Source organism: Cytobacillus sp. FSL W8-0315, from assembly GCF_038002905.1.
Lineage (GTDB): Bacteria > Bacillota > Bacilli > Bacillales > Cytobacillaceae > Cytobacillus > Cytobacillus pseudoceanisediminis.
Map to the genome: position 1 here is coordinate 57,672 of NZ_JBBOOC010000002.1, position 115,343 is coordinate 173,014.

Annotated in this window: 109 protein-coding genes and 2 pseudogenes (2 of these 111 cut by a window edge); 27 read left to right on the forward strand and 84 right to left on the reverse strand. The window is 34.9% G+C overall.

Annotated features, from left to right (window positions below; all coding sequences use genetic code 11):
* The 9 genes from MKY20_RS24130 to MKY20_RS24170 all read right to left on the reverse strand — a co-directional run.
* Positions 1 to 417, reverse strand: the 5' portion of a protein-coding gene (locus tag MKY20_RS24130) for a class I SAM-dependent methyltransferase (RefSeq protein ID WP_009336011.1). Its footprint begins 210 nt before the window's first position; the window shows 417 of its 627 coding nt (coding positions 1–417); the start codon lies at positions 415 to 417; the stop codon falls past the left edge of the window.
* 405 nt (positions 418 to 822) lie between these two features.
* Positions 823 to 1,302, reverse strand: coding sequence for a YdhK family protein (locus MKY20_RS24135; protein ID WP_232292558.1), 480 nt, complete (start codon positions 1,300 to 1,302; stop codon positions 823 to 825).
* 669 nt (positions 1,303 to 1,971) lie between these two features.
* Positions 1,972 to 2,928: a metal ABC transporter substrate-binding protein gene (locus MKY20_RS24140; protein WP_009336009.1), complete on the reverse strand. Its 957-nt coding sequence runs from the start codon at positions 2,926 to 2,928 to the stop codon at positions 1,972 to 1,974.
* Positions 2,929 to 3,074: 146 nt separating this feature from the next.
* Positions 3,075 to 5,030, reverse strand: coding sequence for an LTA synthase family protein (locus MKY20_RS24145; RefSeq protein WP_009336008.1), 1,956 nt, complete (start codon positions 5,028 to 5,030; stop codon positions 3,075 to 3,077).
* A gap of 59 nt (positions 5,031 to 5,089) precedes the next feature.
* Positions 5,090 to 5,872, reverse strand: coding sequence for a C39 family peptidase (locus tag MKY20_RS24150; protein ID WP_009336007.1), 783 nt, complete (start codon positions 5,870 to 5,872; stop codon positions 5,090 to 5,092).
* 52 nt (positions 5,873 to 5,924) lie between these two features.
* Positions 5,925 to 6,569, reverse strand: coding sequence for a ferric reductase-like transmembrane domain-containing protein (locus tag MKY20_RS24155; RefSeq protein ID WP_009336006.1), 645 nt, complete (start codon positions 6,567 to 6,569; stop codon positions 5,925 to 5,927).
* 220 nt (positions 6,570 to 6,789) lie between these two features.
* Positions 6,790 to 8,247 (reverse strand): UDP-N-acetylmuramoyl-L-alanyl-D-glutamate--2,6-diaminopimelate ligase, encoded by a 1,458-nt coding sequence (locus MKY20_RS24160; protein WP_009336005.1) that lies wholly within the window; start codon positions 8,245 to 8,247, stop codon positions 6,790 to 6,792.
* 329 nt (positions 8,248 to 8,576) lie between these two features.
* Complete coding sequence (gene lgt, locus MKY20_RS24165) at positions 8,577 to 9,392, reverse strand: prolipoprotein diacylglyceryl transferase (protein WP_009336004.1); 816 nt, start codon at positions 9,390 to 9,392, stop codon at positions 8,577 to 8,579.
* Positions 9,393 to 9,597: 205 nt separating this feature from the next.
* On the reverse strand, positions 9,598 to 10,713 hold the full coding sequence (locus MKY20_RS24170) for a YncE family protein (protein ID WP_341003457.1): 1,116 nt from the start codon (positions 10,711 to 10,713) through the stop codon (positions 9,598 to 9,600).
* Positions 10,714 to 11,338: 625 nt separating this feature from the next.
* Here MKY20_RS24170 and MKY20_RS24175 point away from each other — a divergent pair.
* Together MKY20_RS24175 and MKY20_RS24180 are read left to right on the forward strand one after the other, a co-directional pair.
* A complete protein-coding gene (locus tag MKY20_RS24175; protein ID WP_009336001.1) occupies positions 11,339 to 12,976 on the forward strand; it encodes a multicopper oxidase family protein in 1,638 nt (545 codons plus the stop codon).
* A gap of 98 nt (positions 12,977 to 13,074) precedes the next feature.
* The gene (locus tag MKY20_RS24180) at positions 13,075 to 13,245 is read left to right on the forward strand and encodes a DUF2759 domain-containing protein (protein ID WP_009336000.1); all 171 of its coding nucleotides are present in this window, start codon (positions 13,075 to 13,077) and stop codon (positions 13,243 to 13,245) included.
* A gap of 89 nt (positions 13,246 to 13,334) precedes the next feature.
* Here MKY20_RS24180 and MKY20_RS24185 read toward each other — a convergent pair whose 3' ends face one another.
* From MKY20_RS24185 to MKY20_RS24195, 3 genes are all read right to left on the reverse strand, one after another.
* Entirely contained in the window at positions 13,335 to 14,774 is a 1,440-nt protein-coding gene (locus MKY20_RS24185; RefSeq protein WP_009335999.1) for an MATE family efflux transporter, read from the reverse strand.
* Between the two features lie 108 nt (positions 14,775 to 14,882).
* Positions 14,883 to 15,638: a hypothetical protein gene (locus tag MKY20_RS24190; RefSeq protein WP_009335998.1), complete on the reverse strand. Its 756-nt coding sequence runs from the start codon at positions 15,636 to 15,638 to the stop codon at positions 14,883 to 14,885.
* A gap of 18 nt (positions 15,639 to 15,656) precedes the next feature.
* A complete protein-coding gene (locus tag MKY20_RS24195) occupies positions 15,657 to 16,181 on the reverse strand; it encodes a hypothetical protein (protein WP_009335997.1) in 525 nt (174 codons plus the stop codon).
* A 230-nt stretch (positions 16,182 to 16,411) separates the two neighbouring features.
* On the opposite strand from MKY20_RS24195, the gene MKY20_RS24200 reads away from it, so the two are divergent.
* Positions 16,412 to 17,908: a multicopper oxidase family protein gene (locus MKY20_RS24200; RefSeq protein WP_232292552.1), complete on the forward strand. Its 1,497-nt coding sequence runs from the start codon at positions 16,412 to 16,414 to the stop codon at positions 17,906 to 17,908.
* Positions 17,909 to 17,959: 51 nt separating this feature from the next.
* Here the strand turns inward: MKY20_RS24200 and MKY20_RS24205 are convergent, their stop codons facing one another.
* Positions 17,960 to 18,946, reverse strand: a complete 987-nt coding sequence (locus tag MKY20_RS24205) for a F510_1955 family glycosylhydrolase (RefSeq protein WP_034297799.1) — start codon at positions 18,944 to 18,946, stop codon at positions 17,960 to 17,962.
* 288 nt (positions 18,947 to 19,234) lie between these two features.
* On the opposite strand from MKY20_RS24205, the gene MKY20_RS24210 reads away from it, so the two are divergent.
* A complete protein-coding gene (locus MKY20_RS24210) occupies positions 19,235 to 19,921 on the forward strand; it encodes a response regulator transcription factor (RefSeq protein WP_009335994.1) in 687 nt (228 codons plus the stop codon).
* A 19-nt stretch (positions 19,922 to 19,940) separates the two neighbouring features.
* Complete coding sequence (locus tag MKY20_RS24215) at positions 19,941 to 20,264, forward strand: hypothetical protein (RefSeq protein WP_009335993.1); 324 nt, start codon at positions 19,941 to 19,943, stop codon at positions 20,262 to 20,264.
* A gap of 50 nt (positions 20,265 to 20,314) precedes the next feature.
* Here MKY20_RS24215 and MKY20_RS24220 read toward each other — a convergent pair whose 3' ends face one another.
* The 6 genes and pseudogenes from MKY20_RS24220 to MKY20_RS24245 form a co-directional block, all read right to left on the reverse strand.
* Entirely contained in the window at positions 20,315 to 20,893 is a 579-nt protein-coding gene (locus MKY20_RS24220; RefSeq protein WP_009335992.1) for a DUF1405 domain-containing protein, read from the reverse strand.
* Positions 20,894 to 21,051: 158 nt separating this feature from the next.
* Positions 21,052 to 22,221: a D-alanyl-D-alanine carboxypeptidase family protein gene (locus MKY20_RS24225; RefSeq protein WP_009335991.1), complete on the reverse strand. Its 1,170-nt coding sequence runs from the start codon at positions 22,219 to 22,221 to the stop codon at positions 21,052 to 21,054.
* A 455-nt stretch (positions 22,222 to 22,676) separates the two neighbouring features.
* A complete protein-coding gene (locus MKY20_RS24230) occupies positions 22,677 to 23,384 on the reverse strand; it encodes a YwmB family TATA-box binding protein (protein ID WP_341003468.1) in 708 nt (235 codons plus the stop codon).
* 424 nt (positions 23,385 to 23,808) lie between these two features.
* Complete coding sequence (locus tag MKY20_RS24235) at positions 23,809 to 25,089, reverse strand: hypothetical protein (RefSeq protein ID WP_009335989.1); 1,281 nt, start codon at positions 25,087 to 25,089, stop codon at positions 23,809 to 23,811.
* A gap of 63 nt (positions 25,090 to 25,152) precedes the next feature.
* Positions 25,153 to 25,596: a hypothetical protein gene (locus MKY20_RS24240; protein ID WP_034297798.1), complete on the reverse strand. Its 444-nt coding sequence runs from the start codon at positions 25,594 to 25,596 to the stop codon at positions 25,153 to 25,155.
* 156 nt (positions 25,597 to 25,752) lie between these two features.
* Positions 25,753 to 26,445: pseudogene (locus MKY20_RS24245) on the reverse strand (Tn3 family transposase); the annotation flags it as partial.
* 151 nt (positions 26,446 to 26,596) lie between these two features.
* Here MKY20_RS24245 and MKY20_RS24250 point away from each other — a divergent pair.
* From MKY20_RS24250 to MKY20_RS24275, 6 genes are all read left to right on the forward strand, one after another.
* Positions 26,597 to 27,685, forward strand: coding sequence for a tyrosine-type recombinase/integrase (locus MKY20_RS24250; RefSeq protein ID WP_019379926.1), 1,089 nt, complete (start codon positions 26,597 to 26,599; stop codon positions 27,683 to 27,685).
* Complete coding sequence (locus tag MKY20_RS24255) at positions 27,685 to 29,721, forward strand: tyrosine-type recombinase/integrase (protein WP_019379927.1); 2,037 nt, start codon at positions 27,685 to 27,687, stop codon at positions 29,719 to 29,721. The genes MKY20_RS24250 and MKY20_RS24255 overlap by 1 nt, the downstream gene beginning before the upstream one ends.
* Entirely contained in the window at positions 29,714 to 30,097 is a 384-nt protein-coding gene (locus MKY20_RS24260; RefSeq protein WP_019379928.1) for a DUF6262 family protein, read from the forward strand. Before MKY20_RS24255 ends, MKY20_RS24260 begins: the two co-directional genes overlap by 8 nt.
* A 207-nt stretch (positions 30,098 to 30,304) precedes the next feature.
* Positions 30,305 to 30,700 carry a mercury resistance transcriptional regulator MerR1 gene (gene merR1 / locus MKY20_RS24265; RefSeq protein ID WP_019379929.1) on the forward strand — a complete coding sequence of 132 codons (396 nt, stop codon included), beginning with the start codon at positions 30,305 to 30,307 and terminating at the stop codon, positions 30,698 to 30,700.
* Between the two features lie 56 nt (positions 30,701 to 30,756).
* Complete coding sequence (locus tag MKY20_RS24270; protein WP_019379930.1) at positions 30,757 to 31,215, forward strand: putative iron-sulfur cluster-binding metallochaperone; 459 nt, start codon at positions 30,757 to 30,759, stop codon at positions 31,213 to 31,215.
* Positions 31,216 to 31,224: 9 nt separating this feature from the next.
* Complete coding sequence (locus MKY20_RS24275; RefSeq protein WP_019379931.1) at positions 31,225 to 31,683, forward strand: NUDIX domain-containing protein; 459 nt, start codon at positions 31,225 to 31,227, stop codon at positions 31,681 to 31,683.
* A 275-nt stretch (positions 31,684 to 31,958) separates the two neighbouring features.
* Here MKY20_RS24275 and MKY20_RS24280 read toward each other — a convergent pair.
* A pseudogene (locus MKY20_RS24280) lies at positions 31,959 to 34,241 on the reverse strand (Tn3 family transposase); the annotation flags it as partial.
* A 148-nt stretch (positions 34,242 to 34,389) separates the two neighbouring features.
* Here MKY20_RS24280 and MKY20_RS24285 point away from each other — a divergent pair.
* Complete coding sequence (locus tag MKY20_RS24285; RefSeq protein ID WP_009335987.1) at positions 34,390 to 34,965, forward strand: recombinase family protein; 576 nt, start codon at positions 34,390 to 34,392, stop codon at positions 34,963 to 34,965.
* 142 nt (positions 34,966 to 35,107) lie between these two features.
* Here MKY20_RS24285 and MKY20_RS24290 read toward each other — a convergent pair whose 3' ends face one another.
* From MKY20_RS24290 to MKY20_RS24305, 4 genes are all read right to left on the reverse strand, one after another.
* A complete protein-coding gene (locus tag MKY20_RS24290; RefSeq protein ID WP_009335986.1) occupies positions 35,108 to 36,355 on the reverse strand; it encodes an MFS transporter in 1,248 nt (415 codons plus the stop codon).
* 112 nt (positions 36,356 to 36,467) lie between these two features.
* Positions 36,468 to 37,469 carry an LLM class flavin-dependent oxidoreductase gene (locus MKY20_RS24295; protein WP_009335985.1) on the reverse strand — a complete coding sequence of 334 codons (1,002 nt, stop codon included), beginning with the start codon at positions 37,467 to 37,469 and terminating at the stop codon, positions 36,468 to 36,470.
* Between the two features lie 114 nt (positions 37,470 to 37,583).
* The gene (locus MKY20_RS24300; protein WP_252244936.1) at positions 37,584 to 38,462 is read right to left on the reverse strand and encodes an aKG-HExxH-type peptide beta-hydroxylase; all 879 of its coding nucleotides are present in this window, start codon (positions 38,460 to 38,462) and stop codon (positions 37,584 to 37,586) included.
* Between the two features lie 86 nt (positions 38,463 to 38,548).
* On the reverse strand, positions 38,549 to 38,674 hold the full coding sequence (locus tag MKY20_RS24305; protein WP_256815743.1) for a hypothetical protein: 126 nt from the start codon (positions 38,672 to 38,674) through the stop codon (positions 38,549 to 38,551).
* A gap of 130 nt (positions 38,675 to 38,804) precedes the next feature.
* Between MKY20_RS24305 and MKY20_RS24310 the strand changes: the two genes are divergently transcribed.
* The gene (locus MKY20_RS24310) at positions 38,805 to 39,716 is read left to right on the forward strand and encodes a hypothetical protein (protein WP_009335983.1); all 912 of its coding nucleotides are present in this window, start codon (positions 38,805 to 38,807) and stop codon (positions 39,714 to 39,716) included.
* A 484-nt stretch (positions 39,717 to 40,200) separates the two neighbouring features.
* On the opposite strand, the gene MKY20_RS24315 is transcribed toward MKY20_RS24310, so the two are convergent.
* Together MKY20_RS24315 and MKY20_RS24320 are read right to left on the reverse strand one after the other, a co-directional pair.
* Positions 40,201 to 41,064, reverse strand: coding sequence for a S1 family peptidase (locus tag MKY20_RS24315; protein WP_009335982.1), 864 nt, complete (start codon positions 41,062 to 41,064; stop codon positions 40,201 to 40,203).
* A gap of 1,540 nt (positions 41,065 to 42,604) precedes the next feature.
* Entirely contained in the window at positions 42,605 to 44,257 is a 1,653-nt protein-coding gene (locus tag MKY20_RS24320) for a bifunctional lytic transglycosylase/C40 family peptidase (RefSeq protein WP_009335981.1), read from the reverse strand.
* Positions 44,258 to 45,320: 1,063 nt separating this feature from the next.
* Here MKY20_RS24320 and MKY20_RS24325 point away from each other — a divergent pair.
* Positions 45,321 to 45,854, forward strand: a complete 534-nt coding sequence (locus MKY20_RS24325; protein WP_341004125.1) for an SAR2788 family putative toxin — start codon at positions 45,321 to 45,323, stop codon at positions 45,852 to 45,854.
* Positions 45,855 to 45,858: 4 nt separating this feature from the next.
* Positions 45,859 to 46,374: a hypothetical protein gene (locus tag MKY20_RS24330; protein ID WP_009335979.1), complete on the forward strand. Its 516-nt coding sequence runs from the start codon at positions 45,859 to 45,861 to the stop codon at positions 46,372 to 46,374.
* Between the two features lie 78 nt (positions 46,375 to 46,452).
* Here MKY20_RS24330 and MKY20_RS24335 read toward each other — a convergent pair whose 3' ends face one another.
* The 8 genes from MKY20_RS24335 to MKY20_RS24370 all read right to left on the reverse strand — a co-directional run bounded on the left by MKY20_RS24335 (position 46,453) and on the right by MKY20_RS24370 (position 52,833).
* On the reverse strand, positions 46,453 to 46,707 hold the full coding sequence (locus MKY20_RS24335; protein ID WP_009335978.1) for a hypothetical protein: 255 nt from the start codon (positions 46,705 to 46,707) through the stop codon (positions 46,453 to 46,455).
* Positions 46,708 to 47,317: 610 nt separating this feature from the next.
* A complete protein-coding gene (locus MKY20_RS24340; protein ID WP_034297789.1) occupies positions 47,318 to 47,860 on the reverse strand; it encodes a thermonuclease family protein in 543 nt (180 codons plus the stop codon).
* Positions 47,854 to 48,288, reverse strand: a complete 435-nt coding sequence (locus tag MKY20_RS24345; RefSeq protein WP_009335976.1) for a thermonuclease family protein — start codon at positions 48,286 to 48,288, stop codon at positions 47,854 to 47,856. Before MKY20_RS24345 ends, MKY20_RS24340 begins: the two co-directional genes overlap by 7 nt.
* Positions 48,289 to 48,806: 518 nt before the next feature.
* Positions 48,807 to 49,022 carry a hypothetical protein gene (locus tag MKY20_RS24350; protein WP_034297786.1) on the reverse strand — a complete coding sequence of 72 codons (216 nt, stop codon included), beginning with the start codon at positions 49,020 to 49,022 and terminating at the stop codon, positions 48,807 to 48,809.
* Between the two features lie 193 nt (positions 49,023 to 49,215).
* Complete coding sequence (locus MKY20_RS24355; protein WP_009335975.1) at positions 49,216 to 50,181, reverse strand: helix-turn-helix domain-containing protein; 966 nt, start codon at positions 50,179 to 50,181, stop codon at positions 49,216 to 49,218.
* Positions 50,182 to 50,834: 653 nt separating this feature from the next.
* Positions 50,835 to 50,987 (reverse strand): hypothetical protein, encoded by a 153-nt coding sequence (locus MKY20_RS24360; RefSeq protein ID WP_157380277.1) that lies wholly within the window; start codon positions 50,985 to 50,987, stop codon positions 50,835 to 50,837.
* Between the two features lie 942 nt (positions 50,988 to 51,929).
* Positions 51,930 to 52,622, reverse strand: a complete 693-nt coding sequence (locus MKY20_RS24365; RefSeq protein WP_009335974.1) for a hypothetical protein — start codon at positions 52,620 to 52,622, stop codon at positions 51,930 to 51,932.
* 31 nt (positions 52,623 to 52,653) lie between these two features.
* Complete coding sequence (locus tag MKY20_RS24370; protein ID WP_034297785.1) at positions 52,654 to 52,833, reverse strand: hypothetical protein; 180 nt, start codon at positions 52,831 to 52,833, stop codon at positions 52,654 to 52,656.
* Between the two features lie 408 nt (positions 52,834 to 53,241).
* Here MKY20_RS24370 and MKY20_RS24375 point away from each other — a divergent pair, with 408 nt between their 5' ends.
* Entirely contained in the window at positions 53,242 to 53,463 is a 222-nt protein-coding gene (locus MKY20_RS24375) for a hypothetical protein (RefSeq protein WP_009335973.1), read from the forward strand.
* A gap of 90 nt (positions 53,464 to 53,553) precedes the next feature.
* Complete coding sequence (locus tag MKY20_RS24380) at positions 53,554 to 54,171, forward strand: hypothetical protein (protein ID WP_009335972.1); 618 nt, start codon at positions 53,554 to 53,556, stop codon at positions 54,169 to 54,171.
* A gap of 297 nt (positions 54,172 to 54,468) precedes the next feature.
* Here MKY20_RS24380 and MKY20_RS24385 read toward each other — a convergent pair whose 3' ends face one another.
* Together MKY20_RS24385 and MKY20_RS24390 are read right to left on the reverse strand one after the other, a co-directional pair.
* Complete coding sequence (locus tag MKY20_RS24385; protein ID WP_034297782.1) at positions 54,469 to 54,798, reverse strand: hypothetical protein; 330 nt, start codon at positions 54,796 to 54,798, stop codon at positions 54,469 to 54,471.
* A 373-nt stretch (positions 54,799 to 55,171) separates the two neighbouring features.
* Positions 55,172 to 55,525: a hypothetical protein gene (locus MKY20_RS24390; RefSeq protein WP_009335971.1), complete on the reverse strand. Its 354-nt coding sequence runs from the start codon at positions 55,523 to 55,525 to the stop codon at positions 55,172 to 55,174.
* Between the two features lie 353 nt (positions 55,526 to 55,878).
* Here MKY20_RS24390 and MKY20_RS24395 point away from each other — a divergent pair, with 353 nt between their 5' ends.
* Both MKY20_RS24395 and MKY20_RS24400 read left to right on the forward strand, forming a co-directional pair.
* Positions 55,879 to 57,045: a tyrosine-type recombinase/integrase gene (locus tag MKY20_RS24395; RefSeq protein ID WP_009335970.1), complete on the forward strand. Its 1,167-nt coding sequence runs from the start codon at positions 55,879 to 55,881 to the stop codon at positions 57,043 to 57,045.
* A 318-nt stretch (positions 57,046 to 57,363) separates the two neighbouring features.
* Positions 57,364 to 58,602 carry an IS110 family transposase gene (locus MKY20_RS24400; protein WP_034297819.1) on the forward strand — a complete coding sequence of 413 codons (1,239 nt, stop codon included), beginning with the start codon at positions 57,364 to 57,366 and terminating at the stop codon, positions 58,600 to 58,602.
* A gap of 624 nt (positions 58,603 to 59,226) precedes the next feature.
* Here the strand turns inward: MKY20_RS24400 and MKY20_RS24405 are convergent.
* From MKY20_RS24405 to MKY20_RS24425, 6 genes are all read right to left on the reverse strand, one after another.
* The gene (locus MKY20_RS24405; RefSeq protein ID WP_009336792.1) at positions 59,227 to 60,075 is read right to left on the reverse strand and encodes a cytochrome c biogenesis CcdA family protein; all 849 of its coding nucleotides are present in this window, start codon (positions 60,073 to 60,075) and stop codon (positions 59,227 to 59,229) included.
* 195 nt (positions 60,076 to 60,270) lie between these two features.
* On the reverse strand, positions 60,271 to 60,546 hold the full coding sequence (locus tag MKY20_RS24410) for a hypothetical protein (protein WP_009336791.1): 276 nt from the start codon (positions 60,544 to 60,546) through the stop codon (positions 60,271 to 60,273).
* Positions 60,547 to 60,657: 111 nt separating this feature from the next.
* Complete coding sequence (locus MKY20_RS28750; protein WP_083390590.1) at positions 60,658 to 60,840, reverse strand: DUF4878 domain-containing protein; 183 nt, start codon at positions 60,838 to 60,840, stop codon at positions 60,658 to 60,660.
* Entirely contained in the window at positions 60,810 to 61,076 is a 267-nt protein-coding gene (locus tag MKY20_RS24415; protein ID WP_034298204.1) for a hypothetical protein, read from the reverse strand. Before MKY20_RS24415 ends, MKY20_RS28750 begins: the two co-directional genes overlap by 31 nt.
* A gap of 779 nt (positions 61,077 to 61,855) precedes the next feature.
* A complete protein-coding gene (locus tag MKY20_RS24420) occupies positions 61,856 to 62,413 on the reverse strand; it encodes a hypothetical protein (protein ID WP_157380315.1) in 558 nt (185 codons plus the stop codon).
* 539 nt (positions 62,414 to 62,952) lie between these two features.
* Positions 62,953 to 64,248, reverse strand: coding sequence for an IS110 family transposase (locus tag MKY20_RS24425; protein ID WP_009336790.1), 1,296 nt, complete (start codon positions 64,246 to 64,248; stop codon positions 62,953 to 62,955).
* Between the two features lie 490 nt (positions 64,249 to 64,738).
* On the opposite strand from MKY20_RS24425, the gene MKY20_RS24430 reads away from it, so the two are divergent.
* On the forward strand, positions 64,739 to 65,968 hold the full coding sequence (locus tag MKY20_RS24430; protein WP_009333976.1) for an IS110 family transposase: 1,230 nt from the start codon (positions 64,739 to 64,741) through the stop codon (positions 65,966 to 65,968).
* A 182-nt stretch (positions 65,969 to 66,150) separates the two neighbouring features.
* Here the strand turns inward: MKY20_RS24430 and MKY20_RS24435 are convergent, their stop codons facing one another.
* The gene (locus tag MKY20_RS24435; RefSeq protein ID WP_009336788.1) at positions 66,151 to 66,990 is read right to left on the reverse strand and encodes a tyrosine-type recombinase/integrase; all 840 of its coding nucleotides are present in this window, start codon (positions 66,988 to 66,990) and stop codon (positions 66,151 to 66,153) included.
* A gap of 347 nt (positions 66,991 to 67,337) precedes the next feature.
* On the opposite strand from MKY20_RS24435, the gene MKY20_RS24440 reads away from it, so the two are divergent.
* Complete coding sequence (locus tag MKY20_RS24440) at positions 67,338 to 68,576, forward strand: IS110 family transposase (protein WP_034297819.1); 1,239 nt, start codon at positions 67,338 to 67,340, stop codon at positions 68,574 to 68,576.
* A 226-nt stretch (positions 68,577 to 68,802) separates the two neighbouring features.
* Here the strand turns inward: MKY20_RS24440 and MKY20_RS24445 are convergent, their stop codons facing one another.
* Entirely contained in the window at positions 68,803 to 70,149 is a 1,347-nt protein-coding gene (locus MKY20_RS24445; protein ID WP_009336687.1) for an MATE family efflux transporter, read from the reverse strand.
* A gap of 15 nt (positions 70,150 to 70,164) precedes the next feature.
* Positions 70,165 to 70,455, reverse strand: coding sequence for a metal-sensing transcriptional repressor (locus MKY20_RS24450; RefSeq protein WP_009336688.1), 291 nt, complete (start codon positions 70,453 to 70,455; stop codon positions 70,165 to 70,167).
* Between the two features lie 230 nt (positions 70,456 to 70,685).
* Between MKY20_RS24450 and MKY20_RS24455 the strand changes: the two genes are divergently transcribed.
* Positions 70,686 to 71,672 (forward strand): metal ABC transporter solute-binding protein, Zn/Mn family, encoded by a 987-nt coding sequence (locus MKY20_RS24455; protein ID WP_009336689.1) that lies wholly within the window; start codon positions 70,686 to 70,688, stop codon positions 71,670 to 71,672.
* Positions 71,673 to 72,231: 559 nt separating this feature from the next.
* On the opposite strand, the gene MKY20_RS24460 is transcribed toward MKY20_RS24455, so the two are convergent.
* The 20 genes from MKY20_RS24460 to MKY20_RS24555 all read right to left on the reverse strand — a co-directional run bounded on the left by MKY20_RS24460 (position 72,232) and on the right by MKY20_RS24555 (position 87,985).
* On the reverse strand, positions 72,232 to 73,527 hold the full coding sequence (locus MKY20_RS24460) for an IS110 family transposase (protein ID WP_009336790.1): 1,296 nt from the start codon (positions 73,525 to 73,527) through the stop codon (positions 72,232 to 72,234).
* A 225-nt stretch (positions 73,528 to 73,752) separates the two neighbouring features.
* Complete coding sequence (locus tag MKY20_RS24465; protein ID WP_034298148.1) at positions 73,753 to 74,091, reverse strand: hypothetical protein; 339 nt, start codon at positions 74,089 to 74,091, stop codon at positions 73,753 to 73,755.
* Between the two features lie 248 nt (positions 74,092 to 74,339).
* Entirely contained in the window at positions 74,340 to 74,618 is a 279-nt protein-coding gene (locus tag MKY20_RS24470; protein WP_009336691.1) for a hypothetical protein, read from the reverse strand.
* 188 nt (positions 74,619 to 74,806) lie between these two features.
* A complete protein-coding gene (locus MKY20_RS24475; RefSeq protein WP_009336692.1) occupies positions 74,807 to 75,583 on the reverse strand; it encodes a tyrosine-type recombinase/integrase in 777 nt (258 codons plus the stop codon).
* A gap of 31 nt (positions 75,584 to 75,614) precedes the next feature.
* Positions 75,615 to 76,379, reverse strand: a complete 765-nt coding sequence (locus MKY20_RS24480; RefSeq protein ID WP_009336693.1) for a helix-turn-helix domain-containing protein — start codon at positions 76,377 to 76,379, stop codon at positions 75,615 to 75,617.
* A gap of 23 nt (positions 76,380 to 76,402) precedes the next feature.
* The gene (locus tag MKY20_RS24485) at positions 76,403 to 77,230 is read right to left on the reverse strand and encodes a VOC family protein (protein WP_009336694.1); all 828 of its coding nucleotides are present in this window, start codon (positions 77,228 to 77,230) and stop codon (positions 76,403 to 76,405) included.
* A gap of 213 nt (positions 77,231 to 77,443) precedes the next feature.
* Positions 77,444 to 77,863 (reverse strand): VOC family protein, encoded by a 420-nt coding sequence (locus MKY20_RS24490; protein ID WP_009336695.1) that lies wholly within the window; start codon positions 77,861 to 77,863, stop codon positions 77,444 to 77,446.
* A gap of 191 nt (positions 77,864 to 78,054) precedes the next feature.
* Entirely contained in the window at positions 78,055 to 78,540 is a 486-nt protein-coding gene (locus MKY20_RS24495) for a DUF4306 domain-containing protein (RefSeq protein ID WP_034298150.1), read from the reverse strand.
* 261 nt (positions 78,541 to 78,801) lie between these two features.
* On the reverse strand, positions 78,802 to 80,202 hold the full coding sequence (locus MKY20_RS24500) for a DUF4179 domain-containing protein (RefSeq protein ID WP_252245026.1): 1,401 nt from the start codon (positions 80,200 to 80,202) through the stop codon (positions 78,802 to 78,804).
* Positions 80,187 to 80,753: a sigma-70 family RNA polymerase sigma factor gene (locus MKY20_RS24505; protein WP_009336702.1), complete on the reverse strand. Its 567-nt coding sequence runs from the start codon at positions 80,751 to 80,753 to the stop codon at positions 80,187 to 80,189. The genes MKY20_RS24500 and MKY20_RS24505 overlap by 16 nt, the downstream gene beginning before the upstream one ends.
* A 311-nt stretch (positions 80,754 to 81,064) precedes the next feature.
* Entirely contained in the window at positions 81,065 to 81,574 is a 510-nt protein-coding gene (locus MKY20_RS24510; protein WP_341003514.1) for a GNAT family N-acetyltransferase, read from the reverse strand.
* A 223-nt stretch (positions 81,575 to 81,797) separates the two neighbouring features.
* A complete protein-coding gene (locus tag MKY20_RS24515) occupies positions 81,798 to 82,838 on the reverse strand; it encodes a hypothetical protein (protein ID WP_341003516.1) in 1,041 nt (346 codons plus the stop codon).
* Positions 82,828 to 83,385: a sigma-70 family RNA polymerase sigma factor gene (locus tag MKY20_RS24520; protein WP_009336708.1), complete on the reverse strand. Its 558-nt coding sequence runs from the start codon at positions 83,383 to 83,385 to the stop codon at positions 82,828 to 82,830. The genes MKY20_RS24515 and MKY20_RS24520 overlap by 11 nt, the downstream gene beginning before the upstream one ends.
* A gap of 360 nt (positions 83,386 to 83,745) precedes the next feature.
* On the reverse strand, positions 83,746 to 84,348 hold the full coding sequence (locus MKY20_RS24525) for a histidine phosphatase family protein (protein WP_034298169.1): 603 nt from the start codon (positions 84,346 to 84,348) through the stop codon (positions 83,746 to 83,748).
* Positions 84,349 to 84,389: 41 nt separating this feature from the next.
* Entirely contained in the window at positions 84,390 to 84,740 is a 351-nt protein-coding gene (locus MKY20_RS24530; protein ID WP_034298165.1) for a hypothetical protein, read from the reverse strand.
* A gap of 130 nt (positions 84,741 to 84,870) precedes the next feature.
* The gene (locus tag MKY20_RS24535) at positions 84,871 to 85,050 is read right to left on the reverse strand and encodes a hypothetical protein (protein ID WP_009336711.1); all 180 of its coding nucleotides are present in this window, start codon (positions 85,048 to 85,050) and stop codon (positions 84,871 to 84,873) included.
* 81 nt (positions 85,051 to 85,131) lie between these two features.
* A complete protein-coding gene (locus MKY20_RS24540; RefSeq protein WP_157380308.1) occupies positions 85,132 to 85,272 on the reverse strand; it encodes a hypothetical protein in 141 nt (46 codons plus the stop codon).
* A 254-nt stretch (positions 85,273 to 85,526) separates the two neighbouring features.
* Complete coding sequence (locus tag MKY20_RS24545) at positions 85,527 to 86,516, reverse strand: CBASS cGAMP-activated phospholipase (RefSeq protein ID WP_009336715.1); 990 nt, start codon at positions 86,514 to 86,516, stop codon at positions 85,527 to 85,529.
* Between the two features lie 12 nt (positions 86,517 to 86,528).
* Complete coding sequence (locus tag MKY20_RS24550) at positions 86,529 to 86,960, reverse strand: hypothetical protein (RefSeq protein WP_009336717.1); 432 nt, start codon at positions 86,958 to 86,960, stop codon at positions 86,529 to 86,531.
* A complete protein-coding gene (locus MKY20_RS24555; protein ID WP_198286758.1) occupies positions 86,957 to 87,985 on the reverse strand; it encodes an SMODS domain-containing nucleotidyltransferase in 1,029 nt (342 codons plus the stop codon). The genes MKY20_RS24550 and MKY20_RS24555 overlap by 4 nt, the downstream gene beginning before the upstream one ends.
* A 519-nt stretch (positions 87,986 to 88,504) precedes the next feature.
* On the opposite strand from MKY20_RS24555, the gene xerS reads away from it, so the two are divergent.
* Complete coding sequence (gene xerS / locus MKY20_RS24560; protein ID WP_445293110.1) at positions 88,505 to 89,626, forward strand: tyrosine recombinase XerS; 1,122 nt, start codon at positions 88,505 to 88,507, stop codon at positions 89,624 to 89,626.
* Positions 89,627 to 89,747: 121 nt separating this feature from the next.
* On the opposite strand, the gene MKY20_RS24565 is transcribed toward xerS, so the two are convergent.
* The 11 genes from MKY20_RS24565 to MKY20_RS28755 all read right to left on the reverse strand — a co-directional run bounded on the left by MKY20_RS24565 (position 89,748) and on the right by MKY20_RS28755 (position 103,112).
* Positions 89,748 to 90,236 carry an SRPBCC family protein gene (locus MKY20_RS24565; RefSeq protein ID WP_009336721.1) on the reverse strand — a complete coding sequence of 163 codons (489 nt, stop codon included), beginning with the start codon at positions 90,234 to 90,236 and terminating at the stop codon, positions 89,748 to 89,750.
* Between the two features lie 111 nt (positions 90,237 to 90,347).
* The gene (locus MKY20_RS24570; RefSeq protein WP_034298167.1) at positions 90,348 to 91,301 is read right to left on the reverse strand and encodes a DUF6073 family protein; all 954 of its coding nucleotides are present in this window, start codon (positions 91,299 to 91,301) and stop codon (positions 90,348 to 90,350) included.
* A gap of 58 nt (positions 91,302 to 91,359) precedes the next feature.
* Positions 91,360 to 92,178: a helix-turn-helix domain-containing protein gene (locus tag MKY20_RS24575; RefSeq protein WP_050807857.1), complete on the reverse strand. Its 819-nt coding sequence runs from the start codon at positions 92,176 to 92,178 to the stop codon at positions 91,360 to 91,362.
* 19 nt (positions 92,179 to 92,197) lie between these two features.
* Positions 92,198 to 92,728, reverse strand: coding sequence for a hypothetical protein (locus MKY20_RS24580; RefSeq protein ID WP_009336724.1), 531 nt, complete (start codon positions 92,726 to 92,728; stop codon positions 92,198 to 92,200).
* Positions 92,728 to 93,165, reverse strand: a complete 438-nt coding sequence (locus MKY20_RS24585) for an acyl-CoA thioesterase (RefSeq protein WP_009336725.1) — start codon at positions 93,163 to 93,165, stop codon at positions 92,728 to 92,730. Before MKY20_RS24585 ends, MKY20_RS24580 begins: the two co-directional genes overlap by 1 nt.
* Positions 93,166 to 93,167: 2 nt before the next feature.
* Complete coding sequence (locus tag MKY20_RS24590) at positions 93,168 to 98,870, reverse strand: type I polyketide synthase (RefSeq protein ID WP_009336726.1); 5,703 nt, start codon at positions 98,868 to 98,870, stop codon at positions 93,168 to 93,170.
* The gene (locus tag MKY20_RS24595; RefSeq protein ID WP_009336727.1) at positions 98,846 to 99,748 is read right to left on the reverse strand and encodes an RnfABCDGE type electron transport complex subunit D; all 903 of its coding nucleotides are present in this window, start codon (positions 99,746 to 99,748) and stop codon (positions 98,846 to 98,848) included. Before MKY20_RS24595 ends, MKY20_RS24590 begins: the two co-directional genes overlap by 25 nt.
* Positions 99,749 to 101,641: a CRTAC1 family protein gene (locus MKY20_RS24600; protein WP_009336728.1), complete on the reverse strand. Its 1,893-nt coding sequence runs from the start codon at positions 101,639 to 101,641 to the stop codon at positions 99,749 to 99,751.
* A complete protein-coding gene (locus tag MKY20_RS24605; RefSeq protein WP_009336729.1) occupies positions 101,629 to 102,573 on the reverse strand; it encodes a DUF1702 family protein in 945 nt (314 codons plus the stop codon). The genes MKY20_RS24600 and MKY20_RS24605 overlap by 13 nt, the downstream gene beginning before the upstream one ends.
* A gap of 18 nt (positions 102,574 to 102,591) precedes the next feature.
* The gene (locus MKY20_RS24610; protein ID WP_009336730.1) at positions 102,592 to 102,807 is read right to left on the reverse strand and encodes a helix-turn-helix domain-containing protein; all 216 of its coding nucleotides are present in this window, start codon (positions 102,805 to 102,807) and stop codon (positions 102,592 to 102,594) included.
* Positions 102,747 to 103,112 carry an RNA polymerase sigma factor gene (locus tag MKY20_RS28755; RefSeq protein ID WP_009336731.1) on the reverse strand — a complete coding sequence of 122 codons (366 nt, stop codon included), beginning with the start codon at positions 103,110 to 103,112 and terminating at the stop codon, positions 102,747 to 102,749. The genes MKY20_RS24610 and MKY20_RS28755 overlap by 61 nt, the downstream gene beginning before the upstream one ends.
* A 136-nt stretch (positions 103,113 to 103,248) precedes the next feature.
* On the opposite strand from MKY20_RS28755, the gene MKY20_RS24615 reads away from it, so the two are divergent.
* Both MKY20_RS24615 and MKY20_RS24620 read left to right on the forward strand, forming a co-directional pair.
* Positions 103,249 to 103,404 (forward strand): YvrJ family protein, encoded by a 156-nt coding sequence (locus tag MKY20_RS24615; protein ID WP_083390537.1) that lies wholly within the window; start codon positions 103,249 to 103,251, stop codon positions 103,402 to 103,404.
* A 567-nt stretch (positions 103,405 to 103,971) separates the two neighbouring features.
* Positions 103,972 to 105,684, forward strand: coding sequence for a S8 family serine peptidase (locus MKY20_RS24620; RefSeq protein WP_009336732.1), 1,713 nt, complete (start codon positions 103,972 to 103,974; stop codon positions 105,682 to 105,684).
* A gap of 432 nt (positions 105,685 to 106,116) precedes the next feature.
* On the opposite strand, the gene MKY20_RS24625 is transcribed toward MKY20_RS24620, so the two are convergent.
* The 7 genes from MKY20_RS24625 to MKY20_RS24655 all read right to left on the reverse strand — a co-directional run bounded on the left by MKY20_RS24625 (position 106,117) and on the right by MKY20_RS24655 (position 113,508).
* Positions 106,117 to 107,475 (reverse strand): IS1182 family transposase, encoded by a 1,359-nt coding sequence (locus tag MKY20_RS24625; protein ID WP_252246341.1) that lies wholly within the window; start codon positions 107,473 to 107,475, stop codon positions 106,117 to 106,119.
* Between the two features lie 173 nt (positions 107,476 to 107,648).
* Positions 107,649 to 107,846, reverse strand: coding sequence for a helix-turn-helix domain-containing protein (locus MKY20_RS24630; RefSeq protein ID WP_009336799.1), 198 nt, complete (start codon positions 107,844 to 107,846; stop codon positions 107,649 to 107,651).
* Positions 107,847 to 108,070: 224 nt separating this feature from the next.
* The gene (locus MKY20_RS24635) at positions 108,071 to 108,880 is read right to left on the reverse strand and encodes a creatininase family protein (protein ID WP_009336798.1); all 810 of its coding nucleotides are present in this window, start codon (positions 108,878 to 108,880) and stop codon (positions 108,071 to 108,073) included.
* Between the two features lie 21 nt (positions 108,881 to 108,901).
* Positions 108,902 to 110,311: an amino acid permease gene (locus MKY20_RS24640; protein WP_034298220.1), complete on the reverse strand. Its 1,410-nt coding sequence runs from the start codon at positions 110,309 to 110,311 to the stop codon at positions 108,902 to 108,904.
* Between the two features lie 125 nt (positions 110,312 to 110,436).
* The gene (locus MKY20_RS24645) at positions 110,437 to 111,204 is read right to left on the reverse strand and encodes an IclR family transcriptional regulator (RefSeq protein ID WP_009336796.1); all 768 of its coding nucleotides are present in this window, start codon (positions 111,202 to 111,204) and stop codon (positions 110,437 to 110,439) included.
* Positions 111,205 to 111,625: 421 nt separating this feature from the next.
* Positions 111,626 to 112,828: an IS110 family transposase gene (locus tag MKY20_RS24650; protein ID WP_009336795.1), complete on the reverse strand. Its 1,203-nt coding sequence runs from the start codon at positions 112,826 to 112,828 to the stop codon at positions 111,626 to 111,628.
* A 314-nt stretch (positions 112,829 to 113,142) separates the two neighbouring features.
* A complete protein-coding gene (locus tag MKY20_RS24655) occupies positions 113,143 to 113,508 on the reverse strand; it encodes a glyoxalase superfamily protein (RefSeq protein WP_286147952.1) in 366 nt (121 codons plus the stop codon).
* A gap of 520 nt (positions 113,509 to 114,028) precedes the next feature.
* On the opposite strand from MKY20_RS24655, the gene MKY20_RS24660 reads away from it, so the two are divergent.
* Together MKY20_RS24660 and MKY20_RS24665 are read left to right on the forward strand one after the other, a co-directional pair.
* The gene (locus tag MKY20_RS24660; protein ID WP_009330603.1) at positions 114,029 to 114,325 is read left to right on the forward strand and encodes a helix-turn-helix domain-containing protein; all 297 of its coding nucleotides are present in this window, start codon (positions 114,029 to 114,031) and stop codon (positions 114,323 to 114,325) included.
* 8 nt (positions 114,326 to 114,333) lie between these two features.
* Positions 114,334 to 115,215 (forward strand): IS3 family transposase, encoded by an 882-nt coding sequence (locus MKY20_RS24665; RefSeq protein ID WP_009336806.1) that lies wholly within the window; start codon positions 114,334 to 114,336, stop codon positions 115,213 to 115,215.
* Positions 115,216 to 115,275: 60 nt separating this feature from the next.
* Here MKY20_RS24665 and MKY20_RS24670 read toward each other — a convergent pair whose 3' ends face one another.
* Positions 115,276 to 115,343 carry the final stretch of a restriction endonuclease gene (locus MKY20_RS24670; RefSeq protein ID WP_009336800.1) on the reverse strand. The gene runs 538 nt beyond the window's last position, so 68 of the gene's 606 nt are visible here — the last part of the coding sequence; its start codon lies beyond the right edge, outside the window; the stop codon is at positions 115,276 to 115,278.

Consider the following 115,343-nt stretch of genomic DNA (forward strand, 5'->3'; position numbering starts at 1 on the left):
AATTTTCCCACCTGGCTTACATACTCTATTCAATTCCTTCAATCCCTTGACTGGATCAGGAACTGAGCAAAACACACATGTTGAGACTATTGCATCAAATGTATTATCAGGGAATGGAAGAGCTTGAACATCAGCATTTATCAGATTTACCTTGTAGTCCACATTTAATTTTTCCTTCTTTTTTCTTGCATAATTGAGCATTCCTTCACTAAAATCCACTCCAGTTAAGGAAGTAATATCTTTAGAATAATATTTAAGATTTATTCCTGTCCCGATTCCTGCTTCCAGTACATCTCCACTTACATCGGCCAAAAGGCTCCTTCTCCATTCATCCTTAATCATCTTATCCATCCAGTCATAAAAAAGAGAAATTCTGTTATACCTTTGTATGACTACTTCACTTTTTGAAATATCCACTTCTTTCCCACCAATCGTTTTTGAGAATAGTTTCTCAGACAAATATGAATTTTTTATGGATATGAAGGTCCTTTTGTAGCAGAAAATTGTATAGGGGTATCTGAGTTAGTAAAATAAAGCCATATAACAATGGTGTAAAGGTAGAGGATATTGCTTTAAATTCAACAAAATTGAAAGTTCCATTTCTTCGCAGAAAACAAAGGAAGATATTTTCTTTGATTACTAAAAACATTTAAAAGTAAATCTGTTTGGTTCTCTTTTGCAAAATTACAGCACACATCCTGTAGTTAATGGTTTTTAAGAACTCTATTACTGCTTCTGCACTACTAACTATAATAAAAGCCGAATATATACAAGATAAATAGGCTTGTATATATTCGGCTTTCTAAGGTTTTTAATATTTAGTTAATATTCAGGGGTAAGTTCTTCTTCAATGATCCATTTGTGATTATCTACTTTTTCCCCGGTAGTAGTAGTGAAGTCAAGCATATAGACTGTAGTTTCTACCGATGATTCGATGACCGCGGTTGCTCCGTCCATACCTTTCATATGATCCGCGTTAAGAGTAACTTCCGTACCAGGTTTAAAAGGTTGTTCCCCGGCGTTTTCTATTTCTTCATGGATGACCCATTTATGATCTTTTACTGGGTCTCCTCCTGTTGTAGGATAGTACGTAACAGAGTAAGCAGTTGTTTTATATGCTCCTGCAATGGTTGCTAAAGCACCTTTCATACCGGGCATATGATCTGCTTGAATTATAGCCTGACTTCCGATTTCAAAAAAAGGATTCTCAGCTTCTTGCAGTCCATTTGGGACTTCACCTAAACTTGACATAGTCTCAGCAAAATGAGCTTCTATTGTTTCATTGACCTCTAAAGCATTAATTCGTACCTCATTAATAAGTACTTTTATCTCTTCTGTGGATGCTCTTTGTTTGTATGGATTGTGAGTTAAGGCCTCTAAATGGTTTTCCGCAGCGTTTAAACGATTAAGGAAATCGCTTATTTTTTCTTTATATTCCTTGTATCTTTCTACCTCTTCAGCAGTTAAGGGGGGTTCAGCAAGGGATTCTTCTATTCCCCCTATTTTAAGGTTAAGCTCATTCACTTTTCCTTCCAACTTTTCTAAATGTTTCTCAACTTTCGATTCCTCTTTAACTTGAGCACTGGTTTGTAATTTGGCTCCCGCATTGTGGGCATCTGCAGAGATTTCCCCAGTTAAAAAAACGAGTCCGAGCGATGCCAAACCTAACCCTGAAATTTTTAAAATTTTGTTGGTCATTTTCTTCCTCCTTTAAAATATTTCACATGAGTATATACCTCCAAAAGGGTTATTAAAACATCAAAATTTTCAAAGCCGAAATTATAAAAAATAAGCCGCAATGTTAATATTTATTTACTCAGTGTTTTTATATTCTAATACCCAAAACTATTAATAAAGAATGAAAAAGCCTAAATCTTTATCGGATTTAGGCTTTTAATTGATTATATTTTATGTTTTATGATACGAATGGAACTAAATAGGGAACCCTTTTTCAAACGGGTTTGTTTTACTTCATGTATTATTCAGTGCTTGTTTTAAGGTTTCTATATTTTTATTCATTAAGCTTATATAGTCTTCATTGTTTTGAATATCTTCCTCAGTTAATGATTCTAAATTGTGAAGAGTCAGAGTTTCTGCTCCGAGTTCTCTTTTTATGACCTCAGCAACCCGATTTTCGACATTTTGCTCGAAAAGGATATAATCTAATTCTGCATTTTCAGCTGTTTTAATGATTTCTTCAAGCTGTTTTTGAGATGGTTCAGCACTAGGAGAAAGGCCGCTAATTCCAATTTGCTTTAAACCATAGGCATCTTCCCAATATCCATAGGCAGAGTGGGCAACGATGAAGGTTTTATTTTTTGACTCGTTGACCATGCTTTCAAAGTTAGAGTCTACAGTTTCTAAATCAGCTTTGAGAGCCTGAAAATTCTTTTCAAAATAATCTTGCTGGCTAGGATCAATTTTAATTAATGCATTCTTTATATTTTCAGCAAGCTGTACCGATCTGCCTGGATCAAGCCAAACATGAGGATCAACCTCTCCCTCTTCACCAGCATGAGCCTCATCATTTTCTACTTCATGTTCATCTTCGGGAGATTTCTGAGCTCCAATTAGAGGAGTTCCTTCGGATGCTTTTACAATGGCAGTATCTTCATTTTTAACGGCACTAATGACTGCATCGGCAAACCCTTCGATTCCTGTTCCTAAATAGATAAAAGCATCCCCCTCAGCGATTTTGATCATAGTTTTAGTTGTAGGTTCAAAGGAATGAGCATCAGATCCTGTTGGAACGATATTTTCTACTTCTACAAATTCCCCTCCAATTTTTTCTGAAAAATTCTGAAGCGGAAAGATTGTCGTGTAAATTTTTAATTTCTCATCATCAGCTTGAGTGTTCTTTTCCTCTTGAGTTGCTTGACTGCATCCCCCAAGGACCAAAATGCCAATAGCAAACAGTATTGGCCACATTAATTTATACAAAGTGTTACCTCCTCTAGAATTAAACAGTAACCATTACGATTTATATATTATAAAAATTTTATTAATTAGGCAATATAACTTCTAAAATATGCAGAAAGTATGAAAATTAAAAGGGGGGCAATCCCCCCATAAACCTATTTCTGCTGCTCAACCCAGTCTTCATTGAAATGCTCAGCTTTTGAATAGTCCAATTTTGATTTATCCGTTGTCTGAATTCCGCTAAGTTTGTGGAAACGCAGCAAGTCCCCATATACCACCTTATCGGATAACTCAAGTTCATTTTTAACAATTTCTGAGTATTTTTGATATGGTGTAATGTTCTCAACAATTTGTCCTGTTTCGTTATCATAGATTTTACCTTTTACTGAAGTTACCTTATCGGTAATATAGTCGCCATTTCTAAACGCGACAATCTGATCTCTTTCTTTTGATAACAAGTCTGTTCCAAAGGCTACCTGATGTGAAGTGTCAATACCAAGAAGGTTTAAGACTGTTGGGCGCACATCAACTTCACCACTATAAGTTTCATTAACAAATCCCTTCAGGCTTGGTGCGTATATGAAAAGCGGCACTCTCTGCAATTGAGCTTGCTCAAAATCATTTATCTCTCTGTTCATAACTTTTGACATTGGCTTTTTGCGGTTTTCAGAAATTCCATAATGATCTCCGTACATCACTACCATGGTATTTTTATCAAGACCAGTAAGCTTTAAATCTTCAAAAAACTGCTTTAGAGCTTCATCTAAATATCGTGCAGTCTGGAAATAGCCATCAACTGTCTCGTCTCCTGTTTCTGCAGGCTCAATCGACTGATCTTCTTCGTCAATCGGATAGGGAAAATGATTAGACAGCGTAATTAACTTGGCATAAAATGGCTGAGGAATCGATTGTAAATAAGGGATAGTCTCTTTAAAAAATGGCTTGTCTTCCAGCCCATAGTTTATAACATTTTCTTCTTTCATATTATAATAAGTTGAGTCATAAAACATATCGTATCCCAATGACTTATACATTTCTTCCCTATTCCAAAATGATTTGTTATTCCCATGAAAAACGGCAGAATAATAGCCTTTATCTTTTAAGATAGCGGGTAATCCCTGGTACGTATTTTGTGCTTTAGTCGTAAAGACAGATCCTTGAGGAAGGGGATATAATGAATTTTCCATTAGGAATTCGGCATCAGACGTTTTGCCCTGTGCTGTCTGGTGAAAAAAATTCGGAAAATAGATTGCGTTCGGATCTTTTGCTAATGAGTTTAAGAAAGGAGTGACCTCTTCTCCATGTAGTTTATATCCGATAAGAAAATTCTGAAACGATTCCAACGAAATGTAAATGACATTCATTCCTTTGGCTGTACCAAAATAATCGGGATTAGGCTTTGCATGTTTGGATGATGTGTAATTTTCAACTGTTGTAATATCACTGCTGTCAGCCATAACTCTTTGGGCTGAAGACCTTGTGTTTTGGATAATATCATATATAGCAAAATTATATGCACCAAGATACTTTACAAGATAATTTCTATCAAAGCTTCTAGTTAACAATTGAGGCCTATCAGCTTCAGCAAGCCCAACATTTACTCCAAGTAGCAATAATCCCGATAAAAATACCTTACTTAAAGTTCTTCTCGGTAATCGACCCGGCATTTTCAGTCTCTTTGAAAGAATTAAAGCAAGTAACAATAAAGTATCAAAGAAATACAGGATGTCAGTTGGCTCTAGAAGCGCTGCGGCACTCCCTCCAACTTTCCCAAAATTCTGTGTCTGGAAAAGAACTGGAACAGTAATAAAATCGTTAAAGAAGCGATAATAAGCAACATTAGCATATAAGAAGAATGTTAAAATAAAATTCATGGCCAGCAGCACCCAATGCTGTTTTCTCCCTATAAAGAATAAGGCAATTCCTAAAAATAAAAGGGCAGAACTTATTGGGTTGAGCAATAATAAAAACTGCTGCATAGCATTGCTGACCCCTAAATTAAATTCGGTTTTGTAAATTAAATAAGTTTTTATCCAAAAGAATATTACTACAATATAAAAAAGGCCAAGTTTTTTGTTTAAAAGTGATTTAAAAAGATTAATACCAAGCATGTTAACACCCCAATCATATATTTTCACATTTGATTAGATTAATTAAATTATCTTTAACATCATTCTGGCAGGTAGGTTACTGCTTGACTCCCCATTTGCCTCCAGGCTTTAAGAAAATCTTCCTTATTCATAGACTTATTTTTCATCCCGGTTATAGGGTCATTAAAATAAATATTTTTATCATCATATCCAGTAATAAGGACCGAATGTTCTTTATAGGTTATATCGATTTCTCCTGCAGGGGTATTCCATTTTTCAAAAGCTGATTTTGGCAATTCCCTATAAGTCGTATTCGTAATAATCCAGACTGGAATGTCCAATGAAAGAAAAATCATAAGCTCGGAAAACTCTTTCCCTGTTAAATCTAGTATTTCTCCAGGTAAATATTTTTCAGCGAGTTCCTTAATAGGTTTATGATAAACTCCTAATCCAGGATTATCATATGAATACATATCCCCAATAAACCCATCATTTGGATGCCCCCAATAAATATTCCCTCCTTCTCTTTTCAAAGGAACAGAATTCTTTTTAATTTCACCGGCAAGTGTCATTTTATCAGTATCAATTCCTTTATATTGGAGCAGCATTGCAAGGCTAGTCACCTCACATCCTCTCGGCAGCTCGGGGAATTGCTTAATTACAGGAGCATCAATAAGAACTTTGTCCTTAATCTTTACAATTGTATTTTTATATTCTTGCTCCTCTAAAAGGTCTTGTGTGGTTTCTTTAGGTGATTCTGAAACTATTAAACTTCGTAGTTTTGAAAAATCTTCTTTTCCAGATAAAAGGATTAGTATTAAAACTGCGGCAGCAAAGCTATTCAATATTAAAAACAATTTCATTTTTTATTTCCTCGGCTTTTTTCTCTCAGTATCCTCGTTTTATATCCCTTGGCTACTGTTTCCTTATTTTACTTTTTAGGACAGTTTGTAAAAAAACAATCCAATGGAGCACCAAGACAACAGTCACCGTCACTAGAAAAGGCTTTTGTACCGGGTTATAACTCCCTAGTCTAAAAAAGAAGAGAAAGAACGCCGTGTGCAATATGATCAAAATGTATAGAGTTCCACTTTTTTTCTGGAGGTAGTTCCAACTCTTTTTTCCCAGTACTTCTATTGCTTTATTATTAGATATCAAAGCAAGTAAAAGTAAATAGGCAAGTCCCACTGTACCTAGAATATTTGCAAGGGTGAAACCAGGATCAAAAGAAAGCTGGCCCGTTTCTTGAATAACGCCAATAATTAATCTGATGGGTTCCCAGTAAAACCATCCCTCGAAAAGTATATAGACATGCAGGACTGCCATAATAAAGCACCAAATCCCCAACTCCCTTCTCCAGGATAAAAAGCGGACAAATAGGTTTGTTACTCGGCTTAATGGACCAATAATAATGGTTAAAATAAGAAAAACAAGAGCTACATCAGCATAAGCCCTGTTCCAGGCATGCATTGGACTCCATTCTGAACGGCTAACTAAGAATAAATAGACTAGAATTATGCTTGTCAATCCAATAACCAAGTGCCTTGTTAATATGCCCATGGTAAACAATACCCCTTTTCTTTTTTCCCGGAGTTTCATTAAGATCAGTTTTAATATGTCAAATTATTGGGTTTAAAATAGCACATTGGGTTAAAAGGCTAGAAAGTATTATCGCATATCTTTATCAAGAAAATATGCAGTTTTAACAAAAATACGAAAGCCGTTTGTATGAAGTGAGGCTTCCGTACTTTCAAGATTATATTCCTTACCTTAAAAATTCCTATACATTAGATGCTTTGTAGCTTTTCGAAAACAAATATTTGATTGTTTCTGCATCGCTGTCAGCTGGTAATTCAAACTCCCGTTCATAAAGTTCGGGTCCTTTACCGGTTATTACAATCCGATCTCCCTTTATTGAGTTTTTCCATGCATACTCAATAGCCCTTGTCCGATCTATTATCAGATGGATATTATTTGTTCCAATGTAATTAACTGACTTTTTTAAATCTAATATCATTTTTTCTAGTGCAACACCATTTAAGTCATCAAGTGTTAATATTATTTTGTCACAATATTTTGCGGAAATATCAAGCATTGCTAGCCTCTTGGTCATATCTTTGTTACCTCTAAAGCCAAATACATGCACAATTCTATTCCCATTTAATTTTTTTACTGTTTCCAAAAGGTTTTCTAGACCATCTGGAGTATGTGCGTAATCTAAGATAAAGTTGACACTTTGGCTATAATATTCTTCAAATCTCCCAGGAACTCCAGGGAAACTTTCTACTGCTCTTTTAATATCATTGACATTTACCCCAGCCCTATAAGCGCATAATATTGCCGCAAGTGCATTTTGCAGGTTGTGATTTCCGGGCATGGGCATTTTGATCTCTAACTTTACATTAGAACCCTGTATTCTTATTTTTGAAACTCCATCTTTAGTGCTTAATAACTGAAGATCATCATTCTCAGAAGTTCCGAATGATAAGACAGACTGACGCTTGTTCTTTAATTGGTTTATTAACTTCCTTCCCCAGGGACAGCCTGAGTTAATGATGGCCTCACCATTTTTTTTAAGAAGCTTAAATAATCCGGCCTTTGTATTGAAATACTCTTCCATATTTTGATGATAATCTAAATGATCATGAGTAAGGTTAGTGAAAATTCCATAATTGAATTCTATTCCCTCTACTCTTTTCTGATGCAGCCCATGTGAGGAAACTTCCATTACAACATTCTTGTCCATACTCATCCGAAGCATTTTATTTAATTCAAGTATGTCAGGTGTAGTTGCAGTAGACATGAGTTCAGTCCCATTCACAAAGTTTGAAACCGTGCTGAAGAGTGAGCAGGATTCGCTAGCAGTTTGAAAAATATGTTTTACCATATAAGCAGTTGTGGTCTTTCCATTTGTTCCAGTGATCCCAATCATGTTATGCATCTTAGATGGATCACAGTATAAAGTTTTAGCCAGATTCCCCAGGGCTTGCCTAGCATCTTGGACCTTAATGTATGGAACAGGAAGACAATCATATTCTGCTTCACCTACAACAGCAACGGCTCCATTAGAAATAGCTTCATTGATGAAGTTGTGGCCATCATGTTTTAATCCCTTTATAGCAACAAATATGTCTCCTTTTTTTACATTTCTTGACTTGAACTGAATTCGGTTTACTTCAATGTCAGATGCGTACTCCAATGAATTAGTGATGTCTGAAATAAGAGTTTTAAGCTTCATTTAATGCCTCCGTATATTAAAATAAAGAAGCTGTCTGAATACAGACAGCACAGTAAACTGACCTTTCAGTTAATAGACAAACTATCTATATCAATTTTATTTTTCCATTTCAACTTTCCCTGGAGCTGACATACGACAAGGCTAGTAATAAGGAGGTATAAAATGGAGGTATTTCTCATTTTTTAAATAAGTTTATCTTATTTTCTTATCCTCAATTCTACCCAGCCTTCATCATCATAAACTCCACAAAAAATGCATTTTTTCAACAGTTTTTTTAACATAATGAGCCTAAATTAAAGCAAAGATAGGCCACTTCATTGGTTTGATGTTTAATTAATCTCTTCAGCATATCCATGGCTAGCTTTCCCTGACCTTCTTCTTAAGTAGATTAAGACTGCAGCACCTATAATCAAGCTTAAGGACATGAGTTGAGCAATTCTTATTGATTCTGTAAGCATCAGACTATCCGTTCTTAGTCCTTCTACAAAAAATCTGCCCACAGAATACCAGATTATATATGAAAGAAAAACCTCTCCACGCTTTATAGGGAATTTCCTGATTAGAATTAAAATGAAAAAGCCTGCTATATTCCATAGTGACTCATATAAAAAGGTAGGATTATAATAGGCTCCTTCGATATACATTTGATTAATGATAAAGTCTGGTAAGTAAAGTCCTTCGAGGAAAGAACGGGTAACTTCTCCTCCATGCGCTTCCTGGTTCATAAAATTACCCCATCTTCCAATTGCCTGGCCTAGAAGAAGACTCGGTGCCGCAATATCAGCAAGTTTCCAAAATGAGAGGCCCTTTTTTCTTGCAAAAATAATCGCAGTCACTACTGCACCAATTAGTGCTCCATGAATAGCTATGCCACCTTCCCAAATCGCTATCATTTTGCCAGGGTTTTGAATATAATAATCCCATTTAAAAATCACATAATAGAGTCTTGCACTCAAAATTGATATAGGAATCGCCCACAATAACAGATCAGCAAATATATCTTTATCTAGTCCAAGTTTTTTTGATTCTCTTGTCGCAAGAAGCCAACCTAAAAACAGCCCTGTTCCAATAATCAATCCATACCAATAGACTGTGAATGGCCCTAATTCAAAGGCTATACGGTCAATTGCCTCAATACTTTCCATTGGGTTCTCACCTCTTTTTACTATTTGTAATTAGCAGTGTAACTGGATAATATCGAGAAAATGTGCAAGAATGATTAATTTTTCAAGAAAAAACTGTGACAAGCAAAAAATACAGTTCAGCTTACTAACAAACTCATGATAACGAAAGAAAAAGCCGCCTAATTACTATTAGGCGGCTTTTGGGATTTTATTAATCTATATTTACTTAATCTGTAATGGTTATTCCATTCGGCACACCTTTTACTTCAATTGTTTCAATTACCTCATTCTTTTCTTTATCAATGATGCTCACCGTATCTTCAAACATATTTGTAACATAAACCTTCTTATTATCTGGACTTGTTACAACTCCATGTGATCCTTTTCCAGTTATAATTTCAGACGTTGCTTTTTTTGCAGCAAGATCTATGACTGTCACACTGTTTGAAGGATTTTCTTCTGTTCCTTGGTTTGCAACGTAGGCAAACTGATCTTTCTCATCAATATATACTTGTGCGGGGCCAGTCCCAACAGGAATTTTAGCAACCTTCTCAGTAGCCAAATCCACTACTGCGAGAGCATTTTCTCCATTTAATGTAGCCACAAGCGTTTTTCCATCTGAAGTGACACCTGTAGTAACAGGAGCTGCTCCTACTTTAATTCGTTTTTCCTCATTCATCGTATCAAGATTAACAACACTGACTGTATCTTCACCCATGTTTGCAATATAAGCGCTCTTACTGTCTGCTGAAATTCTGAAACCATGTGGCCCTTTTCCTGTATCTACTGTTCTAACCACATTAAAACTTGCCATATCAATGACAGTAACATTGTTGTCTTCATTGTTAGTTACGATCGCATGCTTCCCATCCTCTGTAAAAACAATGTGAGCAGGATGATTTCCAACTTCGACCTCCTTCAACAGTTCATCACTCTCAATGCTGAAAAAAAGCGCTTTTGCACTCATTTCCATTTCCTCTCCATGGCCATTATCATCACCGCCATGCCCCGCCATCTTTGGTACAACCGTTGCCCCAATCATTTTTCCGTCTGGTGCTACCTGAACATTATGAACAGAACCATCTACTTCTATTGTCGATACGATTGAATTGGTTGCTGCATCAATTTTTGAGATGCTGCCTCCTTCGTTAGCTGTGTAATAATATTGGACTGTTTTCGTCCCGTCAGCATGTTCATCATTGTTTTCTGTTTGTTGTTCTTTGTCTTCAACTTTGTTTGCAGCTACATTGTCCCCAGTTTTACTTGCTGAACTGCATCCAACCAATATCAACGCTCCTAATATCAAAGTAGCAATGAATATACTCATTTTTAACTTAGTCATGAAAATGACCTCCTTTGCGAATTTAACGTAATCTTATTAAGCAAAGAAGAATTGAAAAGTGATTTATTTCACTTATACAAGTAAATATTCAAAAAGTCTAACAATCTTTTGAAATCCATCAAATCTTCATATTTGGGGTGTAGGATAATAGTTTTCTCGCAAAAAAATAAACAGGAAAAACTGCATTCCCTGTTCAGTAAGAAATCTTCAGTTTTATCTAAATACAATACTTAAAATACCTATTACTACCAAAATCATAGACCAGATAATAAAAAATAACCCTGAGGATATTCTCTTTTTACCATTTTTTTCTTTCCTATTGGTACAACATGCCATACGACATCACTTCCCATCTTTTCGGTTTTCTCCGCTTGATTGGGCTAAGTAAAGCTTGAAAAAAATATTCATCTGGTAATTAATTAATATTCGCCACCTCATCTATACATTATTTAGGTTAACATCATTTTTCGCAGAATATAATCCCCTACAAATATGAATGGTGTAATAAATCTAAATTAGATGACCAATGTATTACATAAAAAATTTCGTTATAAATTTTATTATCCATAATTTCTGCATTTATTTTTATTATGATTTGTTTAAATAATTACAGGAGGTTATCGATATGAAGATTAAACTGCTTGCTATATTCATTTTTTCAATTCTTTTTCTCGCTGCCTGTTCTAATAGTGGTATGAGTGGAATGGACCACGAAAACATGGACATGGAAGAGGATAATAGTTCTGAAGAAAAAGAGGAAGTCGAGGTATTGAAGACTACTAGCACTACTGAAACACTTACAGGCAATGAAATTAACATTGTTGCTCAAGAAGGCAAACATCAGCTGAATGAGAATGTTAGCGTTAATGCCCTAACATTCAATGGTTCAGTCCCTGGTTCCCAAATACGGGTAAAGCAAGGGGAAAAGGTAAAAATCAACCTAAAAAATGAACTTAATGAACCAGTTTCCATTCACTGGCATGGAATTAGAGTTCCCAATGATATGGATGGTATACCAGGTGTGACACAAAACGCAGTCCAGCCAGGTAAATCTTTCACATATGAATTTACCCCAGAGGATCCTGGAACATACATGTACCATACCCATCAAAATGCTGTTGAGCAGATGGATAAAGGGCTATACGGTTCATTTATCGTAGAACCAAACGAAAAAACTTATGACCGTGATTATACCCTCATGCTTGATGAGTGGATGAGCAAGCCTGAAGAAGGTGAATCCAGCATGGAAGGTATGGATCATAGCAACATGGGTTCAGAAGAAGATAAAGATAAAGAGACTGATTCTGAAGAATCAAGTATGAGCGGCATGGATCACGGCAGCATGGAGTCAGAAGATAATGAAAGCATGAATGGAATGGGAGAAATGGGTCATGACATGAGTGCTTACGATATCTTTTCGATAAATGGCAAAAGCGGCGACAGCATTGAGCCCTTAAAGGTAAAAGAAGGAGAAAAAGTTAGAATTCGTCTTGTCAATGTTGGGTACATGTCTCATAAGATCCATCTGCATGGTCATGATTTTAAAGTAGCGGCCATTGATGGGCAAGAACTAAATGAACCAAAAGAAATTAAAGATCAGGTGATCACAATAGCCCCTGGTGAGCGATATGACATAGAGTTTATAGCAGACAACCCTGGTGAATGGTTTATAGAGTGCCACGGAGACATGGAAGGCACAAGTGGTATGAAGACAATGATACAATATGAAAACTCTCCTGGCTCTACTGATAAATCCAACCAATCCGAAGAGCTTCCAGAATTCACATTTATGAATTATGGCGGTTCTGACAAAGGTGAATTTTCGCTTGATCAGGAATATGATGTTGAATATAAAATGGATTTAAACACAGCGATGGATGGCAGCGAAATGGCTTATACGATTAACGGAAATACATTCCCAGATACTGATAACATAAATGTCAAGGAAGGCGACCTCGTTAAGGTAACATTGACTAATAATTCTCAAATGGATGACCATCCTATGCACTTGCATGGTCACTTCTTCCAAGTCCTTAGCAAGAATGGGAAACCTGTAGAAGGTTCTCCGATTATGAAAGATACGATTAACCTAAAGCCTGGTGATGAATATGTTGTTGCGTTTAAAGCTGATAATCCTGGCAATTGGCTATTCCATTGTCATGATCTTCACCATGCGACAGCAGGAATGGTGAATATGGTTAAATACAATGACTTTAAACCAAGCTTCACACCTGATCCTAAGGCAAATAATAAACCAGAGTAATTATCAATCCGCTAAGCAATCAAAGAAGCGGCCTGGCAAATAGGTCGCTTCTTTGGAAAGTTCGAATCTCGTTATGTTAATAAAAAGGAGTGGTTTTAATGGGTATAGTCATTATATTTGGGCTAGTCGCTTTATTTGCCGGGTTTGGCACTTTTACTGCACTAAAAAATAAAAATATCCTAGGCGTCCTGTTTGGATTAGGAAGCTTTCTTGTTTTTGGCTGGTTCTCCTTAATGACTTTTATAAATTCAGGGTACCCTGCTATGTGAAAAAATCAATTTGAATATAAGATGAAAGGACCCCTCCTGGGTCCTTTCATCTTATAGATTAGTAATTACTACTTACAGCATAATTCTTTTTAATAATTATTTACACAAGCCGACATTGTTTCTTTTGTTGTCTGCGGATGACACTCAGATTCTGCCTCTGGTGCTTTTTTAAGTGCCATCCATTTTCCTCTTTTGAACTGGATAACTAAAACAATAGCCCTGAATGCAATGTCTACGCCAATCGCAATCCAAACGCCGGCCAATCCCCAGCCCAGCACAATACCTAAAACGTACACAAGAACTGTTCTTATTGCCCACATCCCAAAAGCTGTCAGGTACATTGGGAATTTTGTATTGTTTGCACCTTGGAAAGCTCCTGTTAGTACCATAAGGACAGCTAAAAATGGTTGGAAAACTCCTGATATCTTTAGAGCTGTTCCAATATTTTCGATTACTTCTTGATCCTCTGTAAAGAAACTTCCTGCCCATTCACCGAGAAAGAACAATATAGCCCCCAGAGCAGTCATTGATGCTAAAGTTACGACGGTTGTGAGTTTTGCATATCTTCTCGCTTCATCAAGGTTTCCTGCACCGATTTGTTGCCCAACGAGTATTGTAGCTGCAGTTGCGAATCCATACCCAATCATATAAGAAAACACTTCAATATTCCCTGCAATTTGGTGGGCAGCAAATGCATTTGTTCCCAACGCCACAACAAAACCAAAATAGACGATTTGCCCTGCTCTCATCAAAAGGCGTTCACCTGCTGCTGGTGCTCCAAGTGTTGTGAGCTCCATTAAATGTACTTTGTCAGGTTTCCAGTAATCCCGTCGGAAAGCAAGAACTTTTGAGCGTTTTAGATAGTATATAAGCGCAGCACTGCCAACAAGACGTGCAAAAACAGTTGCTAGAGCAGCACCTACAATTCCCATTGCAGGAATAAATAAAAACCCAAATATTAGAATGTAATCTAATACTGCATTAACAATATTAATAATGATACTTACCTTCATAGGTGTTTTTGTATCTCCAGCCCCTCTTAATATGGCACTCAATACAAACATTAAAGACATGAAGATCGAGGGAATGCCTACTATGCGAAAATAAAGAGAACCAGCTTCTAACACATCAGCCTCTATTCCCATAAGTTTTAGCAAAGGCTCTGCAAAAAATAGGGTTCCTAGACCTGTTAGCAAACCAAAAAGAATAGCAAGAACTATAGATTGCTGGGAAATATGTCTTCCCTTTTCAGGTTGATTCGCCCCCAGAAAGTTGGCAATTCTTACGTTTGCAGCCACTCCAATTGCCATGAATAACGCAAAATAAATTGCAAGAACTGCATTAGTAACTCCAACAGCGGATACTTCTGCCAACCCTAGCTTGGAGACAAAATAGGTGTCTACAAAACCAAGGATGGTTTGGAAAAAATTTTCGATTACTGCAGGAATGGCAAGGACTATTATGATTTTTAGCCTATCTTTATTAGATTGAATATTTTTCAGTTTTGTTTCTACTACATCTTCTTTCAACTATTTCTCCCCCATTTCTGAGAAGACTGTAAACAATAATAGGATGCTTATAAAATGGGGCACACCTCATATGTGTGCCCCATTTTATAATTAGACTATCAACATTATTTACTTATCCGGAATATTTATAACGAATGGAACTGTATAGAGTTTTCCAAGGTATTTGAATTGTCCCCAAATTTTATATACGCCTGAAATAGGGAAGGTAGTCATATATTCAACATCCGGTCCTTTGGCAGACTCATCTTTAGGATGGACATGGAGAAACTCTTCCATTTTTTCACTTACAATTACGACATGTCCGGCTGATCCAAGATAAGGTTCCAAATCCTTGATTTTATTTCCTTTGTTATCAGTGACTGTAAATGTCATTAGAATATGCTTTTTTAAAGCCAAGTCATCGAATTTTAACTCAAATACCAAGTCTTCTACAGTTTTGATTAACTCCTTATCCGGATAAATTCCTTCATTTTGTTCTTTGCCCTCAACTATTAAATCAAACTTGGAAAGCTGCTGCGCTGAACCTTCTGGGAGGAAATCAGCAAATATTTTGTACTTTCCCGCTTTTGGTAAAATAGCCTTTACACTAAACCTGCCTTCACCATCATAATTGGGATGCAAATGCTGAAAAGTACTTAGATCGTTACTGATAACAAGCAAGTGCATCTGTTTTTCATGTACCATGGAAAAACAAGTAATATTCTTTCCTTCATTTTTGACTATTAAAGTAACTTCAACTTCCTGATTAGGTTTAACAGCAGTTGGACTGATAAACCATTCAGTTTGTATGTCCTTTAAACGAGCTGCTTCTATATGGTTATGGGATTCATGCTCATGAATATTATGGCTGGATTGCTGATTCATTATTTCACCTCAACAAATTTATTCTTTTATTATATGCTGAAAATATTTGATAACTTTATTTTGTTCTACCGCTGTACCCAACGGCACTATTTCTGCGTTTTGTCCTTTTAAAAATTCGGTTATTTCTTCTATTATCTTCACTTGTTGGAGAGCCATCTCAATATGAATTTGTTTCACTTTAGGGTCTTTCATTTTTAGTGCAGAAACAAAATTATTTTGAGCCATCGACTCGGCAGAAGCCTTTCCTTCCAATGCAATATGTTTTTCTGCATTTGGATTGCTTTCATTTTCTATTTCCTGAATGGTTTCTACTTTAGGTAAATGATCTAATTTTGGAAGTTCTGGGAATTCACTTTTATCAGGATCCATTATTTCAAGCATTATTCTGGTGTGGCTCCGCAAAATACCCAACTGTTTTATAAGTATTTTTCGCAATTCCCCATTTTTTTCTTGCTTTAAGTATGTTTTAAATTTAAAAATCATTCCATCATGTGATGATAAATGAGAAGTTATAATCCCCATATCCGAAGCTGGTAGTAACATATTTTCTATTCCTCCTAATGTTTTTTCATCCTTTAATTTTTACCACTGCAATTTGCCTATAAACTACACAAAAAATGCATATTTACCTAAAGAAGTGCTTTTCGGTTGCTATTAAAAATATAAGCAGGATATCATTTATTAATACATAGGTAGGTATAAGAGTTTTTTGACTGTTTACTCTATACAGTCTTTTAAAAGACTAAGAAAAAATATGAAAGAGGTAGAAGAATTTGAAAAAGGGTATTATGGTTGTTCTCAGCATTTTTGTTTTATCTTTTGGAGCCCTGTTTCTATTCATGAGATTTTCAGGCATGGGCGGCAATACTCCCAATGGTGCCATGGGCGGTATAGGAAATGGACCAGAAAACATGGAAAATGAGGAATCCTTATTTAATACCCCTTTACCAATCCCTCCTTTGTTAGAGGATACAAACCCAGATCCTAAAAAGGCAGAATTTTATTTGACTGCACAGGAATCAGAAAAAGAATTTATTAAAGACAAGAAGACAAAAACATTAGGCTATAACGGTGATTACCTCGGACCAGTCATTAGAGTAAAAAATGGTGAAGAAGTTTCCGTAAAAGTAGAAAACGATATGAGTGTCGGAACTACTGTCCACTGGCATGGGCTTGAAGTAGATGGTGACCAGGATGGCGGGCCTCATTCGGGAATCCTGCCGGGTGAAACCTGGAATCCGAATTTTACTATAAGTCAGCCTGCTGCGACATTATGGTATCACCCTCACCTTTTGCACACAACAGGAGAACAGGTATATATGGGACTTGCGGGATTGTTTTATATAGATGATGAAGTCTCGGAAAATCTCAATATCCCCAAAGAATATGGTGTGGATGATATACCGCTGGTAATCCAAGATAAGCAATTTAATTCAGGTGGAAAATATGAATATAATCTGGGGATGCACGATGTGATGATGGGACTTCAGGGTGAGAGGATACTTGTGAATGGTGCTATCAACCCTTACTTGGAAGTGCCTAGAGGAAAGGTACGTCTTCGCCTGTTAAACGGCTCAAATGCAAGAATTTACGAATTTAAGTTTAGCAGTGCCCAATCATTCCAACAGATTGCAAGTGATGGCGGGTTTTTAGAACAGCCTGCTGAAATGAATAGCTTAATTTTGAGCTCCGCTGAAAGGGCTGAGATTATTGTTGATTTTTCCAATTATAATGAAGGGGATGTCGTCCATTTAACTGACCAAGGAAGCGAGTTTATGAAGTTCGTTGTTAATGCAAACGAAGGAAAAGGTTATGCTGTTCCTGATCAAATAACAGATATCCCTGAGATTAATCCGGGAAATGCCATTCGCACTAGAGAATTTGTCATGCAGGGAATGGGTAGAAATGTAAACATTAATGGCAAACAAATGGATATGAATCAAATTGATGAAGAAGTGAACCTTGGAGACACTGAAATATGGGAGATTTCTAATGATGGTTCCAGTATGGGTGGAATGATGGGAGGCAATGGGGGTATTGCCCATCCTTTCCATGCTCATGGTGTGCAATTCCAAATCATTGACAGAGACGGAAACCCGCCTCCACCAAATGAGAGAGGGTGGAAGGATACCATACTCGTCTACCCAGGAGAAAAAGTTAGAGCAATTGCAACCTTTGATCATGAGGGGATTTTTATGTATCATTGCCATATTTTAGAGCATGAAGATGCGGGGATGATGGGACAGTTTGAGGTTAAAGATAGATTGTAAGTAAAGAACAAACTAAAAGGATCGAAGCAAGCCTTCGATCCTTTTTCTTAATTATTTAATACTTCCAGCTTCAACAATAGGATCCCAGTTATTCCCACCATCGGCAGTATGATATATGTCCCCATTAAAAGTAACAAACGTCAGTTCCTGTTCATTTTTTGGGTTTTGAGCAAAATACATTACTGCATCATCTTTCATTTTAGGCAAAGCTATCTCTTTTTCTGTTTCATCAGAAAGAGATAGTTTTGTCAATTTAGCTGTACCATCGTATGTGCCATATATTAAATCCTCGTTTGTAAAAAAGACAGATGTGCCCTGTCCGCTTTTCGAGATAAGTTCAAAGTTTTCCCCTTTGTCCTTTGACAGGTAAATTCCTTGCTGTCCAGATGCTGCTAAATAATCTGCATTATTAGGATGAACAGATAAACTTAGCAATGTATCGTCCAGACCATTTGCAGCAACTTCCTTCCATGTCTTTGCCTTATCTTCGCTGAGATAAAACCTTCCAGTATCCATAATAGAATTTTCCTGCGGGTTCATAAGGAAAATGACCGAATTTTCATATCCTACTCCCATCAAATGGAAATCCGTTTCCCCTTCAAGGGCTTTCTTTTCCAGCGTTTGTCCATTATCCGAACTATACTGTATTCCTAGAGGGTTGGGAAGTGATGAATCATTTCCGGGATGTCCACTGGAATAAAACCCGTCTTTTGTTGCGTTGAAGCCCATATAATCATTATTTTCTTCCTTAGTTTTAAACCATTTTCCGTTATCATAAACTTTTAGCCCGTCATGAGCTGCAAAATAGATCTTACCTTGATTTCCAGGATAACCCGCTCCGTGAATATGGTCTATTTTCCCATCGAAGCTTTCAAAAAAGCTATTTGAAGAAATAGAGGTTTCTCCTCCCCCATTTTCCTGTTCACCAGTTTGGACTTCTGATTGTCCTGTATCCTTTGTATCTTTTTCTTCAGCCTGTCCGCAGGCTGCAAGACTAAACGTTAATCCAATTACAGCAAATAAACTTAACTTTTTCATATATACCACTCCTGCTACCAATTATAGGATCCTTTTAGAAGAATACAACCTAAAATGCAAAAAGTAAAAAGTTGTTCATCTCTCTCCTTCAAGGTTACATAAAGACTATAACAAAAATATGCATATATTGTGCAGAAAAAACAGGCAGAAAGAAATTCATATTAAATAGGTTATTCTTCCTTAAAAATACAACTAAGTTTTTGTTGGTAGTTATTAATAATGCAAAATTTCTTCATATTTTTTATGTAAAGTAAGTTTAAGGATATTACCAGATGAGGAGCAACTGCAATGAAAAAGATCATGATTATAGATGAAGATCAAGGATTGGTTAACTCTTTAAAGAACCTATTTTTGCCGTACTATCAATGTGTGAATCCTCAATCTTTCAAGGCGGCATTAACTTTTCTAAATTCGGAAGATATATCGCTCGTAATTCTGGAGCCTACATCATTATCTGAAAAGGAAGGTTGGACTGCATGTAGAGAACTAAGGAACACCTCTAACATCCCAATCTTGATTTTAAGTTCAAAAAAAGAAAGAAAAGATATACTAAATGGATTTAAGCATGGAGCAGATGATTATATAACCAAACCATTTAATGATGGGGAGCTTTTGGCAAGAGTAGAGGCTCTGTTAAGAAGAACTTCGGCTCATAAACAGATCGGGCTTTCTATTCAGGGATTAATATGGGATGAAAGAGGGTTTGATCTCACTTATAATGAGAAGTCAATTCCCTTAACACCGAAGGAATTTGCCCTTTTAGGAACATTGATAAAAAATCCTAACCATGTGTTTTCCCGTGAAGTGCTGCTGAAAATCATCTGGGAAAACAATGGCCAGACAGAAAACAGGACGATCGATTCACATATCAGAAATATTCGAGAAAAGTTAAGACAGTCAGGTTATCCCGTAGATCTATATTTAAATACAGTTTGGGGAACAGGATATCAATGGAACTCAAACGGAAAATCCTAAGTTTTAAGGGGGAAATTCCTTGTATATTAAAAAATTATCTAAAAATGGCCAAATCTTATTACCTGCAGCCCTTAAGAAAAATTTGGGTGTAATGGATGGGGAATTTATATATATATATCAGGAAGCTCGCAAGCTTGTGATAAGCAGGCACCATGAAGATGATCATTTAAATAAAGTGATTTTTAGAAATGGGAGGTTTTCTATCCCTATGGAACTAAGAAAAATGTTAAAGATCTGCACAAGCTCTATATTAAGGTTAGAAGCTCTTTCAGAAAAGGGTTCTATCTCAATTACAAATTTAGATAATACTGAAGATCAAAACCAATTTAGGATTTATCCGTAAACACTATTAAACTTTCTATGCAGTTTGATAAACTGCATCAAGGGAGCCACTCAGCTCCCTTTTCTTTTTATGGCAATAAAATATACTATAAATAATGAAGTGATGCTTAACCAAAAAGAAAAATATCCTATTTGTGGAATGTACTTACTTAATGGACCATACCAAGGCATCATGAAAAACACATAATCGATAACATCGTTGTGTAAAATCCAGACGGCAGCAACCGCCAAATGCCATATTCTTATACGATAATATGGAGCATACAGCAACCCTTGAATCGCCATAGCAGCATGAGACGCAATTAGCATGTAACCTGTCCAATGAAGGAACCCAGTAGCATAGTATGTAAAAATATTCATGAACACAGCCCAAACCCCGTATTTAAACAAGGTTACCGCAGCTAAAGCCTCAATTAGTGGAATATTCTTCCCAAAGAGAAAAGCCCCTAGAACTAAAACAAAAAATAAACTTGCTGTTGGGCTATCAGGTACGAATATTAGAAATTCAGGAGGAGTATTCTCCAGTTGATCCCCATACCAGATGTAGCCATAGATCGTCCCTATGAAATTTGATATAAGTAAAATCCATAAAACCCACCTCTTTTCCAGCAGGTTATAAAATCTCATCATTAATATTTCCCCCTATCTTGGATTCTCTATTGAGTTTTCAAATTATCACTTGGGGCTAGAAGCCTGGCTGTATCGTTTAAACCTTGTATCCTCCATGATTTTAGCCGGGAGATAACCCACCAGTACGAGTACATCAAAGTACAAAATTAGCTATTCATTCAATGAAATCTTTTTTGTAAGTGTTTTTTATTAATCCTGATTTTTACTACTATAAAAAATGCGATTGCTAAAATAAGACCGAGTCCAAAATAAAGTCCAATGTATTGTTCTTTTGATTCATTTTTTGTCTCCTTATTTTTCTCTTTTTCCTTTTCTTCCTTAGTTTTTTCAGTAATAGTTCCATTTTGCACAGCCGAAAGGAATTTTTCACTTGGATTCAAAACTGCCATTCTTTCCCCAACTATTATTGAATTATTCATATTTTCTTTGGTATTTTGAGTAAAATAAATCACCTTTTTGGCTGTATATGAACCATCATTTACTTTAAAAGAGGTTCCTTTAGCTATACTTGATGTCTTATAATGATTAAATCCATAATCTAGTAATTTCTTAGTGTCATCATACGCAAGCTCTTGAGATGATGCATTGAGCGTAACCACAATCAAGCTAAGCTCTTTTCTTTTAGCAGCTGTCACCAATGTGTGGCCAGACTGATCTACATATCCAGTTTTCCCACCTATGACCCCTTCATATGGTAACTCCCTCATAAGCTTATGATGAGTATATAGTGTCGTTTTCCATGTTGCCCCTTTCCACTCAAGCTCTTTGGTTCCGAAAATTTCACTGAATTCCTGGTTCTCCATTGCATATTGAGTTAACGTAGCTAAATCTTCAGCAGTAGTTACGTGTTCAGGGTTAAATAAGCCATGTGGGTTCATAAAGACTGTATTCTTTAAACCTAATCCAGCTAAATAGCTATTTAAGTTTTTTGAAAATGTCTCTATAGATCCATCCATATGCTCAGCTATAGCAACGCCAGCGTCATTGCCGGAATTAATAAGCAAACCTTGGATCAGCTTTCTAAGGGAGACTCTTTCCCCTTCTTCTAAATAAACCCTTGTACCTTCTATTTTCCTTGGGTTACTACCTATGGATACAATATCATTTAGATTTCCTTTTTCAATAGCATAAATGGCTGTAGCTATTTTTGTCAGGCTTGCTGGATACATCTCCTCAGTAGCTTTCTTTTCAAATAATATTTCTCCTGTATTTGCGTCTATCAAAATAGCAGATCCGCTTGACACCACCGGGGAGTCAGAAGCATGAATTGTCTTTTGAAACCCACTAAATAGCGATGCAATAAAAATAAGTACTATCACTTGTTTCATTTTTTCCTCCTCCAATACATGAAGCAATGAATTAAACATTAAGTGGTATATTCTCAAGAAATAATTTCTCAATATTTATATTTTTAAGTAACTACCATTTACGAAAAGCAGTTTTCTTTCATTGCGTTCAATATTTTTTATTATCAAAAATGTATTATAGAAAATAACTTTGAAGAAAATATGGAGGAGGAATAACTAAATTAATTACCATGCAAAAAAAACCTCTATTCAGATAAATAGAAGGCTACGATATTCTAAGTTTTAAACTCTAAATTTTTAAAAACACTTTATGTTTTTAAGAACGGGAAAGATAAAATTTTCAGTAGTTAACTAGAGATATATGAAAAGTTTAAATCAACCAAGTTATTCTTTACACACAGATGACATTTCTTATTACCAAACAGCAACTAGGATATGAAATAAACTTAAAACTCTCTATTTTTAATATCTTTTTTCTAATATTCAACTGTGATAATAGGATTTCCTATTGTAAGACTTATCAATTTTTCGTCTGTTTTTTTTCTCAAACCTACTTGTAAATTCATTTTTTCGTTATTTTTTGTTTGTAAAGAGTTTTCCCATGAATTTTTATAAGCTGAAACAGCAACAAAATCTTCCTCTGTAAGTTGTTCAACTGGTTTAGCTAATAGTTTATCCAAAAGAATATTAGCCGTTTTACCTAAGTTCTGATGCTCAGAAGGTAGCATTTTAGACTTTACTGTAAAATAAAGATTATTTCTGTTATCCAGAGTTTTAGTTAGTTTTAAGTACTTATCTTTTGACCAATTCTCTCCGGTATAACTATATGTATGTAAAACTTTATACCTGTTTCCTTCTTTCAATGCTGTCAGTAAGATTTGCTCGCTAAATTTATTTCCAGTGGCATTTCCGGTTATTAAGATATGATGATCTTTAACTTTTTCTTCCTCCCATTTAAAGTTGGGATATTTATTTTTCAATTTTGCTTCTTGTTTTCTAAAAGTACCTAATGAATCTACATACCTATCGTCATACTTATAATAGATAGACCATTCATTAATGTCTGCGTTCAATTTTTCTAAACTATTTACTATATATATAAGGTTATCCTCTTTACCTTTTCCAATTTGAACATATGAAAAAATTAATACTATTACTGATAAACTTAATAGTGCTTGCTTCATGTCCATCCCTCCCTATCAGATAGTATGGTACAAGTTTTCTGATTTTATTCTTAATAATTTTGTAGCAGGTTAAATTGAAGAAGGAAGCACCCATTAAGAGTGCTTCCTTCTTCAATTCAGGGGGTGAAACTTTGTCCTAGAACTATATAATAAACGAATTATATGCAGAAATTATGAAAGTGATTTTAATTTTAGGTTTCTGTTTTACTAATTTGCAATATGAAGGTAAAAAAGTAGTTAGTAGTAAAATTATAAGGTTCATTAGGGTTAGGTGATCCTTTCCCTCAAACATCCATTCTTGCTTACTGATTAAAATTCTTACAAGGAATTTAATAATTGTCTTCTATATAAGAATTAATTACTGTAATCTTTTCTTCGTTACTATCATCTATCCCCTACCAGAGTTTTCTTTACAGTGAATGCTTTACTTTTCTTCAAATCCTAAAGATTCAGGTAAACTTATGTAATTTTCATCAGCAATTTTTATAAACAAATCATTAATTTCTGGGTTTTCCCTGAAAAAATTCCTTAATGCATCACGGGCTTTAAAAGGATAAGGGAAAGCATTAAAGGTATTAGCAACGTTTTTAACAATGTCTCTATCTAATTCAAATTTTTTTAGATAGTATAAAGCAATTCTTACATTCTTATTAGCCCATTCAAAATCATTAAGAAGCATTCCCATTTCATGATGTTCAAAAAATAGCGATTGTCTAAGTTGCTGCATAAAACCCTTCTCAAGTAGAACTTCAAAATCACTTTCTCTTATATTTATATCAAACCCTTTGGTGATGATTTTCAAATATAATCTAATCCGACTATCAGCTGGTATTACGTTAAAACGAAGTAAAGATGCAAGTAATGGAAGGGACACCTTGGAACCTTTAAATAAATGAACTCTCCATGTTTTTCGTATTATTTCTTCATATTGGAGAAAATGTTGAAGCCTACTCGGACGGCCTTCAATAAAAGCTAAGTAGATCACTTCACTTTGGGTAATCTTTTCCGTTAATTCCCTAGAGATAGTTTGATCTGCAAGTATAAGTGATTCGATGAATTCCAGTTCCCTTTCATTTGTAAATAGACCAATAGGCCTTTCTTCTTCGAACATTTCAAATAACCTACTTACGAAACTAACCACATTTGATTGGTCTATAATTAATATAGCTTCACTTATTAAATTATTAAAAGGTTTATCTTCAGCAGTATAGTTTGTGTCAAAGTGATTCTTAATTTCATTTATTAATGAGCTTTGACTACCAGGCAATACAAATTGATTTAAATTGGCCTTAAGGAAGTACCAGAATGATTCTACATGGACGTCTGTAATAATATTTCGTTTTGAATGTGCACAATCATTCCTTCTGTTTTTCCAGTAAATTGCCTGTTGACGCAAATCTTCACTAATGTTAAAAAGTTTTTTCCCCGGATCACTTCTCTTAATGCAGTCTATTACTTCAGAATCCCAATTATCATCATCTCTTAGTCTAGTATGGATACTAAGCCAATAATGTTCATTTATATGTTCTGGTTTTGTAGCTTTTAATATTCTTTCTTTGATGATTGTTTGAAAAGCAAGGAATGAAAAAAGAAGGGCAGCTCTATATGCAGCTGCTTTGTAGCATTTTGCAGATTCCTCAAATAGATTATTAACTTCGATTGAGAATTGTCTTTCCTCAACCCAGGATTCAATATGTAAACGCATAATAACCTCCTAATTACAGATAGATTTAACCATCACTTTTCGTAAGGCGTACCTGTAGAATAATTATTTACTTCTATCTTCTAGAATTACTAATATACCTAGGAGTGTTGATACATTGACCATAACAGTAAAAATGTCTCCAATATTAAAATCATCTGTAAATAAAACGGCATAAATAATATAAGATACAGTAAGCCCAACCATCAAATAGTAGGTAAACCTACTTATCGATTTTTTATCTTTCTTATCTATAATCTGACTAATAATAGAATTTGGATCCTCACCATGTTTATTCTTTAAATGGTTACGTAATATTGCGTTTTCACGATGATACGTATTCACTATAAAAAGAGCAATTATATTTACTATAAGGGCCACTAATATAATAAAACTCATTACTTTGAAAATAACTGATATATTGTTCCGGGTCAGAAATAATATCATAATAAATAGTGAAACAGAAAATAGGATATAATATTTTATTTCTTTACTAACATTTGTATTCATGCAACCCACATATTGTTTTAAAATCTTTTAAATTTGTTTATTCTTCTTTATATCATTTGATCGGTTGGATATATGTCTATTTGGGGTACCGTCAGGAAAATGCGGATTTACAACGCTAAGCACATTTTCGAGGCGTTTCCCCCATTTTTAACAACGTTAAGAAAATTTCAGTGGTCTTAAAGAATCTAATGAGACCATTTTCTCCGAATTAAAATGGTATTCTCCCAATAAATTTATATGTTCCCAGCCTAAAGGTGACATATGGTGCAATAAATCTTCATTAAAACTACCTGTCCGTTTTTGGTATTCAACTGCTTTTGTTAGATGTAAAGTATTCCAGATACTGATGGCATTGATAATGATGTTTAAGGCACTGGCCCTTTGTAGTTGATGCTGTATCGTCCGTTCCCGCAGTTCCCCTTGTTTTCCAAAGAAAATAGCCCTTGCCAGACCATTCATAGCTTCTCCTTTATTCAATCCTCTTTGTATTTTTCTTCTTAAAGATTCATCCGAAATATAATTAAGAATAAAGATCGTTTTTTCTATTCGGCCCATCTCACGTAAAGCTGTAGCTAGGCTGTTTTGTCTTGAATAAGACCCTAATTTCCCCATAATAAGGGATGCTGAAACTGTTCCTTCCCTTATAGAATGGGCTAATCGCAAAACATCCTCATAATTTTCTTTAATGATTTTTGTATTTATTTGTCCACGTAAAATGGCTTCTAACTTTGGATATTCACTTGCTTTATCTATTGTAAATAATTTCGAGTCTGATAAATCTCTTATTCTTGGAGCAAATTTAAATCCTAATAAATGGGTCAGTCCGAATATTTGGTCCGTGTAGCCGGCTTTAATTGAACTAGTATTAGAAGTAGTTATTAACGTATCTTATGTTATCAACTACTTCTTTTTCATTTCTTTATAGATTCATTATGTATACTATGAATTTTATGGATACATAGTATCTAACGAAATGATTTTAGACCATGGGGGGATAATTTTGAAAGTACAAGAAGTTCTCATTCATGAGAAGAAAAGATTTCTGTTAATTGACAATGGGGGGTATCCAGTTACTTCAGTTGCAAAGTATATAAAGTATTTAGATAACATTGGAAAAGCTGAAAGCACACTAAAGTCATACTGTTATCATCTAAAGCTTTACTTTCAATTCCTAGAGGAGTGTGGATTAGAATATCAAGAAGTAAACCTTGATATTTTGGCTCAATTCATCGGTTGGCTGAGAATTCCTGATCAATCAACAAAAGTCACTTATTTTGAAGAAACCTTGGCGAAACGATCAGAAAAAACGGTTAATACCATCATAACGTGTGTAATAGGGTTCTATGACTATTTGTCTCGTAGCGAGGATTATGGGGGAAATGTAAATGATCAATTAAAAAAGCAAGTCCCCGGTCGTTTTAAGCCTTTTAAACCTTTCCTTCATCACATTACAAAAGGGAATTCTTATGATAAAAACATTTTAAAGATTAAGGAACCAAAGCGTTTAATCAAAACATTGAGTAAAAATCAAATCCAAGTGATCCATGATGCGTGCAGTAATATACGAGATGAATTATTATTCCGTATTTTATATGAAGGGGGATTACGGATTGGAGAGGCCCTTTCTCTGTGGGTAGAGGATTTTGATATAGGTAAAAATGCTATTACGGTTAGGAAATCCAAAACATCCGATGGAGAAAAACGAAAAGTTTATGTATCTATTGAGACTATGAATCTCTTTCAAGATTATCTAATAGACTTTCATTCTTACGAAATTGATAGCAATTATGTTTTTATCTCCTTAACTGGACCTAATCGTGGTAAACCAATGACTGATGGTTCTGTTCGTTCCTTAATTAAAAGGATGAAGAAAAAAACAGAAATAGATTTTACCCCTCATATGCTCCGGCATACATATGCCACAGAGTTACATGCAGCAGGAGTAGATATTGCCATCATACAGAGGTTATTAGGGCATGCACACGTTCAAACAACCATACAGACTTATATCCATTCATCCGATGAAACCATACGTGAAAGCTGGAAACAAGCTCAATCAAATAAAAAAATGGGAAGAAGAGATAAATAATGATACATGGCACATTCAAAGTAAAACCCCTTCCCCACCATCTGGAACAGATAAATGAACCATTACTTGGATATTGGGCAAATGATGTGTGGAATGTACAAGAATGCCCCTTCTTGGATAAACATTATGATTGGAATAGAAAATTGATTTTTGATAAGGTACACAATCTTAGATTAAAAAATGAACTAAAATATTATTTTTATAAGGGGTTACAGGAGACAAGGATTTCGATTATCTATGCTTTTATGCATTATTCTCCATGTCTTAAAGTTTTTACAGAATTCATCTCTCGATATTATGCTAATTTAGATTCTATTATTGATATTCCGAAAGAAAAGTTTCTAATAGAATATCGAACATTTCTTGTAGAGAAAGGAAAATCAGTTGAGATTGTACACCGGAAAAAGTCATCACCATGGATGTCACCAACAGTTCAACCATCATTGTATATTAGACTATTTCTTCAAGTTTATGATTTTTATTATCACTTTTATGATGAACGAGAAGAAACAGATAAAGATTGTTGGGATGTACGAAAATTGAAGATTAATTATAACAATACAATCAGTAGGTATTCAATAGACTTTTCGAAGGTTCCGCAACCTTATAGACAATTATTTAAAAAATATATAAAGACTCGCCTAGTTGTGCAGCAATCCATCAGCTTTTCTACAGCAATATGTTATTTAAATAGACTTTCGTTTTTCTTCACCTTTTTGAAGGATAAACATCCTGAATGGAAAGAATTAAACGACCTATCTAGAATGGATATTGAAGAGTATATTGAATACTTACGACATTCCACTATTAAAAAGGGAAAATATTTAATTAATCCAGATCACAATTATGTAAATCGTTTTTTAATAGATCTTAAAACGTTTATCTCATATATACAGAAATTCGAATGGGAAGAAGCCCCGACAAAGTCAGTTATTTCACTATTGTCAATTGAGGATATCCCTAAAAAGAAAAGAGCAAAAGCTGATGAAATTAAATATATTCCGGATGAAGTATGGGAACAGTTAGTTTTCCATATTAACGAACTTTCCTCAGAACATATACCTATAATTCTTCTAATGGAAGCTACAGGTTTTCGTATTAGTGACGTTTTATCACTTAAAATTGACTGCTTAGTAAATCAAGAAGATGGCTGGTGGATTATCGGAGATCAAAGGAAAGTAAGTTATAAAAATCATAAAGTTCCTATTTCAGAAGAAATTGCTAATGTTGTCTTAGCGCAGCAAGAACTTACAAAAAAGAGATACTCTTTGGACACGAACCCTAAGAAATATTTGTTTCCAGTACTAAAAGGGAAAAGGATGGGTAATCCCATATCGCAGGATTCCATTAAGCTGAACCTTAATAAACTAGCAAACAGATGTAATATTAAGGACAAGGATGGAGAAATTTATTGGTTTAAAAATCATGCATTTCGACACCGTTACGGTGTTAATTTGATTAATAACGGAATGAATATCCTTCATGTTCAAAAACTGATGGCACATGCCAGTCCTGAAATGACATTAGTCTATGCCCAAATTCATGACCAGACACTCCGTGATGAATGGGAAAAGGCTCGAGATAATGGCGCAGTAAGACTAGATACTCATGGAGAAGTTATTGTCGCTGATTTAGCTCAACAGGCTGAAGAAAATGGAGTTGAACTGGAGTGGATACGTCACAATATGGACTCTATTCGTTTAGATCATGGGTTTTGTGTAAAAAGCCCAAAACTTCATTGTGATTTTCTTGAACAGACCTTGGAACCACCGTGTATTAAAAACAATTGCCGAAGTTTTCACGTTGACAAGACTTTTCTCGACTATTATCAAGAACAGATATTTAAAATGGAAGCTGATATTGAAGTATACAAAAAATCCGGAAGGTTACGTTCCATTGAGTTAATTGAACCCAAATTAAAAAGATATAAAGAATTAGCAAGTGGTTTACTACATACTGGTGGTATCTTTGGTTTAGAAAAACCTAGACGTGAGTATGTTGGAGATGAACGTGAGAAGGTGATGCAAAATGTCTAATGAAAACCCAAATACCGAAGGTATTATAAAACACGCAAAGTTGAAAACGGAAAAGACCATTCAAAAAGTTGAAGAAGCGATCAAAAGGATGATAAAAAAACAACTGAAAATCAATTTTAACTCTGTATCTGCAGAATCAGGGGTTTCAAAGGCATTTCTATACAGAAATACAGAACTCCGAGATCGAATCGAAACACTTCGTAAACAACAAGAAGGTCTCCCCTCAATAAAACAAGTTAAAAGGAATATGAGTGACACATCAAAAGATGTAATTATCGCTTCCTTACGAAAGCGAGTCAAGCATTTAGAAAAGGAAAATAAAGAAATTAAAGAACAACTAAAAATTCAATTTGGGAAGATTTATGAGGGAATTTAAGTTCCAAAAATTTTCCCTTCCCAGTTTGATATTTTTGTGTAAAATGCCATTAAAAGATAAGTTGTATTCCGCAATCACGCCAAATTGCCGAATAAGGATTATTGAAAAATGGCAGTTTTTTTAAGATAGTAAGATCGATTAGTAAATAATACTTTTCTTGACCCTGTACTATGGTACAGGGTTTATACTATATATGAGGTGAGATAGATGCAATATCGTATTGGGGAACTGGCTGAGAGGTGTGGTGTTAACAAGGAGACCATTCGGTATTATGAGCGTTTAGGTTTAATTCCAGAACCTAATCGTACCAAAAAAGGATACCGAATGTTTTCCCTACAAACGGTTGATCGATTGAATTTCATAAAACGGATGCAGGAATTGGGATTTACCTTAAATGAAATTGATAAATTGCTAGGGGTTGTCGATCACAACGAAGCAAAGTGCCGTGACATATATGATTTCACTGTTCTTAAATTAGAGGACATCGAGCGTAAAATTGAAGATCTTAAAAAAATTGAACAAATGTTGATAGACCTTAAAGAAAGATGTCCTGAAAACAAAAATATTTATGAATGTCCTATTATCGAAACTTTAATGGATTAAGAAAAGAAAGCAAAAGAATTTTTATAGAAATAATAAATTGTAAAGGTGGAAGAATGATGGAAGATTGTTGTAGTAACGTTAATGAAATAAAAATTGATAGTAATGGTAATTGTCCATCATGTAAAAATAAAGCTAAAAATGTAAAATTGATTACACTAAAATCATTACTTAAACCATCTGCATTAGAAACATTAAACGCTAAAGAAAATCACTATTTTTGTTCAACTGAAGACTGTGATGTAGTCTATTTTGATACGAATAATAAAAAGTACCTTGTATCTGACATAAAGGTAGCCGTTCATCAAAAAGATGGCTCAGTAACTACACCAATTTGTTATTGTTTTGATTGGACAAAAAAAAAAATTAAACAATATTCTGAAGAAGGAATTCCCCCTAATCCAGTAGAACATATTCGTGAAAATATAAAAGAAAATCGGTGTGGGTGCGAGATAAATAATCCTCAAGGTAGTTGTTGTTTAGGAAATGTTACAAAGTTCATTAATCAATTTTCGTAGGAGGATTTTATGGATTATTGTGAAAATATGAGGGAAATGATTGGAAATTCGCCTTTGATAATAGTACGACCAAGTGTAGCTATCATGAATAATCAAGGAGAAATTTTACTGAATAGATACAAAGGTGGAACATGGAGTGTTCCCGGTGGAATATTGCAGTTAAATGAGTCAGTTGAGGAATGTATTAAAAGAAATGTACAAGATGATTTAGGGCTAACGATAAATTCATTACAATTATTTGGTGTTTATTCTGGTCTGGATCTCTATACGAAGCTAGAGGGTGGTGAAGATGAGTACCACATCGTCGCAATAGGATATTTATGTACGGACTATGAAGGTGAAGTAACGCCTGATGCAAATCAAGCAATTGAAGCTGAATTTTTTAAATTAGAACAGTTACCTGAAGAAACAGACCCTTTTATTAAGAATAAGTTGGTTGAATTAAAAGGAAAACTTGAAAAAATATAATGTAAAGGTTAATTCTTATGTTGTTCCGACATATCTCTTTTCTCTTAGGATAAAATGTTATTGCTACCCCTAATTGTGCAAAAGTGTGTATTAGTAAAATAACTTAGGGGCCTTTCGCAATACCTTCTCAATTTTCTGATATTAAGCAATCAGGCGCGATTATTGAATAGATGGCTAACGACTTTGAATCGTTAGTCATTTTTAAATCATTCTTTAAATACATGTCTATAATGAAAGAACACACTTAAATTCTAACTTTTTTATAAAAGGTATTGATAACCAGCAGTGTCTGTATAATGCTCCTCTATGTTTAGATCCGTTTCATGGTGCAACAAACCATCCAAAACATGAATTGCATCCCTTGAATTTGTATGAATAATCTTTGTGTAGTAAGAAGAGAATTGATCACTAGTAAAACGGTAGATGGTGGCTCCTTTTCCAGTCCCGTAATGTGGGTTTGCATCTGCATGAAGTGATGAAACACCTAGCTGCATTCTCATACCATCTGACGAGGATGTTGTACCGTCGCCCCAATAGGAGGACAATTGTAATTTGTGATGAAAATTTACTAATACAGCTTGGGCTTTATTCATGGCATCTTCATGCATGCGCCATTGAGATACATTGGCTAATTGTTTATACGTAAGGCCGGGTGTTGCTTCAGCCATTTTGCTTAAACCAATATTCATTCCCATTCCTAAAAGGGCAGCCATAATAATAGTCGTTTCTTCTTTATCCGGTTTTCGATTGTTAGAAGCATGGGTGAATTGCTCATGGAATCCTGTAATATGAGCAACATCCATAAGTAGATCAGTTAATTTTGTTCTTGGTAGCATCTGATACAGGCTTGCACTAAATTTCTTTGCTTCTTCTGGAAAATCTTTTTCTAAGCGTGCAATCGACAACTTTCCTTTTTCAAGAGAAACTCCATCTAACTTGTTGGAATTAGAAGCTAACCACTTTAACCTTTCATTAAGACTGCTGGTTCTCTCCGTCATATAATCTTCGAATGATAAACTAACTGATAATCTCGTATTCTCCTTCGTTTGGCTCCATGTATCTTCTGAAAACAAATATTCCTCAAAATCTCTATACTGTCTGCTGCCAACAATGGAAACATCTCCTGCCCGAACATGCTCCCGAAGTTCTGTTAAAACAGCCATTTCATAGTAATGACGATTGATTGTTGTACCATCATCCTCGTATAAATGCTTTTTCCAACGTTTTGAAATAAAATCCACAGGCGAGTCATCAGGCACTTTTCGCTTTCCCGATTCGTTCATTCCTCGGATAATCTCAACAGCTTGTAAAAGTGGCTCATTTGCCTTTGTTGAATGAAATTCCAATACCCTTAATAGCGTTGGCGTATATTTTCTAAGTGAATAAAATCGTTTTTGCAGTAAGTCTAAATAATCATAGTCGGCTGGACGTGCAAGTTCTTGTGCTTCTTCCACCGAGGAGACAAAAGAAGTCCATTCAATAACGGATTCTAAAACCTCAAATACGTCTAATTTTTCCTTCTTTGCTTTAATTAAGGCTTGTCCGATATTCGTAAAGTGTATAACCTTCTCATTTAGCTTTTTACCGTTTTGTTTCTGAATTTCTTCTTGAGCCTTACGGCCTTTTGATAACAGACTGAGTATTTGTCTATCATGAATTTCAAAAGCTTTATCCGTTAATTCCTGAGTAAGATGTAATAAATAGACGGTTAATATCGAATATCGTTTATGTTCCTGAAAGTCACGGAATGCATAAGGCTCATATCTTGAACCTAAGCGAGATAATTGTAAAAGGCGATTGCGGTGCAAATGACTAATTTGTACCGTTTCTAATTCCATTCTCCGTAGGTATTCGAGTCGTTCTATTATTTTTAGAAATGTTTCGGGTGAAGGATGACCCGGTGGTTCCTTTAACCAACCCAAAATCGTTTTATTGGATTCGGATGGATGCTGTGATGTAATGATCTCTTCAAGTTTTACTTTTTGCTCATTTGTTAGGGACTGACTAACCGTATTAAATAGCTTCTTTTCAGCCATTGTTCTTGCCTCCCACACCATTCGCTCAAGTGTAGTGATAGCAGGCAGTATGATTTTGTTTTTTCTTAGAAAGTCGATACATTCATGTAGTAGATGAATGGCATCGCCATTTTCCAAAGCTAATTGATGAAGATGCTTAAATGTCATTCTGTATTCTTTTAGGGTAAAAGTTACAAAATCATATTCACTTCGAATTTCTTTCAAATGATCCCAAAGTGTATTTTCTCTTTGAGGATAAAGACTAAGTGAAAATGGACTGGCACCAATTTGTTTTGATATATAATGTATGAACGAATCTGAGATGCTTTTGATATGAGTGTATGGCCAACCGGGATATCGAAGAACGGCTAATTGAACGGCGAACCCTAAACGGTTTTCTTCCCTCCTTCGCTTATTTATAATTTCTAAATCTCGTTTGGAAAAAGTGTAGTAGGTTCCCAATATCCATTCATCTTCAGGAATTTGCATTAGAGCCAGTCTCTGATCTGGTGTAAGTAATTCTCTACCCCTTGCAACTTTCATACAGTATCATCTCATTTCTGCAATTATTCAGTTAAGTAGTTTAATTATATATCAATAGAGTGTACTCTATTGATACAAGTGAAGTAGACTGATAGAATCATAGTTAAGAGTGTCTCACAAGACTTGTCTCAAAAGTGAGGTGGTATTTTTGCGAAAGATCGGTTATATACGTGTCAGTTCGACTAGCCAAAATACTTCAAGGCAATTTCAGCAGCTGAACGAGATCGGAATGGATATTATTTATGAAGAGAAAGTTTCAGGAGCAACAAAGGATCGCGAGCAACTTCAAAGAATGTTAGGGAATTTACAGAAAGATGACATCATTTATGTTACAGACTTAACTCGAATCACTCGTAGTACACAAGATCTATTTGAATTAATCGATAACATACGAGGTAAAAAGGGAAGCTTAAAATCACTAAAAGATACATGGCTAGATTTATCAGAAGATAATCCATACAGCCAATTCTTAATTACGGTAATGGCTGGTGTTAACCAATTAGAGCGAGATCTTATTCGTATGCGACAACGTGAAGGGATTGAGTTGGCTAAGAAAGAAGGAAAATTTAAAGGTCGGTTAAAGAAGTATCATAAAAATCACGCAGGAATGAATTATGCAGTAAAGCTGTATAAGGAAGGGAATATGACTGTAAATCAAATTTGTGAAATCACAAATGTATCAAGAGCTTCATTATACAGAAAGCTATCAGATCCGGACAATTAGTTGATCTTTAGTCCAATAATGGGCAAGGTAATATTAGCTTGTAAGAGGAAGTGTGCATTTTGATAAAATAATAAAATATAAAAGCCTATGTCAAATTGAATATTAAAATCTTTGACATAGGCTCTTTATTTCAATTATCAAATCACTTATTTATTTCCCCACTTTTAATATGTTTTAGTGTTTTTTGATTTATTGAGACAAAAAAGGCTGAAGCGAAAAGTAGAAATGCAGCTAATAAAAATGTAAATCTCACACCAAATTGATCAGCAAATATCCCAAATAAAATAGTTGAAACACCAAATGTTCCAAAGACGATACTATCCTGTGCAGAGTATACCTTTGATAATAATTTTGAATTAACACTCGTTTGGACTATAGTTTGTTGAGCAACTCCCTTAATTTGACTACCAAAACCGAAAAAAAGGGAAATGACAAGTGCGAGCCAAGGAGTTGAAATTAATCCAAAAATAAGTGTAGTAATACTGGTAAGAAATGCTCCACTAATGATTACAAATCTCAAATTATTAGTTATTGTTTGTGACCACTTTAAACTAATAAAACCAGCGATCATTAAACCAGCAAAAAAGCTTGAATTGATATATCCCCACCAATTTTCACTAACCTGTAGAACTTCTTCAACATAGATATACAGAATAGCTGCAACCCATACCACATTTGCTATGGATTCCGTAAATTCTACAATCGTAATTGTTCTTAAAGAAGGTGTCTTCCATATTGTATTCCATCCTTCCAGCAAAACCTTCTTTGTCATTTTTTCTGATTCTTGTTCGTCTTTATTGAGTTCATCCTCAATTCTATCTAAATCCTTAATTAAAAACATAAAAATGGTTGAAATAACGAATAATATAGTTGTTATAATTAGTAGATTACCTGATCCTAATAGAGTGATTAAAATACCAGCTGCTGGCCATCCTCCTAAAGTGATTGTCTGATCGACTATAGAAAGAAAACTATTTACTTTAACCAATTTCTCCTCTGAATCGAAATACCTGGGAATCAATGAATCTCTAGCAGGGCTAGCCCACCCATCTAGAAATGAAATAAACATTACAAATACAAAGGTGAAAATTATATTATCTATTGAAAAAAGATAGATTGAATTTACTGTGAGCATTAATACAATGATTGTTTTACCAAACTGTGAAAATGCCAAAAGTGGCTTCGTTCTATATCTTTCTAAAAGAATAGGAGCAATAAAACCACTAATAAACCTTGAAACTGTATTAACAAAAGGAAATAGAGCCATATAAAATGCAGACCCAGTGATTTCGTACACTATTGAAATTATGCTTACTATATATAATATGTCTCCTAAATTTGCAATTGACTGGCCTATCCATAAAAAACGGAAAGATGTTTTTATTTGCAAAAAATATACTCCTTTACATATAATTTGAGTACTATTTATTAGGATTACATATTTTAATCACCTCTACTCTATTCTTCTCCTTTGAAAAAAATTAAATTCGGCTATGTAATAATTACACGGAAAACACTTCTTTTGCAATTAACTTATATGATTTTATCCTATCTTCAAAACAGAAAGTATTAGTTAAGATCATAATTTCATCTACTTTATATGTATTTTGTATATCTATTAGTTTTTTTTTCACTTCTGTTGGTGATCCTATTATCATTTTATTCTTAAAGTTTCTTATTAATTCCATCTCTTGTCGACTAAAAGTATAGCCGTTTGACTCTATAAAAGACGGAAGTCCTTTATCGCCAATGCCTGTTGATAATTGTACCTCCCATAATAAAGCACTTCTTGCAAGCTCCTGGGCGCGTTCATTTGTCTCTGCACAAATCACAAAAACAGCAAAAATTGTTTTCGGTTTAATGCCGCTTTCTTTACCTTTTAAATTATTATGATAATAATTCATGATTTCTGAGCTTTTGTTTGCACTTAAAAAGTGACCAAATGCATAAGGGACCCCGTATAATGCTGCAAGCCTCGCGCTTTCTAAAGAAGTTCCTAGAATCCATAATTGTGGAGGAACTGATGGGATTGGATAAGCATTTATAGTCGAATACGGGTGTTTATGTGGGAAACTATTATCAAGAAAGTCTTTAAGCTCTTTCACAGTATCGGGAAATTTTTTTGCTTGCTCCGAAAAATTATCCGAAAGAGCTAACTTCGCTTCTGGAGAGCCTCCAGGACCTCTTCCTACTCCTAAATCTATTCGGTTAGGAAATAGAGATGAAAGCAAATTAAATGTTTCAGCTATTTTATAAGGTTTATAGTAGGGGAGAAGTGTAGCTCCAGAACCAAGACGGATAGTTTCAGTATTAGCACCAATGTATCCGAGCATAACTTCAGGTGATGGGCAACAGAGCGCAGATATATTATGATGTTCAGCGATCCAAAATCTTGTATAACCAAATTCTTCTCCGGCCTTTGCCAATCTGGTGGAATCCTCTAAAACATCCTTTGCTGTTTTCCCTACAGCGAGAGTAGCCAAATCAAGAATGCTTAATTCCATTCAATAAACACCTTTCTTTCCATTGATCCTTTTAAATTTTTTTCTGTAATAGATTGACAGCACGGAATATATGCTTGCAGAAAAAAGTTCTCTGCAAGCATAGTTTTCAAGTAATCATTTACCGCTTAGAGATAGTGTAATACTATCGAAATCATAAGTATTGATAAAGTGATTCATTTCTTTAAGTATTTCTAGTCCACGTTCTCCTAAGAATTGAGTTTTATCATTCATTTCTACGATAGTACGTTTCAGATCTTCTTCGTACATTCTAGATTTCTTTTTATCGCTTAACAAATGGTACATATGCATTATTCCAATAGATACATTAGCAGCGTGGAAAGATTTGTCTAATGGCCGCTTCTTTTTTAAAATCGTCGACGTAGTAAGAGCTTCTTCATTCTCACAAGAAAGGGGATCTGGGAAAATACAATTGACCATGTCATCCAAGAATAAACTATTATGAATAAATTCATGGTAAAGTGCTTCAGCATAGTCGATCACGGTCCATCTCTTAGGGGGGTTAAGCCATATTAAGCCTAATAAACCAGAGACAGAACCCCCACCAAATCCTTCTTTCTTAATAAAGTAGAGGGTTCCAATGTGTTTATTAATTAGGTAGTGGAGATCAGGATGGAGTAATTTTATTAAATCTAACGCTTTTTCAACATTATAAACAATTTCTCTGCGTTCCTCTTCGTTGAATAAATGTTTATCATCTAAGGTATCCTTTTTTTCTATTAAGTAATTATTGATTAAATGTTCACACAGAATATCGCTATCAAAAATTATCTTAATATTATCCAATTCAAAAGGAATCTGTGATTGTTGAAGGGCGTTTAATGTTTGAATAAAGTATCCTTTTTTTTCATTATCAGGAATTCCGCTACTAGTACCTTCCCCAAAATGATAATCAATAACAGCATCAATGTTTCTGTTAATTTCCCTTTTGTTTAAAAAAGTTAGGTTTGTTTTCTTTGAGACAACGCTACTCAATATTTTTACAACCCCTTTCGATAATTACTGGTTAGGGGCAAGCCCCTTATGACTTAATAGGGGGCTTGCCCCAATCAAATCACTGCTTACTCCTCGCTTGTTTTATTACCTTCATCATGTAATTGCATTACTAGGACGACAACAACACGTCTTCCTTTTTCATTAAAATGGTTCTTTGAGAATAGCTTTATGTTTTCATTGATTTTAGACATCAGCCCACCTCCTTTTTCCAAATTCAGAATTATAATACAATATTCTGTTTTAAATTTCAAATATTTTCTATTAATTTAAAATATTGTAATTATTTATTTTGTTGTTTTATAATTATTTTATTAAATCTATTTGAAAAAGAGAGGAGGGTTTAGTATATTATCAAATAAAAAAGCGAGGGAGTATGCTTACATTAACTTTCCAATGGCAACTGTTTTAAAAGAGAACTTAGATAAATACATCTCACAAAATTACAATATTAGTGTATTTGAATTTATGGGGAATCTTTTTGATATTAAATCTCTAAGCAGACCCGTTAATCTAGATTGTATGAATTGTCACTTAGCGCATTTCTCACTTTGTTGTGATGGCTCTCCCTATCCCCCAACTAAGGAAGATATTAATAAGGTATACAACCACGTAGATAATATTTTTAAAGAAACTCAATCAAATTCCGACTATTTTAAATCAAAAAAATATTATAGTGAAAACGGGATATTAGATAAAAACGGAAGCTTTATAGAGCATTGTGGGAAGTGTATATTTTCAATTAAAATAGGTGAAAAAGGCTCACATGGTTGTGCAATTCATGGTTATGCAATAAAGAACAATATAAACTACACAAAACTAAAACCCAAGGGTTGTATGATGTATCCTTTAGATATAGTAAAGTTATCAGATAATAGTGATTTTGTTTTTGGTGCTGATGATAATACAGTACTTGATGTCGTAAAACTAACTGAAAATGATGAAGTTATTTTATCAACAGTTAATGATAATAAAGGTTTCAGCAGATGGAATAAGTTTGATTTGAACTATATCTGTTTGAACAAAAATCATCGTAAACTCATCATGGATACTAGGAAACCACAGAGCGAATATAGTAAAGCATCACTTCCTGATGGTGTGTTTGTTTTAGATGAATACGTTCCTGCTTACGAACAAGAAAAACGATTTATAAAAGAATTATATGGTAATGAGACATATGAGTTTATTAGATCAAAAAGTGAACTACTAACTGAAAAGGGAATGCTCTCATTTTAGAATAGGAAATGTATTAAAAGTTTGACATTTCCTATTTCATAGAACTGTTGATTGGAAGGAGAACATGAATAAAACATTAGTCAATTTTATTGCTAGCTCTATAGTAGTATTAGTTCCTGGCAACAGAATTCTTTAAAGGGTTCTGCCTTTTCGTCGAAAAAGCAAATTGAGAGCTGTCTCCTCCAGAGAACTATTTGATCGAATTATGGTATTACTTTTAGGAAATCAACATATTGAAACTGATATTAGTGGAGTTTAATAAAGATTGAGTTCTCATTTTAGGAATACCCAAAAGCCCAATTTCTTTTGCGTTATACCGAGAAATTGGGCTTTTTATATTGGAACTTCCTTAACGTTGTAAATCCGCATTTTCCTGACTATACCCCTATTTTGTATGTAAAAGAACCATATGAGTTTAAAAAAACAAGTGCCCTTTTATAATAAATAATAGGCCTTGTTTTTTTAAATTCTATACCTAAATTCATTATTGATCAGGCTTTGGCTTAAAACCTAACGCATAATGTATTTCTGAAGAGTCCCCCTCTGAATAATAGTCACTAATAATATTGTTTAATTCATGTATTCTAATAGAGTTTATAACCAAACCTAAATGATTTGGAACAGGTGTATTAATACTTGTTGGAATATTTATTATACTTAAGTCACCTTGTGCGTTATGTTGATATGTTGCGTATACTATTCCTAGTAGTTTTACAGATAAAAAAGGTTCAAAGGTGTCCTTATTGAAAAGAGTTTCAACCGAAAGGACTGGTGATCCACTTGAACCTGGATAGATTGCACAATCAATTAGAAATTCCTGAGTATTTTTATACATAACAGATGGAGATGTTGCCAATATACCTTTCCTGAATATAGGTAAATTATTTACATCATCCCAGAGTCCATTAGGATAACCAACAACAACTATATCTGTAGCTGGGTGATACTTATTCAATTCATCCCCTTTTGGTATCTGTTGAAGCCGTAGTCCATAATAATAAGGTTTAATTTGATCTTTCTCTGCCATTTTGTACAGAGCTGCAATCGGCATTGCGCATAAATCAACATTGGGATCAGGATGTTTGAAAAAGAGACTTGGGGGCACTGTAAACTCACATTGGTCGTCTATTTTTTTTCCATTTGCGTTAGCAGCGTGAAATCTTACGGTTACCTCAATGGCTCCATCTATTACATGTTTATTAGTAACAATTGATGGCACGTTTAAATATTGCTCTGCTCTGTACTGTTCAGCAAATCTTATAATAAACCCAGTCCCAGTACTGCTATTACCATTACTTAACTTCGATATAATCCTTACAGTTGAATAATTTAATTCTTTAATGAGCATATAATTGAATCCTCCTTTTATTTACAACGATATATATATACAGGCACCAGCCTAATCTTCTTTTTGTCATATCAAATTATAAAAATTGTTCTGGTTTTGTATTAGAAATACATTAAATAAAAGTTATCATAGGGTCAACTGTAATTTCTCGTATAGTTGAGGATCAAAATGTAAAGGTCGACTACAGTTTTGTAGAAGACCAAGATTTACAAATGTTTGAGTCAGGATAGGAGGATTATAACCCTCTCCGGATTCGTAATATATTTCAGGGTAATCGTAATATAAAAAGGGTTGAACGAATAATACACCAACCCAATATGCATGAGTAGCAAGGATTAAAGCAAAAAATATACTTTTATGCACATATTTATTAATTAAAATATACGCAAATAAACCTAGATAAGTTATTATTCCAATAATACCCAATACTCCAAAAGTATACTAGTATACTCCTAATAAGGTTAAAAGGGCTAGTTTTAATAGTAATGTAAAAAATATTGTTAAATACCCTTTACCTGAGAAACGTCCATAATATATAGCATTTATAACCATCCTTAAAGTCGACCATGTTGTACAATTTGGTGTTATTAGTAGAACCATAATTATTGGTTCTTGGCATGGTCATTTCAATCATTTAAGTTGTTCGTGATATGTAAATTTTACCACACAGCGCAGGATGATAATAGTAAAGCTTTAGTTTTTGCTTAAAGTACATATCCGATTAATGCAAAAAACGCTTTTTCCCAAGTGATTTCACTAAATATATTTTCTGCTATTTATTAGTTTACTTCTTATAAAAAATTTATTAAATTAATATTTTTCTATTGTCGCACCAAGAACAGATGCCCTTATAGAAGGAAATCCTTGCAAGATTTTAATTTCTTCTGAAGTACTGGTCAATACTGCCAAGTTACTAAAAATATCTTGTGTTTCCAAACGGGGATGGTACAATTTAGAAAAATAAAGGTGTGATGATGGTGTCACTTGCCTATTTAATAGCTCTAATCCCTCTTTTAATTATTGGTAGGTTCTTTTTAAGCATTGAAAGTCTCCCATTCTTTGCAAAGTCCCTGCTTCCTCTGTTAATGATAATGCCCCTTTACTACTTAATTACATTGATTCCTGGAACTAATCGTAAAATCAAGAAAAGATATGGTACTCCGCTATTAGGCTTGATAACTGTAATTTTTTTATTCCTAGGAAACTAAATTTAATTAAAGAAAAATTTATTGATACTCCATAAAGTAAAAGAATATAATACAAAAATGCCTCTGTAGCTCTAGAAGGGAAGAGCGCCGGAAAACATTGTAGAAACCGGGTCGCAAGGCAAGGGTTTCAGAAGCACCGAAAAGCAAATTAGCTGAGGCAGGTGAAATTCCTAGCCGGTGAAAGTCCGTAGGGAAGCGTGTTCTCCCCTAGCCTATGCTTACGAAAGGAGTGCGGGTTCGAATCCCGTCAGAGGCATCTCTTCATTTATCAACTAAAAACAGGAGGAGCTTTTAAATGCTACTCCTGCTTTCTAACAACTATTTAAACAAAATTATTTTTTGACGTAATCAATGCGTTTTACCCTTTGATTAAACTTTTCTTTCCAGAAGCCATCATTCATATTTGCAATCGCTACTCCAGTAGAACTTTGAGCCCCTATAAAGTTCCCATCGCCTAAATATATACCCACGTGGCCATCCTTTTTGTATGTGTCAAAGAATACGAGATCACCCGGCTGCATATCTTCTACATTAATAGGAGTGCCCAAATTTTTAAGTGTCTCAGTACTGACCGAAGTTAATTCCCCCAAGTTAACCCCGACCTTAGAAAAGGCCCAATGCACAAAGCTGGAACAATCGAACATTCCCATTTTAATATCGTTTAGGCTTCTTCCTCCTCCAAAAACATATACAGAATTATTTATCCACCGGTTACCTATAGTGGTTACCTCATTGTCTGCACCAGGAATTATATTGATTTCACCATCTTCATTAACCTTCATGCTATTTTTGTATAATTCTGCTTGTGCAATGACTTTATCTACATACCAATCAGCGTGGTTATAGTGCCATATCGCCTTTCTCACATCTTTTTTAAAGCCATGACTAGAAAGATATTTAGCGGCAGAAGCCACGCTATCTACGATGCTCCACGGGCTAGCTATACCGTCATTATCTGCATCTACTCCGAATCCAGACCCCGCTTTAATATGGTTTAAATCAGTTATATCAATGTCAGGGGCTACTAACCCGCCGCTTGTTTCATATTTATGACCAACCCAAGTTGCAGGCATAAACTGGAGGTGCCCTACTGCTCCTACTGATGAAATCATTGTTGGGTGCTTAGAAAATTCAGTTTCTATTCCATGTATAGAGGCCAAGTAGTACCACGGGATTCCGTATTCTTTTTCTGCATGAAGATAATACTTCATATACTCAGGAGGAACCTGGTCTGTAGAAAACGTTGAAACAACAATTGATGTCTTTGGTTTATCTACTTGTAGATCTCCTAAAGTCCCTTCCTTCCGAGCCTTTTCATTTTCAATCGCACTTTCGATAACTGTTTTTTGTTTCGAGAGCATTTGGCTTTCTTTTTCCAAGGATTCCATAGCCTCGTGATTTTGTTTTTCCTTAATTTCTAACTCCGAAAGAAGCTTATCTTTTTCAGCTATTTGCTCGCTTAAAAGTTCAGCCATACCCTTTAGTTCGAGTTCCAGGCTTTGCTGCTTTTTTAATTTAGATGTAATTTCTTCTTCTTTCTCTATTAACATATTAAGTGTTTCAGTTTCAGTTATAATCTGTTTTGTCGTCTCCAATGCTGAAGGAATCGGTTGGATCCTTTGGTGAGTTGGCAAAAGTGTTGAATCATAAGTTGGAATTATAGAAACTCTGTCTTGCAGGGGCTTGATATTTAGTTTCAGCTCTTGAATTTCAGTTTCTAGTCGAAAGCTCTCCTCTCTAGCTTCTTTTATCTTCGCGCGGTTATCTAATATGGCCGTTTTTAATCTTTCGATATGATTCTTTAAAACGGCCTTCTCATTTTGAAATTGATTAATGGTGCTATCCATTTTAACTATTTGCTGCTGTATACCTTCAATTTGGTTCTCAATCCTAGAAACAGTACTGTTTGTTTCGGCAAGGACAGGACCCGGGAGACTGCCTACTCCTATAACAAGGGCAGCTGATAATGTTGCTAACCTTTTCATAATTTCCCTCCAAACAAAAAATCCCCCAAGAGACACAGAGGTTACTGTGTCATCTTGGGGGATTCCCATTTATTAGTTTAATATTTTATTAAATATATCATAGCGTAAATTACATTTACCTACAAGATAGGCCCTTTGGAATTAATAATAAGGGATAGAGACTTATAGTCTTGTCCATAAGTCTATGTATTTCTTAGAAAAGGAAAAGGCACCTAAGTTAGGTGCAAATCAATTTCTCTTCTTTTTTCGATCATAGTAAATAGCAAAAAATGCACAAGCAATTCCAACTATAGAGAGAATATATCTTTCATCTATATTGCTCACCTCTTTTAAAAGATCTATAAGGTAATACGGATGAAATCAAGAATAGTTCATTATTTTTATACAAAATAATCAAAGAGTTGATTAGGAAATCAAATTATTAAGCGAGAATTATAGTCTTGTCCATAAGACTATATTGGAGAGAGATCAATTTCTTGGGTGCTTAATCCCTCTGAAGTTTTTTAGGAAATACTTTAGGTGCTTTATATCTTTAATGGTTTGTTTAAGAGTAAAGTTTTACACTCTTTCATTGCATTTTTCTTTATATACTTAATAAGACAATCAGTATCTATAAAATAATATGCACCTGTTTTAGACACATAGGTAGTGTCTGCAAAGCAAGCCCAAATGCTATGCTTTTATCAAAATCTACTAACAATAAAATATCGTTGCCTCAAATAAAAATAAGAAATTTAATAACAAAACTATAACAATTAACCCATATTTTGTCTCTGGGAAATTCCTTCAGGGATACATTGGACTTATAAGACTTGAAACAAATTACAATATATGGTAATTTATCTTTGGTAATTTACAAAAATAGGAAAGGGGATTTTGATTTATTTGCCTACCAAAATAATTAATGAGAGGAGAAAATTATGAAAAAACTAACTATTAAACTATTAATTTTGACCCTATTTTTTAGTTTTATTTTGCCTACTGGTTTTGCAGATGCACAATCTAGCAAAAGTGATGTAATTAATAACTTTGGTACGATCTCTAATTATGAGAGACATTTAATCTGAATGAAGAAACATCAGAACAATTCGTAACAGTAGAGTTTAATAATACAGAGCCCGGACAAGTTACTACTCAAAAAGATTATGAAATGCTATTAATCAACGATCCTAACCAAGATCTTAAAGTATCTTTAGTTGATCAAAGTGATGGCAGCGAATTATATTTGACAGATGAGGAATTCCAAACCTACGCATTACCATTGGTACCACTTGTAATAGCTTTTATTGCCAAACAGGGATTAAAGGCTGCGATAAAAAAATATGGAAAATCAACTTTAACCAATCTTCTTAAAGATAATGAATCTGTTGCCAAGGCTGTTGCAAAAGAATTAGGTTATTCTGAAGTAAAAGGTCAATACTCACACGGAGCTAAGATTTATTTAAGGGGAAAAGGTAAAGGACCAAAGTATATATCTAGGGATAAAGATGGTCATATTGGTGGAGCGTGGAAGGGAGCAACCTCAATTAAAAACCTAGGAAGCAAAAAGACCAGGTCAGGCACCTATGATATTGAATTAAAACGAATAGGAGATTGACTTTATGATAAAAATTCAAAATATTGAAGTGGATTTTACAAATATAGATATAACACCTTATTTTCAAGTTAAGGCAGAAAACAGAATAAGGTTTGGGTTAGAAGTTTTTGAGGATCATGGAACAAGATTACTACAAGATATATTAAACGATGTATTTCTAGAAAGCAGTTCGGTTTCTGCTTCTTTTATTACTGGATATATTTATAAAAACAAAAGATCTTCTTTAAAAACCGGACTAGGTGAAATAGTAAAGATTTCAAATTGGAAAGAATCATTAATTGAAGATCCTATTAATGAAAGAACTATTATATTCGGTACAATAAATAATCTGCAACCGAAACATATTTTTGCTTATACCAAAATGATTATTCAAGGACACCGTCAGTCATACATAATATTCTACAATGATGATGTCCTTATTTATGTTAGCAGTGATGTAGTTGATATAATTACCGATAAGAATTTAATTACAAACCTAAAATCTAAGTATAATAAATACTATGCACAAGGTTTTGAGTGAAGTACAGACTACTATTAAATAACTCTTTCAACAAAATAAAAAAGCTGTATCCCACGATATGTTGGAATATAGCTTTCTTCATTGTAATACATGCTCTTTCTTTCCTTTAATTCGGACAAAAGATGACGTTGCTCTAATAAGTTCATAGGTTGAAGCCAGTTCTTTATTTCCGCTCATTAAAGATTCGTACCGACTTCTCGCTGTATTTAAGATTTCGTCAATCTCAGCCTGAATTAAGGTCCTCTCCTTCTTGTTATGGGCATCAAGTAGTTCAAGTTGAAGTTCATTAAACTTCTCAAGCTCATTAGCATTTAGAAAGTCCTTAAGTTGCATCTTGGCATCTCCTTTCAGGATTTATTTGCTAAGATTCAGTCTCCATTTAGATATCGTTTAATTGTTACGAACATTATATCATATTTTCCTTACAAAATATGTAAGAAAGAGCAATGCTTGCTTATTGTTCTTTCTCTTGTTTCGCTGAGGACTCATTGTCTTTCGGTTCTGGAGCGGGCAAAGATTCGTTTAATTTTTCCAAATTGCTCTTAACCGAATCAATATTAGCTTGCTGATTTGAAGCTTCTAATTTGGCAATTGCACCTTCTCCAGCATAGCCGCCTAAGATAGTTTTTTAATGGTGTTATTCCTCTTAGCATGAGACAATACGCCCATCACTGAACCTATCCCTGCTGCTATTAATATCTTTGTTAACATATTTTACCTCACCCTTTCGTTTTTTGTCTTGAAAATTTGCACAAAAAAACGACCTTTGGGCGATAGAAAGACATTACAAATAGTGTAATGTTCCATCGACCACAAAGGCCGTAACTTTTAAGCGTTCCCGCTCGTCTTCAATAGACTGCTAAAAAATTAATAGAAAAAAATACTTACTAAAAAATACTACTATAAATTTCTAGCGGTATCAATATTTTCCTTATATATTCTTTTACCTCACCCATTCATCCGTACTTTTTAGAGCATATTTTATTCTTGTAGAAGCTTCTTTATAACATTCTGGATCTTCCCTACAAGTATCCTCAATGGAATGGATTAGAACATCAATGGCTTGCAAAGTCAGCTCGAGCTCACTATTGGACTTTCCTTTTATCTCAATTATAATCTCCTGATTATTTGACTCATCTAAATTCAACAGATTTATCTTGAGTTCTTTCATATCACGCCCTCTTTTCTGTTTAAATATATTCATGAGTTCTCCTGCTTTTTCTACAATGCTTTCCTTCAAATCTTCTGATACAACATCCATGTCAAAACCATTTGTTTTATTTACATACCCAGGAATACTCCAAATATTTTGCGCCGATTCTTTTGCCTTTTTTTCCGCTGCAAGATATAGATCGGAATAGTTGTATTCATCATATAAATAAGCGACTCTTACTAATCCCTCTAAGATAAGAACTTGTTGTATACTTTTTCCACTAATAAAGGCGTGAATTAAGTACCCTCCCATATTTATCCGTAATATCAGCATTGGATCACTTTCAATCTCAATTTCTTTTCTTTACCCATTATTAGATTGGTTAAAAAAGCTGTGGCTTCAGGTCCAAACTTTTCAACAGTTTTCGTTGCTTCAGGTGCGTTTATTCCCAAAAACCTACCAGTTACCTCTTTATTTAGTAGAGGATCGAAATAACGAATGCTAGCACCGTCAGTTACGGAAGTTACTGTCACTTTCCTTCTAGTTGCGGATTCAGTTTTTTCATATTTATTACTTGGTTTTAGATTGGTTTTTGTCTCGTAATTTCCATTTTCCTTATACTCTGGGTATATTAAACTACCGAAGAATTGGTCATGTGTATCATCATTTGTGTGTTTTATTTCATACTTTGGTGCATCTTCATAGGTAAGGCCTGGGGCAGAACAGGAGATTAAAATTAAAGCAGTTGAAATGATTAACATGATTTTGGTTATCTGTATTTTATTTATACCCTTTCCCTCCTAGCAAACCTAATTATCTATTTTTAAACTATTTTTTCTTTGCTAATTTAGCTATGTAGTTCAAACATTCTTCTATCGGGTATCTCACTAATTTATAGCTTTGGCCATACTTTACCCCTCCGTTTTCTTCTAGTAATTGTACAAGTTGCTCAATAGATACTTCTCCACTATCAACTTTTTTAAAATATTTTAAAACAAGTGATTTCCATATTCGTCCAGGGGTTAATATATAAACCTCCCCTTGGTATTGATAGGATAGGACTTTCTCAACTAATCTCTTTCTTTACTCCTCCTCACGTTTCTTTTCAAAAGCTAACATATGATCCCGCCCAATACAAAAAGACCCCAATACAGCCATATAAAGTGCTGACTGGGGTCCTCCCACTAATTTGTTAAATTAACTTTATTTTACCATTTATGTAGTTCCTCTTGCAAATTAGAAAGTTAATAAGAACTATCTAATACTGCAATAGGCATTTTTACCATGTTCCTCTTTGACGATGGATGATAAAAACAACTGACCAGATAGCTAGATTCAAACTCTGGAAGGGAATTCGTTCCCATTCACGGAAGACTGTGCAAACTAGGATAGCAAGGGAACAGGATAGCAGGCCTGCATAAACTAATGCTCTAATAAAGGTTGGATTAAACATTTTTAATCTTGTTCCCGCACCGCTGGCATTTCCATATGTCATCGTCAATCTCTTTATGCAGTTCTATACTATCGCAATATTTACAGTCAATTTCCTTATACATACAGTTTCACCTCAATTATGTAATTAAATAAATATAGAAGGGTACTGGATGCGTGCCAGGGTATTCATATTGGGTAGAAAGGATACAAGAACAGTAGTCTTTTGCGAAACGTATATTCTTTCTTCCTAACTATTAGAGTCTTCCATACTTATCCCTTAAAATTGAAATTACTAATTCCTCAATTGTATTTTTTGATTTAGCAGCATCTTCCTTAATTTTTTTCTTTAGTTTAGATGGGATAGCGATTGCAAGGACTTCTAAGTCACTGTCAATATACACTCCTTCTAATCTCTTCGAAATATCTCCCTCAATTATAGATTCTTCAAGTAAAGAAAAAATGTAGCTGGGTATATCTTCCTTAATTAAAATGGGTTTTACTTCAACGGTGATCTTGTTTTGGTTTGCTTTATCTAAAAAAACCTTTATGTTTTTTGGCCCTAGTTTAGAGTAAAAGAACCCCATTATTCTATAGAATTCCTGGGATTCTGTGAATTGGAATTTAGCAAAGCCTTTCTGTGTTTTATATCCTATATTCGGAATCTTGTTTACTGGTTTATAGCCTGATTTTTCAATTTCATCATAGGGGATTTGCTCTCCATTTTGGGTTTGAAGATAGGGCTGCAACTCTTTGTTTATTAATAGAAAATTACTGTCTTTACCTTCCGGAGAAAGAAACTCCTGGTACCAGGCATAGTTCTTATCTTTGTCGTAGAAATCTTTCCCTTCATTCCTTTTCTGTTCCTCATAAAAAGATTTAAATCGCTCAAGTTCTTCTGGGTCAATGAAATAATATTCTCTACCTTTGTATAACTTTTTCTCGGCAGCAAGTAATCCTTGTTGAATGTATTGAAAAATTGTTGCTGTATGAAGGCCAAGTAATTTGCTAGCTTCTCCAGTAGTAATTCCTGGCTTTCCCTTTTTCTGTTTTAATTCCTCAACATCTTCTTTGTAGAATAATTTAGTATTATCAATGTGCCAGTTATCTTCATAAACCGGCTTTAATTCCCCTTGTTTTACATATTTATGAATAGTTGATGGTTTAACCTTAAGTATCTCTGCAGCTTCATTTGTTGTTATCATTTCTCTTTCTTTATCCATGAGTTTCACCTTACTTTTTAATGTGTCTATAAAAAAACCAGCAATGTCGCTGGTTATCAATTCTTATTCGTTCTATCTAAGATAATCATACTATAATACAATTTTTTATATAAGTTTTAAGTGGAGATTATTACCTAATCACTTTTAATTGTTTTTTTCTTATAGAGGTTTCTAACTCTTTAATATCTTTATTATCAAATCCACATACGATGCCAATCTAATAACGAGATCCGTTTACTTTAATATACCCGCCATCGTCCACAATAGAATTACAAAATTGACAAGTAAATAAGATATTCAAAGGTGTCTCACCTGCCTTTAGATAGATAAAAAGATAGATGTTTTTCCAAATAAAACCCTAGTTTTTACTAACAAGCCTTTTAAATTAATCTTGAAATTATTGGTTTGTAATAATAATAAAATGGTATTAACTATACCTATCTGTTTTTGGCAGGCAAGCACAGATAAAAAAAGACGTAAAAATCGCCTAGAGTTTCCCGTCTACCTCAGCTTCGACTAACTATCGAAGAATCGGTCGGCCGTCAGATGGTCATTCTTTTTCCAGATCTATTCGGATAAACCGAATAACTCGTCGTAGTCAAGCATTGCTTGAGGTGGCACAGGGAAGAGCTGTGGTGGCTCAGTTCGTAAAGCTACACCTGGAGAACTTTGATTTTAATATAACCTTTGAGTGACGACTTTGGCTCCTGAACCCAAAGCGTTTCTTTTTCACTATTTTTATAGGGTGTCAGTTCTTCCTCAGGAAACCACTTAACACAATACAAGCATATCTTCTTTGCAGACATCCCTCTGACACTCCTTTAGCGAAGGCTCTTATTCTCTGTTCTTGCTAGTGCTATTAACAACGAATGACTGAATAAGGTGTCGGAGTTTGCTCCTACGCCTCAGTCCCTCTAAATCTTAAATTCAAATCGCCCATAATCTTTTTATGCAAAATGCACCTTTATATTTTGAACTACTCTCAATTAAAAATGAAATTATTCACTATTTTGCACTGTTTTGATAGTTCCAAGCAATTTTTGTATTTATCTTACAAGTCCCAGTAAATGGTGATTTTTGAATCAGTATTAATTTACTGATTAATTTGGATGGGAGAGAGTGTTCTGGAAAACAAAAAAATTAATTGGAAAAGCAGTGACATAGCACCGGTTTTCTGGATCTATTCTGCATATGTAAAGCCAATTATCAAAACAGATGAATTTCTGTGAACAATGGGAAAGTGAAGTTAAGTATGAGGAGGAACTGGTCAAGTTTCCGTAGAGAACTCTTTATATATACAGACCCAGTAAAAAATAAGCAACTGCAAGATGGGGTAATTCAAAATAAACTGTGATACTTATCAAGGTAAATATCAATTTATTTGACTTACTTTTAAATGAGTAAGATAGGCCAACATACCATCACATACTCATCTACAACTGGGTTAACTCGGATACAGGCAACATTAACTTGAACTTAAATATTGATGCTAATAGTGTGCAAGGTGAGAGATAATTAAAGCAACAACAAGCAATACGACAAGGCTTTAATCCAAGATGAGACGCCGATTTATATTACTCCTATTTCCTCTACTCTAATTACTATTCATAATTAAATTATTTACTGGAAAAAGGTTCTGAATATATAGTTCGATTTCATTTTTGGTAGCCTTACAAAAACAGCCCTATTAAAAAAGGAACGTCGAAAATTCGACGCCCTCTTCTTTCAAATTGATTTTACAAAACAAGTTAAACTTTTCCGTAGTAATGATTTACTCTCATTTTTAAGTTACTTGCAGAAACGGAACCTTTATAAATCATAAGGTAATCAAAATACCTTCCGCTTTTTTTAGAATCTTTGGTATGTGTATACTTTATTTTAAAACCAGTACCACCTGAAGTAGCAAGTGCTATTAAGCCAGCAGCGGCGGCTACAACGCCTGCTGCTTTTTGATAAGGTCTTTTCTCAAGGAACGTTTGTACTAAGGTTGCCGCGATTGCAGCAACGGATGCTGCAGAGGTAATAGTCACACTAAAAGTTTTGCTATATTTGTATGCATAAACTCCTGATCCATTACTCGAATTACCAATATTATATGTTTTATATGAAGCAAAGGGTGTAATAGTACCTGAACCCCCTTCTTCAATTTCATTTTCTTCCGTCAAAGTTGCTACTAACTCTCCATCAAAAAAAACTTCGCCTGATTCTTTGTTGTATTCAGATATGCTTGTTGAACCATCTTCATAAGTAACTTCAATAATACCTACACTGTCATTATCCTCGATAGTTTCAAACTCAAGATCTTCTAATGATTCTTGAATCAGATTACCTTGTAAAGAGTCATTAGCGCTATTGCTTTCTTGTGCATGAGCACTGTTTGTTGGTATTAAAGTTGATAAAACAAGTAAACCCACAATTAGTGAGGAAATAATTTTTTTCAAATAAATCTCTCCTAAGCTAAATAATAGAATACTATTTTTCTTTTCTAAAAGCATCAAAAACCATAAGCCCAATGGAAAGTATAAATATTACCATTCCAATGTTATTAATGATATTTAGTGTATTTTCATTAATAGTTTTTGAAGAAAAATTAAACATGAAAGCTCCAATGATCAAAAAAAAGACAATAGTAAGTTTAGTAGATTTTCTCATACTGTAAAACTCCTTAATAATTATTTTAGATTCCAAAACACCCCTTTATTGTTAATATTTGTAACGTTACAAATATCAGTATAGCATTACTTCCTATTTTTTCAATAAAAGGGTAATAATTACTTTAATATAAAATATTTCATAAAAGACATTATACTATTATATAAATTAAGGTGTAATGAGGCTTACGGATGAGTTCTCAGAAAACTTTATTAAAATTCCAACCAAGCAAGTCCTACAAAAGAAACTTACTGTTAGTAAATAAGGGGTTATTATGATTGGTCAAATTATTTAGAACTTCGTTATTTTCACAAACAGGGAATAGTAGCAATACACAATCCTTTTAATAATCAAAAAAGTGTAAGAAATGTACTTTCGATCCTTTACTTATTATGTTTTCAACATGGAATGAATTATGAAGAGGTTACTTTTGATGAAGCACAATTAATCATGATTCAATTAAGGTTAAAAGGTGAAGTTTCATCCCCAAAGTTAAGGTCAGCTGATGATCTTAGAATAGGTGTTTATGGTGTTAACGAGATCAACTATCAGCAACCAATTGTTAAACAAGATGAAGAGGAACACAGCTTGAAAATATATGAACTGTCTTCAGATTGTGTGATTGAATGACATAGGTGTTTATTAAGGATAACAGAAGAAGGTAAGATAAACATAGATCGGTTTGTTACACCTATTGTTTTGGATTCTATAATATCTAATATGCATTGGGTAATCGAATTAAGAGATTTTTATATTGACTTTGACTCTCAAATGGATAAACTTTATAAGAAAAAACAACCTGGTTCATTAGTGTCTTCTCGTAAAAATAAAATCAAGAGCTTACGCAGGAAATTTTTTGAATTTATTAATGTCTATAAAGAAAGTGTTACAGCTTTAAAGGAACCGAATCTAATCGCTACAATTGTATTAAATATTGGGCATTTTTTATGTAAGGATAGGTTAGTAGAAGATTTATATAAAGAGGACTATTCAGAATTAGCTATAGAAGGTTTTGACGACCTTGTTTCCTATTATGCTGATTTTTTGACTATTGAAATGAGACTAAATCGCAGTGAATCCGATAAATTAGCACCCAAAGTGGTAAGAGTCCTTCATTATCTTCTTGAGAAATCCAAAGGAAAGCCTATCGAACTAATTGATAAGTTCAATTCTATAAAAGAGGAAGCATCGGTATTTAACTTCTCAAATGTAAATTCCGAACTTTCCTTGGAAGTTAGGGAAAAAAGAGAATGGTTTGAACTTGTTTCTTCTATTATATTATTAACTTCTTTGAACTCCTTGAACCAATGCAGCGGAAAGCATCCTACATTTAGTTAATTCAATATCTTCATAGAAATGAGCATGAGTATTCTGTGGCAATAGATAATAGTGAGCAAGCAGGATAATACTATAACCTGTTTTTCTCCAAACAATTTAGCTTTATAAATTTTATCCTGATCAAGCTCAATATTCGTGCGTGGGGGCTCAGAAGCGTAGTCTTCTTCAAAGATATAGAACCAGTTACAGTCGAAACATCCAAATTGAGCATTGGTGCTTTTTAATGTAGATACATAATAATGATTTGGTTCATGGGAAATAAAAAATATGTATATTTTATTTAAGTAACACAACTTATCACTGCCAATATACTTGCCTTTTAGCATTATGTATCCTAGTTTTTAGCAAGCCTTTTTTCTTGCTATATTCTATAAAATCGTCAATGTATGCGTTTACTTCTTTGATTTTTGGATTTTCGAGAACCACTTTTTTTAAGGACTTTTTTAAAATTATGTTATCGTCTCCCCAAACTAATTCAATCTCTGCGGTTGATTTCCTTTTTGTTGAAAGTCGCCGTACTTCTATTCTACAACCTGCTTTAATTTCAGAAAGGTAGTAAGTTGTTATTTTTATATTAACTTTCCCCTCTCGCACCTGTTTATCAATGAATTCAAATTCTTCTTTCATAAGCGTCCTTCCTTTACTATCCGAAAGTCCTCTGATAAATTAACAAGGCGTTCTTATTATCGGGTTTTATATATAAGAGTTCCATAGGCAATTTACACCACAGTTATTATGAAATATGGTGTGAACTGCCTTTTAAAACTTATAAACTATCGATTTTGTAACTTAGAGGCATAATCTTCAGCATCTAATTTTGTGTCAGCTGTAAGATGATAGCAGCTTCCCTTTGATTCGTGATCGATTTTATAAGCTTTCATTCTGCCCCTACCTCGCGCATTGAGTACCACTGGAATAATATCTTTCCCGTTAACAAAATAACCTGTTCGAACACCAAGCCATTCCCCTGTTGATTTCTCCCATTCTTGACGCCCTTTAATTAATTGTCGATGCTTGCTTTCTTGGACACTTTATCAATCGCCGCTTGGGTGTACTGGATTTCTTTCTCCCCATTTATTAGGATCCTTACAGGATATTTAGTTCCTGGTTTTACTTCATAGATAACGCCTACTTCTCCAGAAGATTTCAATTTTACGGGACGTCCACAAACCACATCTTCATTCTTAATCACTGTTCCTTCTGTCATTGACCATTGGTATCGAGGAAAATCTTTTGTTAGTTGTTTAAAAACCGCTTCTACTCCTAACTTCCTTAGTTCGTCCTGAGTTTGCCCCTCACTTCCATTAATTTCAACCGAAATTGCTGGAAGATGGAATGTTAATGTTTTTTTCATCCTAATCAGCTCTTCTTAAAATTTTTTAGTGTGTTAGGGAAGTCTCCAATTAAAACCTTAGCCTTGGTTGATGGAAAACCTTTCCTTGAAATGAATATATCAAATTATACTAATATTTTCTAGTTATTTATAATATATTCATTAAAATAATAAATAAATAAAAAATAGTTAATGATTATTTTATATAGACAAATAACCTATTTTTCTCGTAATATGTATTATAATAAATGTAATATAATAACTTAATTTCTCATTAAATAGGAAATTATCTATCATAAAATCTAAACAAAATTAATAGTTTCAAATAAGATTGTTAATGAATATATTTCGTCTAAAAGGAGGTTAAATAAAATATGAAATCTAGTGAATTAGTTTATACTGAACAAATTAATAAGATTTTAACTCCTGATTTAATAAATAAAACTCAAACAATTTCTTCTTTGGTAACATACCTTCTAGATGATTCCTTACATAAAAAAATGAGCGATATTATAGATAAAGACGGTGAAGCTAACTTTTCACTTTTTAACGATATCGAAATGATGTATTTTTACGTACACCAAAAAAAGGATTTAAATGAGAAGAAAAATCGAACAGAAAATACAAAGCAGGAATATTTTAGGGATCTTCTTCTGTTCTATCAGCAGCTGCTGGAACAAGCAGAATTACTAGAAGTCGAAATTAGAGATATGCAAGAGTATCGACTATTGAAGAATCTCACAGCACGGAATATGAGGAAATACCAGGAGTGGTTGAAGGATGCTCCACTTGGGAAAGGGGGTAAGCAATATTCTGTAGCTACCCTAAGTCGAAAAACAGTGGTAATTAGAGGGTTCTTAAAGTTCCTGTACGAAAATAAATACATTAAGGTGCCGCTTCATCAAAAAATGTTAAGCAGCAATGTTCGATCCTTTGATAGACCAAATAAAGAGATGAGTTCTGTTGAGGTAATTAGCTTAGTCAATTACTTCAGAACTCATCCCATCCTTTACGGATTGATATCAGTATTGGCCACAACCGGGCTCCGTATACAGGAGCTCTGTAATGCGAAAGTTAGTGATCTAGCGTATTTAGATGGAGAATACTGGCTTACTGTCATGGGAAAGGGACAAAAGGAGCGGCAAGTTTTAATTCACCCAAATGTTTTAAAGGCAATAGAGGGGTTTCGTAAAAGAAGAAGGTTAGACTTTAAACTCGATCCTTCCGATAGCTCCCCTTTGTTTACTACTTCTAAAGGAAAGGCCTATGGATATAAATATCTGTCGAATTATTTAATCACGAAAATAAACAAAGCTGATTTGGACTTTATTAAAATGCGTAAAAATCCTATTACGCCTCATAGCTTCAGACATGGTTTTGCTCTTATTAGTGCTGACCAGGGGGCGGATTTGTTGACCATAAAGGAAAGTCTTGGCCATTCCGACATCAAGACGACCCAGATTTACTTACAAAGAAAAATGCTGCGCAAAAATAATGCTGCTCATTCTTGGAAGGACTCTGATATCATTAATAAGATTTAAATAAAAGACCACATAAACAATGTTATGTGGTCTTTATTAATATAGGGCTTATTAAACAAAAGCACCCGTTCGTAATATAAGGTTAGCCAGATATTTCTGGTTGACCTTTTTATTTATGGTCTTAATATTACGGTAGTCGGGGTAGAACGTCGCACCCGTGGGTTAAATCCCGTCAACTAAACTGTTCACCCCCTACTTGTATAAACATGTTTCAGGCTGGTTGGGACAACGATCCCGTTTAACAAGCGAACCTATGACATTACAAGAAGCCTTAGGGGATACCGACAATTGTTGTTTTACAAAGGAGGAGATATGATTATGAATCCAGTCATTGGTCTGGATGTTTCAAAAGGTGAAAGTCAGGTTCAAGCATTTTTAGACAAAGGCAAACCGTATCGTAAGAGCTTTAGTATCAAACACAATACTGATGGTTTAGGTAGTTTATTAGAGTTCCTTCATGAAGTAGAGAGTTCAGCTGGTGGTCATCAGCCAACGGTGGTTTTAGAATCAACAGGACATTACCATTTTCCTGTAATTCAATTTCTTGAGGAGCAATGTTTTGTTTATATTGTTGTCAATCCTCTTATCTCCCATCGAGCCAAAAGTTCGAGTTTAAGGAAGGTAAAAACAGATACAATTGATTCTTTTCACCTTTGCGAACTGTTTTATAAAGAAGAATTAGAGCCTTATAAAAAAAGAGGAATTCAACTATTAAATCTTCGTAATCTAACAAGACAACAAGAAAGTATTGCCGAAGTATCAGCACAGACTAAAATACAGCTGCATACCCTTTTGGATCAGGTATTTCCTGAATATAGAGGAGTTTTTGGAAGTTTATATTCCAAAGTCTCATTGCTTACATTATTAGAATTTCCTACTTCAGAAGTAGTGTTAAGTGTGAGTGAAAGAGAAATAACAGAGAAAATAGCTTCGCTATGTATGAGTCGTTCAGATGCATGGGCAAACGAAAAGGCCAAAAAATTAAGGGAAGCAGCCCTTCGTAATCCGTTTCAAAGCAACCTCTACCAGAGTAATATTTTTAATCTAGAGTTATTAGTCAAGATCGTTCTTCAATACCAAGAGCATCTATCTAAGATTGCAGGTGAAATAGATGCCCTCGCTAAAGAAATTGAAGAATATCATATACTGCAGTCTATCCCTGGAATTGGAGAGAAAATCGCCGCCACGATTATTTCCGAGATTGGTGAGATAGATCGGTTCAATGATGCCAAAAAGCTCGTTGCATTCGCTGGAGTAGATCCTAGTGTTTTCTCTTCTGGTAAGTTTACCGCATCTGTAAATCGAATTACCAAACGAGGTTCTAGTAGACTTCGACATGCCTTGTATATGGCAGTTCAAAGTGGTATTCGTGATGCTCGTAAAAAGAAAACGACTGATAAAATCATCGCACGCAATAAAAGATTAAGAGAGTTTTACGATAAAAAACGTGAAGAAGGAAAACCCTTCAAAGTAGCAGTTATTGCATGTGTTAATAAGCTCTTACATTGGATTTTTGCCTTATTAAAAAGCAGAACTATTTTCCAAGATACAGTTTAAAAACTATATCTAACTAAATACAACAAAACCTTCCAAATTAAACATAGAGGAAGGTTATTTGGCATGAACATTTTTAGTATATCATGACGTTATTATTCTTTTTATTGAAAAATGTTGACAAACTATTAGCTGGTTTAGTTTAAGTACATTTCTTCACAAACCTTCAATTAGGACTCTTGTAAGGTCAATTAATAAATTTAATCGAGTAGCAATATAAATTAAAATTCCAACCACAGCAAGCCTATAAATTATCGCCCAGTGTTTACTATCCATATTAGATACCTCTCTTAATTTTTAATTTCAGTCGAGTATAGTTTTCTGCAGATTGGGATTTCTCTCCTTCTCCAATCACAGCCCTTTAGCTCAATAAGAAAAGGCTGCCTGGTTTGGCAGCTCTTAAACATAAACATCCTCTTAGCCTTACAACTAATTCATTAAAACTGTTCCCCAATAAAGGAAACTCATAATTAAGAACACAGTTGCAAATACAGTAATTGCTTTTGGTAATTTTCCATAAAAATATATTAAAGCTAACCCTATTAATATGTGAATAATAACAAAAAGAAAAGTACTCAATCATTACACCCCCACCCCAAAACCTGTCCCGTATGTTTAAGGACAAATCTAAAACCCCTGAAAATCTCTGAATAATGGTTGTAATAATGAATTAATGAGTGTAAATTTATCAAAATAAAGAATAACTCCCATAACTATCATAATTACTCCCCCAATCTTCATTACAGTATCACTATATTTTTTTAACCAAGTAAATTTTGTAATGAAAAAAGCCATTAGAAGAAAAGGAATACTAAAGCCAAAAATATAAGCTGCCATATACCACAGACCTTGTGATGGATTGGCACCAACTAGTGTTAATGTAGCTGCCAGAATCGGACCCGTGCAAGGTGTCCAACCTACCGCGAAGGCTAATCCAATCACTATTGAACCCAAATAACCAGCAGGTTTATTTTTTATATGAAATTTACGTTCCTTCATTAAGAATTTTGGTTGAAGGAGACCAATAGTAATTAATCCAAAGACCACCATTAAAATAGCACCAATTTGCCTAATTAAATCCCCATATTGTAAATACCAAGACTCTAATACAGTCGCTCCTTCTGCCGTTCCGAATCCAAGTACTAAATAGATGATTGAAAAACCAAACAAAAAGAAAAATGTATGAAAAATTGCTTTGTGTTGTCCTTTTAACTCACCATTTTGTATCTCCACAACACTCATTCCTGTTATATATGATAAAAAAGCAGGATACAGCGGGAATACACAAGGTGATAAAAAAGTTAATACACCTGCACCAAATGCAAGTAAAATAGAAATATCGGCCATTAACCCTAATCCCCCATATGTAAATTCTTGTAAATAGAGTATAACACGACTTAAAACAAAGATGGCGACTATAAAGTATTGAAAGCTAATTAGATTAAGGTCATAATACTTTACTTCTTCATTTACCACCTTCCTCAAAAGGCATAGGAGCCTAAAAAGCATAATTATTAACCTTGCCGATGGCTTCTTATTTTGAGTCAAAAATGAATTAAGCTGTCATCCTTGTTCGAACAAACCTTCCCAGTTTATTCAAATAAAAAAAGCTACCTGTTGGCAGCTAGAACTTAAAGTATTTCGCCTAGTTACAATAATAAAAAGCAGATATTAACCGATCAACAACAAATTTGCCATCACTACTAAGCCAAAAGAAAGGAAACCTACTACTTTAACAGGATGACAAAATTTATATCTAGTGAGTGGGTTAATTCTCCTGATAACCTCACTAAATAAAATAGTCCCGAATAGAATAAGGATCCCTCCAAAAATATAGGGATTGTCCTTAAACTTAGATAACCCTAAAACTAAGAAAAAAAATAAAATCCAAATATACCCTAAAATAATATTTAACAAAATAGATATAAATAAATCTTTCTTTAACATATTGATCGCACTCCTTAATTACTTGGGTCAAAGACTGAAAATTGATATAGTATCCTTGTTTTGCTACTTACTATAGATAGCTATCTACAAATAATATAAATTCTGTGAAGCTCATTTAAAGCCACTTCCTAATTCTGCAATCTTCCATTTACCTTCTTCTTTTAACAATATAAACTCTTTAGTTTCGCTACTGTTATTTCTATAGGTGACATCAACTTTTACAGTTGCAGTATTACCTTTTATTTTTTCGTTGATCGGTTGGATTATTTTATATTTATCTTGATAGTCTTTAATGAATTCTCCAAAGCTGCCAGCATACCAGAAACTGTTCCACTTTCAATTTCTGCTCTAATATCAAAAGTTAATAATGAGACTGCATCATCTCCTTTTTTAATACTATCGTAGAAGGCTAAAATAGTTTCCGATGGGGTTAGTGGTGGTTTATTAAATACAGTTGGTATAATTAAAGAAAGTGCTATAACTAAGCCCAATCCGATTAATAATAAATTTGTTCTTAAGGTTTGATTCATTTTAACTCCTTTCTTTACATTTCACTTTAAGTGTCTCCTGCGATTGATCTAATACTAATTTCTACCTTATCTCCTATTATTCCTTGTTCAACAAAACTGCCCCGTTTGTTTAATAGAAAAGGCCGCCAATTTTGGCTGCCGTATCTTCTGAATTAAAAAACGCTCAGACTTCTGAACGTTTTTATACAATATTTAATTAATATTATTTTTCTTCTTTTCATCACCAAAATACTTCCACAGATGATAAGTGATCCAAAACAAGGATACATATAAAATCGTGAACAAAGGGAAAATTGAAGTATGTTCAAGGAAAAAATCTGATGTTGATGCAAAAACAACGAAACATACTAGGATTATTAAGAAAGGCACCAAAAGAATCCAATAACGCTTATCTTTAAAAGTTTTAAAACTAAACAAAGGAATCACCCCTAAAATTTAATTTTAGCATTAGTTAAGGTTTTCTCCCTGTGATTTAATCGCTATTTTAATACTTTCTATTCCAGGGTAAATTGTTATGTGCTTGCTTTACTTCGGGGAGGCAACGAGGACAATAAACCTTTTCTAAATGGGAAGAATCTTAGTTTTTTAACGCTTTTAACAATTGTAACATTTTACTAATTTAACTAAAATACCTTATTGAATAAACCTGCCCCTTTAGCACAATAAGTAAATCCTGCCTAATTTTTCAGCTGAAATTGACCATCAACACCTTTTAATTTGGCTGTAATAACATAAAATAAGGGAACTTACTAAAAAGTTCCCAATGGGTACAAACATAATTAGTTTTTGTGTTGGCCAGGATAATCAATTGAATTGGCTATTTCAACTAGTACTTCAGGAGTCACCGTGTCAGAAACCCTTTTATCAACACTCAGCATATATTGCCAATTATCCCTTTCGAAAACTAATACATTAAAACCAGATATAGTCATATATGTAGCTTGAATGTCATTTTTCATCTCATAAACATCCAAAACATACTTATCTCTAATTGGAATTTTATGCTCAATAGGTAGGATATCAATTTTGTAATGATTTTTAGGTGATTTATCACTAATATATTCCACTTCAAATGAGTCGTTTATTTCGCCTTCTAAATCACTAAACCTTCCAAAATGGTGAGTGAATTCGATTGGAGGAACTCTAAGTGGCAGCTTCAAGTTTTGTTTGAAATGATCTTCAAATTCACTTACAGCTTCTTCGACAGTCTTGTATCCAATTTCAAGATAGATTTGTTCAAAAGGTTGAGGTTTATCATTCGAATTTGCATATACGTTATATACCGAAAATGTTAGGCAAATAACAATTAACAAGAAAAAGCTAACTATTTTATACATCGACATCATCCTAATCATTTTTAGGTTAATCTTCCCCAATTTCGGCTTAAATAATATCGTTATGTAAGTGAGCCTATACATTAGATTTTGATAAAACCTAAGGCTTATTCCACTAACCTCCCTCAATAAAAGAAGCGAAAACACTTATTTACTCTTGTTTTCTTAGAATTTCATAGTTATTTACCTTTCGGTAACTCACTTTATAAATGGAGGATCTTCACTTGAAAGGATATTTTTGGACAGAGTGAGAAAAAAGAGTTAGAACCCACTAACCAATCCCTTACAGAAAATGGTGGATGAGTAAAAATATAACCGCACTGGTGGATGTCCACATTTACTCATGGAGGTCAACCCTCCCATGTCTCACAGAGTCTTCGCTCTCAAATTCCTTCGTCCAACCTTTCCATGAGGTGGATGTCAGCCATGCTGCCCCACAGGGTCCAAGCCCGTAATTTAGTTGCTTTGCCGACTAATCCGTGCTTCAAATGTCTCCAAAACTATAAAAGCAAGAACTACTACTTATCTAATCTAAACAAAAGTTAAGCTGCCATTTCCGTCTTCTTTGTTACTGCCAAATGAGGGATGTCCTTTAGCATCTTTTCCTCATTAAAATCAAATTGCTTTTTTCCTATACTGAAGAAAATCCGAATTAGTTTATTACACAAAGCAATCAGGGACTGCATCTTCTTTAAAGGATTATCCGGACGTTGAGTATAGTAAGCATGTAATGCTTTAAATGCAGAATTTTTGGCGACGAGAATCATACAGACCCTGAATAACAGTGCCCTGAGTTTCTTTCGGCCTCTTTTTGTGATGGTCGTTTTTCCTTTGTGCTTGCCGGATGTATTTTCTTTTAAGCTTAAGCCGGCCAGCTTGATAATCTGCCTTGGATGATTGTATTCACCTAAATCTCCTACTTCCGCAAAGAAGCCGGCAATTGTATCCCTGCCTACACCTTTTATCGCTAACATTTGTTGTACACCTGGTATTTCATCAAGCTGGCTGTCTATTTTGGCGTCCAATTCTTCGAATTGTAACTGAATTAAATCATACTTAGCCAGAATGGTTTTTAGCTCCAGCCTGGCCATTTCAGCACCTTGTCGAAGTCCGATGGACTGGCTAGCTGCCTGTTTTAATTCGCGGATCTTGTTTAATCCAACACTCCGAGATACGGACTTTCTCAAATGGACGAGTAGTTCTTCTTCGGTGAATACAGCTATTTCATGTGGCAAGGCATAGAGCTTTAAGAATTGTAAAGCAGCCTTACCTTCCCATTTCTTAAAAACCTTGAGGAATTCCGGAAAATACCGGTCAATCCAGTTGTGCACCTGTCCTTGGACCGTTTGTAGGTCTTCAGTTAAAAGATCGCGTATTTTCTTTGCCACACGGAGTTCTGCATAAACACCTTGCGGTATTGTTGGTTCGGCGTATCTTCCATCCTTGACCAGCTGGGCTATGACCTTGGCATCTTTCACATCATTTTTGGTGGGTGAGTTATCATCCAACTCTTTGCTTTTCTTGACGTGCAACGGGTTTACTGCGACAAACTTTATCCCATTTTCTTTTAAGATATGGGCCAGATTAAACCAATAGTGGCCTGTTGGCTCCATGCCAACCATCACTTTACTCATACGCTGTTCTTTTTTGATTTCCGAAATCCATTTAAGAAAGTTTTCAAATCCTTCTTTTGTATTTTCAAATTGACACGGGGATCCAAACTCCATTCCCCTGAAATCCTGGGCACGAGCCACATGTTTGAATTTCGCAATATCGACTCCTATAATAAGAGTTTGAGAAGTGATTTGAGCAATCTTCTTATTCTGGTTATAATTCATTGTAAAGCCTCCTGGTGTTTGAGATTTTTGTCCTTTTTGCTTGCCGGCTTCAGGACTCTCTCATTCTACCAAGAGGTTATTTTTTTGTTCAAACTCCATTTTCATTCATTACAGGAATGCTGCCCCTCGTATATTATGTTTAACTCCTTAAATACCATTCTCTTTTTCATCTTTTCTATCAATATAAGGTGGTCTGTTTGGACGTCTCGAGATATTTCTAGATAATGGTCTTAGGATCATTTGGGACAATTCTTCCTGCCCCTGTAGCTTGACTACATCTAAAGACTGTTTCTCAGTGTACGTGCGGCACTTCATACTCGCAGGCTGAGCGCACTGCCTCTCGAACTCAGGTGACAAGCAGCCCTGAGGCGGCTTTCGATGCAGATGCAGTTCTGATACACGAGGTTGATGATCGGCGTCCATACTAGAGATATCTCGAGGCGTCCAAGGAAATACCCAATGATTCCACAATGAAAGGAGGGTAACCCCCATGCGATTATTTGTTGGTTTAGACGTAAGTTCGTTTGACATGAAAGGCTGTATCCTTGATCAGGAAGGATCAAAAGTGGATACCTTCACGGTATCAAATGACCTTCCAGGAGCCACAGTTTTGAAGGAACGAATCCTCGGCCTTGCGAAAGGACGTAAAGTTGAAAGCGTTAAGATCGGTTTGGAGTCCACTTCGGTCTATAGCTTCCATCCTTCTATGTTCCTTCATTATGATGAAGACCTTAAGGTCTTTGACACTCAAGTGTTCGTCATTAATCCGAAACAGATTGCCAACTTCAAGAAAAGCTATTCGGATATGAATAAGACGGATGAAATTGATGCATTCGTGATTGCCGATTATGTCCGATTCGGCCGTAACCAGATGTCCATTGTCAAGGAGAGCCAGTATGTCGCACTCCAACAGTTGACCCGTTCACGTTATCACTTGGTTAAGATGATGACAAAGGAGAAACAGCACTTTCTCCAACATCTGAATTTCAAGTGCAGCAACTTTTCCCATGAGGTGGACTCTTCCGCCTTCGGAAATGCGATGATGGACCTCTTCCTCGAAAGATACAGCCTGGAAGAACTGGCCCAGATGCCTTTAGATGAATTGGCTGCGTTCCTTCAGGAACACGGGAAGAATCGTTTCTCTGATCCCGATAAAGTAGCTACTTCCATCCAACGGGCAGTCCGCTCTTCCTACCGCTTAGATAAAGTGGTAGAAGACTCAATGGATCTCCTTTTAGGTACTTCCATTGAGCTGATCCGTTCCTTTCAGAAACAGATCAAGGAAATCGACAAAGCCATTACCCGTCTAATGACAGGCCTTTCCCAGACCTTGGAGACTATACCGGGCATCGGACCTGTATATGCCGCAGGCATTATTGCCGAAATCGGCCAGATTGAACGTTTTGAAGATGAAAGCAAGATTGCCAAATATGCAGGTCTATACTGGCGGAAACACCAGTCTGGCCGCTTTACAGCTGAAGACACTTCTCTTTCGCGACAAGGAAACGAATATCTGCGCTACTACCTCGTTGAAGCCGCCAACTCGGTTAGGAGACAGATTCCCGAATATCGCGAGTTTTACCAAAAGAAATGTCTTGAAGTTCCAAAACATCAACACAAACGTGCCCTCGTCCTAACAGCAAGAAAACTCGTGCGATTGGTGGATGCGCTGCTTCGCAAACGCCAAGTCTTTGCGCAAGAAAGGTGCGTGAAGATCTGACAAATATACTTTGTCAGCGCAAGCCTTCCTGATTTCCAGTAAATTACATTTATTTACTGGTGTAGTTCCTTACGGTCTTTTTTAGTCACAAGTAAATTGAAAACTAAACATCTTTAAACTTTTGGAGTTGACATATTACCGCAGGTCTTTAGCACAATAAAAAATGCTGCATCAAGCTGCACCTAAAAGAATTTCTTATATAGCTCACGTCTCAAATGTCCACTTAGATAAGCGTATACTCTGGTGGTTTCGCTCTTTTCATGTCCCATCAAATTCTGTATGACCTCTAACGGTGCTCCATTATTAATAAGTGTTGTTGCATAGCTGTGTCTAAGTTGATGTGGATGAATGCATTTATTTATTCCTGCTCTTTTGGAAATCTGTTTTATGACATATCTCATCTGTGCAATACTCATTCGATGTGGTGCTCGAATCGTAACGAACAGCGCTTGTTGATCATCATATCTTTCTTCTAGATATCTTTTTAACCAAATACTACATCGAGTATTAAAATACACTTCTCTTTCTTTTTTTCCTTTTCCAAACACGATAACTGATTGTTCTGCCATATTAATTGAGTGCCTATCTAATTTTACAACTTCTCCTATCCTACAGCCTGTTGAATACATAAATTCAAATAAAGCTTTCTCAAAAGTTGTTTTACATGCTTCACGAAGTAATTCAATTTCCTCTTCTGTAAGAAACTTAGGAATTCTACTCTCTGGCTTAGGTTCTTTAATGGTAGATACCGGGTTAACCGAAACATACTTCTCTTCTTGAGCCCATTTAAATAATGATTTTATAAAACGTATCCGATGACAGAGACTAGATGCTTTTAACTCAGCTGCAACTTCTCCAAGATATAGTTTAATGGATTCTGTTGTAATATCAGTAATCTTAATATCCCCAAAGTATTTGATTAATAAGGACATTTGCACTTTATATACCTTTAAGGTTTGAGAAGAATATCCCTGAATTTGTTTATCTGCTTTATATAGATTCCAGGCTTCAGATACAAGCATAATGAACAACTCCCTGATCGTTGTATTTCTAACATTATTCGCAGGAGAACTATAAAATATACTAGTTTTATAGAATTTTATTAAGTAATTGCACCCGTTCGTAATATAAGGTTAGCCAGATATTTCTGGTTGACCTTTTTATTTATGGTCTTAATATTACGGTAGTCGGGGTAGAACGTCGCACCCGTGGGTTAAATCCCGTCAACTAAACTGTTCACCCCCTACTTGTATAAACATGTTTCAGGCTGGTTGGGACAACGATCCCGTTTAACAAGCGAACCTATGACATTACAAGAAGCCTTAGGGGATACCGACAATTGTTGTTTTACAAAGGAGGAGATATGATTATGAATCCAGTCATTGGTCTGGATGTTTCAAAAGGTGAAAGTCAGGTTCAAGCATTTTTAGACAAAGGCAAACCGTATCGTAAGAGCTTTAGTATCAAACACAATACTGATGGTTTAGGTAGTTTATTAGAGTTCCTTCATGAAGTAGAGAGTTCAGCTGGTGGTCATCAGCCAACGGTGGTTTTAGAATCAACAGGACATTACCATTTTCCTGTAATTCAATTTCTTGAGGAGCAATGTTTTGTTTATATTGTTGTCAATCCTCTTATCTCCCATCGAGCCAAAAGTTCGAGTTTAAGGAAGGTAAAAACAGATACAATTGATTCTTTTCACCTTTGCGAACTGTTTTATAAAGAAGAATTAGAGCCTTATAAAAAAAGAGGAATTCAACTATTAAATCTTCGTAATCTAACAAGACAACAAGAAAGTATTGCCGAAGTATCAGCACAGACTAAAATACAGCTGCATACCCTTTTGGATCAGGTATTTCCTGAATATAGAGGAGTTTTTGGAAGTTTATATTCCAAAGTCTCATTGCTTACATTATTAGAATTTCCTACTTCAGAAGTAGTGTTAAGTGTGAGTGAAAGAGAAATAACAGAGAAAATAGCTTCGCTATGTATGAGTCGTTCAGATGCATGGGCAAACGAAAAGGCCAAAAAATTAAGGGAAGCAGCCCTTCGTAATCCGTTTCAAAGCAACCTCTACCAGAGTAATATTTTTAATCTAGAGTTATTAGTCAAGATCGTTCTTCAATACCAAGAGCATCTATCTAAGATTGCAGGTGAAATAGATGCCCTCGCTAAAGAAATTGAAGAATATCATATACTGCAGTCTATCCCTGGAATTGGAGAGAAAATCGCCGCCACGATTATTTCCGAGATTGGTGAGATAGATCGGTTCAATGATGCCAAAAAGCTCGTTGCATTCGCTGGAGTAGATCCTAGTGTTTTCTCTTCTGGTAAGTTTACCGCATCTGTAAATCGAATTACCAAACGAGGTTCTAGTAGACTTCGACATGCCTTGTATATGGCAGTTCAAAGTGGTATTCGTGATGCTCGTAAAAAGAAAACGACTGATAAAATCATCGCACGCAATAAAAGATTAAGAGAGTTTTACGATAAAAAACGTGAAGAAGGAAAACCCTTCAAAGTAGCAGTTATTGCATGTGTTAATAAGCTCTTACATTGGATTTTTGCCTTATTAAAAAGCAGAACTATTTTCCAAGATACAGTTTAAAAACTATATCTAACTAAATACAACAAAACCTTCCAAATTAAACATAGAGGAAGGTTATTTGGCATGAACATTTTTAGTATATCATGACGTTATTATTCTTTTTATTGAAAAATGTTGACAAACTATTAGCTGGTTTTGTTTAAGTGCATTTATTCACAAAATCTCCTTAAGGCCAGAATACTAATAATAATATTATAGAAAGATTTTGTTTTTAAAGCTGTGCTTTTTAATCTTTCAGTATTAACGTTTCTTTTTTAAATTTATAAAATAAATAAATTGCACGTACGTATAAGTCGACTGCAATGGAAAGCCAAACACCGGCTATCCCCATTTCTAGATAAATCCCTAAAATATAGACTCCCAGTATTCTGATTACCCACATGCCTATAGCTGTGCTATACATCGGACTTTTGGTGTCACCCACGCCTTGGAGAGCACCTGCAAGAACAAGTCCTATAGCTAAAGCAGGCTGTGCAAATGCATCAATTCGTAATGCTGTTACAACCATATCAATTGCTTCTTGATCGGCAGTGAACCAGGTGGCAAACCACGGAGATAAAAAGAATAGCAAAACACCTACCAGCGACATAAAAGCGACAGCGATCCAGGATGTAATCATTCCGTACTCATGTGCTTCCCTTGTACGTTTTGCACCAATACTTTGCCCTACCAAAGTGGTAGCAGCGATTGCTAAACCGTACCCGGGCATATACGCAAACATTTCTATATTTCCAGCAATGGAATGGGCTGCAAAGGTATCGGCACCTATTTTTACGATAAGCCCAAAATAGAGAACCTGACCTAATCGCATAATTAAACGTTCAAACGCTGTAGGAGTCGATAATTTAATAAGTGAAATAGCATCCTCCTTTGATGCAGTTCCAATTAGATTAAAACTCACGCTCGATTTTTTAATATAGCAGTACAACGCAATAGTACCGATTATTCTAACAGCAACGGTTGCCCAGGCAGCTCCTGCTACTCCCATTCCCTCTATACTTAGCAATCCGAAAATAAGAACATAGTCTAAACCAATATGGATTAAATTGATCCACCAGCTGACTTTCATAGGTGTTTTTGTATCACCGGAAGCTCTTAATATACTCCCAAAGGTAAACATTAATGAAATAAAAATGGATGGAACCCCAACAATTTTAAAATAAGTAATCCCCTCTTGTAATACTTCTCCCTCTGCCCCCATTAAGCGAAGCAGCTGTTCATTAAAAAGTAAGGTTATTAACCCGAATAGTAATCCCAATATGGCAGATAAAGATGTGGATTGACGGGCTATCGATTTAGCTTTTTCCATATCTCCTGCACCTATGTTTCTCGCAATAAGGGAAGACGTTCCTACACCCAATGCCATGAAAATGGCGATATAGACAGCTAGTACAGTGTTTGCAATACCAACCGCGGTTACTGCATTCAAACCGAGCTGTGATACAAACAGAATATCTACAAAACCCACAACCGTTTGTAAAATGTTTTCAATCATAGCAGGTACAGCTAAAATTAGGATGACAGAAATTTTCTGTCTTGTTGTTTTCTTTTCGAGTAATTGAACTTCTCCCATTATGCGGCACCTCTCCTACCGGATAAAATTATCAAGTGCTTTCTTGAGATCCTTTATTACTTCTTCTTCATTTCCTTCATGTACAGCGTCAACCAGACATGTTTCCATATGGTCAGTCAATACTAATTTAGCTGTATTGTCTAATGCCTTTCTTATTGCAGCGATTTGCAGCAGAATATCTGGACAATCCCTGTCTTCAATGGCCATCTGTTTTACACTTCGAACATGTCCTTCTATTCTTGCCAATCGGTTAATTACGCTTTTTCGATGCTTATGCTCATGTTTATGAATGTGCTCTCCACACATACTTTTTCATCCCCCTTTACCTAATAATATCCCCCCTGGGGGGATATGTCATCTAAAAAGGAAGTAAAAGTAAAATAAATTTTTAATGCATTAAAGAAATAAAATGTTGCAAAACGAAATGATTACTATTAATATAATAAAGTGAATAAATCGAAATGCTTACGATTAATTATATAAAGAGCATAAAAAGGGAGAGGTTATCAAGTGAATAAAAAGGGAGAGGTTATCAAGTGAATAAAAAAATACTGGCTTTTGCATCAACTATTATCCTGATGCTTGTTTTAACAGCATGTAATGCTTCAGAAAAGACAGAAAGTAAAGAACAGAATGGTAAATTGTCGGTATTTACTACTATTTATCCTCTTCAGTTTTTCACTGAACAAATAGGAGGCAATTTGGTTAGCGTTAAAAATATTGCTCCTCCTGGTTCTGATGCCCATTCAGTTGAAATTACAACCAAGAAGATGACAGAAGTAGCTAGCAGCGATGCATTCATTCACACAGGAACAGGACTAGAGGGCTTTGCTGATTCGGTTGCAAGTTCCCTAGAGAAAGAAGATGTAGTAATTGTGAATTCGACTGAAAATGTTAGCTTTATAGGTGCTGAAGCAGAAGATGAGCACGGTGATGCTCATTCAGAAGAAGAAGAGGAACATAGTGAAGAGTCAGAGGAAGCAGGTCATGAAGAACATGGTGATATTGACCCTCATGTTTGGCTCGATCCAAACCGTTCAGTACAGATAGCAGAAAATATTAAAAATACTCTTATAGAGTTAGAACCTCAAAATAAAGACCAATTCGAAAAGAATTTTTCAACACTAAAAGCTGAACTAGAAAAATTGGATTCTGAATTCAAAGAAATGGCAACAAGTTCTGCAAATAAATCTTTCGTTGTTTCTCATTCCGCCTACGCTTACTGGGAAGATGCTTACGGTTTAAAGCAAATTGGTATAAGTGGACTATCTCCAACAGATGAGCCATCCCATTCCCAATTAGCCGATATTATAGAACTTGTAAAAAATGACGGTTATCAATATATTTTCTTTGAACCAAACTTGTCAAATAAAGTAGCTAATACAGTAAAAAACGAAACAGGCACGGAGGCCTTAACTCTTCATAACTTAGAATCCATTACCGATGAGGATATTAATAACAATAAAGATTACTTTGTCATTATGAGAGAAAATTTAAAAGCTCTGGATAAATCCCTTAATTAATACTAAAGCAGATACCCTAATAAAAGGTGTATCTGCTTTTTTCTATATGGCTTTCACAGCCATGAACCTAAATATTCTGGAACAATTATGGAACTTCAGCCTACAGTTCTTCTGGTTCTGGGTCTTCTTCAACAAACCTCCCTCAATAAAAGAAGCGAAAACACTTATTTACTCTTGTTTTCTTAGAATTTCATAGTTATTTACCTTTCGGTAACTCACTTTATAAATGGAGGATCTTCACTTGAAAGGATATTTTTGGACAGAGTGAGAAAAAAGAGTTAGAACCCACTAACCAATCCCTTACAGAAAATGGTGGATGAGTAAAAATATAACCGCACTGGTGGATGTCCACATTTACTCATGGAGGTCAACCCTCCCATGTCTCACAGAGTCTTCGCTCTCAAATTCCTTCGTCCAACCTTTCCATGAGGTGGATGTCAGCCATGCTGCCCCACAGGGTCCAAGCCCGTAATTTAGTTGCTTTGCCGACTAATCCGTGCTTCAAATGTCTCCAAAACTATAAAAGCAAGAACTACTACTTATCTAATCTAAACAAAAGTTAAGCTGCCATTTCCGTCTTCTTTGTTACTGCCAAATGAGGGATGTCCTTTAGCATCTTTTCCTCATTAAAATCAAATTGCTTTTTTCCTATACTGAAGAAAATCCGAATTAGTTTATTACACAAAGCAATCAGGGACTGCATCTTCTTTAAAGGATTATCCGGACGTTGAGTATAGTAAGCATGTAATGCTTTAAATGCAGAATTTTTGGCGACGAGAATCATACAGACCCTGAATAACAGTGCCCTGAGTTTCTTTCGGCCTCTTTTTGTGATGGTCGTTTTTCCTTTGTGCTTGCCGGATGTATTTTCTTTTAAGCTTAAGCCGGCCAGCTTGATAATCTGCCTTGGATGATTGTATTCACCTAAATCTCCTACTTCCGCAAAGAAGCCGGCAATTGTATCCCTGCCTACACCTTTTATCGCTAACATTTGTTGTACACCTGGTATTTCATCAAGCTGGCTGTCTATTTTGGCGTCCAATTCTTCGAATTGTAACTGAATTAAATCATACTTAGCCAGAATGGTTTTTAGCTCCAGCCTGGCCATTTCAGCACCTTGTCGAAGTCCGATGGACTGGCTAGCTGCCTGTTTTAATTCGCGGATCTTGTTTAATCCAACACTCCGAGATACGGACTTTCTCAAATGGACGAGTAGTTCTTCTTCGGTGAATACAGCTATTTCATGTGGCAAGGCATAGAGCTTTAAGAATTGTAAAGCAGCCTTACCTTCCCATTTCTTAAAAACCTTGAGGAATTCCGGAAAATACCGGTCAATCCAGTTGTGCACCTGTCCTTGGACCGTTTGTAGGTCTTCAGTTAAAAGATCGCGTATTTTCTTTGCCACACGGAGTTCTGCATAAACACCTTGCGGTATTGTTGGTTCGGCGTATCTTCCATCCTTGACCAGCTGGGCTATGACCTTGGCATCTTTCACATCATTTTTGGTGGGTGAGTTATCATCCAACTCTTTGCTTTTCTTGACGTGCAACGGGTTTACTGCGACAAACTTTATCCCATTTTCTTTTAAGATATGGGCCAGATTAAACCAATAGTGGCCTGTTGGCTCCATGCCAACCATCACTTTACTCATACGCTGTTCTTTTTTGATTTCCGAAATCCATTTAAGAAAGTTTTCAAATCCTTCTTTTGTATTTTCAAATTGACACGGGGATCCAAACTCCATTCCCCTGAAATCCTGGGCACGAGCCACATGTTTGAATTTCGCAATATCGACTCCTATAATAAGAGTTTGAGAAGTGATTTGAGCAATCTTCTTATTCTGGTTATAATTCATTGTAAAGCCTCCTGGTGTTTGAGATTTTTGTCCTTTTTGCTTGCCGGCTTCAGGACTCTCTCATTCTACCAAGAGGTTATTTTTTTGTTCAAACTCCATTTTCATTCATTACAGGAATGCTGCCCCTATTATTGAATAAGAAAAAGCTGGCTGATTAGCAGCTGATTGTTTAAGAAGCCACCTGGTTCAACAGCCAATCTTTAACAATAGATTTTATTTAAAAAATTAATTTAATATCTCCCAAATCTTTCCGTTCCTCAACGGAAAGAGAGTACCGAATATACCAAGAGTTCTAAAAGTTAATTGCTCACCGTTTTGAAATTCAATACTCTTTTCATAGGAGGCAAATATGCCAACATTTTTAAAATGAGAAGAACTACTCCATATCAGCTGATTGTCTTTTGTACACTCTTCATTCCATCCTATATTGTCACAAATAATTCCATTCTCTTTTAAAATCCATTTGTCAAATTCATCCATAGTGGGAGTAGTAAACACCATTATAGCTATTAGAAAAATAACCGTAATTATTCCAATTGAAAATATCCTCTTCTTATTTTTCAAATGAAACACACCTTCTTTCTGCTTAATTACCCTATTTCCATTAATAACTTTAATCACATTTAAGTGAGCTTTTCATTAAAAACCCTGATTAGAACGGATTAAACTTCCTACTCCTATAATATATATGATTGTTAATTTGTTGACCCTCATAGTAATCCTTCTTGGATCAACGCCCCCGTTAGTTATACATAAAGACTTACACAATAATTGCATATAATATAAATGATGTGACAATAAGTCATTATTTCTTACCTTCGTTCTAAAAGTATAGGTGCTATATTTAGTAAGATAGAAACAATTGTCAAAAACCATAATGCCCTCTCCATACCAGGTACTACATCCATTAAAGCTGCCCAATCTTCCACTTCTACCCACACCGATACAAGACTGTATTCTGCACAAAGGGTTAATGCTGTAAATGATAGTCCTATCGCCATAGCAAGCTTATAATCCTTTCCTACTTTATACATATAAAGATTTATAAAAGTTGCTACTATTGCAATAACCCCAAATATCATAAATAACATTACTAACCTCCATATATATTTTTTTGTCGTGTAATAATACTAATGTGCATCATCTCAATTTTTTGCATTACTTTTTTATTAGACATTAATACGTCAAATCTTATTTTATAGTAAATGCTCTTCCTTTTGTGATTACTTATTGAATAAACCTGCCCTTTTTAGTTCAATAAAAAAAGCTGCATCAGCAGCTAAAAAAATTTCTTATATAACTCACGTCTCAAATGTCCGCTCAGGTATGCATAGACTCTAGTGGTTTCGCTTTTTTCGTGTCCCATTAAATTTTGTATAACCTCTAATGGTGCCCCATTATTAATAAGTGTAGTTGCATAGCTATGTCTAAGTTGATGTGGGTAAATGCACTTATTTATTCCTGCTCTTTTGGAAATCTGTTTTATGACATATCTCATTTGTGCAATACTCATTCGATGTGGTGCTCGAATCGTAACGAACAAAGCTTGTTGATCATCAGCTCTTTCTTCTCGATATCTTTTTAACCAAATACTACATCGAGTATTAATATACACTTCTCTTTCTTTTTTTCCTTTTCCAAAAACGATAACGGATTGTTCTGCCATATTTATTGAGTGCTTGTCTAAGTTGACAACTTCTCCTATCCTATAGCCTGTTGAATACATAAATTCAAATAAAGCTTTCTCAAAAGTTGTTTTACATGCTTCACGAAGTAACTCAATTTCCTCTTCCGTAAGAAACTTAGGAATTCTACTTTCTGGCTTAGGTTCTTTAATAGAAGATACCGGGTTAATCGAAACGTATTTCTCTTCTTGAGCCCATTTAAACAATGATTTTATAAAACGTATCCGATGACAGAGACTAGAAGCTTTTAACTCCGCAGCAACTTCTCCAAGATATAATTTAATGGATTCTGTTGTAATATCAGTGATTTTAATATCTCCAAAGTACTTGATTAAGCCACCTGGTTTGGCAGCTGTTCTAAACAATAGCACCCTTAGCCTAACAACGATTTCCGCTTTAAAACTAACTTTGTATTAAAAGGGGAATCATGTAACTAAACGTTTGTGCATTCGGTGATTCAAATTTTTCTAACTTAATTCCTTTCGTGTTAAATCCAAATCGATGAACTAACTTTATAAAATGAAAGCACATAAACTGGTCACAGACATTAAAATTCATTGTAGCATACAATGTGGGCTCCAACCGATCTATATAGATATTACTATGACTTTTAAATGAATCCGAGGAAATCTCTTCATTTAAAATAAAACCTACCTCTCCCACCATTGAAGCACCTTTCGCATCTAGTGTTCTTATAAATATTCCAGGTCGCACATTTATTCCTAATTGTTTTACCTTCTCCATATCAGCCTTCATTACAGATTGAAATGGGTTTATTGCTCTAGGTACCACATGTCTAAACCAGACAAAAGTGGTTGGAGAAGACCATTTAATTAAGTGCATATGTTGCTCACTATAATTCAAACCATTTAAGTATTGTTTAGCAATATTTAATGAAGATAACTTTGCTTCAACTTCTTGTCTCCAAGCAGAGATTAATTGCTGCTTCTCTCCTTCTCCTGCATGTAAAAACTGATATATATCTTCAACCTTAATATCAGCTAACCGGAGGGAATGAATGATTAAGGCCTTTTCAACTTGATCACTTGAATATATTCTATATCCATTCTCTAACCTCTTCATCGGTTCTAATAATTTTTTTTGGTCATAGAATCGAAGGGTGCTTGGTGATAGGCCTGTTCGTTCTGAAAATTTATTAATCGTCATTTCCAAAACTCAACCCTCCTTATCTAGGCAGGATATGACCAAATATTTATACGGTTTCCATCTAAATCAAAAAAATGAAAGCCTGCCCATCCTTTTTGTGGATCACCTGCAACTTCAGATAATTCCACTCCTTTTAGTTTTAAATGGTTGTAGGTATCATTAAATTCTTCTGGTCGGATATCAAAATAATTTCTCACAGCAGGGTTAGCCTTACTGAAATCTGCATGTTCAAGCTTTTCCAGCCAAATATTATCATAGAACACTTCAGAAAGCTGCATCCAATCATATGCATCTTCAATATGCAGGTGAGCAAAATCATCATTGTATTGCTTTACTAATTTCACCCCAAGATATTCTTTATACCATCTAATTGCTTTATCGATATCACTCACACCTATTCTTACATTTACATCACTGAATCCTGTTATTCTTGATGTAAGAAATTCACCTTCAATACTTTTATTATAAACAGCGGTCAGCCTGGCGTTTTCAAAGCCAGTAATATCAAAACTAACTTGCCCATCAGGTAATGTTTTCAATTCTGTAACTTTAATTCCCTCCCTATCAAAATAGTTTAGTGTTTCGCCAAGGTTCGTTATCTCGAAACCCATTCTCATATTGCCTTTAAAAGAATTGTCAGCTTTAAAATGCTCCATGTCAGACTCAAATGATTTCAAAGTGACAACACCTAATCTCGGCATTTTAAGAAAAGCCTTTTTTCCCACTGGAGTAATTACCTGGTCCAAACAAGTCCACCCCATATACTTGGTATACCATTCCACTCCCTCTTCAAATTTATCCCATGACACCATAATAAAACCGCCATCCCAACGAAATTTCATCTGTCCCATCCCTACTTTCTAATTCTGGAAGTTCTACCAATTTCATTCTAAAGGTTAAAGTAAGTTTAAGGTCAAGTGTTTATAGGTTAATTTATGTAACTAACCTTCCCCTTTAAAAAAAGAGCTGCCGATCCCAGGTGGATCTACAACTCTTAACCTTTCCCGTTATTGAAGAATGAACGGCCAATGTTTTATTACAACATCGCCTCCTTATTAAATTATCTATTTGGAAATTAGATATTTTTCTTTGAAGATTGGACTAAGTTCACTCCATACATCAAATTTATTTCCATCTAAATCATAAAAAACAAAGTTTCTTCCCGTATGCCCTCTGTTTTCAATCTCTCCAACTCTAATTTCATTTTGCCTAAAGTCTTTATGTATTGATTCTAAGGCATTTAATCCATTAACCTCGAATGTTAACGAAAAACGTTCATTACCGTAAATATCAAAGAAATTTAAACTTTGATTTTCATTAGATTTCACAAGAAAAATACTTTGATTGGCAAAGTTTAAAATAGCTTTGTCTTGATCTTTGTAGCTTAACTCTGCTCCTAATTTATTTACATACCAATCAGAGGAAAGATCTACATTAGTCACTGGAATATATGTTGTGCCTACCCTTAATAATTTCTCGACCATTCTTTGTCTCCTTTCAAAATACCAAAATATTCTAAATTTAATTATTCAACAAAAAAACCTTACTTCCTGCATCAAGTAAGGATTTTATACTTATTTATGCAACTGTTATTGAACAAATCTGCCCCGTTAGTCGAATAAGAAAAATGCTTTGCTCCTTATTGAAGCAAAACAAAGGCTAATTCTTAATTAAATTAGTTAGTAACCTTATTTACCTTGATTCGATTTAAAATTTGAAAGAAAATTATTAAGGCAGCCGATACGCATAATAAACCACTAATAATGAAAATAGAAAATAGTATATGACCACCTACTGTTGGAGAATTAGAAGTAAAATAACTAAATAAAAATAATCCTCCACCTAAAAAAGTTAGATAATAGGCTAACCAATTTTTCTCCTGCTTTAAGATATTGCACCCAATAAGAATTAACAAATATAAACTACTCAAAATCATAATTATGGGGAAAGTGGGTTGGAATTTATAAGCATAGACAAAGTAATCCAGCTGTGATATGTCACTTGGATTATTTACTACTCCATATAATAACTGTGTAAAAGGTGTAGAATATCTCCATTCCCAAGGGTTATCTAAAATAGCACTCCCTTCAAACCAAGCAAAAGCTGTAGAAAACAAAAGTAAAGTAATGGAAACACTAAATTGAATTACAAACCGAATCATAATTAAATGGCCTCCAATATAATATTTAACCTGTTTCTTAAATACTAACATATTACAAGTTGTATATGGGTTAAAATCCCATTTCGCTTCTTCAACAAACCTGCTCCGTTAGTCGAAGAAGAAAAAAGAGCTGCCGATCCATTTGGATCTTCAACTCTTGCGCATAGTGTAAGTGTTATATTTCACATAGGCACATTAAGATAGAAAAAAACAGTATTGAAAAGATCGGTCTAAGAAAGTGGCAAATGACCGCTATCTTAATTACTCTGTTTTATCTCTAGAATTAATTTCTTCAGATAACACTTTTATTTCTAGTTCTTCAATTAAATATGGTGCTTTTTCCTGTAGGTATCTAACCGAAAACTTCTTTTGAGGAAGATCCAGAAATAATTCTTCTACAATATAAGTTTCGTTACCTAGATATTTTCTATCCTTTTCAATACCATGATACCTATAACCATTTGCGTCTTCTAGTACAAGAGGTGAAAAATTGTGATAAAAAGCAAACTTACTAGTGTATTCATACCGAATTATGGTTGAATTCCTTTCTTGTTGGATATCAGTAATTTTCATGGTGCCTCTTTCGCCTAAGCCGAGAACTTGGTTTTCTGATTCATTTAAGCCAATGGAATTAATCCGAGTATGAACTGAATCCTCAATATCTTTATTTTTAAATAGTTGTATTTTAAGCTCTTTAATCTTATTATCCAGAGGTTCAAACAATAAATTTGCTTCTCTTAGTGTGTACCATTTATTTTCTTGTTTTATTTCCTTGATAGTCCATTCAGAACCATTTGTAACATTTTTTATTAATCTGCCATCTTGATCAAGTAAGCGTATGGAAGGTGCCTCTACCTCCTGATTATTTCTATAAGGAACTTTATATTTAATGTTAAGGGCAGTTGAAATTGGACTCACACTTATTTTGTTTAGTATCAGCTCTTCTTCTCCAAATATTTGCTTTTTATTGATTGCAATTGTATCCATCTTTGACGTCTTTTTTATCGGAACTTCAAATAAAAACTTGAATTGCTTTTGACCAGGAGAAAGAAAATCTGTCGTTCCTCGATAAAGAAAATCAACATTGATTTCTTCTGGCATTTCCGAAGCAGCATAAGTAAAAGTTGAATAGCCGATTACTTCATAATCTGATACTTGTTCAAAATGATCATTTGAAATAACTTTATCTTTTTGAAAGCCTTTAAACGGGATGTAGGCATTAACCATACGGCTAGTAAAATTCTTAATAGGTTTTTCTGATTTAATGGCATAACTGATTGAAATTCTATTTCCATCATATGCAGCTTCCTGAATTTCCATACTAATGCCATTTACTGTCTGCCGTTGCTGGACTAATTGATTTTCTTCGGATGCCGTACCTTTTAATCCGCTATCACCTATAAATTGAAAGATTGACTCAAAGAAAGGGAGTTTTGATAATGCTAATACTGGGTTCGATGAAAACAGGTTAGTTGTTATAAGTAAAAGCACGGCAAAGCATACAGGAATCAAAACTCGCTTACTTTTACTAAAGAAATTCCTGCTCCTCTTTTCTTCATCAATCAAGATATGTACTTTACTACGATCATCCGGATTAAAATTTACTTCCTTAAATAATTCGGAGTTTAAAACCTTTTTACCTTTGTTTAAAAATTCTCCCATTCAAATCCCCTCTCTTCCATTACCTTTTTTAGAAGTTCCCTTCCCCTTTTAAGTCTGGTTTTGACAGTGTTAGCGGAAATTTTTAATATTGAGGAAATTTCCTTTATAGAAAAGTCTTTGTAGTAATATAAAAATATGACTTCCTTATATTTCGGGGATAGTGATAAAACCATGTTCTCTACTTGTGATTTTCGATCTTTACTTAACAGCTCAATCTCTGGATCTCTCTCTGATCGCATTTCATTATCCATCTTTTGCAAAAAGAAAATTCGTTTTATATAACTGCTTTTTAGATAATCTTTACATTGATTGATTGTAATTCGATACAGCCATGTCTTAATTGAAGAATCCCCTTTAAATGAATGCAGATGCTGGTAACAGGATATAAATACATTTTGTACGATATCTTTAGCCTGAGCCGTGTCCTTTACATAAGAAAAAGCAAGAGAAGCCAACTCACTTCCGTACTCAATCATTAGATCTTCAACAATAGTATGAATATCTTCCTCAACTAAAAAGGTATCAACTCTGCTTTTCTCCTCGAAATGCAAATCCGCTACCTCCCTTCTTTTAAAATTCGTATTTAGACGATTTATTAAGTCCACAGGTTTCAAGTTCGTTTATATCCTTATAATAGTATTTTTTTTATGTCTGACTTTTCATTTCTTAGGCAATATAAAAAGCTGAATATCATTATAATGTAATCATCTCCTATTCCAGGAAAATGGAGGTGTTCATACTAGTCTTACATCTGCAATAAGTGTTCTACTTCTTAAACAAACCTGCCCTTTTATTGAAAAAGAAAAGCCGCCAGATTAGGCAGCTGATCTTAAACATAAAGTCCACTTTAGTTGAAGAATTTTTAATTCTTTTTTATACTTTTTTGATATTTACTATGTCCATCGGTTACACCAATAAGTTCAAAGGCATTGCACTTATAAAAGTTATTTAATTTAATATTATCTGTAACACAATCTAACTTAAGATATTCTTTATCATGTGCATTGTCTTGAATCCAAGTCAAAATACTTTTACCTATACCTTTCTTCATATAAGTAGGAATTATTGCAAGTCTATGTAAGTAAAGCGATTTAGAGGAAATGTCATCTCCCCAAATTTGCCTATCCCATTCACTTTGTTTATATAAAAGTGTAAATGTAGCCACAATTTCGTGATCTTTCAAAACAATATACGTTTCTTTATTAGATATGGCTTGTTCAATCTCTTCATCATCACCACCATCTAATAGAAACCTCCATTGGTTTATATCATTATCTTTCATCCATTTAGCTATCTGTTTTAACATATTAATAATTACACTACTGTCGTGAGTTGTAGCAACTTTTATTTCAATACCTTCACCGTAATCCAAGTTTATTTTTACCTCCTTTATATATTAATTTGATACCTTAAAATTCAACAAACCTGTCTTTTAGTTTTAAATAAAAAATGCTGCAGTTAGTTAAAATATTTCTTCATTTAAAATCTTAAGTGTGGCCACCCAATATTTTGTTTCTTCTTTGCTGCTTCCCATTGTCCCTTTAGCTCTTCAGGGATTAACTCATCAATATACCAGTCTCATTATTGTTCCTTCATTACAGCTCATTTTTTTTATATCCTTCTAGATTCGGTGTAAATATTTTGCTATCAATAGGCACATTAATTTCCAAATTTATGGGATGTAAATAATCAACAATGTCGCCATTATCATCATAAGTTTCATACTTAATTAATATCCCTGTATCCTTATCTACCCAAAAGCGAAATGATTGGAAATCTCTATGGTTTTTAGTTCCTTTTATCAAAAGCGTGTTATGACCAAGTAATTCTTCATTTTGTTTTTCAATTTCCCATTTATTTAAATCTCTGGTATAGTTAGAGGCTATTTCATAAGGAAATAATGTTTCATTGGCTACACCAATCGGAGGTCTTTCTCGATATGTGGTAACATTGTTACCCTCACTGTCCACTGAAAATGCATCCTCAATTTTTAATGGTGTACCTCGTCGACTTTCTTCTCCATATTTTGATTCCGTATAGGATTTTGTTTGTTCAAAAACTGTCCACACTGTACCTTCTGTATAATATTCGGAAGTAACCTCCTGGTTTTTACCTACCATACTGGTTCTTTTACCGAATCCACCTGATAAATTCTTTAAACCAATTGCATATTCAACAACTGAAAAACCTGGAGAATGTCCATAATGCATCTTAAATTCACCGGTAGCCGTTTCAAAGTAATCTACTGTATTAATCATTTTTGTTAGAATCTCTTCTTTAGTCATTTCATTATAATTTTCTTCTTGCTTAGGGGGTACATATATTATTTTCTCATTTGAAGGCTTAGTTACAGTTTCCTGCTTATTTTCCTTCAGCTCATTTGCTTGTTTCCTTTCTAGCTCATTAAACAAGTTTAACTGGGTTCCAACAAAATATGTGATTCCCAAAAAGATTATTGAAACGACCGAAATGCTAAGCAGAGCATTAAATTTATTTTTCAATGGAAACGTCTGCTTTTTAGATTTGGATTTTTCAATCCGATTCAATACTTGTTGATACTGCTTATCATCAAAGTACACATTTTTTAAAATGCTTTTATCCATCTTATCTTTTAAATCTTCCAATTTATTCTGCATTAACTGACCACGCTCCTAATAATTCTTTTAACTTAAGGCGTCCCCGATGCAATCTGGTTTTAACTGTATTAGGATTAATCCCTAATAAATCCGATATTTCGTCAATTGAAAATTCCTGATAATAATATAAAATAATAACCTCTCTTAATTTCACTGGCAGCGCAATGACTTGTTTAGAGAATAATTCGTCTTCCTCGATACTAAAATATTGTTGTTCAATAGTAGAATAAGCTTGTTTAGGTCTAAAAAAATCAGTAATATATAAATTTCTAAAAGACCAACTCTTTAAAACATCTTTACATTTGTTTACTGTAATTTTTATTAGCCACGTTTTATACGTTGATTCATTTCTAAAGGAATCCATCTTCTCGTAGCACTTTATAAATACGTCTTGTGACACATCTTCTGCCAATTGTTGTTGTTTTAAATATGTATAAGCAATTCTAATAACATCATTACCGTATGTTTTCATTAACCATTTAAGCTTTTCTTCTCGATTTAAATCATTTAGGGGTTCTGATATAGAGTCATCTACCATATTAATCATTTTTCTCCTCACAATCCTTGTTTCTTGGTAATTAGACGATTCGAATTTTTTAAAGGTTCTATTTTAGAACTTTTTCAATAAAAAATTTTCAATCTAAAAAATAGCTCTCAAAAAAAGCCACCAAAAATGGCAGCTGATTGTTTTCTCAATCCAATATTACCTTTTTGAAACAGTGCATGGAATATTTTCTCATTAAACTAACCTGACTTTAGTTGAACAAAAAAGCCGCCCTTTTGGCAACTAATATCTTAAAGTAATGCACCCTATAGTTTAAGTGCAAACCTTCACAATCTAATCCTAATTATTCTCAATTAACTTTTTTTATTGCACAGACTACCACTTCCCTCAAACAAAATTACGTTAATATTCCGAAATCATTCCTTTCTCACTGTATTGTGAGAGGTGAGTAACTTGATTAAAATCCCTAATATTCCAGGTGTCTTGCGAAAAGTTAATATTACTTATACACGCATTTTTTAACTTTGTTTTACCGGAGCCAACTTTCCCATTTGATAACTGCGCCAATATAGCATTAATTACAGCTCCGTGAGCTACGAGTATAACTCTTCTACATTTGTAACTTTGAATGATTTTCTCTAATCCAATCATAACCCGTTTATTTAAGGAATTTCTGTTCTCTTGGTTTGGGTAGTTTTTATCTGGAAATGCAACAGTTCTTTCTTTTACAGTCATTCCTTCTGCATCACCATAGTCTCTCTCTAAAAAATCAGCCATTTCATAGATCGGTATATTAATTAAACTGCTGATTATTTCTGCTGATTGTTTCGCTCTCTGCAAGGGACTTGTAACTATTAAATCCCAATTAGCTGAAGCTAAAAATTTTCCGCATTCCCGCGCTTGATTAATTCCATTACTATTTAAAGGTATATCAGTTCTTCCTTGAAGTTTACCAAATGAGTTCCAATCCGTTTCACCGTGTCTTACCAAGCATATCTCGGTAATCATAATCACCTACTCTCCCCTGTTATTTTAATAAGTTGGAGTTATGTATACATATAAAATAAAATATTATAGCCTACAAAAATAAGAAAAAAAGCAATTCCAACAATCCATAGCTGAAAATAAATTGTCCACTGGAAAACACTTCGATGACTTTTAACTTGATGTACCTCTTTTGCCGCATTTATATTTGTATAAACTAGTCCCAACGAAAATAACAATGCAGAAAAGAACGGAAATAAAATAGGTGTAGCTAAAGGGAGAGTATTAACAAAGAAAAAAAGAGGAAAACCTAACCATACAAACACAGTAAGGAGACTAACAACAAAAATTGCTATAAGCAAAAATAAATCCTTCTTCATAGCTTTTCTATATATTGAAAATACTTCACCCATAGAAACACTCCTTACTTTCCAGTAAAATCCATCTAAATTATACCATATTAATTAGTTTCTATTATTTAACTAAACTACCCATTCTGCACAAAAAGAAAAGCTGCCTAAAATGACAACTCCACTCTTTGACTTATTCAAGTTGGTTCCAAGTTATTGTTTCTACATTTTTTATCTCAACGTCACCAATACTAAATAAATGTGGAATGAAAGGGAACAAACCAAATCTGTTACCTCTTTCATTTTGAATTTTGTAATATTCAAATGTTTCTCTTGGTATTCCTTTAAGTTCATTATAAATTTCAATTTCCATAACTTAATTTCGTCATCCTCTATATCTTCAGCAGGACCTCTGTATTTTTCTTTTGTGTAAAGGTAATAAGCATTGAGTTTCTCAATGGGGATTTTGAAAAAGAGTTGATCCTCTAGATCCCTTGGTACTTCCAAGATATGACTTCCCTTTAGGTGCAAATGCTTTATATTCATTGTTTCTTTCATAGTTATTAAATATAAACTCTTCTTCTTCCCAAACCATAAAATCCTCCTTTTTTATTGCCAAAAAAATTATAATTTACAAGCTTTGCGAATGCCTATTTTCTTTAAATAACCTAGTCCCAGCCCATTTAATTGAACAGTAAATAAGACTATTCTATGCAACCTTTTTTCACTTCCTTAAGTATCAAGAATGGACAACGTTTTTTTCTCAAAGCCTAAATAAAAAAACAGCATCGATACTTTCGATACTGTTTAGTTCTAGTATGAAATCAAATAAAGTCAATCAGTCTTGTTTTATACGCTTTTCTTAGCCAAGATCGTATCAGAAAATGAATTTGCCTCAAAGAATTTACCTCTGACATCCTCTTTAATAAATGTTTTCTCATAAAGCTGATTTGCTTCATTGATCATAAAATCAATGTCTTCACTTTTTGTAGAATCTAATTTAAGTGGTCTGCCGAGAGTAGGAGAAATTCTGCACAAGTTACCTCCTATTAAATAATTTGAGATGTATGTCGCTGATTTTGATTGGACTTGAAAAGCTAGTTCAATGATATTTGTCTTCCATGATAGAAAGCCGCTTTTTTTGGCGATTTCATTATTAACATTATAAATGGAATCTCCAGTCCCTAAAGAAAATACCTTGATTTGATTCAATGGAAATCCGAGCTTTTGTCCTTCTGTTATCCCGACAAGAGATGGATTGTTTGCCCAAAGCCCTCCATCAATTTTGCATTCTCCTTCACCTATTTCAGCTGCAGGAAAAAATGTCGGTGCTGCAGAAGTCGCCAGTGCCACTTCCCACATATACCTTTTTCCATCCAAAATATAGTCCCGATGATGAGGAGTTTTATAAACCTTAGGCTCAGCTTTATGATGTTCAATGGAAGGAATACAAAGCATAGTAAGAGCATCTTCGATTTTTATATCTCCAAATGTCTCTTTCAAAAGCGACAATAGCTGCTTATTGGTGTATTTCGCAGATAAAAAGCTATTGGAAAATTTATTTTTGAAAAAAATCCGCTTACCTTCTTTGATGTATAAATCAGAAATCTCTGATGCGCTTAACCCAGCAGTAAGTCCTAATGCGATTATGCCGCCTGTTGATGTGCCTGTAATTAAATCAAAATATTTATAAATGGGCTCTCCTAATTGCTGTTCAATGCGCCTTAAATATACCACTGGGAGAACCCCCTTCATTCCGCCGCCATCAATTGAAAGGATCCTAAGTTCATTTTCGTGCTTTGTCGGTATATTACCGTTTTTGTGCTGTGTCCAATCCAAATATATCTTCTCCTATTCTGAAAAATTTGGTGTAGGGCTGTGGGGAGCTTCTTTTCCCCACCAAACCCCGTCTTTTATCCACGCTTCATAAAAATACAGCCACTCGCTTGTCCAGGGAATGAGTGTGTCAGCGATTAATGTTTCCCCGTCAAAATTCTTATCGTTGGGATGGTACAAGCATAAAGATTTATCTGAATAACGATGTGGGGCAAAGGAGATGATCTCAGGTTCTAGAATAAATACTTTTGACTGATAAGGATGATACTCAATTTTTACGGTGTAACGTTTTGAATCCTGTGTTGGCTGCAAATAGCCAATCCAATAAATCGCTTTTCCATCTTTTATTAACTGAAAATCTGGAAATTTGCGTTTGATGTGAAAATCCTGCATCCCTAGATTCAAGGACTTAGGGTTTTTTGGTGGCTTTGGCGGCAGTCTCGTCATTTTGTGTCTGTTCCATAAAATCTATGGTCTTTTATCGGTATGCCACTGTCTTTATTTAGTACACCTGTAGAGCTGACGAAAGCAGAGCCTTTTTGGATGGTGTTTGCCATAGCTTTTGCTTCACCCAGTTCTGAAGGAAAATAGTTCTTCCCAAAGATATCTTGCCATTTTTCAATTGATTTATCTTTATCCGATTCATCTAATGCTTCCTTGCAGCTTTCTTTTAGGCTTTTAAGTTTATTTAAATAGCGCTGAGCTTTAAGCTTTGTCCAGTTTCTTGCCAGGTTTTCATCCTGTAAGGAAGGGTTTCTCACAAATGGAACGTCATCATCTTCTGACAGCCAAAACAGAAGGTCATCGATATCCTGAATCATAATATCCAGAGTTTCTACAAGTGTTTCAGCAATGGAAGGTTTTTTTGTAAAAGCATTTCCAGCGAGCGTGGTCAGAAGAATGGACTTTGGAGCTGTATCTTTTCCAACATTGTCATCCCGCCAATGTTTTAATATCTTCACAACCTGTGAGAAGTAGTGATCTGACTCTTTATTTATATCGTTACACCAATCTTTAAATCCTGATGGGTTGGTTTTGGTCCACTCTTTTTCTTTTTTCGAGGGAATCTTGATGCAGGAATCAAATTCAAATGCTGGCACAACATCTACGTGGAATTCCTTAGCGTACTCTATTCTTACACATCGGTCTTTTACTTTTACGCGGTCTTCAAATTCTTTGTGGCTTTTAATCCGAACTTTAATATGATGCAAAATGTCTTTTGGGTCAGCTTCTTCGTCAATATCCATAACTAAAACGACATCCACATCAAATTCTTCGCCTGATTTTGGTCTGACGCCAGTGTCTGTGCTGTAAGACCCTTGGGTGTAATAATCAACGAAGATATCTTTAATCTCATCGTCATCCTTGAATTTTTTCTCCCAATTACGTACAGCACTTTCAATCTTTTCAATACGAGTTGGGTTCAGTGAAATGTTAGCCACAAATTGCTTAAAATGATCATTCAACTTCAAAAAATCTTCTCCTTTTCCAAAATATGTACTTCATTAAGGATATTATACTATGACATTTCTAATATATCAATATATAGTACAGAATATTTGTTCTTATACGTATATATAGTATGTTTTTAGTCGGGACAATCTTTTTTCTAAATAAAAAACGAGAGCACATGATCTCGTTTTAATGCATACCGACCGGTCTTCTATCTCTATTATTTATCTCATTTTGTCTTTAAAGTAAACCAAAGAACGGTTACAATACCACCAATTCCACCGCCAATAAAAGGTAAAAATACTTGAAAGAAAAGAATACGGTAAATGCTTGATGGTATTTCTTTAGGGGGTTGGATTACATAAAAATGCGTTAATCCTTCTTAAGGTTAAATATGATATAATTAAAAAAATGCCAAACCCTTATATAACATGGGTTTGAACACCTTCTTAACAAAATTTTTGAAAGTGTTTTTTGCGTCATACGTATATTCGTTCGTACACCGGAGGTGGGAACCTCCTCTATTATTTTTAAGTGAGGTGTCCCTCTTGGCAATAACAAAACAACATGAGTATTATGAAAAGCGCTTAGAAGTCCTTTTAAAAGAAATGCCAGAGTTCGTCGAAAAATATGTTGATGACAAATTAGACATTCGCTCCCCTCTAACCCTTTTTAATTATGTTAGAGATTTTAAGGAGTTTTTCGGCTGGTTAATTGCTGAAGGAATCGACACATGCGATTCAATTAAGGATATATCCGTTGGTACATTAGAGTTCCTTTCGCTTGACGATGCTAATAACTACTTTAAGTTTATATCCAGGAAAAAGTACAAGGTTTCTAAAAAGGACAATGAGACGAAGAAAATAGACACAAAGACGGTAAATCGGCATAAATCATCCCTTAGATCATTATTTAAATACCTGACAGTTGAAGCTGAGGTCTCTGCTGGAAAGCCATATTTTGAAAGAAATGTGATGGAGAAGATTCCGATTAAGAAGGTATCAGAGACATTGAATGAACGGGCAAAGAAAATTACAGATAAGATTTTTATTGAGGACAAGGATGTAGATTTTCTAGAATATGTTCAAAATGAGTATGCAGCTTCCCTATCCCCTGCTCAAATGAGGTATTTCAAGCGGGACAAAGAAAGAGATTTCGCAATCCTTTCTCTATTTTTGGGTAGTGGAATTCGTGTAAATGAACTTACAAATTTGAGAATTAAGGATATAGACTTTAGTGCTAAAGAGATTAGCGTTATTAGAAAAGGAGGGAAAAAAGATACTGTATCTATTACTCCATCCTCTCTTGAAGATGTCGAGGCATATTTAGAGGTTAGAAAAGAAAAATATAAAGCTGGCGACGGTGAAAATGAATATATTTTTGTGAAAAACTTAAAGGGTACTCCACAACCGCTTACAAACCGTGCAGTTGAAGATATCGTTTATAAATACACTAAGTCTTTTGATAAGCGTATGTCCCCACATAAACTTAGACATACGTATGCGACTAATTTAGCGGAGCAAACCGGCGGTGACATCCCTTTAATCATGAATCAGTTAGGCCACACTCAATCTGATATTTCTCTTTTGTATATAAACACAACAAGGGAAAAACAAAGGTTAGCTTCAGAGTTGTTGGATAAGCGAAGAAAGAACAAATAGATATCCATTTTGGGGATTAAATAATGTAAACTAGTCAAACGATGGAGATATTCCTACTAGTGTGAAAAAAGCCTCATAAAATACAAAATGTATTTATGGGGCTTTTTTTTCTTTTTTTAAATTATTCTGGTTGGCAGCAGAGCTCACCTTCACCTTTTTCAAGAGAAGATTTTAAACTGCTTAATACACCGGACCAGGCCATCTCATGCCATTTATATGCTTGATCCCACTCTTCTCCATTTTTCCAACCAGTGTGGTTTACTTTTACTTCTGTTGTATTTTCATCAACTTCTTTGAAGCTTACTTGTACCAGTGTCAATTCACCATGGTTCATAAATTCATCGAATTGATCAGGACCCTTCCATTGAAAGTTTAATTCTTGTTGAGGAATGAGTTTCTCTATTTTACAACCTTTTGTACACATACCAGTAGTGTTACCTGGTTCAAAGTAAAGTTCAAATGCTCCGCCTTCTTTAGGTTCTACGATGGCATCACTAGCAAACCACTTAGAAACACGATCTGATATAGTCCATGCATGCCAAACCAAAGATAATGGTGCATTAATTACAACATCTTTTGATAGAACCTTATTTTGAGATGTAGTAGACAAAAAAATCCCTCCTAATGGTAGATAAACACTAACTTATTTTACCATTTCAGGAGGGAGGTTGCTATAAAGAATTTTTAGAATTTTACAAAAGGTACTATTTTACTACGATAATCAATGTTGGTGATTATGCTGATGTCCTGCTTCTTTTTCTTCTTCGGAATGGCCTTTGCAGAAGTCTCCAATGTGTGTCTTTACCTTTTTTAAATAAGCAACCGGTTCGCCATCCGGATCTTCCACATTAAACAATGGAATTCTGACATTACCTGTGCCTCCTCCCTGTCCAACTGGAGGGACATGAGTAATTGTATGCTTTAATTCGATAGGCTCTTTATTGAACGCGGTTAATCCCAAATCTGGTAGATTAAACTTTGCAAAGTTATTCATTTCACACAATTTTGCGCCACCTGTTGGGATATCTGTAAAGGCTGTCCCCTTCTGGACTCTTCCTTGCGACTGTTGAAATTCATTATTTGTAGAAACTTCAACTCTACCAAGTCTTTCACTAACACCTTTTACATCTAATTTTTTCATTTTAATGTCGATTTCTGCTTCATTCCAATCGGAAGAAGTTGGATGCTGCCTTTCAATCTGATAAGTTCCTTTCAGCTCAATGGTTTCTTCTCCTACACCTGGAACCTCGATTGTATCCCATGCCATAAATTCCAGAAGATCTTCACCACCAACTGGCATACTGAAAGGCTTCAATTCTGAAATGTTTTTCGCTGAAGAGCAGCACCCATCTGGAGCACCATTATTGCTTTTAATTTGCTGCAGATCCACGCCAGAAATATCTGCAAGAGACTGTACAAAATCATCCCATCCTACTACAGGTTCAACGTTTGGATGTTCTCCAGTAACAATACACCAAGGAACAACTTTTTTAATTAGATCTTGAGGATTCTCTGTATCAATTACAAGTGTTGCTGCTCTATTTCCGGCATTAACATACCCTACTTCAACATCTTTAGTGAATTCTACAAGCGAAGTAATGAGCTGAGTGGCTTCTTGAGAATTAAGTGTGTGACCAACAAAAGGAGTCATTGTTAAGTGAAGAGTGTATTTCATTTTTCATTCCTCCAAGTAAAGATTTTTGTACCAATCGCGATTTGGTAATTTAAGTTTATCAACTGGATAAAACCTTTGTTTCTTCAAAATTGCTATCTTTCATGATTTCAATAATTTTTTCATATATATGTGGTAAAGATGCAAGTAGAGGAGGATCTGTCTCCTGTTCAGAACGCAATTCCAAACCGTACTCTAGAGATATTTTTTGCTTCTTAGTTATCTGTATGGATTTAAAGTATCCAGCTCTTAAAAAGTTTTGGGAAGCTAGAACACTATCAGCAAGAACTTGATGATTAAACCCAGCTGCAAATATATAGTAATTCCCGATCGGTAAATCTTGAAGTAAGAACTCTGTATTTGAATCTGTATTAATTACACAGCATGAAGAAGGTATACCTGAAGGAAGTGCTGAAGTGAAGGCACCTAAGAAAATAGTTCCTGAGAAATTCTCAGGAACTATTATTTGACCTTGAACGCTTCCATAACGACCTTCCCCATAACTAATACCTTCGAAGGAAGAAGACTTATTGTCCTTTTTCTTTCTAAAGTTATTAGGAGAAACAGCTACCTCTTTAGAGAATTTGGAAGTGAAAGTACCTAAGCTGTTATAGCCTACTTCAAAACAGATATCCGTTGAGGTCCAATCAGACTCCAATAATAGCTTTTTACTTTCAATTAATCTAAGAGCCATTAAATACTTTTTTGGAGGGATACCTACCATTTGTTTAAACACTCTATTAAAATGCCATGGACTTAAATTAGCAGATTCTGCAATTCGTGTGAGGTCTAAACTATCATCATAGAAATTCTCTTTCATATTTCTAATACTATGAGTTATTGCTTCTGTTTTTGGGTTGGTTATAGAAGTGGAATTCAAGGTTTATCATCCTTCTTTATTAAAATTTAACGGCACAAGTACATTTCATATTGGCTCGTACTTTCTTGGAAGGAAACATATGTGTCAGCATCGCGATAACCATCGGAACAGTCACGATGGAGTTATAGAATAAATGTAACTCTACTCTTGGGATGATTAATTGCAGAACACTAGTAGGACTATCATATCCAAAGAAACTAATGCCAGTAATAGCTTGGAACGATAGTAAACTATGTTCAACCACATGCCAGGCTTGTATGGTTAGCGATAAAATCCACCAACTTTTTGAAAGTCCCATAAATCCTTTTCTTAATATGATTAAACCGATAATCATTAACCAGGCATACCCAGTATGCAGCCACTCAGATTTTACTAACCAAGGGGCATACATTCCTAAAAATCCATTTGCGTGATGAGTCTCCATATGAAAGGAGTGTATTTGAACGACTTGAAAAATATGTTCTAGCCAATGTCCCAAAACAATAATTGCATAGAGATAAAGAGATCGCTTATGCCAATCCGTATTGCATTTTTCAATGAAATTTTTCATTATTTTTTCACCTCGAATTTTTTTAAAGCCTTGTAAAAAGTGTCAGGGACCGCAATAGGCGTTAAGGTGCCATTATCCTGTTTCTGCAAACACGCAATCTCTTGTTCTCCCCTGCAGACCAATTCCGTAAGTTTAGAATTCTCGTCCATCTTCCAATACTCAAATTTCATTTTTACCTTATTGTGAAATGTACCACCTGAGTACATACGAATCTGTACACGATCAAAGGCAAATAGTTCTGATAAATATTCACAAGAAACCTTGGTAGTGACTAGATACAAGCCTTCACTCAGCCGCTTTAAAACATCTGGAGAATACTCTTTAAGAAACATCTCCCGACATTTGCCCTGCCAACGAACATAATTGGCATAATACACATTTCCAACTAAGTTCGTTTCCTCAAAACTAACAATATGTTCAAGATTGAAAGAGTTCATATTTATACCTCCGCTGCAATAGTGATTACAACTGGTTCGTTGACAGTTCTGATTTCTACCAAAGTGGTAGCTATAGTAACTGAACCGGACTCCAACTCTACCATGTTCCCGCTTACCCTCTTAAATACAATTGGTTGATGATCTGGCAAACCTAGCTTCTTAATAGACTCAAATATCGTCCAAGCCCTAGTGGCAGTTGTATTTAAATCTTCATTTAATGTTTTTGATAAATAGCTTGCTAGTTGAAGATGTTTTTTACCCAACATATCTTCCCATATCTCATTTGGCAGCTTTTGAACCTTTTCAACATCACATCCAATATTCTTAGTGTTAGAAACGGCCAAAACTAAATGATCCATAGTAGAAACGGATAAGGAGAGGTCATCTGAAACAATAGGTTTTCCATCTAAACGCTTCCTTACTTCTTTAGCATTAGACACCATTTGTTTAGCGAACATACTTTGTTGTTTTTTTAAGGAATTAGAATCCAAAAACACCTGGATATTTCCTTCAGGAATCATCTCATCTAGCTTTCTTTCTAAATAAGGGCCTAGAAGAAATGGATTCCATGTCTTAATGCCGATTTCATTACCTACAACTTTAAGCTTTAATGAATCCCAAGTTTCTATTACGGTGCCATCTAAAGAACTGACTTGAATATTAAAGGTTAATATGTCATCTTTCTTTTCAATTTCATTTCCAACTACTTTAATATGCTTATGAAGTTCCATTCCCGGCTTAATTTTTATCTCCTTAACCGAAAGTGGTATGAGGTGCTGATAAGGATATGATGCCTGCAATGAATGAATAATAGAGTCTCTTGTTCCTATATTTTTTGTAATCAAGTTATTAGGTAGGAATCCACCAAACCACTTCTCTCTCTTAACATTTTTAATAAGCGACATATTCTTCTTTGAAGAGAGGTAGTTGATTTCTTCAATATTTTTAAATACACCTTTTTGGAATAATACGTGTTTATATAAGTCTTCAGATGGTCTTGGTCGGTAGTCTTTTAGGAGAATAACCTTATCAAGACTCTTCTCTTCTGTAAGTTGAACGTTTCTTACAAATTGACATATACCTTCGACATGATTAACTGAGTAATTTGTGTCTTCAGATCTAATGGCCACTTTTACCCTATTGATTCCATCTACCAGGCCGCAGATTCTAATTTTAGATCCGATATCATTTACTACAATTGGATGATTGAACCTTACATTTTTAAAGGTCGGAACCATTCCCTTTTTCCCTAAAAGCGCATTAGCGATTTGAGACATTGCTTCTAAAGCCATTACACCCGGGAATATTTTCTGATGTTCAAGTATATGATCATTCAAATACTTGTCAGTTTCAGGATCAAGTATTGCTTGTGTAATAAGTTCCACTCCATCAATTTCTATTAGTGGGTCTTCTAAAAATCGCCCAAACTGAATATCCTCGGAGCGTCCGAGTGAGATTGTAGGCAACCCACCTAATCTGCTGGCACTAACTACACTGGATGAATTTACTTCGTGATTAACTAAATGCATAAAATATTTAGTACCTTGATCAATTGTTAATGGCTGGATTCCTTTTCTCTTTAACTGATCTAAAGTTCCAATTCGATTTCCCATCCCTAAACCTTCCCATATAGACCATTCAATACAGAAAGCCTTTACATGTGGGAACTCCTTAGAAAACATATCTGTTTCTTTCCTAAGCAACTCATTTGCTATCGCATAATGAGCATCTCCTTGCATCCCGGATTGACCAATAATCGATCCAAACGTAATTAACAGTTTTAAATTGTCCTTGTTTGGGATGCTGCTTAAAACATTCTTCAAACCTAAAACTTTCGTATCAATCGTAATCTCTAAATCTTCATAATTTAAATCTGAAATGGCTTTAGGTTTATTAATCCCTGCAGCATGGACTACTCCTCTGATTGTTCCCAGGTTTTTTTCAATATCTAAAACAGCTTCTGAAACAGAGTCTGGGTTTGTAATATCAGCACTTATATATTTGAATTCAATATCTTGTTGAACGAGTAGACTTAAGTTCTTGGCTATTTCACTGTCATTTGTAACTTTTGACCTTCCTAAGATGGCTAATTTAACTCTTTTTTCTTTAGCAAGGTGTCTCACACATTCAGCTGTAATTCCCTTGGCTCCACCGGTTACTAAGAGTACATCTCCTTCATTTAATGTAGTGTTCTTTTCTTTCCGTGTTACCGGTTTAACCTTTAGATATGGAACTCTTCTTTCATTTTTCGAAGTGTATTTCACCTCGACAAAACCATCAGATGATTGAATTTCTTTTAATATAAGCGGAAGGTTCTTCTCAGTTAGTTTTGCATCAATAATACAAACAGTTGAATTGGGATTTTCAAGGTAAAATGACTTCCCAAAAGACTTTAATCCATCCCCATTTTGTATAATGACAAGCCTTTGTTGTTCTTTACTTTTTTGGAGCTCTTTTACAAGCTTCCAAACCATCGTTTTATCATTTGGATCTTCGAAATATGCTAAAATTCCTCTTCCGATGTTGGTTTTATTTAGTTGCTTTGAAAGCTTAATCGCCAATTCGTTATTTGTTACAGAGGTCCATTTTCCTTTTCCCTTTTTTATCACCATGTCTATTAGCGACTCGGCTTTCCATTTCACTTGAAATGATTGGATCCAAGAATCAACACCTGGATATTGATCGAGGTTGCTTTCTTCATGGTTATTACTATCATTGTCAAAGTAAGTACTTATCTCTTTTACGGTAGAATTTGCGAAATCAGTTGGCGAAACTGGTGCAACCTTGCCTAGGATTTTGGCAGTTTCCACAATAATTTGGCTTACAGAAATTGAGTTAAGATGCAAATCATCAAGCATACGAGCGTTTTCTTTTATCGCATTAATTGGTAACTCAGTCTTCTCAGAGATAATTTGAATTAATATATCAATTGATGTTTCACGGTCTTTGTTTATAACCAAGGTGCTAGTTTCAACAGTCTCATCTTCTTGATTTTTGTCTGCCACCACTAGAGATGCCTCTTGGACCGTTTCACATGGATTTACAAAAAAGCTCGTTGCCTTTTCATAAGCCTTTACTTTTCTCCCGTTAAGGAATGTAGAAAGATTAATTTCCTTACCTATTGCAATCGAAGCAGCCAAAATATTGAGTATATTACGTACACTATTAGTTCCAATATTTAGCGATAAAACAGGTTTCTTGGTTATCCGATTAACAATACTGGTTAATGTCGATCCAGCACCTATCTCTACAAATAAATCCACTTGGTTTTCAATTGAATTTACAGCGTCTTGAAACATTACTGGATCTGTTAGTTGCTTTTTTAATAATGAACGAATTTCTGCTGGTTCCTTTATAAACTCACCAGAAACTGTTGAGACGACTTTCTTCTTTGGCTGCTTTATCTCTGTCCTCTTCAAGATATACTCAAATTTTTCTCTTATCCCCTTCATTAAACTTGAATGGAATGCTTTGGTTACTTTAAGTACAGTGTTGGAATACCCTTTGCTTTCAAGTTTTTTCAAAACTCGTTTTCCACTATCTTCGTCTCCAGATAAGATAATCTGTTCGGAATGATTAACAGCCGCTATGTCTATATGTTCATTCTTAATTGCTATATCGATTACCTCGAGCGGCGCATTAGTGGAAAACATAATGCCTTGAGGTGTACTCTCCATTAACTTTCCTCTTTCCTTGGATAGCTGGTAAAGAGTGTCAGTAGAAATACTTTGTCCCCAAGCCAATGCAGTCAGTTCCCCTAAGCTATGTCCTAATCCAAAGTCACCCTCTATTCCCAGGTTATTTAGAAAACGAGTACCCTCTATTCCCATCGCAGTGATTAGCGGTTGTGCTAAATGAGTATTTTCCCTAGCTTTAGGTAGAAAATCTTCCTCTAGGTCCTCAAATTTTAAGCTAGAATCAAGATCACCAATAACCCCTAAGTTTTTTGCTATTGGTGAACCCTGCCCAGGATATAAAAATGCCATTTTTTGATTTAACATTAATTTTGAACCAAAATATATCTCTTTCTCTGGTGATAGAAAAATATCTTTTTGTTTTATTTTTTCAATTGCCAATTTCAGTTTTTCGTACAAATCTTCGGGATCCTTTGCAACGATTGTAAGAAGGTAATCTCTATTTCGGTTGTTTCGTAATAAATGACTAGAAAAATCCGCAAATTCCCCTAAGGACATATATTCTATCTCATTCATTAAAGAAGAGATTTCATCTATTAATCCATTTATATCGGAATTGCCAAAAACAAAAATCTCATGATCAAAAGTTAAACCTACATTCTGGTAATCCATCTCTTTTCTTCTTAAGCCGGTTTGATTTTCCAATGTGATGTGGGTATTAATCCCACCAAATCCCATTGCACTTACACCAGCACGTAAAGGCAGATTTTGTGGCCATAGAATAGGAACTGAGGTTGTCTGTAATTTAGACTTTTCATTTAAGAACTCAGGATTTGGATTCTCACAGCCTGTAGCCGGTGGAATAACCTGATGAGAAAGTGCCATAACTGTTTTAATTAAACCAGCAACACCCGAAGCTGCTTTGGTATGGCCAATATTCCCTTTTACTGAACCAATATAGGATAAATGTTTGTTATTCTTTTTTAATGTAGAGACCGTCCTTAGTTCAGTTTCATCACCATATTTTGTGCCCGTTCCATGCCCTTCAATATAAGGAACACTATCTAGGTCATAACCTGCTTTCTCATAAGCTCTACTTAATGCTAGGACCTGTCCGTCAACTTCTGGTCTAGTAATGCCGCCTTTACCATCGGAGGAGATTCCCCAGCCCTTAATAACTGCATAAGGATTGAACCCCCCATTAATTGCATCTTCAACTCTCATTAAAACAACAATCCCACATCCCTCACCGGGCCAAAAACCATTTGAATCTTTGTCATAGATAAGCATATTGTCTTTAGCTAAGGCACCATTTCGCGCAAAACCTAATACCTCAAAAGGATCGATACTTAAGTCAACTCCACCAGCAATAGCCAAATCTAATTCGTTATTTTCCAGAGCTGAACATGCTTTTGTAATAGCTAATAAAGAAGAACTACAAGCACCATCTACTGTATATCCTCCACCTTTTAAATCGAAATAATTACAAATCCGGCCTGCTATTGTATTGGAAAGGCCACCTGCAAGAGTATCCTCATTAATTGTTGGAAATGCTTTTAAATATTCCTTTTTTATATATCCAAGTACTTCATCTAAACGATCTTCAAAAGCATTCTCTTTTTCTAATATGCTTTCAACCACTCTTTGAACATAAGGCCATCGAAGTCCCATGATATTGGCTCTTGAAAATTCTCCTGTCAAAGAGTTCCCTATTAAAACCCCTGTTCTGTCTTTAGGTATATTTAAGTCATTAAATCCTGCATCTCTAATAGCTCGCTCAGAGACATCAAGGGCCAGCCAGTGTGTAAGATCGGTATTTTTATATGTTGGACCTGATATTTTAAATTTCACTCTATCAAATGAATAATTTTTGATTAGTGCAGCCTTATTAGAGTATGTTTTGTCTATTTGACTCCTATCTGTTGAAAAGTAATCCTTCAAGTTCAAGCGTTCTTTAGGAATTTTACGGAAAGATCTTCTTCTAGAAATGACATTCTCCCATAACTCTTTTGGATTACTGGCATCTGGATACTCACATGCCATGCCTACAATTGCAATTCCTTTGCACATACCCTACACTCCTCTACTTTTTGGTTTTTATGACTTATTAAAGATCTAATGAAGTGATAACAACCTCTCACCAGGCAAACAATAAATAATGAAAAGAAAAGCGTAAATACAACATCAAAACACATGAGGACACCGTATACTGCAGCAACTGAGAAACCAAATACTATTTGATTCCTTCTTTCGAAAGGCGTAGTCCCAGGGTCTGTTACCATATAAAAGGTGAACAAAAGGAATGCAAGACCTGTCATTGGCAGTAAAGCACTAATTAAAGAAATATCAGTAAAGATACTTCGGATTAGGGCTTGAAGAACAAATCCACCAAGCCACGCAGCAATAAGAGGTCCTTTTTTAGTTAAACGAATATTTAGCATGGATCCTAAAATCAATATAATTAAAGGGAAAATAATGTCCCATTCATCCTTTAGATTTTCAGTGAAATGATAGGGAGGCGCGATTGATATCCATGGAAACAGCAGTAACGTTAACGCTATGCCTGTATTAGATGGATTTAGAAAATGTTTTTTCTTTCCTTGAATACTAACTTGGAAAATTGTTTTTGTTACTATAGCTATTGATGCTGCAAAAGCAAATGGCAAGACTTCATTATTCGCATACACAAGCATACCTATAGCAAGGCCTGAAATATGTGCAGGTATTAGAAAATCGATTTTATTACTTAACCCTCCATGGTAAGCCGGTTTTCTATTATTCACCTTTGAATCTGCAAACTCAATAATTACTTCTACTAAATAAGCTGTGAGTACAGCTGTAAGAAGCTGAATAAAGGATTGCTCAAATCCCAATACTGTATGCCCTAAGATATTTAAGACTGTTATGGCTGTTCCAAAGGCTCGCAACGCTTTTATACGTGGACTCATTTATTTTCCCCCCTTTTCCATAGGTAGCCATATCGTTTGCCATCCTGGTGTTACTTCTATGTTTTTTTCTTGAAGCACACCATTTACATCTCTCCATTTAATGCGAGCAGGATACTTTTTCTTCTTAATGTCTCCTATCCCAAAATGAATTTCATGACTTCTTTTACCGGAATGTCCGCTTCCCCCATCGACCTCAGCTAGAAGTATTTCATTATTGGGTAGGTACACTTCTATAGAAGCACCAACTGCATGTCGCTTTTTAGTCGATTCTTTACCTTCTGTGATTTTTAGGGAATCTTGATTTTGATATGTTGAATATGCAATTTCTAAACCTATAAAATTACCTGAATTTTTTGATTTATTAAGGTAAAAAGAAGATTGATCCCATTGATTAGCTAAAGCAAAGTCCAATAATCCATCACCATTTACATCAGCTATTGCAATTCCGCGACCTACTTTCTTTTCACTACTGCCAAAGACATCAGAGCGATTACCATACCTGCCTTTGGTATTCTGAACAAAGAAGGCATTTTCAGTTTTTCCACTTATATCTGTACCAGGTAAAAACTTTGGCCATGAGTTTGGGTATTTTAAAAGCTCATCATTGATCGTTGCTAATTCCTGTAGCTCATGCCATTTTTCCTTCTCTCCCCGGATAAAACCAGTTGCTTGTATGACTTCATTTTTACCATCATTGTTAAAATCACCAGATTTAATATCCCATCCCCAAGAACTCTTATTTAGACCTAACTCAACACTTTGATTTTCAAATGGAGCAATCCCTTTCTCAGCTTGTTCCCACTCTCCAGTGTTGATAAAGGCAAAGTGAGATTCCATTAGAGCATATTCTTCTGCTATGTTACTTACCAAGATATCTAACCAACCATCTCGATTTAGGTCTACAAATTCAACCCCCATGCCTTTAAAGGAATCCAAACCTAATATTTCTGATCTAGGTGTTTTCCAATCTTTCTTCCCTGTCAATGATTTGAAATCAATATTGCCAGGCTGTGATTTGTTCAATAGTAATCTATCCGGGCCAAAATCGTTGGCAGCATAAATATCCGGTAACCCATCCTTATTAAGGTCAGCTGCACCTATTCCTAATGTCCAACCACTTAATAGTTCATCTGGGACTTGGCTTGAAACATCTTTATACAAATAATCACCTTGATTTTCTGACCATAAATAAATCCGATTCTTGCCCCCGTTAAATGCTTGTGACATTGAATCCTGCATTAATGGCTTTTTAACACTATTTTTATTTAGTACCTCTGAAGAATCTGGAAAATAGTTTCCTACCACCATATCTAAGTGACCATCACCGTCAATATCAGAAAAAGTAAGAGCGTTTGAGTACATTTCAACATTTTCAACAATTTCTTTTGGTTGAAAGGATTCACTTGAAAGTGGAGCGGTTGTCTCTTTTTGAATAAATGCTATGGGTGACCTTCCCCAATAGTAAACAACTATATCCTGATGCCCATCCTCGTTTATATCTGCAGGTACACACCCCATTGGTGCAACAGTTTGATTAGTTGTACTCTCAAGCTGAAATTTCTCATAGTCACCTTTTAAAGATTGAACTGTGACGTTGTTAAAACGTGGATCAACCATGCACAAATCATTAGAAAAACCATCCCCATTAATGTCATTTATAGCTACTGCAGCACCAACTGACGAAATCCAGGATTGAATATTGCGATAATTAGGATTGACTTCTCGAATTAACTTTTTATCTTCGTGTCCTAAATCTCCATTTATCACCATTTCTTTAAATTCAATTTGATTTTCAACAGCCTCGCTATCCCTAGAAAAGTAGACAGCAAGTAATAACATGGTGCTGATCATAATTGCTATAAACTTTTTTATGGTTGAATTTATTGTGAGCATTTAACTGGTACTCCTTTCGCTAAATGTTGCTGTAAAATAGCCCTCCAATTTTGATAAATTGGAGTTTGATTATTAAGTTTTTTTGCTTCCTCAAGTGCTAAATAAGTTAAACTGGATATTTGAACTGGATTCATGTTACACATGGCTAAACTAGTAATGGCTGTATGGGCTGCTGGAGTAGAAGCTTCTATACGTGCTGTGTTTGCAAATGCTACCCCTTGCATATAAGCGTTCAAATTGTCACCCGCAAGCTTTCTGATATCACTGTAGCTTGCATGCTTTAAGCCCCCGGCATAAGCTGATGCCAGTCCTACTCCACTCCATAAATCGTTGTGTAAATTGGTTGGAAAACTGTTTATTGTAGCAGACACCGCTTCTATATTGGCTCCAAATACAAACCATAAACTTCTGCCCACTCCTTGAAAAAAAGCATTTTCTATATACGAGCCGCTTTTTATCTTTCCAGGAGCTTTCATTCCATTTTTAAGCTTATCCCAGTGAAAATAACCAAAATAAAATCCCATCCCATCTACAATGAGCCATTTATAAATTGGATGTTGTTTTTGAAAATCTCTTTTGGGAAACATAGGAAGCTTAGCATAACTCCAGCCCGCTCCAACATGAAGCATATATGAATGGGCAGCTCCCTCATGTTTGGCGAAATCTTGGAATCTTCCTTTATTAAAATAAAAAAAATCTAATAGTTTTAATGCCATACCTGCTCCCTCATATGCAAAACCTTTAAACTCTGAAGGAAATACTTCTAATTTATTTGTGAAATTTACCGGATCTTCTACTACTGCATGGTATCCATCTAAAAAGGTCTCTCCTATTTGTTCAAGTATGTCTTTTACACGGTTCTCTTTTACTTGAAATCCCCTATTCTTGACTAAAACGTTGTCATAAGAAATTTTCAAAAGTTGACTGAACATATAACTAACCTCCCCCAATTATGCATTTTTCACCAACCCAATAAGCTCTGTCCTCAATGATTGAACTGCCTCCTCTCTAGGTATTCTTAAAAAACTAGATAAATGTTGGATTTCATCATCGAAAAGAAAAATAATACTCTCCATTGCACTTTTATCACCTTGTCTAGCTTGTTTTAAGAGTCTATTAAATGGCATATGTGTTCCTTCATGTCTTTGATAGCTTTCCTTTTGCATTTGTTCACCGCCTGTTGACTAATATTTAGTTCACTAGCTACTTCTTTTTCTGTATATCCCTCTAAGATAATTTTTCTAATGATGCTTCTGTTTCTTAGATTTGGTATTGAACTTAGTAACTCTTCAATAAAAATTCGTGATATTACTTCATCTTCAAAATTTGGAGTAATACCTAATGGGATACTATCCTCCATTTCGATTTCTTTGTTTTTAACAGTCTTTATTTTGTATTGAATCCTCCAAGCTGCTCTTTTTAGGAGTCTGGAAAAAGTTTCTTTATCCGTTGTTTCAAGACAACAAGTCATTCTAACACCCCTCAAGACTTTCTATTAATCTAGGAAAATTTCATTTTCAAAATACAACCAATTTTTCCAATTATTTAAAAACGGTTGTTTTTCAGTAGCGTTTTTTTCCCTATTGATAAGAGAGGAGGTGCACAAAATGGAAGATATTCAGGCTTGGATCACCATGATGGGTAACTTTGGATTTCCGGTAGTTGTTTCCATCTATTTGTTAGTTAGGTTTGAGAAAAAGATAGAAACCTTAGGATCAACCATTCAAGAATTAGGGGAAATCATAAGAAGTACCAAAACTTAGTATTTTTTACGAACGTGTGTTCCTATATTTTACAAAAAAAATAGAACATGTTCTAGAAAAATATTAAAAAAGTTTGGATAGGGGTCTAATGTAGTGGTTCAATTGCATTAAGCCCTTACACCAAACTTAAGCCTCCAAATATCTTTAAGTCGCACAAACTCTCTATTTGCTAAGGTCGTACTGAAAAAGGTTATTAAAAAGCAGGATGTAGACTTTATCAACATCCTGCTTTTTAAATTTATTATTTTCTAGAGGTTTCACTAAAACATCGAATTAGCAATGGATTCAGAAGGTTCAAGAATACAGATACACTTTCCCTCCTCCCTTCACGTTATTTTAATCACAAGTAAAGTTTAGGGATGCTATTCGACCAAAACAACGAAATTAATCATTATTCAACTTTATAAACTGTTTTATATTTTTCTTCTAAATTTTATGTATAAATTTAGAAATCAGTTCAAGATTTTGAATAACATCAATATTTTTTGAACTTTTTCCTTCAATTAGGTTGTATTTTTTACTCTCTTTTTTCCTAATAAATATAACGGTAAAAAGGGAGGATTATTTATGCATGGAACAATGTCTAAGTGTGATGAGTTTGTAATTAAAGCATTACAGGAACAAAATGATTTAAATGAAAAGGTTAAGCTGCTAATTGAGGTGAAAATTGAGGAATCAGAAGACGCAAAGCACTTTTTAGTAAGTTGTGGTTGTGATGTAAAAAAACACTTTAGTGCAATTAACACTTATCTTATTGAGACCGATTTAAATTCCTTAACAGACTTAATCAATAGCCATTCAATAGTAAGGATTACTTATGATAGAGATGTGTGGGCATTGTTAGATGTAGCAGTGAATGCCATTGGAGTACAAAGAGATTTAGGCGCGAATGAAACAGAACATACTGGTGCAGGTGTGACAATTGGAATCTTGGATACAGGTGTTTATCCTCATAAAGACTTAGTAACTCCCAAAAATAGAATAATTGCTTTTAAAGATTTTATTAATGGCCAGGAAGATCCCTACGATGATAATGGACATGGAACTCACGTAGCAGGTTGCGCTCTTGGAAATGGGACATCAAGCGATGGAAAATACCAGGGAGCTGCCCCACAAGCGAATTTAGTTGCTGCAAAAGTACTTGATTCAATGGGAAGAGGAAGTGCGTCAAATATTATCTCTGCGGTTCAATGGATGATTGACAATAAAGACCATTACAATATAGGGGTAATTTCTCTTTCGTTAGGTTCATACCCTGTAAAGTCTTATAAAGAAGATCCGCTTTGTTTAATTCTTGAAAAGGCTTGGGATTTAGGAATGACCGTATTGGTAGCAGCCGGAAATAGTGGTCCTAGCAAACAGACAATAGGAAGCCCCGCAGTCCATCCTAAATTGATTGCTGTTGGTGCAATTGATGATAAGGATACCATTGATAATATAGATGATTCGGTTGCAGACTTTTCTAGTAGAGGTCCAACAATTGAAGGCATTGATAAACCGGATATTGTTGCCCCAGGCACAAATATTATTGCTCTCCGTGCCCCAAACTCTTATACAGATAGACTCAAACCAGACTACCGTATAGGGGAAGATTACTTTACGTTATCAGGCACTTCAATGGCTACTCCTATTGCTGCTGGGATGGCTGCGTTACTTCTTGAACAAAGGAATAATTTGAAACCGGACGAAATAAAGCAATTAATGATGGAAGGGGCATTAAAGCTAAATGAAGATAAATATTCATACGGAAAAGGTTTAATAAATTATAAACAGTCCTTAAATCTGTTAGATGGAAATGAAGAAAAACCTGACAGCGGCAAAGTTCCTGGAGAACATTCATTAGTGATTAATTGGGGATCTGATATACCTAAACTCCTTGAAAATGAAATTATGCAATTAAATAAAAACGTTTATATTGCTACCCCAGTCATTACAGATGTTAACTTAATAACTTTACTTTGTGAGGCAAGCCTAAAGAATATATCAGTAAATATTGCTTTAGACTTACATGTGAAAGAAAATGTGCACATAGCTCAATATTTAACTAATTATGGCGTAAATGTCTTTCAATTAGGGCAATCTGCTTCTCCAGAATTGCAAGGTGATACTTCCTTTGCGATTATTGATAATAAAAAAGTTTTGTTGTCTAGCGCCGCCTGGAGGTATTTATCCTATTCCGGACAGAGGGAGTTTGTAATAAACATTGAAAATAATAAAGTAGTTTCCTATTTCATGGAGCTTTTCCAACAATTAAGTGGAGTTAATGTAGATGCCGTCTAATTTAGTCATTCTTTATATTTTAGGAATATGTTTCACAGTGGCAAATTCCTATTTGTTTATAATAAATAGTTTTTTTCTCCAAAAAACAATAAGCTTAGTTTCGATGATTGTCTTAGCCTTTGCCTGGGTGGTTACAATAGAGTTTAATCCATTATTTAGAGAGTTAGTTGCTAAGTGGAAAAAATAATTTTTGGCAAAACAAAAGATATTTCTTTATTTATTTCAACTAATATCTAATATGAGTACTGATAGAACTCCCATAACTATATTTAGGTAGAAAAAGTTCTTATCTAAAAATGAAGGGGATAATTCCCCTTCATTCAGTTTGTAGACAAAAAGAGTTCGGAATAGTCTCATTCCGAACTCTTTTTGTCATTTTTTGTAGGACTTCAAGTAATTACAGAGAATTGCAGACCTCTCCGAGGTTATCATTTAGGCCATTTCTGGACCTTGCCAAGTCCAGTTGGCCATTTTCTTCAAATTCATGGCAGCGAAAGTAAGCATCGCCTGCATCGACATTTTTTTAAGTCCCCTGAGGGTTGTCCAACGCATGCCATGCTTTTCTTTTGCATCTGCGAATACTCGTTCAATTGTTTCTTTGCGTTTTTCATAGATCGGTTTGACGTCTTGATGGTGGCGAAGATGATCTGCTTCTTCCACATGTTCCTCCCACACATGACGTTGAATCAGTTTTTGATGTGCTTGACTCTGTGTGCATTGAGACAAGAAAGGGCATCCAGTACAAATTCGAGGATCTGATTTATATTGACGATACCCTTCCTTTGTAGTTGTAGTATATTTTAATATCTCACCAGTTGGGCAAATGTAACAGTCAAAATGCTCATCATAAACATACTCATGTTTTCTGAAGAAACCCTCTTTTGTGCGAGGTCGTGTGTAAGGTAAAGCAGGTGTGATGTCGTTTTTCAATAAGTAGCTCGTGATAGCAGGTGTTTTATAGGCTGCGTCTGCCGCAACAGCTTTTGGTTTACTAACTTTCTCAATGACTTGTTCTACCAATGGCTCTAAAATATGACTATCATGCGTGTTACCAGGGGTTACAATTGCGCCTAACACGAAGCCGTTGCGGTCTGCGGCCGCATGGAAAGAATAAGCGAACTGTTTTGTACGCTCATCTTTTACATAGTAGCCACTCTCTGGATCTGTTGTACTTTCCTTGATTTCTTTGTATTCTTCTTTATCAAACTTATCTGGTGGAAACGGCTTTTTTCCATGATCCTCGCGGTCTTGGTTAATCTCCTCTTGAAGGCGTTCTTGATAAGCACGGGTTTCTTTTCGAACAACTTTCTTTTCAAATTTGCGTTTATTTGCACTCGCTTTTACATGAGTAGAATCTACAAAAACGTGTTCAGCACTAATTAAATTCTTTTCAGCTGCGGTTTTTAAGATTCGGTAAAATATTTGTTCAAAGAGATCGCTGTCTTTAAATCGGCGCTCATAATTTTTACCGAAAGTTGAGAAGTGAGGAACTTTATCGTGAAAGCCATATCCTAAAAACCATCGATAAGCCATATTCGTTTTCAATTCTTCAATTGTTTGACGCATGGAGCGAATACCGAAGGTATATTGAATAAATGTGAGTTTAATTAATATTACAGGGTCAATACTTGGGCGGCCTTTTTCTGAATACTTATCTTTTACCAAGTCATAGATGAATGAGAAATTAATCGCCGCTTCAATTTTGCGGACCAAATGGTCCGCCGGTACAAGTTCGTCTAAAGCAACCATTTCAATTTGATCCCGTTGAATTGGATTATGTTTTGAAAGCATTTAAATCACCTCAAGCATTGTATTACTTCTATTTTAAAATAAAAAAGACTGCAGACAAGCACGATTTTCATCGAGTTTGTCGACAGTCTGAATGAAGGGGATAATTCCCCTTCATTTTATCTTCTGTAACTTAGCACTTTCTTCAGGTTGTATATTATGAAAATAATTAAACACTAGTTTTCTAACTCATTTACTGAGACTCCATAAAAATCAGCAAGCTTTTGAAGAGTACCTCTTCTTGGACGTGTTTTATTTCTTTCATATCTACCTATCATACTATGTGATGTCCCAATTGCTTTTGCCACTTCTTCTTGCGTGAGGTTTTTCTTAAATCGCTGAATTCTTAAGTTTCCTCCTAAGCTGCCATACATATTATCACCCATATCTTGTATCGGATTTATAAAAAGAAATGTTTAGGGTAAGGCCCTTCCTTCTAATTATTAGATTCCAACAAGTCAGCAATCGTTCTCCTCTATCTATTTCTTGGAAACTGTAGTACCTTATATTATTGATACTTATAAGCTGAGGAGACTAGCGATTTAAGAAAAAAATGAAAAAGGAGTCAGCACTTTGCTAACTCCTTTTTGTCTATAATTTATAGCGGAATTTCCCTTTTTCTAACCTCAACCTTTACATCATTCTTGCAGTACTCAATAAACTCCACCATATTTGAAATCAATTCTTGGTGATAAGTTTCCCCATTTTCTTTAGTAGAGACAGTAGGATCACCTACTATCCCTACATTGAGAGATCCCTCTCTATACACACCCACATCACTCGGAACAAATATACGGTCTCCCTCAACAAAAGGATCATGCTGTAAAAATCTATGCTTTTCACTTACATTTTTTACGGCCTTATCCATTTCACAGAGCTCCGGATGAAGAAACAACATATGGGAAGTTTCCATTTCAGCTGCATGACCAACTCCGCCAGGTTCTGACTTTTTAACTTTCCTGGCAACCTGATCAGCTATATAAAATGGATCTGCAATTGATAAAAAAGCACCTGTCTCATTGCGAAGCTTTGTAATAGCAATTTTTAATGGGGGCAGATTTGCCTCACGATGTCCATTTACGATGATGATCTTTTCGAATCCATGATAGATTAAGCTTTTACAAACATCATACATTAAGTTCGTTAATGTTTCTGGCCTTAATGTAATTGTCCCAGGATAGGCCATATGGTGAGGAGCCCAGCCTGTCCAGTTCGGAGGGGCCACTAACGTTTCTGTCCGTTTACCAGCTTCCTCTGCCACCTTTATGGCTACGAAAGAATCTGTGCCAAGCGGCAAATGCTTTCCGTGCTGTTCAACACTGCCCACAGGGACAATGATTGTTTTGTTTGATTGTAAATATTCCTCTACATCTTCCCATTTGTTTTCTTGAAGCCATATACTTTTCAACTTTCTCATCCTTTCATGTTGTTATTCTGATAATCTATTTAAATCTTCTTCATCTAAGTAATTCCATCGTTTTCTTGAATATAAGTAATACCAAAGTGTTATTAAGACTATCCAACCAATACCTATTAATAGAGGTACCGTTTCTATATAAGTTAGAATCCAAAAGGAAGCAATCGCCGCAATGACTGCAAGTACCGGTATATTTTTTATATTTAAAGGAAAGCGAAATTCTGCCTTAATATCGGGTCGCATGACTCTTACGACAATGAGAGCAATATTCATCAACCCCATCATCAGCCAGTTTGAAAATACGGCTGCACCTACCGCAATCGAAATAGCTTTCCCATAGCCAAAGGTACTCATCAGAGTTGCCCCTAATGCAATGATTCCTGTAAATACCGTTGCATAGACTGGAACTTTGGTTTTACTGCTAATTTTCCCAAAAACTGCAGGAACAGCATTTTCTCTTGCTGCCGCAAATAGCATTCTAGATGACCCCAGTAAGCATCCGATTGTTGAAGTACCGGTTGCTGTTAAAGCTGCAATGGCAATCAGAACAGCACCAAGACCAGGAAGCACAGTCTCAACAGCTAAAGATAGAGGTGCTTTAGATTCCGCAAGAGCAGTGATATCCGCTGCGGAAACCACCCCGTAGCCAGTTAAGCAATATAAAATAACGACTGTAACCAGGGCAGAAACCTGAGCTAGTGGCAGATTCCTTCTAGGGTTTTTTGCTTCTTCTCCTAATGTCAGAACTGCCTCAACCTGCATTTGACCAAATGCAATCAAAGCGGTAGCAGCAAAAACACCAGTCCATCCATTAGGAAGAAAATCGCTATGCTGAAATGGCCCCGCCGGATTAGAAGCAATTGAAATAATAGCAATTGCAAATAAAGCGATAACCTGAATAACTGAGAAGATTGTGTTTATCTTGCCAGTTGCATTTATACCTACTAGTAGCAATCCAGTGATTAAGATAGAAATGAGCGGTGCCACTACAGTTGCCGGTAAGGATGGAAATATATAATTAAAATATCCTGCAAATCCTAAGTTTACGGCTCCAGCAGCAAAGGCAAAGGAAAGAAAATATAAGCCTGAACACCAAAGAGCCATTAACCTCCCCAAGTCTTTATGGATTGGCGAAAAAGCGAATTTTGAATATGCATATGATGCTCCTTCATATGGCCATATCGAGGCAAGTTCTGAATAACTCATGCTAGACAATATGGCAATAATACCGGCAATTAAAAAAGCAACAAACAAGGCTGGTCCTGCTTGCGCAACTGCTGGGGCAATAACTGTAAAGATTCCTCCCCCTATGAGGGCTCCAACACCCACACTCCATAAATCCACAAAACCCAGGCTCCTATGAAGCTGTCCGTGTCCTTTTCCATTCAGTTCATTTCTGCTAATTACCTTATTTGGCTGCATTTGCATCCCTCCGTTTCAATTATTGGAATATACATTTCATTTTTAAAATAGTTTCGACAAAAACAACCTCAATCCTTCAAAATAATGAAAAAATTAAAAAAACACTTCTATTCAATTAGAAGTGTCTAAAAATTATGTTCAATTTTATTAGCTGTTTCTTTTAGCAACGCTATATATTTTTCCACATGATCGGGCTCAAAATCTTGAGACATACCAATCATGCTGATAGCTCCTAATACCTCTTTTAACCTTCCCAATACAGGAACCGCTATAGCAGTAGTACCTTCATAAAGTTCCCCATGGCTAAGTGAGTATCCTTTTGCTTTTATTTCATTCAACTCTTTTTTTATAGAATCATAGTTGATCTTTGTTTTAGAAGTAAATGAAGTATACTCGTAATTACTCAAAATATAATCCTGTTCGTCTTCTGGCAAATATGCGAGTAAAATCCTTGGACATGCAGCGGCATAAAGAGGTACTCGCCTGCCTACTTGAGGATAAACCCTGATTGGATTAAGTGACTCAAACTGTTCTATATATACAGCATGATCTCCATCCCTAACTGCAAGCTGAACCGATAGTCCGGTATTATTTCTAAGTTCAAGCAATTCACTCTTAGCGTATTCACGAATATCAAAATCACTTGTAACAATTTGACTTTTTTCAATAAAGGCCATTCCTAGTTTAAATCTCATTTGTCCTTCTAATGTTACTCGCTTTACATAACCAAACTTCTCCAGAGAACATAGCATTCTGAAAACAGTAGGCTTTGGAAATCCGGACCTTTCAGCAATAGCATCCAGAGTTAGAGAAGGGGTCTTCATAGAAAAAAGTTCTAATATTGAAAGTGCCTTTTCGACACTTCCGCTCTTGCTTTGCCTTTCTTTCATCATTCTTTGCTCCTTCTAATAATATGGGATGCGCTGTTCATTTTAACATATATTAAACGCTTTCAGTTTTATAGTTCAGATTATAATTGTAGAATAAGTAAACTTTTTTACAAATTTTCCATTTTTTTCAACGTGCATGTAGAACTAATATAGTTATTTACTTTCGCTCTAATAAACAAGAGCCTTACTACATTTGATATGTAATAAGGCTCTTAAAAGTTGTTAAAATTGAAGTGATTTAAAGAATATTATTGCTTAAAAGATATTAAAGTTGTTGTCATTGTTGTTGAACTAAACCAGCTAATAGGAGTCAAGAACTTCTTATTAAAAATTTTTCTCTTCCGTGTTATACTTTGGAAGGCACGCCAAATAACCCTCCAAATACCTTTTGGAAGGTTTTTCATTAGCTGCTTTTTCTTGTTGATTAAGCCATATCTAGGAACTGCTCATTCCTTTTTAGGATTGCATAAATCCAGTGTAAAAGCTTGTTTACACAAGCTATCATCGCTACTTTTGAAGGCTTTCCTTCATTTCGTTTCCGATCATAATACTCTTTTAGCTTCTTGTTCCTCGAGCTTCTTATACCGCATAATACGGCCATATATAAAGCGTGCCGTAATCGGCTTGAACCTCGTTTGGTAATATGATTTATCGTAGCGGTGAACTTACCTGATGAATGGACACTTGGATCAATTCCTGCGTAAGCCACAAGTTTTTTAGGGTGATTAAACCGGTCAATTTCCCCGATTTCAGAAATAATCGTTGCCGCGATTTTTTCTCCTATACCGGGAATTGATTGGATTATCTTACATTCTTCAATTTCTTCTGCCAGGACATCTATCTGCCTCTCCAAGCTTGATAGGTGTTCTTGGTATTGAAGAAGCATATTGATATACATATCCAAACTGAACAACTGGCTTTCATAAACACCTTGTTGGAATGGATTCCGCTTAGCTGAAGCCATTAATTTGTGTGCCTTCTCCCTCATCCAACTTGGGGATCGTTTAATACGCATTTCCTTAATTCGTGCCAAAATCTTTGCTTCTCCTGCCATCAGTACATCTTCGGATGTTGGAAACTCCTTTAATATTTTAAGAGAAACTTTCGAAAATAAATCCCCGAAGACTCCCCTGTATTCAGGAAATATCTGATCAAGAAGAGTATGAAACTGAAGTTTTGCCTGGATGTAAAGGTTCGTAACGGTTTCGTATTGCCTTGACAATGTTCTCAGGTTTAGAAGTCTCAGTCCTCTTTTCTTATATGGCTCAAATTCTTCCTTGTAGTAAAGAACACAAAGGTGATATGCATCAACTGCATCAGTCTTTACCTTTCTAAGGCTTGTTTTCTTAGCTTGATAAGAAATGATGGGATTTACCAAGATGTATAGATACTGACTTCCCTCAAGACATTGAATAATCGGTGTATGGTAATGTCCTGTAGATTCAAGAATAACTGCTGGCCTAGCCCCAGTATGTCCCTCTATCTCTCTCAAAAAAGAAATAAGCGAATCTAAATCCTCCTTGGTATGCTTTACACTGAAACTTTTCCCGAACGGCTTGTCTTTATCTAAAAAGGCTTGAACCTCACTTTCTCCTTTGGCTACATCTAGGCCAATGACTGGATTCATTAATATCTCTCCCTTAGTTTTACTCACCAGTAACCCCTATACCTTCCTGTAGTTCCATAGCTTCGCTTGTTATACGAGATCATTTGTCCCAACCAGCCTCAAACATCATTCTACAAGTAGGGGGCGAACAGTTTAGTTGACGAGATCTAACTCCCACGCACCCGTACGTTCTACCCTGGCTACTGAAATAATAGGTCCTATAAAAAAAAGAGCAACCAGTAAAAACTGGTTAACTCTATAATACGAACGCACCCGTTAATTTAAGTACATAATTTCACAAACTTGATAAATGATTGATTCCTAAATCATTTTTATTACTCAATTTCTTCGAAAAATGTAATTCTGTTTGAGAAAGGATCGATAACTGTTAATTCAATGGTATTCCAAGGGGTTTTTTCAATAGTTGGTTTAGAGTATCGATATTCCTTTTTTGATAATGAGGTATGAAAACTTTCTAAATCATTTGTTTTAATCCGAATTGCACTACCTGGTGTTGAATCACCATGATGCTCGGATAGATGTAAAACTGCATTATTTAAAGAAACTTGAAAATAAACAGGCATATTTTCCGAATACTGATGTTTCCAATCCGTTTTAAAACCTAAGTAATTTATGTAAAATGAGTGAGCCTTTTCAATATCGAAAATTCGAAAGATAGGTGTAATCATGTAAAATAACACTCCTTTTTCATTAGTTTATATGACTTAATCATCAACTTCTATTGTGAATTGACCTCATTCTTAAAATAATCCTTCTTCCATCAAACTGCCCCTTTTGTGGAATAAGGATTATTAAACAACTTTTTTATTATTTGCATGACTTTATTATTAATTAAACTACTTTATTATCTCTGCACAATACAGAAACTCCCCTTCTCTTTTGTTTTTAATATTATCTTTAAAGCAGTTAGAATACTGAAGACCAATAAATCAAAATGAGTGAGGATTTATGAACGTCGTCATTGAAACAACACTTAATATAGATTAGCTCCCCAAGGGGGGAATTTTTATATTCACAACATTGACACAAGGTTCTTTAATTTGTTTTTGCTAATCACCCTCCTCCTTTTATGAACTATTTACTGATATTGCTGTGGAATCTGGTGAATATTAAAAACCCCTCTCAAATTGTTATGATCCCCTGATAGTAGACAGAAAAAAGAAAGCATACTAATCTGTCTACTATGGAGGGGATTTTTTTATGGGAAAAATACGTAAAACATATGATATGAACTTTAAGAAAAAAGTTGTTGATCTTCATCTCAAAGATGGGATGGGTTATAACATAATAGCTAAAGAATTGAGTATCGATAAAAATCAAGTAAGGAGATGGGTTAACTATTTTAATGCGGAGGGGATTAAAGGGCTAGAGGATAAAAGAGGTAAGAGGAAAGGACCTGGTAAAGGTAGACCAAGAACTCGACCTGAAGATCAGGAAGTCAAAATTAAACGTCTTGAAGCTGAGAACGAAATGCTAAAAAAGCTCTTAAAGATGTGAAAGGGGGAATGAAAGAAGTATCCACACAAAAGAAATACCAGGTAATCAAAGAAATGTCCCAGGGGGACTATTCTATTGTATTGTTATGTAAGATCGCAGAAGTATCTAAAAGTGGCTATTACAAGTGGTTAAAACGACAAGAGTCACCCACTGAAAAGCAGTTAGAGGATGAAGAAATCAAAGAAAAAATCATGGAGTGCCATGAAAAACTTAAAGGGATATATGGGTATCGGCGAGTACAGATATGGTTAGAAAAAAACTACGAAACACATATAAATCACAAGCGTGTCCAGCGTCTTATGGGGGAATTGGGGATCAGGGCAGTCATCCGAATGAAGAAACCATATTACGGGAAGAAAGAAGCATACGTTGTTTCAGACAACTATCTTAATCGAAACTTTGTCGCTTCTAAACCTAATAAAAAATGGGTAACGGATGTTACTTATTTAATTTTTAATGGCCAAAAGCTGTATTTGTCCGCCATTTTAGACTTATACAATAATGAAATTGTTGCTTATCATGTTAGTCGGAGAAATGACCTGAAACTGGTTATCGATACCCTCAAAAAGGCAAAGAAAAAACGGAATGTAAAAGGAATCCTCCTGCATAGCGACCAGGGTTTCCAATATACATCCCGCCAATATAACAACCTAATTAAAAAATATCAAATGAAAGCGAGCATGTCTAGAAAAGGTAACTGTTGGGACAATGCTTGCATGGAAAACTTCTTTAGTCATTTTAAGACTGAATGTTTTTATCTATATTCATTCAAAACAGCTCAAGAGGTTAAAGACGCATTAAATCAATACATGAGGTTCTATAATCATCAACGTTTTCAAAAGAAATTGAATTACCTGAGCCCATATCAATACAGGACTCAGGCTGCATAATTGTGCATTTTTATTACTGTCTACTTGACGGGGGTCACTACATATTGAGAAGGGCTTATATTATACGTACTCGGGTAATACTTTCTTAATTTCCTGCTCAGCATTTTCTAATCCAGCTAACCAAAGTT

Excerpts from the sequence above, each read along its gene's own strand:
- MKY20_RS24450 (WP_009336688.1), bottom strand. The coding sequence starts at position 70,455 with ATGTGTGGAGAGCACATTCATAAACATGAGCATAAGCATCGAAAAAGC.
- MKY20_RS24645 (WP_009336796.1), bottom strand. The coding sequence starts at position 111,204 with ATGATGAAAGAAAGGCAAAGCAAGAGCGGAAGTGTCGAAAAGGCACTT.
- MKY20_RS24485 (WP_009336694.1), bottom strand. The coding sequence starts at position 77,230 with ATGGGACAGATGAAATTTCGTTGGGATGGCGGTTTTATTATGGTGTCA.
- MKY20_RS24630 (WP_009336799.1), bottom strand. The coding sequence starts at position 107,846 with ATGTATGGCAGCTTAGGAGGAAACTTAAGAATTCAGCGATTTAAGAAA.
- MKY20_RS24370 (WP_034297785.1), bottom strand. The coding sequence starts at position 52,833 with ATGAGAAAATCTACTAAACTTACTATTGTCTTTTTTTTGATCATTGGA.
- MKY20_RS24585 (WP_009336725.1), bottom strand. The coding sequence starts at position 93,165 with ATGAACTCTTTCAATCTTGAACATATTGTTAGTTTTGAGGAAACGAAC.
- MKY20_RS28755 (WP_009336731.1), bottom strand. The coding sequence starts at position 103,112 with ATGACTTGTTGTCTTGAAACAACGGATAAAGAAACTTTTTCCAGACTC.
- MKY20_RS24430 (WP_009333976.1), top strand. The coding sequence starts at position 64,739 with ATGCGATTATTTGTTGGTTTAGACGTAAGTTCGTTTGACATGAAAGGC.
- MKY20_RS24350 (WP_034297786.1), bottom strand. The coding sequence starts at position 49,022 with ATGACATATGGAAATGCCAGCGGTGCGGGAACAAGATTAAAAATGTTT.
- MKY20_RS24590 (WP_009336726.1), bottom strand. The coding sequence starts at position 98,870 with ATGTGCAAAGGAATTGCAATTGTAGGCATGGCATGTGAGTATCCAGAT.
- MKY20_RS24320 (WP_009335981.1), bottom strand. The coding sequence starts at position 44,257 with ATGAAAAGGTTAGCAACATTATCAGCTGCCCTTGTTATAGGAGTAGGC.
- MKY20_RS24205 (WP_034297799.1), bottom strand. The coding sequence starts at position 18,946 with ATGAAAAAGTTAAGTTTATTTGCTGTAATTGGATTAACGTTTAGTCTT.
- MKY20_RS24460 (WP_009336790.1), bottom strand. The coding sequence starts at position 73,527 with ATGAATTATAACCAGAATAAGAAGATTGCTCAAATCACTTCTCAAACT.
- MKY20_RS24255 (WP_019379927.1), top strand. The coding sequence starts at position 27,685 with ATGATACATGGCACATTCAAAGTAAAACCCCTTCCCCACCATCTGGAA.
- MKY20_RS24500 (WP_252245026.1), bottom strand. The coding sequence starts at position 80,202 with ATGGGAGAATTTTTAAACAAAGGTAAAAAGGTTTTAAACTCCGAATTA.
- MKY20_RS24515 (WP_341003516.1), bottom strand. The coding sequence starts at position 82,838 with ATGCAGAATAAATTGGAAGATTTAAAAGATAAGATGGATAAAAGCATT.
- MKY20_RS24360 (WP_157380277.1), bottom strand. The coding sequence starts at position 50,987 with ATGTCTGCAAAGAAGATATGCTTGTATTGTGTTAAGTGGTTTCCTGAG.
- MKY20_RS24385 (WP_034297782.1), bottom strand. The coding sequence starts at position 54,798 with ATGAAAGAAGAATTTGAATTCATTGATAAACAGGTGCGAGAGGGGAAA.
- MKY20_RS24570 (WP_034298167.1), bottom strand. The coding sequence starts at position 91,301 with ATGAAATACACTCTTCACTTAACAATGACTCCTTTTGTTGGTCACACA.
- MKY20_RS24190 (WP_009335998.1), bottom strand. The coding sequence starts at position 15,638 with ATGAATCAGCAATCCAGCCATAATATTCATGAGCATGAATCCCATAAC.
- MKY20_RS24580 (WP_009336724.1), bottom strand. The coding sequence starts at position 92,728 with ATGAAAAATTTCATTGAAAAATGCAATACGGATTGGCATAAGCGATCT.
- MKY20_RS24145 (WP_009336008.1), bottom strand. The coding sequence starts at position 5,030 with ATGCTTGGTATTAATCTTTTTAAATCACTTTTAAACAAAAAACTTGGC.
- MKY20_RS24495 (WP_034298150.1), bottom strand. The coding sequence starts at position 78,540 with ATGATTCGGTTTGTAATTCAATTTAGTGTTTCCATTACTTTACTTTTG.
- MKY20_RS24605 (WP_009336729.1), bottom strand. The coding sequence starts at position 102,573 with ATGTTCAGTCAACTTTTGAAAATTTCTTATGACAACGTTTTAGTCAAG.
- lgt (WP_009336004.1), bottom strand. The coding sequence starts at position 9,392 with ATGGAAAGTATTGAGGCAATTGACCGTATAGCCTTTGAATTAGGGCCA.
- MKY20_RS24400 (WP_034297819.1), top strand. The coding sequence starts at position 57,364 with ATGAATCCAGTCATTGGTCTGGATGTTTCAAAAGGTGAAAGTCAGGTT.
- MKY20_RS24595 (WP_009336727.1), bottom strand. The coding sequence starts at position 99,748 with ATGAGTCCACGTATAAAAGCGTTGCGAGCCTTTGGAACAGCCATAACA.
- MKY20_RS24615 (WP_083390537.1), top strand. The coding sequence starts at position 103,249 with ATGGAAGATATTCAGGCTTGGATCACCATGATGGGTAACTTTGGATTT.
- MKY20_RS24540 (WP_157380308.1), bottom strand. The coding sequence starts at position 85,272 with ATGGTTTGGGAAGAAGAAGAGTTTATATTTAATAACTATGAAAGAAAC.
- MKY20_RS24170 (WP_341003457.1), bottom strand. The coding sequence starts at position 10,713 with ATGACTAAGTTAAAAATGAGTATATTCATTGCTACTTTGATATTAGGA.
- MKY20_RS24340 (WP_034297789.1), bottom strand. The coding sequence starts at position 47,860 with ATGCTGATATTACGGATAAATATGGGAGGGTACTTAATTCACGCCTTT.
- MKY20_RS24225 (WP_009335991.1), bottom strand. The coding sequence starts at position 22,221 with ATGAAACAAGTGATAGTACTTATTTTTATTGCATCGCTATTTAGTGGG.
- MKY20_RS24295 (WP_009335985.1), bottom strand. The coding sequence starts at position 37,469 with ATGGAATTAAGCATTCTTGATTTGGCTACTCTCGCTGTAGGGAAAACA.
- MKY20_RS24600 (WP_009336728.1), bottom strand. The coding sequence starts at position 101,641 with ATGCTCACAATAAATTCAACCATAAAAAAGTTTATAGCAATTATGATC.
- MKY20_RS24140 (WP_009336009.1), bottom strand. The coding sequence starts at position 2,928 with ATGTGGCCAATACTGTTTGCTATTGGCATTTTGGTCCTTGGGGGATGC.
- MKY20_RS24550 (WP_009336717.1), bottom strand. The coding sequence starts at position 86,960 with ATGACGAGACTGCCGCCAAAGCCACCAAAAAACCCTAAGTCCTTGAAT.
- MKY20_RS24335 (WP_009335978.1), bottom strand. The coding sequence starts at position 46,707 with ATGCAACTTAAGGACTTTCTAAATGCTAATGAGCTTGAGAAGTTTAAT.
- MKY20_RS24610 (WP_009336730.1), bottom strand. The coding sequence starts at position 102,807 with ATGCAAAAGGAAAGCTATCAAAGACATGAAGGAACACATATGCCATTT.
- MKY20_RS24260 (WP_019379928.1), top strand. The coding sequence starts at position 29,714 with ATGTCTAATGAAAACCCAAATACCGAAGGTATTATAAAACACGCAAAG.
- MKY20_RS24270 (WP_019379930.1), top strand. The coding sequence starts at position 30,757 with ATGGAAGATTGTTGTAGTAACGTTAATGAAATAAAAATTGATAGTAAT.
- MKY20_RS24420 (WP_157380315.1), bottom strand. The coding sequence starts at position 62,413 with ATGTATAAAATAGTTAGCTTTTTCTTGTTAATTGTTATTTGCCTAACA.
- MKY20_RS24650 (WP_009336795.1), bottom strand. The coding sequence starts at position 112,828 with ATGAATCCAGTCATTGGCCTAGATGTAGCCAAAGGAGAAAGTGAGGTT.
- MKY20_RS24380 (WP_009335972.1), top strand. The coding sequence starts at position 53,554 with ATGCATTGGGTAATCGAATTAAGAGATTTTTATATTGACTTTGACTCT.
- MKY20_RS24345 (WP_009335976.1), bottom strand. The coding sequence starts at position 48,288 with ATGTTAATCATTTCAACTGCTTTAATTTTAATCTCCTGTTCTGCCCCA.
- MKY20_RS24390 (WP_009335971.1), bottom strand. The coding sequence starts at position 55,525 with ATGAAAAAAACATTAACATTCCATCTTCCAGCAATTTCGGTTGAAATT.
- MKY20_RS24410 (WP_009336791.1), bottom strand. The coding sequence starts at position 60,546 with ATGTTAAAGAAAGATTTATTTATATCTATTTTGTTAAATATTATTTTA.
- MKY20_RS24625 (WP_252246341.1), bottom strand. The coding sequence starts at position 107,475 with ATGCTTTCAAAACATAATCCAATTCAACGGGATCAAATTGAAATGGTT.
- MKY20_RS24160 (WP_009336005.1), bottom strand. The coding sequence starts at position 8,247 with ATGAAGCTTAAAACTCTTATTTCAGACATCACTAATTCATTGGAGTAC.
- MKY20_RS24315 (WP_009335982.1), bottom strand. The coding sequence starts at position 41,064 with ATGCTCATTAAAGAATTAAATTATTCAACTGTAAGGATTATATCGAAG.
- MKY20_RS24330 (WP_009335979.1), top strand. The coding sequence starts at position 45,859 with ATGATAAAAATTCAAAATATTGAAGTGGATTTTACAAATATAGATATA.
- MKY20_RS24520 (WP_009336708.1), bottom strand. The coding sequence starts at position 83,385 with ATGATTAATATGGTAGATGACTCTATATCAGAACCCCTAAATGATTTA.
- MKY20_RS24195 (WP_009335997.1), bottom strand. The coding sequence starts at position 16,181 with ATGTTACTACCAGCTTCGGATATGGGGATTATAACTTCTCATTTATCA.
- MKY20_RS24660 (WP_009330603.1), top strand. The coding sequence starts at position 114,029 with ATGGGAAAAATACGTAAAACATATGATATGAACTTTAAGAAAAAAGTT.
- MKY20_RS24535 (WP_009336711.1), bottom strand. The coding sequence starts at position 85,050 with ATGGAAATTGAAATTTATAATGAACTTAAAGGAATACCAAGAGAAACA.
- MKY20_RS24665 (WP_009336806.1), top strand. The coding sequence starts at position 114,334 with ATGAAAGAAGTATCCACACAAAAGAAATACCAGGTAATCAAAGAAATG.
- MKY20_RS24240 (WP_034297798.1), bottom strand. The coding sequence starts at position 25,596 with ATGAATACAAATGTTAGTAAAGAAATAAAATATTATATCCTATTTTCT.
- MKY20_RS24305 (WP_256815743.1), bottom strand. The coding sequence starts at position 38,674 with ATGTCTAAAATCAATGAAAACATAAAGCTATTCTCAAAGAACCATTTT.
- MKY20_RS24490 (WP_009336695.1), bottom strand. The coding sequence starts at position 77,863 with ATGGTCGAGAAATTATTAAGGGTAGGCACAACATATATTCCAGTGACT.
- MKY20_RS24150 (WP_009336007.1), bottom strand. The coding sequence starts at position 5,872 with ATGAAATTGTTTTTAATATTGAATAGCTTTGCTGCCGCAGTTTTAATA.
- MKY20_RS24415 (WP_034298204.1), bottom strand. The coding sequence starts at position 61,076 with ATGAATCAAACCTTAAGAACAAATTTATTATTAATCGGATTGGGCTTA.
- MKY20_RS24275 (WP_019379931.1), top strand. The coding sequence starts at position 31,225 with ATGGATTATTGTGAAAATATGAGGGAAATGATTGGAAATTCGCCTTTG.
- MKY20_RS24445 (WP_009336687.1), bottom strand. The coding sequence starts at position 70,149 with ATGGGAGAAGTTCAATTACTCGAAAAGAAAACAACAAGACAGAAAATT.
- MKY20_RS24220 (WP_009335992.1), bottom strand. The coding sequence starts at position 20,893 with ATGATGAGATTTTATAACCTGCTGGAAAAGAGGTGGGTTTTATGGATT.
- MKY20_RS24230 (WP_341003468.1), bottom strand. The coding sequence starts at position 23,384 with ATGAAGCAAGCACTATTAAGTTTATCAGTAATAGTATTAATTTTTTCA.
- MKY20_RS24355 (WP_009335975.1), bottom strand. The coding sequence starts at position 50,181 with ATGGATAAAGAAAGAGAAATGATAACAACAAATGAAGCTGCAGAGATA.
- MKY20_RS24375 (WP_009335973.1), top strand. The coding sequence starts at position 53,242 with ATGAATTATGAAGAGGTTACTTTTGATGAAGCACAATTAATCATGATT.
- MKY20_RS24620 (WP_009336732.1), top strand. The coding sequence starts at position 103,972 with ATGCATGGAACAATGTCTAAGTGTGATGAGTTTGTAATTAAAGCATTA.
- MKY20_RS24210 (WP_009335994.1), top strand. The coding sequence starts at position 19,235 with ATGAAAAAGATCATGATTATAGATGAAGATCAAGGATTGGTTAACTCT.
- MKY20_RS24175 (WP_009336001.1), top strand. The coding sequence starts at position 11,339 with ATGAAGATTAAACTGCTTGCTATATTCATTTTTTCAATTCTTTTTCTC.
- MKY20_RS24480 (WP_009336693.1), bottom strand. The coding sequence starts at position 76,379 with ATGACGATTAATAAATTTTCAGAACGAACAGGCCTATCACCAAGCACC.
- MKY20_RS24470 (WP_009336691.1), bottom strand. The coding sequence starts at position 74,618 with ATGTTATTTATGATATTTGGGGTTATTGCAATAGTAGCAACTTTTATA.
- MKY20_RS24235 (WP_009335989.1), bottom strand. The coding sequence starts at position 25,089 with ATGCGTTTACATATTGAATCCTGGGTTGAGGAAAGACAATTCTCAATC.
- MKY20_RS24640 (WP_034298220.1), bottom strand. The coding sequence starts at position 110,311 with ATGCAGCCAAATAAGGTAATTAGCAGAAATGAACTGAATGGAAAAGGA.
- merR1 (WP_019379929.1), top strand. The coding sequence starts at position 30,305 with ATGCAATATCGTATTGGGGAACTGGCTGAGAGGTGTGGTGTTAACAAG.
- MKY20_RS24155 (WP_009336006.1), bottom strand. The coding sequence starts at position 6,569 with ATGGGCATATTAACAAGGCACTTGGTTATTGGATTGACAAGCATAATT.
- MKY20_RS24425 (WP_009336790.1), bottom strand. The coding sequence starts at position 64,248 with ATGAATTATAACCAGAATAAGAAGATTGCTCAAATCACTTCTCAAACT.
- MKY20_RS24435 (WP_009336788.1), bottom strand. The coding sequence starts at position 66,990 with ATGCTTGTATCTGAAGCCTGGAATCTATATAAAGCAGATAAACAAATT.
- MKY20_RS24440 (WP_034297819.1), top strand. The coding sequence starts at position 67,338 with ATGAATCCAGTCATTGGTCTGGATGTTTCAAAAGGTGAAAGTCAGGTT.
- MKY20_RS24395 (WP_009335970.1), top strand. The coding sequence starts at position 55,879 with ATGAAATCTAGTGAATTAGTTTATACTGAACAAATTAATAAGATTTTA.
- MKY20_RS24530 (WP_034298165.1), bottom strand. The coding sequence starts at position 84,740 with ATGGGTGAAGTATTTTCAATATATAGAAAAGCTATGAAGAAGGATTTA.
- MKY20_RS24180 (WP_009336000.1), top strand. The coding sequence starts at position 13,075 with ATGGGTATAGTCATTATATTTGGGCTAGTCGCTTTATTTGCCGGGTTT.